Origin of the sequence: Tsukamurella conjunctivitidis (genome assembly GCF_007858475.1) — a bacterium.
Classification (GTDB): domain Bacteria; phylum Actinomycetota; class Actinomycetes; order Mycobacteriales; family Mycobacteriaceae; genus Tsukamurella; species Tsukamurella conjunctivitidis.
On record NZ_VIGX01000003.1, the window covers coordinates 171,940 to 286,408 of the forward strand.

General features: G+C 71.1%; 108 protein-coding genes, 2 tRNA genes, 1 other RNA gene, 1 pseudogene and 1 riboswitch (1 of these 113 cut by a window edge). Of the genes and pseudogenes, 45 read left to right on the forward strand and 67 right to left on the reverse strand.

The window, feature by feature from the left end:
* Positions 1–128 precede the first annotated feature (128 nt).
* A complete protein-coding gene (locus FK530_RS07850; RefSeq protein WP_146486474.1) occupies positions 129–509 on the reverse strand; it encodes an Rv2175c family DNA-binding protein in 381 nt (126 codons plus the stop codon).
* Positions 510–606: 97 nt separating this feature from the next.
* On the opposite strand from FK530_RS07850, the gene pknB reads away from it, so the two are divergent.
* From pknB to FK530_RS07865, 3 genes are read left to right on the forward strand one after another with little or no spacing between them, the layout of a single operon-like run.
* Positions 607–2,790, forward strand: coding sequence for a Stk1 family PASTA domain-containing Ser/Thr kinase (gene pknB / locus FK530_RS07855; RefSeq protein ID WP_146486475.1), 2,184 nt, complete (start codon positions 607–609; stop codon positions 2,788–2,790).
* Between the two features lie 16 nt (positions 2,791–2,806).
* A complete protein-coding gene (locus FK530_RS07860) occupies positions 2,807–3,574 on the forward strand; it encodes a GTP pyrophosphokinase (RefSeq protein WP_410468461.1) in 768 nt (255 codons plus the stop codon).
* Positions 3,575–3,614: 40 nt separating this feature from the next.
* Complete coding sequence (locus FK530_RS07865; RefSeq protein WP_146486476.1) at positions 3,615–4,724, forward strand: YdcF family protein; 1,110 nt, start codon at positions 3,615–3,617, stop codon at positions 4,722–4,724.
* Position 4,725: 1 nt separating this feature from the next.
* Here FK530_RS07865 and FK530_RS07870 read toward each other — a convergent pair whose 3' ends face one another.
* Positions 4,726–6,600, reverse strand: coding sequence for an acetate--CoA ligase (locus tag FK530_RS07870; protein WP_146486477.1), 1,875 nt, complete (start codon positions 6,598–6,600; stop codon positions 4,726–4,728).
* A 148-nt stretch (positions 6,601–6,748) separates the two neighbouring features.
* Here FK530_RS07870 and FK530_RS07875 point away from each other — a divergent pair, with 148 nt between their 5' ends.
* Positions 6,749–7,735: a hypothetical protein gene (locus FK530_RS07875; RefSeq protein ID WP_146486478.1), complete on the forward strand. Its 987-nt coding sequence runs from the start codon at positions 6,749–6,751 to the stop codon at positions 7,733–7,735.
* Positions 7,736–7,751: 16 nt separating this feature from the next.
* Here FK530_RS07875 and FK530_RS07880 read toward each other — a convergent pair whose 3' ends face one another.
* The 8 genes from FK530_RS07880 to FK530_RS07915 form a co-directional block, all read right to left on the reverse strand.
* Complete coding sequence (locus FK530_RS07880; protein ID WP_146486682.1) at positions 7,752–9,149, reverse strand: class II 3-deoxy-7-phosphoheptulonate synthase; 1,398 nt, start codon at positions 9,147–9,149, stop codon at positions 7,752–7,754.
* Positions 9,150–9,246: 97 nt separating this feature from the next.
* A complete protein-coding gene (locus FK530_RS07885) occupies positions 9,247–9,723 on the reverse strand; it encodes a polyadenylate-specific 3'-exoribonuclease AS (RefSeq protein ID WP_146486479.1) in 477 nt (158 codons plus the stop codon).
* 11 nt (positions 9,724–9,734) lie between these two features.
* A complete protein-coding gene (locus FK530_RS07890) occupies positions 9,735–10,445 on the reverse strand; it encodes a lysophospholipid acyltransferase family protein (protein ID WP_146486480.1) in 711 nt (236 codons plus the stop codon).
* Between the two features lie 76 nt (positions 10,446–10,521).
* Positions 10,522–11,472 (reverse strand): ROK family protein, encoded by a 951-nt coding sequence (locus FK530_RS07895; protein ID WP_146486481.1) that lies wholly within the window; start codon positions 11,470–11,472, stop codon positions 10,522–10,524.
* Positions 11,473–11,940: a hypothetical protein gene (locus FK530_RS07900; RefSeq protein ID WP_146486482.1), complete on the reverse strand. Its 468-nt coding sequence runs from the start codon at positions 11,938–11,940 to the stop codon at positions 11,473–11,475. It abuts the gene before it with no gap.
* Positions 11,933–13,159 (reverse strand): ArsA family ATPase, encoded by a 1,227-nt coding sequence (locus FK530_RS07905; RefSeq protein ID WP_146486483.1) that lies wholly within the window; start codon positions 13,157–13,159, stop codon positions 11,933–11,935. The genes FK530_RS07900 and FK530_RS07905 overlap by 8 nt, the downstream gene beginning before the upstream one ends.
* Complete coding sequence (locus tag FK530_RS07910) at positions 13,159–13,623, reverse strand: SRPBCC family protein (RefSeq protein ID WP_146486484.1); 465 nt, start codon at positions 13,621–13,623, stop codon at positions 13,159–13,161. The genes FK530_RS07905 and FK530_RS07910 overlap by 1 nt, the downstream gene beginning before the upstream one ends.
* Positions 13,616–14,017: a hypothetical protein gene (locus FK530_RS07915; RefSeq protein WP_146486485.1), complete on the reverse strand. Its 402-nt coding sequence runs from the start codon at positions 14,015–14,017 to the stop codon at positions 13,616–13,618. Before FK530_RS07915 ends, FK530_RS07910 begins: the two co-directional genes overlap by 8 nt.
* Positions 14,018–14,140: 123 nt before the next feature.
* On the opposite strand from FK530_RS07915, the gene FK530_RS07920 reads away from it, so the two are divergent.
* The gene (locus FK530_RS07920; RefSeq protein WP_146486486.1) at positions 14,141–15,943 is read left to right on the forward strand and encodes an AMP-dependent synthetase/ligase; all 1,803 of its coding nucleotides are present in this window, start codon (positions 14,141–14,143) and stop codon (positions 15,941–15,943) included.
* Positions 15,944–16,094: 151 nt separating this feature from the next.
* Here the strand turns inward: FK530_RS07920 and FK530_RS07925 are convergent, their stop codons facing one another.
* The 4 genes from FK530_RS07925 to FK530_RS07940 all read right to left on the reverse strand — a co-directional run bounded on the left by FK530_RS07925 (position 16,095) and on the right by FK530_RS07940 (position 19,541).
* Entirely contained in the window at positions 16,095–17,225 is a 1,131-nt protein-coding gene (locus tag FK530_RS07925) for a glycosyltransferase family 4 protein (protein ID WP_146486487.1), read from the reverse strand.
* 15 nt (positions 17,226–17,240) lie between these two features.
* Positions 17,241–18,284 carry an NlpC/P60 family protein gene (locus tag FK530_RS07930; protein ID WP_146486488.1) on the reverse strand — a complete coding sequence of 348 codons (1,044 nt, stop codon included), beginning with the start codon at positions 18,282–18,284 and terminating at the stop codon, positions 17,241–17,243.
* A gap of 60 nt (positions 18,285–18,344) precedes the next feature.
* On the reverse strand, positions 18,345–19,010 hold the full coding sequence (locus FK530_RS07935; RefSeq protein ID WP_146486489.1) for a C40 family peptidase: 666 nt from the start codon (positions 19,008–19,010) through the stop codon (positions 18,345–18,347).
* A 14-nt stretch (positions 19,011–19,024) separates the two neighbouring features.
* Positions 19,025–19,174: riboswitch (cyclic di-AMP (ydaO/yuaA leader) on the reverse strand.
* A 121-nt stretch (positions 19,175–19,295) separates the two neighbouring features.
* Positions 19,296–19,541: a hypothetical protein gene (locus FK530_RS07940; protein ID WP_146486490.1), complete on the reverse strand. Its 246-nt coding sequence runs from the start codon at positions 19,539–19,541 to the stop codon at positions 19,296–19,298.
* 120 nt (positions 19,542–19,661) lie between these two features.
* On the opposite strand from FK530_RS07940, the gene FK530_RS07945 reads away from it, so the two are divergent.
* Together FK530_RS07945 and FK530_RS07950 are read left to right on the forward strand one after the other, a co-directional pair.
* Entirely contained in the window at positions 19,662–21,491 is a 1,830-nt protein-coding gene (locus FK530_RS07945; protein ID WP_146486491.1) for a DEDD exonuclease domain-containing protein, read from the forward strand.
* 33 nt (positions 21,492–21,524) lie between these two features.
* Complete coding sequence (locus FK530_RS07950) at positions 21,525–21,800, forward strand: Lrp/AsnC family transcriptional regulator (protein WP_146486492.1); 276 nt, start codon at positions 21,525–21,527, stop codon at positions 21,798–21,800.
* A gap of 4 nt (positions 21,801–21,804) precedes the next feature.
* Here FK530_RS07950 and FK530_RS07955 read toward each other — a convergent pair whose 3' ends face one another.
* The 5 genes from FK530_RS07955 to FK530_RS07975 all read right to left on the reverse strand — a co-directional run bounded on the left by FK530_RS07955 (position 21,805) and on the right by FK530_RS07975 (position 25,675).
* Entirely contained in the window at positions 21,805–22,719 is a 915-nt protein-coding gene (locus FK530_RS07955; protein WP_146486493.1) for a hypothetical protein, read from the reverse strand.
* A gap of 22 nt (positions 22,720–22,741) precedes the next feature.
* Positions 22,742–23,593: an HpcH/HpaI aldolase/citrate lyase family protein gene (locus FK530_RS07960; protein WP_146486494.1), complete on the reverse strand. Its 852-nt coding sequence runs from the start codon at positions 23,591–23,593 to the stop codon at positions 22,742–22,744.
* Positions 23,594–23,667: 74 nt separating this feature from the next.
* Entirely contained in the window at positions 23,668–24,135 is a 468-nt protein-coding gene (locus FK530_RS07965; protein ID WP_231706539.1) for an aminoacyl-tRNA deacylase, read from the reverse strand.
* Positions 24,132–25,178 carry an anthranilate phosphoribosyltransferase gene (gene trpD / locus FK530_RS07970; RefSeq protein WP_146486496.1) on the reverse strand — a complete coding sequence of 349 codons (1,047 nt, stop codon included), beginning with the start codon at positions 25,176–25,178 and terminating at the stop codon, positions 24,132–24,134. Before trpD ends, FK530_RS07965 begins: the two co-directional genes overlap by 4 nt.
* 23 nt (positions 25,179–25,201) lie before the next feature.
* Positions 25,202–25,675, reverse strand: coding sequence for a hypothetical protein (locus FK530_RS07975; protein WP_231706540.1), 474 nt, complete (start codon positions 25,673–25,675; stop codon positions 25,202–25,204).
* A gap of 149 nt (positions 25,676–25,824) precedes the next feature.
* On the opposite strand from FK530_RS07975, the gene ctaE reads away from it, so the two are divergent.
* The 4 genes from ctaE to qcrB are packed head-to-tail and all read left to right on the forward strand — an operon-like array spanning position 25,825 to position 30,201.
* Positions 25,825–26,439, forward strand: coding sequence for an aa3-type cytochrome oxidase subunit III (ctaE, locus tag FK530_RS07980; protein WP_146486497.1), 615 nt, complete (start codon positions 25,825–25,827; stop codon positions 26,437–26,439).
* A 38-nt stretch (positions 26,440–26,477) separates the two neighbouring features.
* Positions 26,478–27,398: a cytochrome bc1 complex diheme cytochrome c subunit gene (qcrC, locus tag FK530_RS07985; RefSeq protein WP_146486498.1), complete on the forward strand. Its 921-nt coding sequence runs from the start codon at positions 26,478–26,480 to the stop codon at positions 27,396–27,398.
* A complete protein-coding gene (gene qcrA / locus FK530_RS07990) occupies positions 27,395–28,576 on the forward strand; it encodes a cytochrome bc1 complex Rieske iron-sulfur subunit (RefSeq protein ID WP_231706541.1) in 1,182 nt (393 codons plus the stop codon). Before qcrC ends, qcrA begins: the two co-directional genes overlap by 4 nt.
* The gene (qcrB, locus tag FK530_RS07995) at positions 28,576–30,201 is read left to right on the forward strand and encodes a cytochrome bc1 complex cytochrome b subunit (protein ID WP_146486499.1); all 1,626 of its coding nucleotides are present in this window, start codon (positions 28,576–28,578) and stop codon (positions 30,199–30,201) included. The genes qcrA and qcrB overlap by 1 nt, the downstream gene beginning before the upstream one ends.
* A 237-nt stretch (positions 30,202–30,438) precedes the next feature.
* Here qcrB and FK530_RS08000 read toward each other — a convergent pair whose 3' ends face one another.
* The 3 genes from FK530_RS08000 to ctaC all read right to left on the reverse strand — a co-directional run bounded on the left by FK530_RS08000 (position 30,439) and on the right by ctaC (position 32,819).
* Positions 30,439–31,161 (reverse strand): hypothetical protein, encoded by a 723-nt coding sequence (locus tag FK530_RS08000; RefSeq protein ID WP_146486500.1) that lies wholly within the window; start codon positions 31,159–31,161, stop codon positions 30,439–30,441.
* Positions 31,162–31,277: 116 nt separating this feature from the next.
* Positions 31,278–31,709 (reverse strand): cytochrome c oxidase subunit 4, encoded by a 432-nt coding sequence (locus FK530_RS08005; protein ID WP_068521058.1) that lies wholly within the window; start codon positions 31,707–31,709, stop codon positions 31,278–31,280.
* 3 nt (positions 31,710–31,712) lie between these two features.
* On the reverse strand, positions 31,713–32,819 hold the full coding sequence (ctaC, locus tag FK530_RS08010; RefSeq protein WP_231706542.1) for an aa3-type cytochrome oxidase subunit II: 1,107 nt from the start codon (positions 32,817–32,819) through the stop codon (positions 31,713–31,715).
* Between the two features lie 231 nt (positions 32,820–33,050).
* On the opposite strand from ctaC, the gene asnB reads away from it, so the two are divergent.
* Entirely contained in the window at positions 33,051–35,015 is a 1,965-nt protein-coding gene (gene asnB, locus FK530_RS08015; RefSeq protein ID WP_146486501.1) for an asparagine synthase (glutamine-hydrolyzing), read from the forward strand.
* Here the strand turns inward: asnB and FK530_RS08020 are convergent.
* From FK530_RS08020 to FK530_RS08035, 4 genes are all read right to left on the reverse strand, one after another.
* The gene (locus tag FK530_RS08020) at positions 35,012–35,680 is read right to left on the reverse strand and encodes an oxygenase MpaB family protein (protein WP_146486502.1); all 669 of its coding nucleotides are present in this window, start codon (positions 35,678–35,680) and stop codon (positions 35,012–35,014) included. The two genes, asnB and FK530_RS08020, sit on opposite strands and share 4 nt — an antisense overlap.
* Before the next feature lie 43 nt (positions 35,681–35,723).
* Positions 35,724–36,380, reverse strand: coding sequence for a PAQR family membrane homeostasis protein TrhA (gene trhA, locus FK530_RS08025; RefSeq protein ID WP_146486503.1), 657 nt, complete (start codon positions 36,378–36,380; stop codon positions 35,724–35,726).
* 47 nt (positions 36,381–36,427) lie between these two features.
* Positions 36,428–37,414, reverse strand: a complete 987-nt coding sequence (locus tag FK530_RS08030) for a carbohydrate kinase family protein (RefSeq protein ID WP_146486504.1) — start codon at positions 37,412–37,414, stop codon at positions 36,428–36,430.
* Positions 37,415–37,504: 90 nt separating this feature from the next.
* Positions 37,505–37,852, reverse strand: a complete 348-nt coding sequence (locus tag FK530_RS08035) for a HesB/IscA family protein (protein ID WP_146486505.1) — start codon at positions 37,850–37,852, stop codon at positions 37,505–37,507.
* A gap of 121 nt (positions 37,853–37,973) precedes the next feature.
* Between FK530_RS08035 and FK530_RS08040 the strand changes: the two genes are divergently transcribed.
* The 5 genes from FK530_RS08040 (at position 37,974) to FK530_RS08060 (ending at position 42,868) form a co-directional block, all read left to right on the forward strand.
* The gene (locus FK530_RS08040; RefSeq protein WP_146486506.1) at positions 37,974–38,660 is read left to right on the forward strand and encodes a DUF3043 domain-containing protein; all 687 of its coding nucleotides are present in this window, start codon (positions 37,974–37,976) and stop codon (positions 38,658–38,660) included.
* A gap of 3 nt (positions 38,661–38,663) precedes the next feature.
* Positions 38,664–40,334: a nicotinate-nucleotide--dimethylbenzimidazole phosphoribosyltransferase gene (cobT, locus tag FK530_RS08045; protein WP_146486507.1), complete on the forward strand. Its 1,671-nt coding sequence runs from the start codon at positions 38,664–38,666 to the stop codon at positions 40,332–40,334.
* Positions 40,331–41,086, forward strand: a complete 756-nt coding sequence (locus FK530_RS08050) for an adenosylcobinamide-GDP ribazoletransferase (protein ID WP_231706543.1) — start codon at positions 40,331–40,333, stop codon at positions 41,084–41,086. The genes cobT and FK530_RS08050 overlap by 4 nt, the downstream gene beginning before the upstream one ends.
* Before the next feature lie 72 nt (positions 41,087–41,158).
* Positions 41,159–41,593, forward strand: coding sequence for a DUF7832 domain-containing protein (locus FK530_RS08055; RefSeq protein WP_146486508.1), 435 nt, complete (start codon positions 41,159–41,161; stop codon positions 41,591–41,593).
* A gap of 60 nt (positions 41,594–41,653) precedes the next feature.
* Positions 41,654–42,868, forward strand: coding sequence for an oxygenase MpaB family protein (locus tag FK530_RS08060; protein WP_231706544.1), 1,215 nt, complete (start codon positions 41,654–41,656; stop codon positions 42,866–42,868).
* 150 nt (positions 42,869–43,018) lie between these two features.
* Here the strand turns inward: FK530_RS08060 and FK530_RS08065 are convergent, their stop codons facing one another.
* The 5 genes from FK530_RS08065 to FK530_RS26960 form a co-directional block, all read right to left on the reverse strand.
* Complete coding sequence (locus FK530_RS08065; RefSeq protein ID WP_146486509.1) at positions 43,019–44,122, reverse strand: branched-chain amino acid aminotransferase; 1,104 nt, start codon at positions 44,120–44,122, stop codon at positions 43,019–43,021.
* A gap of 87 nt (positions 44,123–44,209) precedes the next feature.
* The gene (gene gcvT, locus FK530_RS08070; protein WP_146486510.1) at positions 44,210–45,319 is read right to left on the reverse strand and encodes a glycine cleavage system aminomethyltransferase GcvT; all 1,110 of its coding nucleotides are present in this window, start codon (positions 45,317–45,319) and stop codon (positions 44,210–44,212) included.
* 10 nt (positions 45,320–45,329) lie between these two features.
* Positions 45,330–46,592 (reverse strand): uracil-xanthine permease family protein, encoded by a 1,263-nt coding sequence (locus FK530_RS08075; protein ID WP_146486511.1) that lies wholly within the window; start codon positions 46,590–46,592, stop codon positions 45,330–45,332.
* Positions 46,593–46,612: 20 nt separating this feature from the next.
* Positions 46,613–47,950, reverse strand: a complete 1,338-nt coding sequence (locus FK530_RS08080; RefSeq protein WP_146486512.1) for a D-arabinono-1,4-lactone oxidase — start codon at positions 47,948–47,950, stop codon at positions 46,613–46,615.
* Entirely contained in the window at positions 47,947–50,400 is a 2,454-nt protein-coding gene (locus FK530_RS26960) for an AraC family transcriptional regulator ligand-binding domain-containing protein (RefSeq protein WP_158645049.1), read from the reverse strand. Before FK530_RS26960 ends, FK530_RS08080 begins: the two co-directional genes overlap by 4 nt.
* Positions 50,401–50,444: 44 nt before the next feature.
* On the opposite strand from FK530_RS26960, the gene FK530_RS08090 reads away from it, so the two are divergent.
* The 4 genes from FK530_RS08090 (at position 50,445) to lipB (ending at position 55,526) form a co-directional block, all read left to right on the forward strand.
* Positions 50,445–51,977, forward strand: coding sequence for a leucyl aminopeptidase (locus tag FK530_RS08090; protein WP_146486514.1), 1,533 nt, complete (start codon positions 50,445–50,447; stop codon positions 51,975–51,977).
* Positions 51,978–52,132: 155 nt separating this feature from the next.
* Complete coding sequence (sucB, locus tag FK530_RS08095) at positions 52,133–53,893, forward strand: 2-oxoglutarate dehydrogenase, E2 component, dihydrolipoamide succinyltransferase (RefSeq protein ID WP_146486515.1); 1,761 nt, start codon at positions 52,133–52,135, stop codon at positions 53,891–53,893.
* Between the two features lie 12 nt (positions 53,894–53,905).
* Positions 53,906–54,814 (forward strand): TIGR01777 family oxidoreductase, encoded by a 909-nt coding sequence (locus FK530_RS08100; RefSeq protein ID WP_146486516.1) that lies wholly within the window; start codon positions 53,906–53,908, stop codon positions 54,812–54,814.
* A gap of 10 nt (positions 54,815–54,824) precedes the next feature.
* On the forward strand, positions 54,825–55,526 hold the full coding sequence (gene lipB, locus FK530_RS08105) for a lipoyl(octanoyl) transferase LipB (protein WP_146486517.1): 702 nt from the start codon (positions 54,825–54,827) through the stop codon (positions 55,524–55,526).
* 3 nt (positions 55,527–55,529) lie between these two features.
* Here the strand turns inward: lipB and FK530_RS08110 are convergent, their stop codons facing one another.
* The gene (locus FK530_RS08110; RefSeq protein ID WP_231706545.1) at positions 55,530–55,916 is read right to left on the reverse strand and encodes a winged helix-turn-helix transcriptional regulator; all 387 of its coding nucleotides are present in this window, start codon (positions 55,914–55,916) and stop codon (positions 55,530–55,532) included.
* Between the two features lie 185 nt (positions 55,917–56,101).
* On the opposite strand from FK530_RS08110, the gene FK530_RS08115 reads away from it, so the two are divergent.
* Positions 56,102–59,152: an MMPL family transporter gene (locus tag FK530_RS08115; RefSeq protein ID WP_146486518.1), complete on the forward strand. Its 3,051-nt coding sequence runs from the start codon at positions 56,102–56,104 to the stop codon at positions 59,150–59,152.
* Positions 59,153–59,156: 4 nt separating this feature from the next.
* Here the strand turns inward: FK530_RS08115 and FK530_RS08120 are convergent, their stop codons facing one another.
* The gene (locus tag FK530_RS08120) at positions 59,157–60,353 is read right to left on the reverse strand and encodes an MFS transporter (protein WP_146486519.1); all 1,197 of its coding nucleotides are present in this window, start codon (positions 60,351–60,353) and stop codon (positions 59,157–59,159) included.
* 97 nt (positions 60,354–60,450) lie between these two features.
* Here FK530_RS08120 and lipA point away from each other — a divergent pair, with 97 nt between their 5' ends.
* Both lipA and FK530_RS08130 read left to right on the forward strand, forming a co-directional pair.
* A complete protein-coding gene (gene lipA, locus FK530_RS08125; RefSeq protein ID WP_146486520.1) occupies positions 60,451–61,479 on the forward strand; it encodes a lipoyl synthase in 1,029 nt (342 codons plus the stop codon).
* A gap of 18 nt (positions 61,480–61,497) precedes the next feature.
* Positions 61,498–62,262 (forward strand): DUF4191 domain-containing protein, encoded by a 765-nt coding sequence (locus FK530_RS08130; RefSeq protein ID WP_146486521.1) that lies wholly within the window; start codon positions 61,498–61,500, stop codon positions 62,260–62,262.
* 84 nt (positions 62,263–62,346) lie between these two features.
* Here the strand turns inward: FK530_RS08130 and FK530_RS08135 are convergent, their stop codons facing one another.
* Positions 62,347–62,829 carry an RDD family protein gene (locus FK530_RS08135; protein WP_146486522.1) on the reverse strand — a complete coding sequence of 161 codons (483 nt, stop codon included), beginning with the start codon at positions 62,827–62,829 and terminating at the stop codon, positions 62,347–62,349.
* 187 nt (positions 62,830–63,016) lie between these two features.
* Between FK530_RS08135 and glnA (FK530_RS08140) the strand changes: the two genes are divergently transcribed.
* The gene (gene glnA, locus FK530_RS08140) at positions 63,017–64,450 is read left to right on the forward strand and encodes a type I glutamate--ammonia ligase (protein WP_068530127.1); all 1,434 of its coding nucleotides are present in this window, start codon (positions 63,017–63,019) and stop codon (positions 64,448–64,450) included.
* Between the two features lie 78 nt (positions 64,451–64,528).
* On the opposite strand, the gene FK530_RS08145 is transcribed toward glnA (FK530_RS08140), so the two are convergent.
* Positions 64,529–65,047 (reverse strand): P-loop nucleotide/nucleoside kinase family protein, encoded by a 519-nt coding sequence (locus FK530_RS08145; protein ID WP_146486523.1) that lies wholly within the window; start codon positions 65,045–65,047, stop codon positions 64,529–64,531.
* Positions 65,048–65,146: 99 nt separating this feature from the next.
* On the opposite strand from FK530_RS08145, the gene FK530_RS08150 reads away from it, so the two are divergent.
* From FK530_RS08150 to FK530_RS08160, 3 genes are all read left to right on the forward strand, one after another.
* Positions 65,147–65,695 carry an FKBP-type peptidyl-prolyl cis-trans isomerase gene (locus FK530_RS08150; RefSeq protein ID WP_146486524.1) on the forward strand — a complete coding sequence of 183 codons (549 nt, stop codon included), beginning with the start codon at positions 65,147–65,149 and terminating at the stop codon, positions 65,693–65,695.
* A 3-nt stretch (positions 65,696–65,698) separates the two neighbouring features.
* Positions 65,699–66,355 (forward strand): class I SAM-dependent methyltransferase, encoded by a 657-nt coding sequence (locus FK530_RS08155; protein WP_146486525.1) that lies wholly within the window; start codon positions 65,699–65,701, stop codon positions 66,353–66,355.
* Positions 66,356–66,428: 73 nt separating this feature from the next.
* The gene (locus FK530_RS08160; protein WP_146486526.1) at positions 66,429–66,905 is read left to right on the forward strand and encodes a nitroreductase family deazaflavin-dependent oxidoreductase; all 477 of its coding nucleotides are present in this window, start codon (positions 66,429–66,431) and stop codon (positions 66,903–66,905) included.
* Positions 66,906–66,909: 4 nt separating this feature from the next.
* Here the strand turns inward: FK530_RS08160 and FK530_RS08165 are convergent, their stop codons facing one another.
* The 3 genes from FK530_RS08165 to glnA (FK530_RS08175) are packed head-to-tail and all read right to left on the reverse strand — an operon-like array spanning position 66,910 to position 72,256.
* Complete coding sequence (locus tag FK530_RS08165) at positions 66,910–67,848, reverse strand: endonuclease/exonuclease/phosphatase family protein (RefSeq protein WP_146486527.1); 939 nt, start codon at positions 67,846–67,848, stop codon at positions 66,910–66,912.
* 24 nt (positions 67,849–67,872) lie between these two features.
* Positions 67,873–70,902, reverse strand: a complete 3,030-nt coding sequence (locus FK530_RS08170; RefSeq protein WP_146486528.1) for a bifunctional [glutamine synthetase] adenylyltransferase/[glutamine synthetase]-adenylyl-L-tyrosine phosphorylase — start codon at positions 70,900–70,902, stop codon at positions 67,873–67,875.
* A gap of 13 nt (positions 70,903–70,915) precedes the next feature.
* Entirely contained in the window at positions 70,916–72,256 is a 1,341-nt protein-coding gene (glnA, locus tag FK530_RS08175) for a type I glutamate--ammonia ligase (protein WP_146486529.1), read from the reverse strand.
* A gap of 76 nt (positions 72,257–72,332) precedes the next feature.
* On the opposite strand from glnA (FK530_RS08175), the gene FK530_RS08180 reads away from it, so the two are divergent.
* Positions 72,333–72,908: an FKBP-type peptidyl-prolyl cis-trans isomerase gene (locus tag FK530_RS08180; protein WP_158645050.1), complete on the forward strand. Its 576-nt coding sequence runs from the start codon at positions 72,333–72,335 to the stop codon at positions 72,906–72,908.
* On the opposite strand, the gene FK530_RS08185 is transcribed toward FK530_RS08180, so the two are convergent.
* Positions 72,909–74,516, reverse strand: a complete 1,608-nt coding sequence (locus FK530_RS08185) for an alpha/beta hydrolase (protein ID WP_166443264.1) — start codon at positions 74,514–74,516, stop codon at positions 72,909–72,911.
* A gap of 54 nt (positions 74,517–74,570) precedes the next feature.
* Between FK530_RS08185 and FK530_RS08190 the strand changes: the two genes are divergently transcribed.
* The 4 genes from FK530_RS08190 (at position 74,571) to FK530_RS08205 (ending at position 79,732) form a co-directional block, all read left to right on the forward strand.
* Positions 74,571–76,304, forward strand: coding sequence for an NAD+ synthase (locus tag FK530_RS08190; RefSeq protein ID WP_146486531.1), 1,734 nt, complete (start codon positions 74,571–74,573; stop codon positions 76,302–76,304).
* 78 nt (positions 76,305–76,382) lie between these two features.
* Entirely contained in the window at positions 76,383–77,240 is an 858-nt protein-coding gene (gene panB / locus FK530_RS08195; RefSeq protein WP_146486532.1) for a 3-methyl-2-oxobutanoate hydroxymethyltransferase, read from the forward strand.
* Positions 77,240–78,232, forward strand: coding sequence for a prolyl aminopeptidase (gene pip, locus FK530_RS08200; RefSeq protein ID WP_146486533.1), 993 nt, complete (start codon positions 77,240–77,242; stop codon positions 78,230–78,232). The genes panB and pip overlap by 1 nt, the downstream gene beginning before the upstream one ends.
* A 3-nt stretch (positions 78,233–78,235) precedes the next feature.
* Entirely contained in the window at positions 78,236–79,732 is a 1,497-nt protein-coding gene (locus FK530_RS08205) for a CYTH and CHAD domain-containing protein (protein ID WP_146486534.1), read from the forward strand.
* A gap of 17 nt (positions 79,733–79,749) precedes the next feature.
* On the opposite strand, the gene FK530_RS08210 is transcribed toward FK530_RS08205, so the two are convergent.
* From FK530_RS08210 to FK530_RS08260, 11 genes and pseudogenes are all read right to left on the reverse strand, one after another.
* Positions 79,750–80,481: a cutinase family protein gene (locus FK530_RS08210; protein WP_146486535.1), complete on the reverse strand. Its 732-nt coding sequence runs from the start codon at positions 80,479–80,481 to the stop codon at positions 79,750–79,752.
* Positions 80,482–80,485: 4 nt separating this feature from the next.
* Complete coding sequence (locus FK530_RS08215; RefSeq protein WP_146486690.1) at positions 80,486–81,892, reverse strand: RNB domain-containing ribonuclease; 1,407 nt, start codon at positions 81,890–81,892, stop codon at positions 80,486–80,488.
* Positions 81,893–81,909: 17 nt separating this feature from the next.
* Positions 81,910–82,692 carry an acyl-[acyl-carrier-protein] thioesterase gene (locus tag FK530_RS08220; protein ID WP_231706546.1) on the reverse strand — a complete coding sequence of 261 codons (783 nt, stop codon included), beginning with the start codon at positions 82,690–82,692 and terminating at the stop codon, positions 81,910–81,912.
* 10 nt (positions 82,693–82,702) lie between these two features.
* Complete coding sequence (locus FK530_RS08225) at positions 82,703–83,542, reverse strand: ABC transporter permease (protein ID WP_146486536.1); 840 nt, start codon at positions 83,540–83,542, stop codon at positions 82,703–82,705.
* Positions 83,539–84,525: an ATP-binding cassette domain-containing protein gene (locus FK530_RS08230; RefSeq protein ID WP_146486537.1), complete on the reverse strand. Its 987-nt coding sequence runs from the start codon at positions 84,523–84,525 to the stop codon at positions 83,539–83,541. The genes FK530_RS08225 and FK530_RS08230 overlap by 4 nt, the downstream gene beginning before the upstream one ends.
* 33 nt (positions 84,526–84,558) lie before the next feature.
* Complete coding sequence (locus tag FK530_RS08235) at positions 84,559–85,032, reverse strand: DUF6194 family protein (RefSeq protein ID WP_146486538.1); 474 nt, start codon at positions 85,030–85,032, stop codon at positions 84,559–84,561.
* A gap of 9 nt (positions 85,033–85,041) precedes the next feature.
* Entirely contained in the window at positions 85,042–85,779 is a 738-nt protein-coding gene (locus FK530_RS08240; RefSeq protein ID WP_146486539.1) for a DUF2127 domain-containing protein, read from the reverse strand.
* Positions 85,780–85,838: 59 nt separating this feature from the next.
* Positions 85,839–86,251: RNase P RNA component class A (rnpB, locus tag FK530_RS08245), an RNA gene on the reverse strand.
* Positions 86,252–86,277: 26 nt separating this feature from the next.
* Positions 86,278–86,946, reverse strand: a pseudogene (locus tag FK530_RS08250) (histidine phosphatase family protein); the annotation flags it as partial.
* Positions 86,922–87,680, reverse strand: coding sequence for a zinc ribbon domain-containing protein (locus FK530_RS08255; RefSeq protein ID WP_146486541.1), 759 nt, complete (start codon positions 87,678–87,680; stop codon positions 86,922–86,924). The pseudogene FK530_RS08250 and the gene FK530_RS08255, both read right to left, overlap by 25 nt.
* A gap of 10 nt (positions 87,681–87,690) precedes the next feature.
* Entirely contained in the window at positions 87,691–88,806 is a 1,116-nt protein-coding gene (locus FK530_RS08260; RefSeq protein WP_146486542.1) for a Nif3-like dinuclear metal center hexameric protein, read from the reverse strand.
* A 95-nt stretch (positions 88,807–88,901) separates the two neighbouring features.
* Between FK530_RS08260 and FK530_RS08265 the strand changes: the two genes are divergently transcribed.
* Both FK530_RS08265 and FK530_RS08270 read left to right on the forward strand, forming a co-directional pair.
* Entirely contained in the window at positions 88,902–89,372 is a 471-nt protein-coding gene (locus FK530_RS08265) for a low molecular weight protein-tyrosine-phosphatase (RefSeq protein ID WP_146486543.1), read from the forward strand.
* Positions 89,365–90,234 (forward strand): SURF1 family cytochrome oxidase biogenesis protein, encoded by an 870-nt coding sequence (locus tag FK530_RS08270; RefSeq protein ID WP_146486544.1) that lies wholly within the window; start codon positions 89,365–89,367, stop codon positions 90,232–90,234. Before FK530_RS08265 ends, FK530_RS08270 begins: the two co-directional genes overlap by 8 nt.
* Here FK530_RS08270 and FK530_RS08275 read toward each other — a convergent pair.
* A complete protein-coding gene (locus FK530_RS08275; protein ID WP_146486545.1) occupies positions 90,173–91,105 on the reverse strand; it encodes a cobalamin biosynthesis protein in 933 nt (310 codons plus the stop codon). The genes FK530_RS08270 and FK530_RS08275 overlap by 62 nt on opposite strands.
* The gene (locus FK530_RS08280; protein WP_231706548.1) at positions 91,105–91,539 is read right to left on the reverse strand and encodes a MarR family winged helix-turn-helix transcriptional regulator; all 435 of its coding nucleotides are present in this window, start codon (positions 91,537–91,539) and stop codon (positions 91,105–91,107) included. The genes FK530_RS08275 and FK530_RS08280 overlap by 1 nt, the downstream gene beginning before the upstream one ends.
* 127 nt (positions 91,540–91,666) lie before the next feature.
* On the opposite strand from FK530_RS08280, the gene FK530_RS08285 reads away from it, so the two are divergent.
* Complete coding sequence (locus tag FK530_RS08285) at positions 91,667–93,760, forward strand: MMPL family transporter (protein ID WP_146486546.1); 2,094 nt, start codon at positions 91,667–91,669, stop codon at positions 93,758–93,760.
* A 7-nt stretch (positions 93,761–93,767) separates the two neighbouring features.
* On the opposite strand, the gene FK530_RS08290 is transcribed toward FK530_RS08285, so the two are convergent.
* The 4 genes from FK530_RS08290 to FK530_RS25795 form a co-directional block, all read right to left on the reverse strand.
* Positions 93,768–94,094 (reverse strand): hypothetical protein, encoded by a 327-nt coding sequence (locus FK530_RS08290; protein WP_146486547.1) that lies wholly within the window; start codon positions 94,092–94,094, stop codon positions 93,768–93,770.
* A 125-nt stretch (positions 94,095–94,219) separates the two neighbouring features.
* Positions 94,220–94,837, reverse strand: a complete 618-nt coding sequence (locus FK530_RS08295; RefSeq protein WP_146486548.1) for a VOC family protein — start codon at positions 94,835–94,837, stop codon at positions 94,220–94,222.
* A gap of 66 nt (positions 94,838–94,903) precedes the next feature.
* A complete protein-coding gene (gene infA, locus FK530_RS08300; protein WP_146486549.1) occupies positions 94,904–95,128 on the reverse strand; it encodes a translation initiation factor IF-1 in 225 nt (74 codons plus the stop codon).
* Positions 95,125–95,583, reverse strand: a complete 459-nt coding sequence (locus FK530_RS25795; protein ID WP_158645051.1) for a hypothetical protein — start codon at positions 95,581–95,583, stop codon at positions 95,125–95,127. Before FK530_RS25795 ends, infA begins: the two co-directional genes overlap by 4 nt.
* Before the next feature lie 222 nt (positions 95,584–95,805).
* On the opposite strand from FK530_RS25795, the gene FK530_RS08310 reads away from it, so the two are divergent.
* Complete coding sequence (locus FK530_RS08310) at positions 95,806–97,215, forward strand: dihydrolipoyl dehydrogenase family protein (protein WP_146486550.1); 1,410 nt, start codon at positions 95,806–95,808, stop codon at positions 97,213–97,215.
* A 15-nt stretch (positions 97,216–97,230) separates the two neighbouring features.
* On the opposite strand, the gene FK530_RS08315 is transcribed toward FK530_RS08310, so the two are convergent.
* The 3 genes from FK530_RS08315 to FK530_RS08325 all read right to left on the reverse strand — a co-directional run bounded on the left by FK530_RS08315 (position 97,231) and on the right by FK530_RS08325 (position 98,181).
* Positions 97,231–97,307 (reverse strand) — tRNA-Val (locus tag FK530_RS08315).
* Positions 97,298–97,798, reverse strand: a complete 501-nt coding sequence (locus FK530_RS08320; protein WP_146486551.1) for a peroxiredoxin — start codon at positions 97,796–97,798, stop codon at positions 97,298–97,300. Before FK530_RS08320 ends, FK530_RS08315 begins: the two co-directional genes overlap by 10 nt.
* On the reverse strand, positions 97,795–98,181 hold the full coding sequence (locus FK530_RS08325; protein ID WP_146486693.1) for a DUF3052 domain-containing protein: 387 nt from the start codon (positions 98,179–98,181) through the stop codon (positions 97,795–97,797). The genes FK530_RS08320 and FK530_RS08325 overlap by 4 nt, the downstream gene beginning before the upstream one ends.
* 278 nt (positions 98,182–98,459) lie before the next feature.
* Between FK530_RS08325 and aceE the strand changes: the two genes are divergently transcribed.
* The 5 genes from aceE (at position 98,460) to FK530_RS08350 (ending at position 105,343) form a co-directional block, all read left to right on the forward strand.
* Entirely contained in the window at positions 98,460–101,270 is a 2,811-nt protein-coding gene (gene aceE, locus FK530_RS08330) for a pyruvate dehydrogenase (acetyl-transferring), homodimeric type (RefSeq protein WP_146486552.1), read from the forward strand.
* 6 nt (positions 101,271–101,276) lie between these two features.
* Positions 101,277–102,566: a PucR family transcriptional regulator gene (locus FK530_RS08335; RefSeq protein ID WP_146486553.1), complete on the forward strand. Its 1,290-nt coding sequence runs from the start codon at positions 101,277–101,279 to the stop codon at positions 102,564–102,566.
* Positions 102,567–102,703: 137 nt separating this feature from the next.
* Positions 102,704–103,606: an ACP S-malonyltransferase gene (locus FK530_RS08340; protein ID WP_146486554.1), complete on the forward strand. Its 903-nt coding sequence runs from the start codon at positions 102,704–102,706 to the stop codon at positions 103,604–103,606.
* A 119-nt stretch (positions 103,607–103,725) separates the two neighbouring features.
* Positions 103,726–104,031: a meromycolate extension acyl carrier protein AcpM gene (acpM, locus tag FK530_RS08345; protein ID WP_146486555.1), complete on the forward strand. Its 306-nt coding sequence runs from the start codon at positions 103,726–103,728 to the stop codon at positions 104,029–104,031.
* 4 nt (positions 104,032–104,035) lie between these two features.
* Positions 104,036–105,343 (forward strand): KasA/KasB family beta-ketoacyl-ACP synthase, encoded by a 1,308-nt coding sequence (locus FK530_RS08350; RefSeq protein WP_146486556.1) that lies wholly within the window; start codon positions 104,036–104,038, stop codon positions 105,341–105,343.
* 65 nt (positions 105,344–105,408) lie between these two features.
* Here FK530_RS08350 and FK530_RS08355 read toward each other — a convergent pair whose 3' ends face one another.
* From FK530_RS08355 to FK530_RS08365, 3 genes are all read right to left on the reverse strand, one after another.
* Entirely contained in the window at positions 105,409–105,828 is a 420-nt protein-coding gene (locus tag FK530_RS08355; protein WP_146486557.1) for a pyridoxamine 5'-phosphate oxidase family protein, read from the reverse strand.
* A gap of 134 nt (positions 105,829–105,962) precedes the next feature.
* Complete coding sequence (locus tag FK530_RS08360) at positions 105,963–106,478, reverse strand: DUF3145 domain-containing protein (RefSeq protein ID WP_068521214.1); 516 nt, start codon at positions 106,476–106,478, stop codon at positions 105,963–105,965.
* 135 nt (positions 106,479–106,613) lie between these two features.
* On the reverse strand, positions 106,614–107,435 hold the full coding sequence (locus FK530_RS08365; RefSeq protein ID WP_146486558.1) for a serine hydrolase domain-containing protein: 822 nt from the start codon (positions 107,433–107,435) through the stop codon (positions 106,614–106,616).
* Positions 107,436–107,642: 207 nt separating this feature from the next.
* Between FK530_RS08365 and FK530_RS08370 the strand changes: the two genes are divergently transcribed.
* A complete protein-coding gene (locus FK530_RS08370; RefSeq protein WP_146486559.1) occupies positions 107,643–109,682 on the forward strand; it encodes a hypothetical protein in 2,040 nt (679 codons plus the stop codon).
* Positions 109,683–109,732: 50 nt separating this feature from the next.
* On the opposite strand, the gene FK530_RS08375 is transcribed toward FK530_RS08370, so the two are convergent.
* Entirely contained in the window at positions 109,733–110,278 is a 546-nt protein-coding gene (locus FK530_RS08375) for a pyridoxamine 5'-phosphate oxidase family protein (RefSeq protein WP_146486560.1), read from the reverse strand.
* Between the two features lie 658 nt (positions 110,279–110,936).
* On the opposite strand from FK530_RS08375, the gene FK530_RS08385 reads away from it, so the two are divergent.
* Positions 110,937–111,263, forward strand: a complete 327-nt coding sequence (locus tag FK530_RS08385; RefSeq protein WP_146486561.1) for a hypothetical protein — start codon at positions 110,937–110,939, stop codon at positions 111,261–111,263.
* A gap of 122 nt (positions 111,264–111,385) precedes the next feature.
* On the opposite strand, the gene FK530_RS08390 is transcribed toward FK530_RS08385, so the two are convergent.
* From FK530_RS08390 to FK530_RS08405, 4 genes are all read right to left on the reverse strand, one after another.
* Positions 111,386–111,458: transfer RNA gene (locus FK530_RS08390), tRNA-Asn, on the reverse strand.
* A 101-nt stretch (positions 111,459–111,559) separates the two neighbouring features.
* Positions 111,560–113,131 carry a hypothetical protein gene (locus tag FK530_RS25800; protein WP_158645052.1) on the reverse strand — a complete coding sequence of 524 codons (1,572 nt, stop codon included), beginning with the start codon at positions 113,129–113,131 and terminating at the stop codon, positions 111,560–111,562.
* Positions 113,132–113,277: 146 nt separating this feature from the next.
* A complete protein-coding gene (locus FK530_RS08400) occupies positions 113,278–114,105 on the reverse strand; it encodes an adenylate/guanylate cyclase domain-containing protein (protein WP_146486562.1) in 828 nt (275 codons plus the stop codon).
* A gap of 30 nt (positions 114,106–114,135) precedes the next feature.
* A complete protein-coding gene (locus tag FK530_RS08405; protein WP_146486563.1) occupies positions 114,136–114,321 on the reverse strand; it encodes a hypothetical protein in 186 nt (61 codons plus the stop codon).
* 113 nt (positions 114,322–114,434) lie between these two features.
* Between FK530_RS08405 and FK530_RS08410 the strand changes: the two genes are divergently transcribed.
* Positions 114,435–114,469, forward strand: the beginning of a protein-coding gene (locus FK530_RS08410; RefSeq protein WP_146486564.1) for a GNAT family N-acetyltransferase. 106 nt of this gene lie beyond the right edge of the window; 35 of the gene's 141 nt are visible here — the first part of the coding sequence; it begins with the start codon at positions 114,435–114,437; its stop codon lies off the right edge, out of view.

Here is a 114,469-nt window from a genome sequence, read left to right on the forward strand (position 1 = left end):
ATGCATCCTGAACTGCACATATCGGGGTATGCAACATCCGCATGCCCTGCACGGAAGAGCACACTCGGCCTCCGGTCCTCGGGAACGCGGAGATCCGCCGCGCCCGCGTCGGCCGGCTCCGGGCGTCGCTAGAACGCCATCGACTGCGCGCGCCGGATCATCTCGCGCGCGGAATCCGTGTGCAACAGCTCGGCCGGGCACTCGCCCAGGTCCTCCTGCGGTTCGAACAGCCAGCGCAGGATCTCGTCGTCGTGGAAGCCCCCGTCGCGGAGCACGACGAGCAGCCCGGCGAAGTGCTTGGCGATGGAGAAACGCCCGTCGACCTCGCCGAAGAACAGCCGTGGGATGTGGAAGTCGCCGCCACGCCGGACGGCGATCAGCTGGCGATCGCGCAACAATTGGAGCACCTTCGACTGCGACACGCCGAGGCCCTTCGCGACGGTCGAGACGCTGTAGGTGGCGGTGCCCTCGGGCAGCAGATCGTCACTGAGATACGGCACGGAGCTCACCGTCACACTGTACCCAGCGCGCGGATTCGGCCCTTCCACCCCCGTGGTCGCTAGGCTGAACTGTCGACACCGCACACATCGAGAGGACCCGGAGAAGGTGAACACCCCGCGCGACCCGCTGATCGGTGCCCGCATCGAGGGCCGCTACCGCATCGATGCGGTGATCGCGCGCGGCGGCATGTCCACCGTCTACATGGGCCTCGACCTGCGGCTCGATCGGCCCATCGCGATCAAGGTGATGGACCCCAAGTACGCGGCCGACGCCCAGTTCGTCTCCCGCTTCGAGTTCGAGGCGCGCGCCGTCGCCAAGCTGAAGGACCCGGGCCTCGTCGCCGTGTACGACCAGGGCGTCGACGGCGACCTGGCCTTCCTGGTGATGGAGCTCGTCACCGGCGGCACGCTGCGCGAGCTGCTCGGCGAGCGCGGCCCGATGCCGCCGCACGCGGTGGCCGCCGTCATGGGCCCCGTGCTCACGGCGCTCGGCACGGCGCACCGCGCCGGCCTGGTGCACCGCGACGTGAAGCCGGAGAACGTCCTGATCTCCGACGGCGGCGAGGTCAAGGTCGCCGACTTCGGGCTCGTCCGCGCCATCGCGGCCGCGTCCGTGACCAGTTCGTCGGTGATCCTCGGCACCGCCGCGTACCTCTCGCCCGAGCAGGTCGAGTCGGGCAACGCCGACGCGCGCTCGGACGTCTACTCCAGCGGCATCCTCGTCTACGAGCTGCTCACCGGCCAGGTGCCCTTCACCGGCGACACCGCGATCTCGCTGGCATACCAGCGTCTGCACAACGACGTGCCGCGGCCCGGCGCCGCGATCGCCGGCGTGCCCCCCGAGTTCGACGAGTTCGTCGCTCGCGCCACCGACCGCGATCCCGCGCGGCGCTACACCGATGGTTTCGCGATGGCCGAGGCGCTCAGCACGATCGCCGAGGATCTGGACCTGCCACCGTTCACGGTGCCGGCGCCCCAGTCGAGCGCCGAGCAGCGCGCCGCCGCCGCCATGTACGCGCAGCGCGGCGAGCCGCTGATCCCCGCGGCGGCGGAGCCCACCGGCGCGCTGATGCCGGGCCAGCCCGTCCCGGGTATGCCCCCGGTGGCGCCGCCGCGCACCGTCGCGCACCCCGCGGTGCCGCCGACGCCGGCCCAGCACCCCACCCGCGCCGAGACGATGCACGAGCCGCTGCCCCCCGAGACCGCGGCGCAGCCGTGGACGCCCCCGCGGAAGAACCGCGCGAAGTCGTGGATCATCGTCGCGCTCATCGCCGTGGTTTCGCTGCTGCTCGCTTTCGGCGGATGGTGGCTGGCATCCGGCCAGTACACGACGGTGCCCAACGTGACGGGCATGGACCGCGCCGCAGCGGAGAAGACCATCACCGACGCGGGCCTGGACGTCGAGCTGGCCGGGACGTACAGCAACGACATCACCGAGGACACGATCACGGGCCTCGACCCGTCCGCGGGCAGCCGGATCAGCAGGTTCGGCACCGTCACCATCCAGTACTCGCGCGGTCGGCCGACGGTTCCGCAGTTCCGTCCCGGCGACAGTCCCGAGAACGTCGAGAGGCAGCTGCGCGACAGCGGCCTCGTGCCGAAACGCGGCCCGGCGCAGTTCAGCCGCGACATCCCGCAGGGCGGCGTCATCGGTCTGTCCCCCACGCCGGGGACGCGCGTCGCCGTCGGCGCGACGGTGACGGTGGTCGCCTCCGCCGGCAATGAGCCCGTCGACATCCCCGACGTGCGCGGCAAGTCCCCCGACGAGGCCACGGCCCTGCTGCGTTCGGCGGGCCTGACGGTGAAGGAGACCAAGCAGCAGTTCGACTCCGGAACCGAGGCCGGGAAGGTCTTCGGCACCGACCCCTCGGGACAGGTGAACAAGGGCGGCAGCGTGACGCTTCTGGTCTCCAACGCCCTGACGGTGCCCGACGTGACCGGCAAGACCGCCGCCGAGGCGCAGCAGCTGCTCCAGCGCGCCGGCCTCGTCGCCGAGCTCACCGGCGAGACGGGGTCCGGATCCGTGGTCACCTCGACGAGCCCGTCGGCGGGCGGCCGCGTCGACCCGGCGAACAAGCGGGTCACCGTCACCATGGCGTCCCGGGTCACCGTGCCGTCGGTGACCGGCATGAACGTCGGCCAGGCCCGTTCCGTCCTGCGCGACGCCGGCCTGCAGGTCAAGGTCAACGGCATCTTCGCCTCGGACAAATCGCAAGTGATCTGGCAGGACCCGGGCGGCGGCTCGCGCGTGCAGGCGGGCTCGACGGTGACCGTCACGGCCCTGCCGTGATCCCCCGGGACCCCTCGTGAGTGACCCCGCACCGCTCGAGCCGGGATTCGTGCCCGACGCCGCGACGCTGGCTCGGGCGCGCCGGATGCGCGACGAGCTGACCCGCTTCCTCATGGAGTACCAGTTCGCGGTGAAAGAGGTGCTCACCAAGGTGACGATCCTCCGCGAGGAGTTCCTGCAACTGCACCGCTACAACCCGATCGAGCACGTCACCTCCCGGATCAAGAAGCCGGAGAGCATCGTCAAGAAGGTCGCGCGCCGGGGCATCGCCCCCGAGCTGCCCCTGATCCGCGAGGCGATCACCGACATCGCCGGCATCCGGATCACCTGCAGCTTCATCGCCGACACCTATCGGATCCTGGACACGATCACCGCGCAGCACGACGTCCGGGTGATCGTGGTCAAGGACTACATCGCGGAGCCCAAGCCCAACGGCTACAAGAGCCTGCACGCGATCATCGAGATCCCCGTCTTCCTCTCCACGGGACCCGTACACGTCCCGGTGGAACTGCAGATCCGCACCATCGCGATGGACTTCTGGGCCAGCTTGGAGCACAAGATCTTCTACAAGTACGACGGTGCCGTCCCCTCGCATCTCCTGGACGAGCTGTCGGCCGCCGCCGCGGTCGCCGAGCAGCTGGACCGGCGGATGGAGCAACTGCACACGCAGGTCCACGGGGTGCGGGACACGGAGGCCGCCCACGACCGCACCGCGGCGGAGACCGAACTCGCGGGCGACGAGCTGCTCGGCCGCCTGCTCAAGCTCGCCCAGCGCGCGGACTGATCCCCGGCGGCACCCCTGCCCGCGCGCTAGCGTGGGCGCCATGAACCGGACCTCCGTCCTCACCCGCGCGATCGCTCTCGCCGCGATCGGCACGATCACGCTCGCCGGCTGCACGTCGAACTCCTCCGACGGTGCGCCGACGTCCACCGCGGCGTCCTCGTCCGCCACGGCCCGCGGGGTCGCGGGGCAGGTGGCCGCGCTGCTCGCGGAGGCGAAGGAGGCGTTCGACTCGCCCACGCGCACCTCCACCGCGGGCAACACCGACAAGACCGTCGACAACATGGCGGTCGTCGAACAGAAGCTGCTCGAGGCCTCCGCGCTCGCCCCGTACCGCGCCGACCTGCTCTTCAGCGCGGCGTCAGCGCGGATCGCGCAGAAGAACGCCCCCGGCGCGGTGGAGCTGTACCGCAAGGTCCTCACCTTCGCGCCCGACGACGACGATGCGCACACCTACCTCGCGGTCTGGAACCGCTTCCTCGGCGACGCCGCCGGCTCCGCCGCGGAGGTCGAGCAGTTGCGCCGGATCGCACCCGACCGGGTCGCCGAGGTGGAGGCGTTGTTCGCCGCCGTCGATCAGGCGGTCGGGTCCGCGATCACTGACTCCTCTCCGCAGATCGCGCCGCCGAACACGGGCATCGTCGTACTCGGTTATGCGCTGAAGAAGGACGGCACGATGGACGCGCCGCTCCTGCAGCGCCTGGAGAAGACCCTCGAGGTCGCCCGTGCCCTGCCCGATGCGCCGATCGTCGTGACCGGCGGCGTCGAACAGGCCGGCAACACCGAGGGCGCGCTGATGAAGAACTGGCTCGTCGAGCGCGGCGTCGACGCGGCGCGGATCACGGACGAGAACTTCGCCCGCACCACCGTCGAGAACGCGCTGTACAGCTCCTACGTGCTGGCCACGAAGCGGGTCGACCACGCGGTCCTGATCAGTTCCGCGAGCCACGTGCGCCGCGGCTCCGTCGACCTGAAGCTGGCCGCGCGGGAGAACCTGCCCGCGACCTTCACCGTGAGTTCCGTGGCGGCCGTGGACAAGCCGCTCGCCGACCTCGCCGTCCCGTCGACCGACGAGCTGCGCAGCATCTACCGCGACGCGCTCAGCACGATCGGTCTGTGGAGCTACCGCAGCGCGCCGCTGCTGCAGCGCTGACTCAGCCCCGCAGCACGCCGCGCAGGTCGTCGAGGACCGCCGGGTTCTCGATGGTCGACGGGACCGCCTCGTCGCGCCCCTCGGCGATGGCGCGCATGCTGCGCCGCAGGATCTTGCCGGAGCGGGTCTTCGGCAGGGCGGCGACGATCGCGACCTCCTTGAGCGCGGCGACGGCGCCGATCGTCTCGCGCACCCGCTGCACGATCTCGGCGCGCACCGCGTCGTGGTCCCAGTCGCCGCCGGCCTTGAGCGCCACCAGGGCCCGCGGCAGCTGCCCCTTGAGCTGATCGGCGACTCCGATCACGGCGCACTCCGCGACGGCCGGGTGGCCGGCGATCGCGGCCTCCAGCGCGCCGGTCGAGAGCCGGTGGCCCGCGACGTTGATCACGTCGTCGGTGCGCCCCATGACGAACAGGTAGCCGTGCTCGTCGAGGTAGCCGCCGTCGCCGGTGAGGTAGTTCCCGGGGAAGGTCGACAGGTACGAGTCCACGTACCGGTGGTCCGCGCCCCACAGCGTCGGCAGCGTGCCGGGCGGCAGCGGCAGCGAGATCACCACCGCGCCTTCCACGCCCGCGGGCACGTCGCGCCCGGCGTCGTCGACGATGCGCACTCCGTATCCGGGAACCGGGACGGTGGCGCTGCCCGGTGCGACCGGCATCGGCTCCACGCCGCGCAGGTTCGCCGCGATGGGCCACCCGGTCTCCGTCTGCCACCAATGGTCGATCACCGGTACGCCGAGCTTCGCGGACGCCCACTCGTAGGTGTCGGGGTCGAGGCGCTCCCCCGCCAGGAACAGCGTCCGCAAGCTGGAGATGTCCGACATCGCAACGAACTCCGCGTCCGGGTCCTCCTTGCGGATCGCGCGGAGCGCCGTCGGGGCGGTGAACAGGTTCTGCACGCCGTGTCGCTCGATCACACGCCAGAAGGCGCCCGCGTCGGGAGTGCCGACGGGCTTGCCCTCGTAGACGACGGTGGTGGCGCCGATCAACAGCGGTGCGTAGACGATGTAGCTGTGACCCACGACCCAGCCCACGTCGGAGGCCGTCCACCACACCTCCCCCGGGTGCGCGTCGTAGATCGCGCGCATCGAGTAGCTCAGGGCCACGGCGTGGCCGCCGTTGTCACGCACCACGCCCTTCGGCTTCCCCGTGGTGCCCGAGGTGTAGAGGATGTACAGCGGGTCGGTGGCCGCGACCGCGACCGGATCCGCGGGCCGCGCCGCTGCCTCGGCAGTGGCCCAATCATGGTCGAGCGGGCCGAGTTCCGCCGTCAGCTGCGGGCGCTGCCACACCACCACGGCGTCCGGCTTCGCCATCGCGCCGTCGATCGCCGCGTGCACGATCGGCAGGTACGGCAGCACCTTGCTGCCCTCGAGCCCGCACGACGCGGTGACGATGACCTTCGGCCGGGCGTCGTCCAGGCGCGCCGCGAGCTCCGGCGCGGCGAAGCCGCCGAAGACCACCGAGTGCACCGCACCGATCCGCGCGCACGCCAGCATCGCGACCACTGCCTCGGTGATCATCGGCAGGTAGATCACCACGCGGTCGCCCTTGGTCACGCCGAGGTCCGCGAGCACGCCGGCGAACCGCGCGACGCGCTCCAGCAGTTGCGCGTAGGTGAGCGTGTGCACTTCGCCCGTGATCGCCGAGTCGTGGATCACCGCCGGCTGATCACCCCGGCCCGCCGCAACGTGCCGGTCGACCGCGTTGACGCAGGTGTTGAGCTGTGCGCCGGGGAACCACCGGTACAGCGGGGCGCCCGCATCGTCGAGCACCGTCGACGGCGGCACGATCCAGTCGATCGCAGCGGCCTGTTCGGACCAGAACCCCTCCGGGTCGGTCATGCTGCGGCGGTACTCGTCGGCGTAGGCACCCATGCTGGCATCGTCTCAGGCCCTGTGCGCCGGGGCGGGGCTTCGCCGTGATTGTGCTGTGCGTCATCGCCGAGGACGGACGCCCGTCACACTCCCTTGTTAGCCTCCACGTCACCCGCACCCGCGGGCCGACGGAGCGGACGGACGCGCGATGGCACAGACGAAGCCGAACCCGGGAGAACGCCCACGGTGCGCGCTCGACACCATGCCCGCCGAGGACCGGCGCGCCATCGAGAGATCGCACTCGGTGCGCTCGCTGCTCACCATCCGGTTCAACGGCGGCGCCGTGGGCATGCTTCTACCGGTGGCGCTCATCGTCGTCGACTTCGCGACGTCCGGGGAGTACTGCGTCCGCGTGCGGGATTCGCTCAGCGCCTACTACCACTCGGGCGCGCGGGACATCTTCGTCATCGGCCTCGGCATCGTGGGTTTCCTGTTGTTCTCGTACAAACGTGATCGGCGGTCGGCCGCGAACACGATGAGTTCGATCGCCGGTATCGCGGCGATCGGTGTCGCTGCCTTCCCCACCCGGCTGCCGGGTCCGATCCCGGCCGGCGAGTGCGGAGTCGGCGCGGCGCCACCGGCCCTCACCGCGCTCCAGGACGCGCTCGGCGAGGACCGGACGGCTCTCGTCCACGTGATCTCGGCGCTCGTAGTCTTCGCGATGTTCGTGCTGATGTGCGTCACGACGGCGCTGCACGACCGGCGGAACCCGTTCCTGCGCCCCGCGGTCGCGGGCTCCGGCAGCTCCGCCTGGCGCCGCCTGCTCGCCCGCGTCTCCAACGGCGCCGACTGGCGGTTCCACCTGGGATGCGCGGTCACGATCGTCCTCGTCGGCGGGCTGTGCCTCCTCGCGTCCGCCACGGACACCGTCCTCCCGCTGCACCTCGGCCCGCTGTGGGTGGCCGAAGTGGCCGGGATCCTCGCCTTCTCGGCCTCGTGGTTCGTCAAGGGCCTCGACGACATGTTCTTCCGCCGCGAGCCGTGGTCACGGCGCGAGGTCTCCGACATCCGGATGGCGATCGCGAAGGGCGAGACCCTCCGCATCGCACCGTGCGCGATGCCGGAGCCCGCGGACGCCGCCGAGGATGCGAGGGCCGCCGATCCCGGCGTCACGGAGATCCGCTACACCGTGTGACCGGCGCCGCTCCTCCTCAGCCGCGCAGCATCTCCGCGACGAGGAAGGCCAGCTCGAGGCTCTGCTGCGTGTTCAGCCGCGGGTCGCACGCGGTCTCGTAGCGGCCCGCGAGGTCGGCGTCGGAGATGTCCTGCGCGCCGCCGAGGCACTCGGTCACGTTCTCACCGGTGAGCTCGACGTGCACGCCGCCCGGGTGCGAGCCGATCGCGCGATGCACCTCGAAGAAGCCCTGCACCTCGTCGACGATGCGATCGAAGTGGCGGGTCTTGTAGCCCGTCGAGGACTCATGGGTGTTGCCGTGCATCGGATCGCACTGCCAGATCACCTTGTGGCCCGTCGCCTCGACGGCCTCGACGATCGGCGGCAGGGCGGTCCGCACGTTGCCGTTGCCCATGCGCGAGATCAGGGTGAGCCGGCCCGGCTTGTTGTGCGGGTCGAGCCGCTCGACGTACTCCACCGCCTGTGCGGGCGTGGTCGTCGGGCCGATCTTGACGCCGATCGGATTGTTGATCAGCTCCATGAAGGCGATGTGGGCACCGTCGAGCTGGCGCGTGCGCTCCCCGATCCACAGGAAGTGCGCCGACAGGTTGTAGAGCACCTGCTGCGCCTCGGGATCGTCGGGGTTGTCGGCCAGGCGCAGCAGGCCGCGCTCGTAGTCGAGGACCAGCGCCTCGTGGCTCGAGTAGATGGTGGCCGACTTGAGGTTCCGATCCTCCACGCCGCACGCCGCCATGAATCGCAGGCCACCGTCGATCTCGGCGGCGAGGGCCTCGTAGCGGGCCCCGGCAGGCGAGTTCGCGACGAACTCGCGGTTCCACTCGTGCACCTTGTGCAGGTCGGCCATGCCGGAGCCGGTCACGGCGCGCACCAGGTTCATGGCGGCGCTCGCGTTCGCGTAGGCGCGGATCAGGCGCGACGGGTCGTGCTTGCGGACGGCCTCCTCGGGCGGGAAGCCGTTGACCATGTCGCCCCGGTAGCTCGTCAGGCCCAGGGCGTCGGTGTCCGAGGAGCGCGGCTTGGCGTACTGCCCCGCGATCCGGGCGACCTTGACCACGGGCATCGACGCGCCGTAGGTGAGCGCGACGGCCATCTGCAGCAGGGTGCGGATGTTCGCCGCGATGTGCGGCTCGGTGTTGTCGACGAAGGTCTCGGCGCAGTCGCCGCCCTGCAACAGGAAGGCGCGTCCCAGCGCGACCTCGGCCAACTGCTCCTGCAGCGACTGGATCTCGGGGGCGACCGTGATCGGGGGCACCGACTCCAGCACGGTGCGCATCGCGTCCGCCTGCTCCCGAGGCCAACTCGGCTGCTGCAGCGCGGGCCTCGCCAGCGCGTCGTCGAGGCGCTCACGCAGGTCACCCGGCAGCGCCGGGAGCTTGGGGAGAGTATCGATGGGGACGTCGACGGTCCAGTTCACTGCCACGTGAGAAAGATTACGCCGACGGGACGCGGCGGAATCACGAGGGCGGACACCACCTCATCCCGAGGGCGGACGCCGCCGAATCGCCAGGGCGCTAGGCGCCCGTGATCGCCCGGTACTTGGCGAGGTTGTGGCGCGCGTCCGCAAGGGCGTCGTGCGCGTCGGCGGGCGCCGCCGGCAGGTACGGCCGGCCGCGCTCGTCCCACAGTTGCTTGAGTTCGCGGGTGAACCGCGGCATCGAGCGCGGCAGCGCCGTCATCGGCCCCCACAACTGGCACAGCGCGACGTGGTCGTAGGCAGCTACCCACGCCCACAGCTCGATGTCGCCGGGACCGGCCGTCAGGAAGTCGAGCACCCCGTCCCGGATCGCGGCCCGCGACTGCCACGCCCTGCTCGCGGGCGGCGGCAGCTTGGGCAGCACGTTGGCGCGCACCCACGGCCCGGCCCGCTCCGGATCGAACTCGGTGGAGACGGCGTAGAACTCACGCCCGTCCTCGCCGACGATGCCGATCGAGACCAGGTCGATGACCCTTCCGTCCTCGATGAATTCCAGGTCGTAGAAGTACTTCACGGGGGTCGACGCTACGCGGCGCCGGCCTCGCGCTCCTCGCCCGGCACGACCACACCGTCCTTGACGTCCTGCGCGTAGACGTCCACGTAGGCCTGACCCGACAGCTTCATCAGCTCGTACATGACCTCATCGGTGATGGCGCGTTCGATGAACCGGTTGCCCGACATGCCCTCGAACCGGGAGAAGTCCAGCGGCTTCCCGATCCGGATCTGCACCCGGGTGGGGTGCGGCAGCGTGGAGCCGGGCGGGTTGAACTTCTCGGTATCGACCATCGCGACGGGGATGATCGGGGCGCCCGTCTCCAGCGCCATGCGGGCCATGCCCGTCTTGCCCTTGTAGAGGCGGCCGTCGGGGCTGCGAGTGCCCTCGGGGTAGAGGCCCAGGAGCTGACCGTCCTTCAAAGCGCCCACGCCCGCGTTGAGCGCGTCCTGCGCCGCGTTGGCGCTGCCGCGGACGATGGGGATGCAGCCGACGGAGGAGAAGAACCACTTCTTGAAGGCGCCCTTGGCACCCTTTCCGGTGAAGTACTCGCTCTTCGCCAGGAACTTGATCGGTCGGGGCACCATGAGCGGCAGGAAGAACGAGTCCATCACCGCGAGGTGGTTACTCGCGAGGATCGCCGGGCCGTCCTCGGGCAGGTTCTCGACGCCGACCACGCGCGGGCGCCCCAGCAGTCGAAGTACGGGTCCGATCAGGACCCATTTGAAGACCATCCACCACATGTGACCAGCTCCCGATCCGCGCCCCTGACGTGCTCCACCCCACTCTACCGCCGTGTGCACGCCCGGTGCCGGGCGATCAGGCGCGCACCGCGTCCCGTGCGAGGGCCGCGGCGCCGAGCATGCCCGCGCGCTCCCCGAGCTCGGTGGCGCGGATGCGGGCCTTGCGCCGGTACTTCCCGCCGGTGAGCTGCTGCGCGTACTGGTCGCGGGCGTCGTCGAGGAAGAGCCGTGACGAGGCGCCCACGCCGCCGGACAGGACGATGAGGTCGGGGTCGAAGACGTCACTGACCATGGCCAGGCCCACGCCGAGCCAGCGCGCGAGCTCTCCCACGGCCTCCTGTGCCACGGGATCGCCGGCCTCGGCGGCGGCCGCGACCTTGCGGCCGGTCAGCGAACCCGGATCGTCGGCGAGTTCCCGGGCGAGCAGCACGCCGCGTGAGCCCTTGGGTCCCATCAGGTCGATCGCGGTCTCCACGAGTGCGGTACCGCTGCAGTAGCGCTCCCAGCAGCCGCGCTTGCCGCAGTCGCACGGCCGACCGTCGGGCACCACCTGCAGGTGGCCGAGCTCCGGGGCGACCCCGTAGGCGCCGCGGTAGAGCTCCCCGTCGACCAGCAGGCCCGCACCGATGCCGGTGCCGAGTGCGACCACGCACGTCACCTTCGACTGCCGGGCCGGGCCGTGGACGAACTCGGCCCAGGCGGCGGAGTTCGCGTCGTGCTCCATGATCACGGGCAGGCCGATGCGCTGCGACATCTCGGCGGGCACGGCGGTATCGCGCCAGGGCAGGTGCGGCGCGAAGGCGACGCGCTGCCGGGCGGGGTCGAGGAAGCCCGCCACGGCGAGCCCGACGGCCTTCACGTCGTGGTCGACGCACAGTTCCTGCACCACCCGGTCGAGGCAGCGTTCGAGCGCGGCGGCACTGCGGGGCGTCTCGGCCCGGGCCGTGTCGACGACCGTGCCGTCGTCCGTCACGACGCCCGCGCGGACCGAGGTGCCGCCGATGTCGATACCGATGGTCAGCGTCATTTAAGGAAGGTCCTCCCCGGGGCCCGAGAGTCGGATGTCGATGCGTTCGTAGCCGCCGGTCTGCGACGGGGCCGCGTCGTGCGGGGCGGGCTCGGAGGCACCGGGCTCCGCGGGGTCCTCGGAGGCCGCGGGCTCCGGCGCCGCGCGGCCCACCGTGCTGAGGTAGTCGGCGGCGACGGCCGCCGCGGCGATCCGCGCGCTGCCCAGTAGTTCCTCGGCGAGCCGCAGCAGGTCGGCGAGGACCTCGTCCGCGAAGTGCCCGAAGGACTTCGACGCCTCGGCGGCGAAGGGCTCGATGTGCCGGGCGACGGCACCGCCGAGCGCGCAGAGCCGGCAGGCGCCGGGGTCGCCCTCGGGGTGCGCCGAATGCTCGGCGAGGGCGGCGGCGATCCACGGACGGGCGGTCTCGAACAGGCGCGCCGCCGAGGTGAGGAACTCCTCGGAGGGATCGGGGGTGGGATCAGCCACGGGGCCACACCTCCGGATCGGGGACGAAGGTCACGCGCAACTCCCCTTCCTCGTACGTGGCGCCCGCAACGATGCAGCGGCGCAACACCGACGGTAGCCGGATCCGGCGCCGAACACCCTGGGCTTCGATGACGACGTCCTCGTCGACCCGGCCGAGCCCGATCGTGGTGGGGTCGACCAGCGGCAGCGCGACCGACCACTCGTACCGCGCGTCGAGGCCCGCGCCGCCGTTCGGGCGGATGTCCGGCACGGGCACGGTCGCGGGTCCCGCGTCGAGGATCGCCGCGGCGTCCCAGGCGAGCGCCGCCGCGGCGGCGGGCGTCAGGACGGGATCCGCCGCCTCGGCCGCCTCGATGACGGGGCGGTCGAGCAGCGCCGCCACCTCGGCGAGCGCCTCCCGGGTGTCGTCCTGCGCGGCGACCCGCGCGCCGACGAGCCGCACCGCCGGGTGGGGCAGGTCCAGCGCGAACCTGCCGTCGACCTCGATCAGCCGGTTGAGCACGAGCGCCACCGGGCGCAGGCCCAGGACCTCGAGCGCGGCCAGCTCGTCCCGCGCGCGGGCCGCCCGTCCCCCGTCGCCCGTGACGACGTGCACCAGTTCGAGCGCCGAGCGGTCGGCGACGAAGGCGGCGAGCCGGTCGGCGAGGCCGGCCACGGGCTCGGCCAGCAACAGTGCGGCGAGCGAGCCTCCGGCCGGTCCGGCGGCCGCGCCCGACAGCCGGATGTGCCGCGGCCACACCCGCTCGAGGTACGCCGCCAGCGAAGCGGGGGCGGTGAGCAGGGAGACGAGGCCGTCGAACGCCGGGCCGTCGACGACGACGGTGCGGTACGCGCCCGACTCCGTGTGCCCGCTGATCGCGCGGAGAACGAGGACGTGCTCCGCATCCGCGAGCCCGGTCAGCTCGGGCGGCTCGAGCGCGAAGGGATCGAAGCCGGAACCGCCGGCGTCGCCGTCCCCGGCGAGGCCCCGGCCGGCACGGACGGTGGCGGACAGTCCCTCCCACCACTGCGCGAGCAGTTCGACGGGGTTGAGGTGCACGTGGTCGAACGGCCCCGTACCGTCCGCCAGGAGCGGATCGACGGCCCGGCCGACCGTGACGAGCAGGGTGCGCCCCCGGCCGGCGGCCCGGGCCGCCAGCGCTGTCGCCAGAGTCGTCCGTCCCGCTCCCCCGGCTCCGGACACCAGCAGCAGGCGGGTCGCGGTGCCCTCCCCGGACATCAGGATTCGGCCGCCGACTCGCCCTCGACGTGGCGCTTGAGCTCCTTGAGTGCGGTGTCGGTGATCGCCTTCTCCGCCTTGCGGCGGAGCATCCCGAGCATGGGGATCTGCAGGGTCACCTCGAGCGTGTACGTGACGGTCGTGCCGGCACCGTCGGCGGTCGGTGTCAGGTCGTACCGGCCGTGCTGCGTGCTCTGCAGCGTGCTCGCCGCGAGGTCCCACTCGACCGAGCGGCCACCGGGAGCCCAGCGGTACTCGAGTTCGTAGGTGTCCCGGAGGAATCCCTCCTCCAGCACGAAGCGCACGCGCCGGGGCAGTCCGTCCGGCGTCGACTCGAGGACGGTGACCTCGCGCGCCGCGGAGACCCACTCGGGATAACGGTCGAACGCGGAGATCGCGGCCATGATGCGCTCCGGCGCCGCCGCGATGACGATGGATTCGCGGGTGCGGTCCGCGTCAGACACGCTCCACCTCCCCGGCGGCGGGCGCGGCCGGGCCGCCCAACACCCTGCCGTCCTCCGCCGTGAACTTCACGTCGAACATGACGTCGTGCCCGCGGACCCGGCGCTCACGGACGTCGGCCACGACCTGCTCGGGCGTCATGGGCGTGGTCGGCTCGGCGTGCAGGAAGTAGTGCAGCAGACTGCCGTCGAGATGAGGCTCGATCCAGAACTCCGAGGTCCCGGTGACCGGACCGTCGACCTTCCACCGGATTCCGAGGTCGCCCCGGTCCTCGGTGACGGTCAGTCGCAGGTCGGGGAACCAGCCGCGCCACCGCTGCGCGCCCGCCATCGCGGCGGCCACGGCACTCGGGTGGGCGGCGACGAAGGCGACGTCGGCCACTTGGATGGTGCTCACCTCCTAAGCTTCACACATCCGGCCGCGAGGCGGACGATCACCGGGTCGGTTCGGGCCCGGAACGCGCCTCGAGCAGCGGTGTAAGGTTCACCACAACACCACCGTTTGCGACCCGGAGGATTCGTGCGCGAGATCAGCGTTCCCGCCAACTACACCATCGACCCCTCGGCCTCCACGGTCGACGTCGTCTTCGATGTGGCCCGCACGGACCCGGACAGTGTCCGGATCAAGCGACTGGTCGCGGGTACCTGGGAACCGGTGACCTCGAAGCAGTACGAACAGGAGATCCTGGGCGTCGCGAAGGGCCTGGTGGCCCAGGGGGTCAAGCCGGGCGACCGAGTCGCGCTGGTCTCGTCGACCCGGTACGAGTGGCCGCTCATCGACTTCGCGATCTGGGCCGTCGGCGCCGTCACCGTGCCCGTCTACGAGACCAGCTCCTCGGGGCAGATCGACTGGATCCTCGAGGATTCCGATGCCGTCCTGATGATCATCGAGGGGCCCAAGCAGGCCGCGGAGATCGCCGAACTGAAGGACCTGCACAAGGTGCAGCGCGTCCTGCAGATCGAGCCGAAGGACGGGGAGAAGGGCGCCGTCGAGACGCTCACCGCCGAGGGCGCCGGGGTGACCGACGAGCAGGTGCACGCCGGCCGCGCGGAGGTGAAGGCCGACGACCTCGCCACGCTGATCTACACCTCGGGCACCACAGGCCGGCCCAAGGGCTGCGAGCTCATGCACTCGAACCTCATGAGCGAGGCCGAGGCCATCCTCGCCTCGCCCTTCGGCGACGCGATCCGCGGCGGCTCGAACGTCATGTTCCTTCCGCTGGCGCACGTTCTGGCCCGCGCCGTGAACATCGCCTGCTTCAAGGGCGGCGCCGTGGTCGGCCACTTCAACGACACCAAGAACCTGGTGCCGCAGTTCTCGATCTTCCAGCCGACGCTGATCCTCTCGGTGCCGCGCGTCTTCGAGAAGGTCTTCGTCTCCGCGCAGCAGAGCGCCGTCGACGGCGGCAAGGGCAAGATCTTCGACGCCGCCGTGCAGACGGCCATCGAGTACAGCCAGGCACAGGACTCGGGCGGCGCCGGACTCATCCTCAAGGCCAAGCACGCATTGTTCGACAAGCTGGTCTACGGCAAGCTCAAGGCCGCGCTCGGCGGGAACTGCAAGGTGGCGATCTCGGGCGGCGCCCCCCTGGGCGCGCGCCTCGGTCACTTCTTCCGCGGCGTCGGCATCACCGTGATGGAGGGCTACGGCCTCACCGAGACCACCGCTGCCATCACCGTGAACGTGGCGGGAGCGCAGAAGATCGGCACCGTCGGACGGCCGCTGGCCGGGCAGGCCGCGAAGATCGCCGAGGACGGTGAGATCCTGCTCAAGGGCTCCGTGGTCTTCCGCGGCTACTGGCGCAACGAGGAGGCCACCAAGGCCTCGCTCGAAGACGGCTGGTTCCACACCGGCGATCTGGGGTCGATCGACGACGACGGCTTCCTGTCGATCACCGGCCGCAAGAAGGAGCTCATCGTCACGGCGGGCGGCAAGAACGTCTCCCCCGCCGGCCTCGAGGACGCGCTGCGCAGCAACCCGCTGATCTCGCAGGCCATGGTCGTGGGCGACGCACAGCCCTTCATCGCCGCGCTCGTCACCATCGATCCCGAGGCGTTCCCGCAGTGGAAGGCCGCGAACGGCAAGCCCGAGGCGGCCACCGTCTCCGAGTTGCGCAACGACCCCGACCTGCTGGCCGAGATCGACAAGGCCGTGGCCGCGGCGAACGAGACGGTCTCCAAGGCCGAGGCCATCAAGAAGGTGCGCATCCTCCCCGAGGACTTCTCCGAGGAGACCGGCGAGATGACACCGACCATGAAGGTCAAGCGCAACGTCGTGACGCAGAAGTACGCGGACGACATCGCCGAGATCTACGCCAAGTAGCCCCCCCAACGTCGAACCGCCGCACCGGACTCCGGTGCGGCGGTTTTCGTTTCTCCAGCCCGACGGTGCGCCCGCTGCCCACCTTCGGTGCGTGTCGGCGGCGACACGCAGACGCGCCGTCGCCGGATTCCACCGAGGATCGCGCCGCGGCTCAGTACGGGTTGAGGAGGGTCTGGAGGCGGTGGCCGAGGCGACGCCAGTCGAAGTGCTCGGCGACGAGTTCGCGCCCGCGGGCGCCCATCTTCGCGGCGCGGTCGGGGTCCGCCAGCACACCGGCCACGGCGTCCGCGATGGCCTCGACGTCGCGCCCGGGCACGACGTGCCCCGACTCGCCCTCCCAGACGGTCTCGGGCGCGCCGCCGGAATCGCCCGCCACGACGGGTTTCCCGGTCGCGGAGGCCTCGAGGAAGACGATGCCGAGCCCCTCCACGTCGAGGCCCGCGCCGCGGGTGCGGCAGGGCATCGCGAAGACGTCGCCCAGGTTGTGGTGCGCGGCGAGCTCGTCGAACGGGACCGTTCCGGTGAAGATCACCTGCTCCTCGACGCCGACCTGCCGCACCAGCTTGTGCAGCGTCTCGGCGTAGGGCCCGCCGCCCACGATCACCAGCTTCGCTCCCGGAACCCGGGACCGGATCCGCGGCAGGGCGCGGATCAGCATGTCCTGCCCCTTGCGCGGCACCAGCCGCGAGAGGCACAGGATCACGGGCTCGTCGGCGCCGAGCCCGTACCGCGCCCGCAGTTCGGCGCGGGCGACCTCGTCGGGCTTGAAGACCTCGGTGTCGACGCCGGGCGGGAGGTGCTCCAGCGCCGCGCGCGGACCGAAGGCCGCGGCGAACCTCCCGCGGGTGTACTTGCTGACGTAGGTGGTGACGTCCGTGGTGTCGCCGATGCGGCGCAGGCAGGCACGCGAGGGCGGGAGCATCGACCAGCCGACCTCGTGGCCGTGGGTGGAGGCGACGGTGCGCAGTGCGCCGGCGTCCTTGAGCGGGGCGCCGAGCAGCGCCAGCGGCGCGGCGGCACCGAACCAGACGGTCTCGATGTCGCGGGCGCGCACCAGATCCCGGGCGCGGGAGAAGGCATCGGGTGTGGGCAGCAGCAGCGTGGTCGGATGACGGACCACCTCGAAGGGCTGCGCGGCGTCGTACTCCTCGCTACCGCGCCACCGGGAGGCGTACACGACGAGTTCGTCGGCGGGCAGCTGCCGAACGAACGCCTGGAGGTAGGTCTGGATGCCGCCGGGGCGGGGCGGGAAGTCGTTGGTGACCAGCAGCGTGCGCGGCATGGTGCCCAAGCCTAGCTAGTAGCGCACCGCCGAGTTGTACGGGCCCGCCGCGTCGATCGGCACGACCTGCACGGGCACGCCGAAGGTGGAGGCGTGCACGACCTTCCCGTCACCGACGTACATGCCGACGTGCGTGGCGGCCGAGTAGTAGACGATGATGTCGCCCGGCTGCAGCTCGCTGCGGGAGACCTGGCGCCCGCCGTTGAGCTGTGCCTGCGAGGTGCGCGGCAGCGACTTGCCGGACTGCTGGTACGCCCACACCATGAGCCCCGAGCAGTCGAACTGGCCGGGCCCGGTGCCGCCCCACGCGTACGGGCTGCCGACGCGGGTGAGCGCGGCCCGCACCGCGGCGAGCTCGGCGGTGCTCCCCGGCGGCACCTTGCTCGGGTCGAAGGGCGTGGGCGGGCCGATCAGGGTCTGCCGCTGCGCGCCGGTGAGCCGGTCGTAGATCGCCTTGATCCGGGCGATCTCCTGCGCCAGCCGCGACTTCTTCTGCTTGAGATCGGCGGCCTTGCGCTCGGCCTCGGCGCGGGTGTTCTCGGCCGACTTCGAGGCCTCGGCGGCCCGGTTGGCCGCGGACTCGGCGGCGGACTTCGACTTCTTGTAGGCGTCGACGGTGCTGACGACGTCGCGGTTGATGAAGTCGAGCGTCGACATCTGATCGAGCATCTGCTGCGGCGAATCGCTGACGAGCAGCGCATAGGTGCGGTTGGTGCGCGCGCCCTTGTAATTGGCGACGACGACCGCGTCGATCTGCGGCTGCAGTGCCGCCTGTCGGGCTTGCACGGCGGCGACCTCACGCTTCGCGGCCACCAGCGTGGCATCGGCGGCGCGCTTGGCGGCGGTCGCCTTCTCGGCGTCCTCCTGCGCGGCCTTCGCGGCCTCGTTGGTGCCGGAGGCCTGCTCCGACAGAGCCTCGTACTGCTTCAGGGCGGCATCGGCGGTATCGGGATCCGCGGTCGCGCTGCCGACCACGGTCAGCCCGGCCACCAGGGCGAGTGCCGCCGACGCGGCGGAACCGCGCAGCACCAGGGAACGGGAGGGGGAGGTCGATGACACGGCCGAGCAGGTCCTTCCAAGCTGGAGCACGATTGCGAACGCAATCACTGCCAGGTTACGTCAGTAACGACGAGCGGAGTAGACCGACATCTCGTTGAGCGGGCTCACCTTGACCGGCGTGCCGTAGTTCACCGAGTGCACGACCTTGCCGTTGCCGATGTACAGGGCGGCGTGGCTGCCGCCGTTGTAGATCACGATATCGCCGGCCTGCAGGTCGGAGATCGGAACCGACCGGCCACCGCCGAGCTGGCCGTAGCTGTCACGCGGGACGGTGATCCCGGCCTGCTTCATGGACCAGTAGACGAGGCCCGAGCAGTCGAACGAGTTGGGGCCGGCGGAGCCGTACGAGTAGGGCAGACCCGTGCGCGACAGCGCGGCCTGCACGACCTTGGCCTTCGCACCGCCCGGCTGCGCACCGGCGACGGTGGTGACGCCCGGCTTCGGGGCGACGGAGATGCCGCTGACGACGTTGGGGCGGGCGGCGGTGGTGCGCGAGGTGACACCTGCCGCGGGCTTCGCCTGGCCGGCGGCCGGAGCGGGCTGCGCCTTCGGCGCGGGGGCGGGCTTCGCCTTCGGCGCGACGGGCGCCGGCGCGGCGGGGGCGGGCGCTGCGAAAGCGGCCGTGGGGGCCGCGAGCGTACCGATGGTCACGGCGCCCGCTGCAAGGGCACCGCGCGCGACGGTGGCACCCCGGCTGGGCTGCGGCTGAAGTCGGTGTTTCGCCACGAAGCGATTCTCCTAAGTTTCTTCCCGACCGCCGACCGAGTTAGCTGACGGGTTCGGGCGAGGAAGATGCCCTACCCCGGAGGCGTGAGCCTCCGGCGATTCACCCCGGATAACGCGTGTGGGTCCCCGGCGAGGCCTCGCGGCCTCTTAGGCGGTGACCTCGGGAGACGGGGCGGCTTTCGCCCCGGGCACCTCCGCAAGGTCTCAGAAAGATTACGAAACGGAAACGCGCCTGTCTAGCCGGACGCGCCGGGGCGCCACCCCGAGGTTCCCCCGAGACACCCCTTATCCGGCTTGTTTCGCCTGGTCAGGGACAACCCTGAGACGCGGCAACATTCCCTCGTTCGCGAACGCCGCGATCGCGTCACTCAGGCCCGGCTCGACCGTGACCGCAGGGCTTCCGGCGCCGTCCGCGGCGCCCGGCACGGCCGGCGCCGCCACCACGACCGGGCCGAGGAGGAAGCCCACGGAGCAGTCGCCGCAGGCGCGGGGCTTGGCGGGGCAGGTGGAGCAGTCGACGTGCAGTGTCATGGCGTTGTCCCTTCGGGGCCGGGGTCGTGATGTCGGCGACGCTAATCGCGGCCACCGACAACTTTCGAGTGCGCGTTCGGGCGGCGGAAACCTGTCGGTGGGGTGTTCTACGGTCGCCGCATGCAGCTCAGCCTGGACGATTGCGAGACGGGCACCGTCGACCCGCCCCTGAGGGAGGTGACGTTCGTCGTGGTCGACCTGGAGACCACGGGCGGCTCGCCGCGCGGTGGGGACGCGATCACCGAGATCGGTGCGGTCAAGGTGCGCGGCGGCGAGGTCCTGGGCGAGTTCGCCACGCTGGTCGACCCCGGCTGCGGCATCTCCCCGCACATCACCCACCTCACCGGTATCACGACCGCGATGGTCACGGGCGCGCCGCGGATCGAGTCCGTCCTCCCCTCGTTCCTCGAGTTCGCGCACGGCGCCGTCCTGGTGGCGCACAACGCCAGATTCGACCTCGGGTTCCTCAAGGCCGCAGCGGCGGCCACCGGTACGCCGTGGCCGAAGCCGGCGTCGTTGTGCACGGTCCAGCTGGCCCGGCGCGTGCTCACCCGGGACGAGGCGCCGTCGGTCAAGCTCAGCGAGCTCGCCCGACTGTTCCGCACCGAGACCACCCCCAACCACCGCGCTCTCGACGACGCGCGGGCCACCGTCGAGGTGCTGCACGGGCTGATCGGCCGGGTGGGCAACCTCGGCATCGGCACACTCGGCGAGTTGCGCGGCCACCTGCCGTCGGTCACCCCGCAGCAGCGGGCGAAGCGTCACCTCGCGGATCCATTGCCGGATCGCCCCGGCGTCTACCTGTTCCGCGGCCCCGGGAACGAGGTGCTGTACGTCGGCACATCGGGCGACCTGCGCCGGCGCGTGCGCAGCTACTTCACGTCGGGCGAGACGCGGGGCCGGATCAAGGAGATGGTCGCCCTCGCGGAGCGCGTCGACCACGTGGAGTGCGCGCACGCACTCGAGGCCGCCGCGCGGGAGCTGCGCCTCATCGCCGCGCACACTCCCCCGTACAACCGCCGGTCGAAGTACCCCAAGCGCGGCTGGTGGATCTGCCTCACGGCCGAGGCCTTCCCCCGGCTCGCCGTGAAGCGCTCCGCGCCGGCGGGAGCCGCGTGCATCGGGCCGGTGCGCTCGCGGTCCGACGCGGCGGACCTCGCGGAACTGCTCGCCGAGACGTGCGGCCTCCGCACGTGCACCACCCGTCTGCGGGCCGGGGCGCTCCACACGTGCGCTCTGGGGCCCGACGGTGCGCGCCCCCTCGGCGGATGCTGTGCCTCCGTCGCGGAGCCCGAGCCCGCGGCGCTGTACCGGTTACGGGCCGACCGGGCGGCGGCGGCGCTCTCCGGGCGCTCGTCCGAGGTCTTCGCCGCACTGGAGGAGCGCCTGGCGGCGCTCGCCGAGCGGGAGTTCTTCGAGTCGGCGGCCCGGCTGCGCGACCGCGCCGCCCGCCTCGTGGACGCGGTGGCCCGATCGCACGCACTCGTCGCCTTCGCCGACGTGCCGGAGCTGTCCATCGCCCACCCGGACGGCGCGGGCGGGTGGGAGCTGTCGATCGTGCGGCACGGACGGCTCGCAGCGGCCGGCGTCGCGCCGCGGGGCGTGCCGCCGATGCCGGTCTTCGACCGCCTGCGCTCGGCCGCGGAATCCGTCTACGAGGCGGGCGGCGACCCGCTGGCGGCCCCCGACGTCCCCGACACCCTCTTCCCCGCCGACACCCTGCACGGCGCCAGCCCGGAGGAGGCGTCCCTCCTGCGCCGATGGGCACTGCGCCCCGGCACGCGCATCGTGGACGTCCAGGGCGTCTGGGGCGAACCGCTGGCCGGCGCCGGGCGCTGGCTCGAGTGGGCCGGACGCGCCGCAGAGGCGGGTCGCGACGCCCGCTCGGCGGCGGCGCATCCCCGCGGGCCCGCCAGGCAATACAGTGAGGGGGCCACGCACGCCGCGTGAGCGCCAGCGTCAGCTCGACCGGAAGGCCCCGCAGTGATCACCGCGATCGTCCTCATCAATGCCGACGTGCACCGCATCCCCGAGACCGCGCAGGCCGTCGCGAACATCGAAGGCGTGACCGAGGTGTACTCCTGCGCCGGCGATATCGACCTCATCGCGAAGGTGCGCGTCCGCGAGCACGATCAGATCGCCGAAGTGGTGACCGAGAAGATCAACCGCCTCGACGGTGTGGCGAGCACGTCCACTCACATCGCCTTCCGCGAGTACGCCTCGGCGGACATCGACGCCGGCTTCGACATCGGGAACTGATCGCCTACTCGCCGTTGATGATCTCGAGGAGCTCCGGCGGCGGAGTGACGTTCAGTGCGTCGTCGGCGATGCTGCTGATCTGCGCCACCGCGCCGTCGCGCCAGTAGTAGACGTTCGGCGAGACGGGCCCCACCCCGTCGGAGTAGCCGTTGGCGGTGAACACAGGGAGCAGCATGAGGCCTCCCAGTGCGCTCGCAGCGTCCGAGCACGCGGCGAACGCCAGCTGGTTGCGGAAGGGCACGCCGAACAGCACGCCACCGCTGAGGTCGATGCCCGGCACCCAGCGCGGGAGCACGTCGGGCAGGAGCAGCGCACCGCTGGCCGTGTACACGGAATCACTGAGGGCGCACTGGATCCGGTGCCCGTCGTGCTCCACGGTCTCGACGCGGAGCTCGGCGTTGTCGGTGAGTTCGCGGAACAGGTTGCGCCGCGCCCGGTCGTACCAGGGCCCGAGCGGTGCCAGGTCGCGCGCGGAGCCGTCGCCGAGGATGCTCACGCGGTCCGGATGGTCGACGGTGAGCAGCTCCGCCACTCCCGGCTGCCACTCGAGCGCGTAGTCGAAGGTCATCCGTTCGTCCGTAGCCGTGACGTCCCACAGTCGCGCGATGATCCGCTCGCGCATCTCCGCCTCGTCGGGCTCCTCGTCGAACGGGCGGAGCATCGCGGCGAAGTGCTCGCGGACGATCCCGTCCCAGGCCGAAGCCCCGCCGGCACGGGCCTTGCGCATCAGGTTGTCGAGCCCGAACGTCCGGCCGTCCGCCGTCCGCACGTGATCGCCGCGGACCTCCGCCTCGAAGCCGTTCTCCGCCAGCACCGTCCGGGCGAGCGACCGCAACCGGTCCGCGTCGCGGATCGTCAGCAGATCCAGGTACGGATCCCGCTGGTCCTCGACCGACTTCTTCCTGCCGAACCACCCCATGCCTGAAGAGTAGGCGCGAAAGTCAGTAGCCGCTGTGGCTGACCTCCGCGGCCTCGACCTCGATGCCGAAGTCGACGGCCTGCTGCACGATCTTCTGGGCGCGGGCGAGGCGCGGCAGGTCGGAGCCGTCGGTGATCTTGCCGCCCGACTTCTCGAAGGCGTCGATGAAGCCGTGCGCCCACGCGACCTCCGACTCGCTCGGGCTGAGGCCGGCGTTGATGACGCCGGCGTGCTCCGGCGTGAGGCACAACTTGCCGGACATGCCCATCTCCTTCGCCAGGGCGGTGCCGGTGGGCAGGTGCGCGATGTTCAGCGTCGGGCCGTCGATGGGCGCGGGCAGCCGGGCCGCGCGCGACGCGATGACCAGCTGCGATCGCGCGTAGGCCAGGGCGATCGGGTCCTCGCCGACGGCCGTGTCGCGCTTGAAGTCGCCCGTGCCGAAGGCGATCCGGAAGGTCGACGGCGCGGACGCGATCCGCTCGACGTTCTGCATGCCGCGGGCCGTCTCGACGAGCGCGAGGATCCGCGTGCCGTCGGGTAGGCGGTCCGCCGTGTCGTCGAGGTGACTCGATCCCTCGGACTTGGCGAGCATCACGCCCTCGAGCCCGGCGCACTGCTTGAGCGCGGCGCAGTCGGCGCTCCAGTACTCGCTCGCCGCGTCGTTGATGCGCACCCAGGCGCGGTGGCCCGTCGACAGCCATTCGACGGTGTCCGCCCGCGCCTGTTCCTTGTCCTTCGCGGCGACGGCGTCCTCGAGGTCGATGATGACGGCGTCGGCCTCGCTGGCCTGCGCGACGGCGAACGACTCGGGATGGGAGGCCGGGACGAGGAGCCAGGAACGGGCGATCTGGGGGGAGACGATGCGCTTACTCACGCCGCCCAGGTTAGGCGCGTGGAACGTGGGATTCCACGGAATGGAATCTTTTGCGCTTTCTGTTCATTGCGTGCTCAGTCGGAGATGTCGGCGACGGTCGCGCCGTACGCAGCGATGAGCGCATCCGCGTCGACGATCGCGCTGTGCCCGTGCGCGCCCGCGCCGAGCGCCACCGTCGCGCCGGGGATCCGCTCGTCGACGTACACCGGCCACTCCCCCTGCGCCCCGACGGGTGTGATCGTGCCGCGCTCGTATCCCGTGGCCGCGAGCGCCTCGTCGGCGGGCGGCATCGCGAGCCGGTTCACGCCGACGACCGCCCGGAGCTTCGGCCAGGCGATCGACCGGTCGCCGGGGACCAGCGCGAACAGATAGTCGCCCTCGCCCCGTCGCACGACCAGTGACTTCACCAGTTGCGACGGAGGGAGGTCCATCAGCGCGGCGGCCTCCTCGAGGCTCCGCGCCGCCGGGCGCGTCCGGACGGTCACCGTCAGGCCGCGCGCGGCCGCGTCGGCGCGCATCCGCTCGAGCCCCGCATCGCTCACGAGCCCGCGATCTCCTGCGAGAGCGCGATCCATCGATCGAGCAGCGCCGCCGCGGCACCGGAGTCCACGGCCTCGGCGACTCTCGGCAGGTGCGCCGCGAGCGCGTCCTGCACCGACTCCCCCGCGGTCAGGCCCTCGTAGGCGGCGACCGCGCCGGCGGAGTTCAGCAGCACCGCGTCGCGGACCGGGCCGGCCTCGCCGCCGAGGAAGGCGCGGGCGATCGCGGCGTTGACCGTCGCATCGCCGCCCCGCAGGTCCTCGAGCGCGACCCGCGCCAGGCCCAGCTCGCGCGGGTCGACCGACTCGACGCCCACCCCGTCCCCCTGCACCCGCCAGACGGTGGAGGTGGACGTGGTGGTGAGCTCGTCGAGCCCGTCGTCGCCGCGGACGACGATGACGTGGTCGCGGCCGCCGCGATCGGCGAAGGCCTGCGCCACGACGGGCGCGAGGTCGGCGAAAGCGCAACCGATGAGACCGGCGGAGGGCCGGCCCGGGTTGGTGAGTGGTCCCAGCACGTTGAAGACCGTCGGGATGCCGATCTCCTTACGGGTGGCGCCGGCGAAGCGCAGGCCCGAGTGGAAGACGGAGGCGAGGCAGAAGCCGATGCCCAGCTCGGTGGTGGTGCGCGCGACCCCATCGGCGTTCAGGCCGATCGCCACGCCCAGCGCCTCGAGGCAGTCCGCGCCGCCGGACTTCGACGACGCCGCCCGGTTGCCGTGTTTGAGCACGGGGACGCCCGCAGCGGCGACGACGATCGAGCTCATCGTGGAGATGTTCACCGAGTGCGAGCGGTCCCCGCCGGTGCCGACGATGTCGACCGCCCGTGCATCGAAGGGCACGCGGGTGGTCAGCGAGAGCATCACGTCGGCCAGGGCGCGCACCTCGACCGGCGAGGGGCCCTTCATCTTCATGGCCACGCCGAACGCCGAGATCTGCGACGGGGTCGCCGCGTCACCCATGATCTCGGACATCGCCCACCGCGCCTGCTCCGCGCTGAGGTCGCGCTGGGAGGTGAGCTCGGTGAGTACCGTCGGCCAATCCATGGCCCACAGCGTAATGGGGCGGCTCAAGCGGGTATTTGGAGCACCTGCCACAGGACGGCGCGACCACCGTGCCGCGCGGTCACGCCCGCCATCCGCGAGCGCTCCTGCGAGACGTGCAGCGCGTCCACCTTCTGCACCCGCGCCACCGCGACGGTCTCCAGTCCGGCGGGGTCCGTCGGTGCCGGCGCGCCGCCCGCTCCGGCACCGTCGGCCTCCACCCGCTCGTACCGGTCCTGCGCGACGAGGCGCAGCACCTCGTCGACCTCAGCGGGAGGGATCTCGAGCACGTGTCGCAGCACGCTCTGGGCCTCGGGATCGAAGCCCACGGCGGCGTCGAGGACGGACGAGGAGGCGGCCGCGTCGTCGCCCGACGCGGCGACGGGAACCAAACCCGGGTGCCCGGGCGTTAACTCTTCGACGGTGCGCGTGGAGAGGTGGCTCAGCAACCGGCCCAGACGGGTCCGCTGCTCGGGTCTGCCGTTGAGGTCGTAGGGCAAGGTATGCCTTATCTGCCGATGCCGATCGTGCCGTTGACGTGGTGGTTCGAGTGTACGAGCGGAGGGCGCCGAGCCTGTCCGCGACATTCGACGCGCCCAATCTGCGACCCGGGTAGGCATTCGATACTACGACCGGTCATACTTGCGAGGTGACTAGCGCCGCACCGACCTCAGCTACAGCCATCACCCAGCGCGTGCACTCACTCAACCGGCCCAACATGGTCAGCGTCGGGACCATCGTCTGGCTGTCGAGCGAGCTCATGTTCTTCGCCGGGCTCTTCGCCATGTACTTCGTGGCGCGAGCCGGTGCTGGGGAGAACGGATGGCCCCCCGCCGACACGAACATCAGCCTGGCCGCGGCACTGCCGCCGACCATTGTGCTGATCGCCTCGTCGGTCACCTGCCAGCTGGGCGTCTTCGCCGCGGAGAAGGGCGATGTCTTCAAGTTCCGCATCTGGTACTTCATCTCGCTGCTGATGGGTGCCGCGTTCATCGCGGGCCAGCTCCACGAGTACAAGACCCTGATCGGCGAGGGCCTCACGCTCAGCTCCTCGGTCTACGGCTCCGTGTTCTACATGGCCACGGGCTTCCACGGCCTGCACGTGATGGGCGGCCTCGTGGCCTTCATCTTCATCCTGGCCCGCAGCCGCGCCTCGAAGTTCACGCCCGCCCAGGCGACCTCGGCGATCGTCGTCAGCTACTACTGGCACTTCGTCGACGTGGTGTGGATCGGCCTCTTCGCCGTCATTTACATCATTCGCTAAAGACGTTTATCTCAGTCGCCATCACAGAGGGATAGCAGATGAGTTCAGCCAACTTTGAGCCCGCCGGCGAGGGAGGCGAGCCCGACGGTGCCGGGCGCGCGTCCATCGCCTCGGCACAGAAGGCCCGGAAGCAGCGCAAGCTCCGCCGCAAGCTCGCGAGCGCGACGCTGCTGGTCGGTGGCCTGCTCGCCGCGGGCGGTGTCGCCACGATCGCCAGCCCCACCCCGCAGGTCGCCATCGCGGACGACTTCGACGCCGCTCAGGTCCAGACCGGCAAGCGCCTGTACGAGACCTCGTGCATCAGCTGCCACGGTGCCAGCCTCGAGGGTGTGAAGGACCGCGGTCCGAGCCTGGTCGGCGTCGGCGATGCGGCCGTGTACTTCCAGGTGCACTCGGGCCGCATGCCCGCGACGGTCAACTCCGCGCAGATCGTGCGCAAGCCCGCGAAGTTCGACGCCAAGCAGATCGACGCCATGGGTGCGTACATCCAGTCGATCGGCGGCGGACCGTCGATCGTGTGGGAGTACAACGCCGACGGCTCGATCAAGCGCGACGAGAACGGCAACCGCGTCATCGCGCAGGAGTCGCTGCGCGGCAAGAACCTGGGCGCCGGCGCCGAGCTCTTCCGCCTCAACTGCGCGTCGTGCCACAACTTCACCGGCCGGGGCGGCGCCCTGTCCGGCGGTAAGTTCGCGCCGCCGCTGGATCCCGCCAACGAGCAGGAGATCTATGCCGCGATGCTGACCGGACCGCAGAACATGCCCAAGTTCTCGGACCGTGCACTGTCGCCCGAAGAGAAGAAGAACATCATCGGCTTCATCAAGAACGTCGGCGAGACACAGTCCCCCGGTGGTAGCGGCATCGGCGGCTTCGGCCCCGCATCCGAGGGCATGGTGATGTGGTTCACCGGGATGATCGCCGTCGTCGGCGCCGCGATGTGGGTTGGGAGTAGGAATTGAGCGCCAAGCCGTTGAACAACGTCCCGTCGGACGACGAGTTGGACAACCTCTCGCAGGAGGAGTTGGTCAAGCTCGGTACCAACCTCGACGGAGTCGAAATCGTCTACCGCGAGCCGCGGTGGCCCGTCGAGGGGACGCGCGCTGAGAAGCGCGCCGAGCGCACCGTCGCGATGTGGTTCGTCCTCGCCGGTATTTTCGGCGCCGCGCTGCTCGGTGTCTTCCTGTTCTGGCCGTGGAAGTACCAGGGCATCGACGACGACCACTACTGGTGGTACACGCTCTACACCCCGATGCTCGGCATCACCTTCGGTCTCTCGCTGCTCTCCGTCTTCGCGGGCGTCGTGCAGTACACGAAGAAGTTCATCCCCGAGGAGATCTCGGTCCAGCAGCGCCACGACCAGGGCGGCTCGTCCAAGCTGGACAAGATGACCACTGCGGCGCAGTTCAAGGACGCGCTGGAGTCGTCGACCCTCCCCCGCCGCAAGATGATCCTGGCCTCGGCCGGGTTCGGCGTGGGCGTGCTCGGCCTGGGTGCCGCAGCGGGCTTCCTCGGCGGCTTCATCAAGAACCCGTGGGCCAAGCGCGAGGCCTCGCCGCTCTGGCACACCGGCTGGTCGCCGTACTGGAACTCGCTGGAGAACGACTTCTCGAGCGACCTCAACCACGAGCCGGTCTTCCTGCGCAGCGACGTGGGCGACCCCTACAAGGTCAAGCTCGTGCGCGCCGAGGATCTCGACGCCGGCGGCATGATGACCGTCTTCCCGTGGCGCCTCTCGGATGGCTTCGGCGAGACCGAGGAATCGCGGCTCAAGCTCCTCCACGGTCTCAAGGGCATCCGCAACCCCGTCATGCTGATCCGCCTCCGTCCCGAGGACTCCGTCCGCGCCATCAAGCGGAAGGGCCAGGAGAGCTTCAACTACGGCGACTACTGGGCCTACACCAAGGTCTGCAGCCACTTCGGCTGCCCCACGTCGCTGTACGAGCAGCAGACCAACCGCATCCTCTGCCCCTGCCACCAGTCGCAGTTCAACGCGCTCGAGTACGGCAAGCCGGTCTTCGGTCCCGCCGCCCGCGCGCTCGCGCAGCTGCCGCTGTCGGTCAACGAGCAGGGCTACATGGTCGCCAACGGCGACTTCATCGAACAGGTCGGACCGGCCTTCTGGGAGGCGACGCACTGATGACGACACTCGGAGAGCGCGTCGGACAGCAGGCCAACGAGGTGGATTCGCGCTATCACCTCGCGGGCGGTATCCGTCGCCAGATCAACAAGGTCTTCCCCACGCACTGGTCGTTCATGCTGGGTGAGGTCGCGCTGTACAGCTTCGTGATCCTGCTGCTGTCGGGCGTGTACCTCACGCTGTTCTTCGACCCGTCGCTGGCGGAGGTCCACTACGAGGGCGCGTACGAGCCGCTGCACGGCGTCGCGATGTCGCGCGCCTACGCCACGACGCTGGACATCTCGTTCGAGGTGCGCGGCGGCCTGTTCGTCCGTCAGATCCACCACTGGGCCGCGCTGATGTTCGCCGCGTCGATCATCATCCACATGGCCCGGATCTTCTTCACCGGCGCGTTCCGGCGCCCGCGTGAGGCCAACTGGGTCATCGGCTGCGCACTGCTCCTGCTCGCGATGTTCGAGGGCTTCTTCGGCTACTCGATCCCCGACGACCTGCTCTCGGGCACCGGCGTCCGCGCGGCCATGTCCGGCATCGTCGTCGGCCTGCCGGTGATCGGCACGTGGATGCACTGGCTCATCTTCGGTGGCGACTTCCCGGGCACCCTGCTGATCCCCCGGCTCTACGTGGCCCACATCCTGCTGTTCCCGGGCATCATCCTGGCGCTCATCGCGGGCCACCTGGCGCTCGTCTGGTACCAGAAGCACACGCAGTTCCCCGGTCCCGGCCGCACCGAGGACAACGTGGTGGGTGTCCGCATCCTCCCCGTCTTCGCGGTCAAGGCGGGCTCGTACTTCGCGGCCACCTTCGGCATCACTGCCCTGATGGCCGGCATCTTCACGATCAACCCGGTGTGGAACATCGGCCCGTACGATCCGGCGAAGGTCTCGGCGGGCTCGCAGCCCGACATCTACATGATGTGGACGGACGGCCTGGCCCGTCTGTGGCCCGCGTGGGAGCTCTACTTCTGGGGCCACACGGTTCCGGGCGCGGCATTCGTCGCGATGATCGTGGGCCTCATCATCACCTTGATGATCGCCTACCCCTGGATCGAGAAGAAGCTCACCGGTGACGATGCGCACCACAACCTGCTGCAGCGTCCCCGCGACGTGCCGGTGCGCACCGCGATCGGCGCCATGGCGCTCACGTTCTACATCCTGCTGACGCTGGCGTGCGTGAACGACATCATCGCGCTGAAGTTCCACATCTCGCTCAACGCGACCACGTGGATCTTCCGCATCGGCCTGATCGTCCTGCCCCCGACCGCCTACTGGCTGGCCTACCGGTTCTGCATCGGCCTGCAGCGCGCTGACCGCGCGGTGCTGGAGCACGGCATCGAGACCGGCGTCATCGTCCGTCGCCCGAACGGTGAGTTCATCGAGCTCCACCAGCCGCTCGGCCCGGTCGACGACCATGGTCACGCCGTTCCGCTCGAGTACGAGGGTGCGCCGGTCCCGACCAAGGCGAACCAGCTGGGTGCGGCCGGCCAGCCCGGAACGGGCTCGTTCCTGCGGGCCGACTCGCCCGAGGAGCAGCGCGACAACGCCGCTCGCGATCACGCCAACGAGATGAAGGCGCTCGAGGCCCTCAAGAAGGTTCAGGACAACGGCGGCAAGATCGACGTCGACTAGAACCTGACGAAGCCACTGCGGCCCCTCCCCCACCCCGGGGAGGGGCCGCAGTCGTCTGCGCGGGGCTACGGTCCGCCGACGGCGCGTGGGCGGGTGCGCTGATTCCTGCGCACACCCGCCTGCCGAACGGGCGGATGCGCGGCGGCTTCGAGCGCACGCGGCACGTGTGCGGGAACGGAGTCAGGATGACGGGCACCCGCCGAGCCGACACCGGCACCCGCGGGCGCAGCGGGCGACTCAGGCCAGGCGCAGGCGCAACAGGTAGCTGTTCTGGCCCACGGGCGCTCCGGGCTCGCCGAGGCAGACCTCGTGCCAGGCACCGTCGACCGCGGTCAGTCCGCGCTCGCGCAGCTGCACGGCGAAGGCCTTCGCGGTCGGCGTGAGCGCGGCGGACCACCGCCCGTCGACGCGCGTCTGCAGGTACGACGATGCCGGCAGGTCCAGGCAGCGCACACGGGCGAGGCTCACGCCCTTGCTGACCTCCAGCTGTTCGAGCACGTCGCCCACCTCCGCCTCGTCGATCCAGGTGGGGCGGCGCAGCAGCAGGGTCCAGCGGGCGGCGGCGGTGTCCTGCGGTGCCACGTCGCCGCGGAGACGCTCGAGCGGGGGCATCCGGAAGTCGCTGCGAGCCGCGTCGTCGGCGCCAGCGATGCCGCGGCGGTACAGGGCCTTGTTGCGCACCTTGACGCCGTAGGCGGCCGCGTAGAGGGCCTCCGCAGCCGCGCGGAAATCGTCGGAGGTGCGGGGGCTGCCGACGGTGTCGACGGCCAGATAGGCGCGCTCAGGGACGTCGACGATCCCCAGGTGTCCGACGGTGCCGTACTCACCGCCGCCGTAACCCTCCGGCTCGGCCTCGGCGAAGTCGAACTTGACCTTCGGCGGGGCGACGGTCCCTCCCCTGCCGCGCACCTCGTCGGCGGTGAGTTTGCGTACGGACAGCCCGGCTCTGGCCTGCGTCATGGGTGCATGCAACCAGGCCGAGACGACCCGCAGGAGACGCCGCGGTGAACACCGACGAACGAGCGACGCCCGCCCCGGTGAACTGAGCCGGGGCGGGCGTCGTCGACAGAACGGTACTAGTGCTTCTCGGGTCCCTTGTGGTACTCGAAGACCAGACCCCACGCGGCGCCCACGACGAGCAGGCCACCGAAGAACCACAGCCAGTAGAGCTGCAGCGCGACGGAGATGCCGACGACGGCGACCGAGGCCGAGAGCAGGATGGGCCACCACGAGTGCGGGCTGAAGAAGCCCAGCTCGCCGGCACCGTCGGACACCTCGGCGTCCTCGTAGTCCTCGGGGCGGGTGTCGACGCGGTTGGACACGAACCGGAAGTACGTGCCGATGATCAGCGTCAGTCCGCCGGTGAGGAACATCCCGGTCACACCGACCCACTCCACGGCGCCGTAGCCGTAGCCCGGGCCCCAGATCGCGGTCGCAACGGTGTACAGGATGCCCGCGAGGAAGAAGAACGCGGTGAGGAACTCGAAGAGTTTCGCTTCGACCTTCATGGGTCAGTTCGCTCCTTCTGCGCTGACGGGCGCGGTGCTGTTGCCCGACGGGGTGCGGCCGGTGCGGCGGGTGTCGAACGGGAAGGTGCTCGTGGACACGCCCACCTCACCGATCGACTCCAGCGCGGCGGCGTTGTCCTTGCCGCCCTGGCGCGCCTCGATGTACTTCTTGAAGTTCTCCGGCGTCACCGCGCGGATCTCGAAGTTCATCATGGAGTGGTAGTCGCCGCACATCTCGGCGCAGCGGCCCACGAAGGCGCCGGGCCGGTCGATGCTGGACACCTGGAACTTGTTCTGCGTGTGGTTCTGCACCGGGTTCGGCATCACGTCGCGCTTGAACGCGAACTGCGGGACGTAGAACGAGTGCACGACGTCGGCGGAGGCCAGGTCGAACTGGATGCGCGTGTCGGTCGGCAGCACCAGGACGGGGATCTCGGCGGACGAGCCCTGCACCTCGACGGTGCTGAACTTCAGGTAGTCGCGGATCTCCTGGAAGCGGCCGTGGTTCGGACCGCGCTCGGGCTGCGCCTCGACGTGCCCGTGCTCCTTCATCTTCGCAGCCTCTTCGTTGAGCTTCGCGATGTCGGGCTGCTTGCCGTACGGGTTCTCCCGCTCGAGCTTGATCTTGTTGCCGTCGACGGTGACCTCGCGGTACGCGAAGCGCCAGTTCCACTGGAAGGCGGTCACGTCGACCGTCACGCCCGGGTTGTCCTCGATCTTCTCGACCTTGGTCTGGACGACCACGGTGAAGTAGAAGAGCACGGCGATGATGAGGAACGGGATCGCGGTGTAGAGCAGCTCCAGCGGAACGTTGTACGCGGTCTGCCGGGGGAAATCGGGCGAGTCCGCCTTGCGCCGGTGGAACGTGATGGTCCAGAACGTGAGGGCCCAGACGAGCACACCCATGATGAGGGCGGCAACGACGGACCAGCTCCACAGCTCAGTCATGTCACGGGCCTCGGGGGTCACACCCTCGGGCCAACCGAAACGCATCACCTCGTCGGCCGAGCAGCCCGCCAGAGCGAACATGCCAGCGACGAGCCCGGCGGCCAGAACCAGGCGCTTACGCCAGGACGCGGCCCCACCGTGGGCGTTACTTCCGGGTGCCAATGTCGCGCCTTCCTGCTGAAACACGGTCAGTGCTACGGGGCCCGATCCGGACCGTCTCCCAGTCCGGGAACTCACGGCCGGGGCTGCACGTTCCCCTTGTACTACGCAGCGTAGACCAACGGGACGGGGTACACGTTGCGGGGTCGGCAAATGGCGCGTCGTTTCGCGTGCCCGGCGCACGGGCCTGCACCGTTCCGGCGGAAGAGGCCCGTTCCGGCATACTGGTCAACCGTGTGTGGCCTCCTGGGATTCCTGTCCGCCGATCAGCGCGCGGGCGACGTCGTCGACGCGGTGACCGCCGCCGGCCGGTGCATGCGGCACCGTGGTCCGGACGAGTTCGGCGGTTCGTGGCACGACGACGACCTGGCGCTCAGCTTCAACCGGCTCGCCTTCATCGACATCGAGCACGCGCACCAGCCGCTGCGCTGGGGCCCGCCGGACAACCCGGACCGGTACGCGCTGACCTTCAACGGCGAGATCTACAACTACCTCGAACTGCGGCAGCGACTGGCCGACGAGTTCGGCGCCGAGTTCCGCACCGAGGGCGACGGCGAGCCGATCGTCGCCGGCTTCCACTACTGGGGCATCGACGGGGTGCTCGCCGAGCTGCGGGGCATGTTCGCCTTCGCGCTCTGGGACACCGAGAAGCGGGAGCTGACGCTCGCCCGCGACCAGTTCGGCATCAAGCCGCTCTACGTGGCGACCGGGTCGAAGGGCACCGTCTTCTCCAGCGAGAAGAAGTCCGTGCTCGCCCTGGCCGACGAGGCCGGGCTGGAGCCGGGGCTCGACGCGCGCGCCGTGCAGCACTACACGGTCCTGCAGTACGTGCCCGAGCCCGAATCCCTGCACCGGGGCATCCGCCGCCTGGAGTCGGGCTGCTACGCGACCCTCTCCCCCGGCGGCGAGGTCGTCGGGAAGCGCTACTTCGAGCCGCGCTTCCCCGTGAAGCCCGTCACCGGCGGGCTCGAGTCCGCCGAGGCGAAGGCCGTCTACCGCGATATCGCCGATGCGCTGCGCGACTCGGTGAAGATGCACATGCGCGCCGACGTCACCGTCGGCTCCTTCCTCTCCGGCGGCATCGACTCGACGGCCGTCGCCGCCCTGGCCATCCAGCACAACCCCGACCTCATCACCATCACGACGGGTTTCCAGCGCGAGGGCTACAGCGAGGTCGACGTGGCCGCGGAGTCCGCCGAGGCGATCGGCGCGCGGCACGTGGTGAAGACCGTCTCGCCCGAGGAGTTCCGCGACGCGATCCCCGCCATCGTCTGGTACCTCGACGACCCGGTGGCCGATCCGTCGCTCGTCCCCCTCTACTACCTCGCGCGCGAGGCCCGCAAGCACGTCAAGGTCGTGCTGTCGGGCGAGGGCGCCGACGAACTCTTCGGCGGCTACACCATCTACAAGGAGCCGCTCTCGCTCGCGCCCTTCGACAAGCTGCCCGCCTGGGCACGTCGTACCGCGGGGCGGATCGGCGACAGGATGCCCGAGGGCCGGCGCGGCAAGTCGCTGCTCCAGCGCGGCTCACTGCCGCTCGAGGAGCGGTACTACGGCAACGCGCGCTCGTTCAACGACGCCCAGCTCGACTACGTGCTCCGCGATTTCCGCCCGGAGTGGACGCACACCGACGTGACCGCGCCGATCTATGCGAAGACCCGCGGCTGGGGCCCCGTCGAGCGGATGCAGCACCTGGACCAGTTCACGTGGCTCCGCGGCGACATCCTGGTCAAGGCCGACAAGATGACCATGGCCAACTCGCTCGAGCTGCGCGTGCCGTTCCTGGACAAGGAGGTCTTCCGCGTCGCCGAGACCCTGCCCGCCGATCTGAAGCTGGCCGGCGGCACGTCGAAGTACGCACTGCGCCGCGCGCTGGAGGAGATCATCCCGCCGCACGTGCTGCACCGGAAGAAGCTGGGCTTCCCCGTGCCGCTGCGGCACTGGCTGGCCGGCCCGGAGCTCTACGACTGGGCGCGCGCCGTCATCGAGGAGTCGCAGACCGACGAGTGGATCGACCGTCGCGCGGTGCTCGCGATGCTCGACGAGCACAAGGCGAAGGCCCCCGAGGGCTGGCCGGGCGGCACCGATCATTCCCGACGGATCTGGACCGTCCTGGTGTTCATGGTGTGGCACGGCATCTTCGTCGAGGACCGCATCCATCCCGCCATCGAGGAGCCCGTCTACCCGGTGCGTCTCTAGGACCGCGCGCGCTGCGCCGCGGCGAAGGCGTCGAAGGCGAGCCGGTCGACGGTGCTCATCCGCACGTCGAGGAGTTCCCCTGCTCGTTCGTGCTGGATGCCGCGGGCGGCGAAGCCCGGGATGGTGCCGAATGCCCATCGCGGCGGGGACAGCGCGGCACGACCGAGCTCCGCGCCCTCGGGCGTGAGGCGCAGGCCCGCGCACGCGTCGGCGAAGTACTCGGTGAAGTCTCGCCACGTCGCGGGCACGGGACGGGTCGAGATGCCGTACACGCGATACCAGTCGCAGCACTCCGCGTAGAGCTGCTCCTGCTCATCAGCGGTGAGCGGGCCGGCGTAGGTCTCGATGCCCGCGACGAGCGCGTCCACGTAGGTGGCGTGCTGGAAGTGGAACAGCTCGGGATCCAGGGCGTGGTACCGCTCCCCCGCCGCATCGACGCCCTTCACGTGCTCGTGCGCGTACCGGATGATCCACTCGGACTTCTCGACCCGGTACGCCATCCGGACGAGCGGCCGCACGGACCGTTGCTTATGGGCCCACAGGCTCGACGCGACGTGATCCGTGAATGCGGCGGCGATCGCCGGGTGCAACACCTGGAGCGCGACGGCGCGCGGCAGCGCGAGCCGGAACCGGCGACTGTCGAGGTGCCGCAGCAGGATGCTCATCGTCGCACCATGTTAACGAATATTCTCGGCCGCGAGGGATGTGTCAGCGCAGCAGGATGATCCACATGGCGGCGTAGTGGCACAGGGCGGCGATCACGGTGGCCGCGTGGAAGAACTCGTGGTGACCGAAGACGCCCGGCCACGGGTCGGGCCAGCGGGCGGCGTAGAGCACGGCGCCCCCGCTGTAGAGCACGCCGCCGATCACGAGGAGGATCGCCGCGGCCCAGCCTGCGCCGCGCACCAGGTCCCCCGCGACGGCGACGACGACCCAGCCGAGCGCGATGTAGAGCGGTACGCCCACCCAGCGCGGGGCGTGCGGCCACAGCAGCTTCAGCGCGACGCCCGCGAGGGCCCCGACCCACACCACGGTCAGGACCCATCGCGCGACCGACGGGGGCAGCGCAAGCACGGCGATCGGCGTGTAGCTACCGGCGATGAAGACGAAGATCATGCAGTGATCGGCGCGCTTCATCCAGATCCGCTGCGCGTCGGTCCACTTCCCGCGGTGATACGCGGCGCTCACGCCGAAGACTCCGAACACCGTGATCGCGTACACGAGCAGCGCGAGCCCGGCGGCCGCGGAGTGACGGAACCCCGCTACGACCAGCGGAATCCCCACGAGCGCGGCACCGAGCGCGCCGAACTGGTGGATCACTCCCCGCAGCCGCGGCTTCAGTTCGGGGACTCCGGCGATCGTCACGCAACCTACGATACCGTAGGTTACTCGCCGGTAATCGGAAGTGTGACCTACAGCGCAGCGAGGATCTCGGCCGAGACCTCCGCACCGTAGGCCTCGGCGAGCCGCTCACGAGCGTCCTCGACGTCGTAGTCCCACGCCTGCGGCCCGACGGTCTCGAGCACCTTGACCGCGACGTAGGAGCCGAGCTGGCCGGAGCGCTCGTAGGACAGGCCCGCGTCGAGGCCCACCAGGAATCCGGCACGGAAGGCGTCGCCCACGCCGGTCGGGTCGACGCGTCCGCGATCCGGGACGACGTCGACGTGGATCCGCTCGACCGTTCCGCCGTCGCCGTTGACCACGATCTCCGCGCCCTTCTCCGCGAGCGTGGTCACGCGGACCTCGACCATCTCGGTGAGTCGCTCCGCGCTCACGCCGGTCTTCTGCTGGAGCAGGTTCCACTCGTACTCGTTCGTGAAGAGGAACTTGGCGCCCTCGACCAGCTCGCGGGCCTCCTCGCCGTTGAGCCGCGCCAACTGCTGGGACGGGTCCGCGGCGAACGGGATGCCGGCCTCGCGGCACTGCGCGCTGTGCAGCGTCATCGCGGCGGGATCGTTCGCGCCGATCACCACGAGGTCGAGATCGCCGACGGTGCCGACGACGTCGGCGATGGCGATCTCCCGCGATTCGGCCATCGCGCCCGAGTAGAACGACGCGATCTGAGCCATCTCCGCGTCCGTGGTGCACTGGAAGCGCGCGGTGTGCGCGGTCTGCGAGACCCGCACCGCACGGGTGTCCACCCCGGCGTCCTCGAGCCACGCGCGGTAGCCCTCGTCGAAATCGGCGCCGACCGCGCCGATGAGGACGGGCCGCCGACCGAGCCGGCCCATGCCGAAGCTGATGTTCGCGCCGACCCCGCCGCGCTGCAGAACGAGCTCCTCCACCAGGAAGCTCAGCGAGACGTGTGCAAGGTGTTCGGCGAGCAGTTGCTCGGAGAACTTGCCCTCGAAACGCATCAGATGATCGGTGGCGATGGAACCGGAAACGGCGATCGACACGACGAAACCCTCCCGTGGTCGGCGACGGACGAATCCTGTCAGCCTAACCGCGAGAGGGTTTCGGGCGCCTCACGGGCGTCTACTCGTGCGTCAGTTGAACGAGTCGCCGCAGGCGCACGAGCCCGTGGCGTTGGGGTTATCGATGGTGAAACCCTGCTTCTCGATCGTGTCGACGAAGTCGATCTTCGCGCCGATCAGGAACGGGACGCTCATCCGGTCGACGGACAGGTTCACGCCGCCGAACTCGGACACCACGTCACCGTCGAGCGACCGGTCGTCGAAGTAGAGCTGGTACCGGAGACCGGCGCATCCGCCCGGCTGCACCTCGATGCGCAGCGCAAGGTCGTCACGACCCTCCTGGTCCAGCAGCGCCTTCGCCTTCGAGGCAGCGGCCTCGGTCAGCACCACACCGGTGGTTTCGCTCTCAGCAGTAGTCATAGGTTCTCCTCACAGACGCACGTCGGTGTCTGGTTCAACGGTACTCCCCCGCCCCGCATTCCCGGGAGTCACCGTCACCCGCGTCGTGGCGCACCCGGCGGGATCGAATACGCTGGACGGCGTGAAACTCCCCTGGCAGAAGGCCGACGACTCGACCTCCGAGGCGGCGGAGTCCGCGGCAGCCGACGGCGCCGACGAGACCGCCGCCGACACCCTCGCCAAGCCCGCGCAGACACCGGGCAAGGGCCGCCCCACGCCCAGCCGCCGCGAGGCGCAGGGCCGCAAGCGCGGCCCCGTCGCGCCCGCGCCGATGACGCGGGCCGAGGCCCGGGCGCGGAAGAAGGAGATGCGCAACTCCATGAGCAAGGAGGAGCGCAAGGCCGCCGCCGCGGAACGCCGCATGCAGGCGAACGAGCGCCGCGAGCTCATGATGGAGGGTGACGAGCGCTACCTGCCCGTCCGCGACAAGGGTCCCGTCAAGGCGTACGTGCGCGACCTGGTCGACGCCAAGCGCCACATCTCCACGATGTTCATCCCGTTCGCGGTCGCCGTGATGGTGTTCATGTTCGTCACCGTCAACCGGCCGGAGCTCGCCGGCATCCCGATGCTCATCCTGCTGGTGATGGTCGCCGTGATGGCGATCGAGGGCATCCTCACCGGCCGCCGCGTCAACAACCGCGTCCGCGAGCGCTGGCCCGACACCACCGAGACCGGCTTCCGCCTCGGCTGGTACGCCTTCATGCGTTCGACGCAGCTGCGGCGCATGCGCATCCCGCGGCCGCAGGTCAAGCCCGGCGACGCGGTCTAGCCCGTGGCGCTCACCCTCGTTCTCGGCGGTGTCCGCTCCGGCAAGTCCGCCCGCGCCGAGCAGCTGATCGCCGGGGCCGGCGCCCTCGTCCGGTACGTCGCCACCGCTCCGCGGACCGACGGTGACCCCGACCTCGCCGCGCGCATCGCGGCGCACCGGGACCGACGCCCGTCGTCGTGGTCGACCGTCGAGACGCAGGACCTGCGCGCGGTGCTGTCGGAGGGCGCCGCCCCGACGTTGATCGACGATCTGGGCGGGTGGCTCGCCGCCCGGCTCGACGCGACCGGGTGGGAGACGCCCGAGAACGTCGGCGCCGATCTCGACGGCCTCGTCGCCGCCGCGGCCGCGTACGCGGGCGAGCTCGTGATCGTGAGCCCCGAGGTGGGGCTGTCCGTGGTGCCGGCGACCCGTGCGGGGCGCGTCTTCCAGGACCTGTTGGGGTCGCTCAACGCGCGGCTCGCGGCGATCGCCGATCGGGCCGAGCTCGTGGTCGCGGGCATCCCCGTGGTGCTCGACGGTGCGCCCCTGCCGGGCACCACCGCCCCCGGAGCGGCCCCCGCGAGCCTGGTCAAGGACGTCCCGGAGGTTCCCCCGGCGCCGCCGATCGTGCTCCCGCCGTTCGAACCGGGCGCCGACCCGCTCGCCTTCCCCCAACTCTCCCCGCCGGATCCGTTCGTGGGCCGCGAGGCCCGCGACCGCCAGCTGGAGCTGACCAAGCCCGCGGGCTCGCTGGGCCGGCTGGAACAACTCGGCGAGTGGATCGCGGCGTGTCAGGGCGCGTGCCCGCCGCGCCAGTTCGAGCGCGCGCGCATCGTGGTCTTCGCGGGCGACCACGGCGTGGCGTCGGGCGGCGTCTCGGCGTACCCGCCGGAGGTCACGGCGCAGATGGTCGCGAACTTCGCGGCGGACGGCGCCGCGATCAACGTGCTGGCCGCGCAGGCCGGGGCAACGGTGCGCATCGAGGACATCGCCGTCGCCGGCGACACCCGCGAAGAGCTGAGCCGCAACAAGATCCGCCGTTCGTCGGGCGACATCGCCACCACGGACGCGATGACCGATGAGGAGACGATCGCCGCGATCGCCGCCGGCCGACGCATCGCCGACGAGGAAGTCGACTCCGGCGCGGACCTGCTCATCGCCGGCGACATGGGGATCGGCAACACGACGCCGGCGGCCGTTCTCGTCGGCGCCCTCACGGAGACCGAGCCGGTGCTGGTGGTGGGCCGCGGCACCGGGATCGACGACAACACCTGGATGCGCAAGGCCGCCGCCGTCCGGGACGGCATGTACCGCGCGCGTCCGCATACCGGCAACCCGAAGGCGTTGCTGCGCACCGTCGCCGGGGCGGACCTGGCGGCGATGGCCGGATTCCTCGCACAGGCCGCGGTGCGACGCACGCCGGTGATCCTCGACGGGGTCGTGGTGACGGCGGCGGCACTGGTGGCGAACGACCTGGCCCCCGGCGCAGTGAGCTGGTGGGTCGCCGGACACCGGAGCCCCGAGCCCGCGCACACCCTCGCGCTGCAGCGCCTGGACCTCGAACCCCTGCTGGACCTGGGTATGCGCCTCGGCGAGGGCAGCGGCGCCGCGCTCGCGCTCCCCCTGGTCCGCTCGGCCGTCGCGGTGCTCGGCGAGATGGCCACGTTCGAATCCGCCGGGGTGTCGCAGGTGTGAAGCACCTGCTCGCGACCGTCGCCTGGATGACGGTGCTGCCCGTGCCCGGCTCACTGCAGCCGAGCCCGGTCAGCCGGGCCGACGGTGCCCGCATCATCGCAGGGGTTCCGGTCGCGGGTGCGCTCGTCGGCGCACTGGTGGCCGCCGTCGCCTGCTCGGCGCACATCGCAGGACTACCGGCGGTGCTCGTCGGCGCGCTCGCCGTCGGCGCCGCCGCGCTGCTCACGCGCGGCATGCACCTGGACGGCTTCGCGGACTGCATGGACGGCCTCGGCAGTTACGGCCCGCCGGAGCGCGCACGGGAGATCATGCGCCAGGGTACCGTCGGCCCGTTCGGCGCCGCGGCGCTGGCCCTGCTGCTCATCGCCGAGTCCGCGGCCGTGGGCGGTCTCGCGGACCGCGGTGCATGGCTCGCGATCGGGGTCGCGGTGGGCGCCTCGCGCGTGGTGGCGGTCCTCGGGTGCCGACGGGGCTGGGCACCGGCGAACCCCGACGGTTTCGGCGCGCTGACGGCAGGAACCCAGGGGCTGCTCGCGCAGGCGTTCTGGGCCGTCGCCGTCCTCGCCGTGGCGATTCCGGCTGTGCCGGGGCGGCCCTGGCAGGGGCCCGTCGCGATCGCCGCCGCGCTGCTCCTCTCCACCCTCGTGATGCGGCACTCCGTCCGCCGGTTCGGCGGAATGAGCGGCGATGTCCTGGGATTCGGCATCGAGATCGCGACGGTCGTCGCGCTGATCGGGGTCTGCGTCGCCTGACGCACCGCCCGCCGCCCGTCGCGCCTACCGCGGCGCAAGCGCACGACAAGACCGCGCCCGCAGACTCGCCGCATGACGTACGACGACGCCGAATGGCACTCCGACACCCTCGCCGAGCTGGCGCTGCCGGACGCGGCCGGAAGCACGCACATCGGCATGTACTACGCGTGGGCCCGCGCCCGGGGACTGGCGAGCGGGACCCACCTGGAGTACGGCGTCGAGGGCGAGGTGTTCGACGGGACGCTGCACCTGCTCGATGAGCGTTCCATGACCCCCGGGGCCTACGCGGACGTCCACCTCGCCGGTCAGTTGGACGTGAGCGCCTTCACCCCGGAGGGGCAGGCGTTCACCGAAGAGGCGTACGGGGCCTACCTGGACGCCTACGGCCGGCTCCCCGCGGTGATTTCGGCGGAGAACATGTACGCCGCGCCCGACACCTGGTTGTTCTACAACGCCGTCGAGCCGGTGCTCGACGAGTTGTACGCGCGGTGGCGGGCCGGGCGGTAGTCGTCGACGTTCCAGCCCAGGGGCTCGACAACAGGCGTTGTCGGGAGTAGACACAGAGGTGTGACCACACTCGACACCCCGAGGCCCATTCCGGCGCGGCACCCCCGGCGCCCGCGCCGCGTGCCGCCGGGCATCCGGATGGTGAGCATGGCCCTGCGCCTCCCGGAGCCCACCGAGGCCGAGTTCCGCCGGTTCGGCGAGTTGCTCACCGTCGGGGACGCCCCGATGGACCAGCTCGTCGACTGGATCTACGAGGACCGCGACGTCCGCAAGCCGATGTTCGACAGGGCCCTGAACGAGGGCATCGCATCGGTACCCGAGGCACCGTCGGAACTCCGGGAGTTCTTCGAGGACATGGAGACCGCCCCGGACTGGGTCGACTGGGACCGGATCCTCCTGGGCGGGCAGCTCATGCGCAGCGGCGGCGCCGACGGCTTCTCGATCGCTCGGGACGTGGCGCTGATGGGCGGATACCTGTTCTCCGGCTTCAACCAGACGCTGCTGCGCACCGGGGCGCTCGAGAAGGGATCGAACAAGCGGTTCGCGGAGACCTCGCAGTGGGCGCTCGACGTGATCGTGCCGGACGGCCTCCGTCCGGGCGGCGCGGGCTACCGCTCGACGCTGCACGTCCGGTTCATCCACTCGATGGTGCGCCGGCACGTGATGGCACTCCCTGACTGGGACCACGCGACGTACGGCCTGCCCATCAACCAGACGGACATGGCGGCGACGCTGGTCGGCGCGCTGATCGCGCCCGTCGCCACGGGCACCGGGATCGGCATGGTCGCGAGTCCCCGCGAGTACGAGGCGGCCGCGCACCTGACGCGATACGTGGGCCGCCTCATGGGCGTGCACGACGACTTCCTGCCGCACAGCTTCCGCGACAGCCTCCGGATCCTGTTCCAGACCTCGCGCGCCCTCTCGACGCCCGACGAGACCAGCCGGGCGCTGGCGCAGCCCATGGCCGACGACCCGATGATCTGGAACTACCGCCACCTGCGCGGGCTGCGTCGCCGGATCGCCCGCTCGCAGCACCTGTCGATCGCGACGGCCTACCTGGGCACGGCCGCGATGAAGGAGCTGGGCGTCCCGTCGACCCTCCCCTGGTATCCGGCGCTGCGCATCCCGTACCACCTGGCCGAATCGCTGTTCATCCAACTGACCGGCGGCCGCGAACGCGCCGCCCGACGCGGCGACGCCAGCCAGGCGAAGTTCATGCGCATGCTGAACGAGGAGGCCGCCGTCGGCCACTCCGCCCAGCACGTCACCACCTAGCCCAGATCTTTCACGGCGTTCTCGGACGTCCACCGCCGTTCCCGTCGCGGAACGCTTCGAAAGATGGTGTGGCCGCATGCCGCACCGCCGTGTCGAACGCGAGCGGCCCGCACCGGATCCGGTGCGGGCCGCTCGCGTGAGGTCTGGGACTCAGCCCAGCTTCTCCATCCAACCGCGGGTGTCCGGCACGGTGCCGCGCTGGATACCTGTGAGGGTCTCGCGCAGGGCCATGGTGATCTCGCCGGGCCGGCCGTCGCCGATGGTGAAGTCCTCCGACGCACCCTTGACCCGCCCGACGGGCGTGATCACGGCGGCGGTGCCGCACGCGAAGACCTCGGTGATGGCGCCGGACGCGACGCCCTCCTTGAGCTCGGTGACGGTGAACCTGCGGGCCTCGGTCTCGAAACCGGCGTCGCGCGCGAGCTGCAGAAGCGAATCGCGGGTCACGCCGGGCAGCAGCGAGCCGGTCAGCTCGGGCGTCACGATCCGGGCCGAGGAACCGGAGCCGAGCACGAAGAACAGGTTCATACCGCCCATCTCCTCGATCGCCTCGTGCTCGAGGGCGTCGAGCCACACGACCTGGTCGCAGCCCTGCTGCGCGGCCTGGGCCTGGGCGACGAGAGAGGCGGCGTAGTTACCGCCGCACTTGGCGAAGCCGGTGCCGCCGGGAGCGGCGCGGACGTACTCGCGGGAGAGCCACACGGAGACGGGCTTCACGCCGCCCGGGAAGTAGGCGCCGGCGGGCGAGGCGATCACCAGGAACCGGTAGCTGTTCGACGGCTTGACCCCGAGGGTCTCCTCGTCGGCGAAGATGAAGGGCCGGAAGTACAGCGCCTCCTCGCCACCGGCGGCGGGGACCCACTCGCCGTCCACGGCCACGAGCTCCTTGAGCGAGGAGACGAAGACGTCCTCGGGCAGCGGCGGGATCGCGAGGCGCTCGGCGGAGCGCTGGAAGCGCGCGGCGTTGGCCTCGGGCCGGAACGTGGCGACGGAGCCGTCGGGCTGGCGGTAGGCCTTGAGTCCCTCGAAGATCTCTTGCGCGTAGTGCAGCACCGACGCCGACGGCTCCATCGGGATGGGCCCGTACGGCAGCACCTCCGGGGCGTGCCAGCCGTTCGCCTCGTTCCAGCGGAGCGAGACCATGTGGTCGGTGAAGTACCTGCCGAATCCCGGGTTCGCCAGGATCTCGGAGCGCTCAGCCGCAGAGCGGGGGTGGTCGTTGCGGGTGAGGGCGAAGGCCGTGCCAGTTGTCATGAGAGAAGATTCTACGACCCGCGCCCACCCGCGCGGGCCGTACCAATCAGTAGGAACCCCGAGTATTTTTCCCGGGCACCCGCAGAGCTACTTCGTGTTCGCCTCGACGAACGGCGGCAGCACGACCTCGCACTCGATGGCACGGCCGCGCACGTCGACGCTGACGACGGTGCCCTTCTCCACGCCTGCCGCGGAATCGATGAGCGCCAGGGCGATTCCCGTCTTCAGGGTGGGGCTGAAGGTGCCCGACGTGGTGGTGCCGATCGGCGCACCGTCGGCGGAGAGGACCGTCAGGTCGGCGCGCAGCACGCCCTTGCCGGTCGCGCGCAGGCCCCAGAGCCGCCGGGCGGGACCGGCCTCCTTCTCGGCCAGCAGCGCCTCGCGGCCGACGAACTCCGGCTTCTTCCAGCCGACGGCCCAGCCCGCGCGCGCCTGCACGGGAGTGATGTCGACGGTGAGCTCGTGCCCGTGCAGGGGGTAGCCCATCTCGGTGCGCAGGGTGTCGCGGGCACCGAGGCCGGCGGGCTGGCCGCCGCGGGCGGTGATCTCGGGCAGCAGGGAGCGGAAGACGGTCTCGGCGTCGCCCCACGCGGGGATGAGCTCGTAGCCGTGCTCGCCGGTGTAGCCGGTGCGGCACACGCGCACAGGAACGCCGGCCGGCCCGGAAAGCACAGCGTCCTCGTAGGCCATGTACTCCATGTCGGTGGGTAGCCCGACGGCCTGCAGCACCTCGGCCGACTTCGGCCCCTGCACCGCGAGCACGGCGTAGTCGCGGTGCTGGTCCGTGACGGTGATCCCCTCGGGGGCACGGGCGACGAGGTGCGCGACGACGGCGGCGGTGTTCGCGGCGTTGGGCACGAGGAAGAGCTCGTCGTCGGAGACGTAGTAGACGATGAGATCGTCGATGACCCCGCCGGATTCGTTGGTGCACAGGGTGTACTGCGCCTTGCCGGGGTGGATCTTGCCCAGGTCGGCCGAGAGCACGCGGTTGACGAAGTCCTTGGCGCCCGGCCCGGCGACGGTGGCCTTGCCGAGGTGGCTGACGTCGAAGATGCCCACGGCCTCGCGCACCGCCGTGTGCTCGCCGACGGTGCCCGCGTACTTGACGGGCATCGACCAGCCCCCGAACGGCGCGAACGCCGCCCCCAGCTCGGTGTGCACGGCGTTCAGGGGTCCCTCGATCAACGTCTCGCTCATGCCCGGCACTCTAGTCCAGGGCCGCACTCCCGGATCGGCCCAGCAGCCGCATCCCCTGATAGATCACGATGGCGGCCACCGAGCCGAGCGCGATGCCCGTGAACGTCACGTCCCCGACCGACCAGGTGAAGTCGGCGATGCCGATGATGAGCGGCACGGCGGCGGTGAGCTGGTTGATGGGCTGGGAGAAGTCGACGCGGGCCTGTACCCAGATCCGCACGCCGAGGATGCCGACGAGGCCGTACAGAGCCGTCGTGATGCCGCCCAGCACGCCCGGCGGGATCGAGGCGATCACGGCGCCCACCTTGGGCGACATGCCGAGCAGGATCGCGGCGACGCCGGCCACCCAGTAGGCGGCCGTCGAGTAGACGCGAGTCGCGGCCATCACACCGATGTTCTCGGCGTACGTGGTCGTCGCCGAGCCGCCGCCCGCGCCGGCGAGCACCGTCGCCAGTCCGTCCGAGGCCAGTGCCCGGCCCATCACCGGGTCGTAGTCCTCCCCCGTCATCTGCGCGACGGACCGCACGTGCCCGACGTTCTCGGCGACGAGCACGAGCACGACGGGCAGGAACATCGGCAGCACGGCCCAGGAGAACGACGGCGCGTGGAACTCCGGCAGGCCCACCCACGACGCGGCGGCGATCCGCGACGTGTCGACCTCCCCGCGGAAGGAGGCGACGGCGTAGCCGATCAGCACGGAGTTGAAGATCGCGAGCCGTCCCAGCATGCCCTTGAACAGCGCGAGCGAGGCGATGAGGCAGACCAGCGTGATGGTCGCGGTGACGGCGGCCTTCTCGTAGTTCGCCTTCGCCGCGGGTGCGAGGTTGAGGCCGATCAGCGCGACGATCGCGCCCGTCACGACGGGCGGCATCAGCTTCTCGATCCACGCGGTGCCCACGAAGTGCACCACGCCGCCGATCAGGATCAGCAGCACGCCCACGGCGACGATGCCGCCCAGTGCGCTCCCCATCCCCTGCGAGGCGGTCGCCGCGGTGATCGGCGAGATCACGGCAAAGCTCGACCCCAGGTAGCTGGGCAGCCGGTTGCCGGTGATGAGCAGGAACAGCAGGGTGCCCACGCCGGAGAAGAGCAGCGTGGTGGCCGGCGGGAAGCCGGTGAGCACCGGCACCAGGAACGTGGAGCCGAACATCGCCACCACGTGCTGCACGCCGATGCCGAGCGTCTTAGGCCAGCTCAGCCGCTCACCCGGCCCCACCACGTCCCGTCCGTCGGCGCCGCCCTCGGAGACCGGGGTCCACCCGAATGTCGTCATGGCGGGCAATCATGCACGAGTCAGCGGCCGAGCACTGCGTCCAGGTGGTCGTTGGCGAAGACGCGGTCCGGGTCGAGTTCGTCGCGCACGGCCAGGAAATCGTCGAACCGGGGGTAGGCGCCCCGGAAGAATTCGGCGGTACGGGTGTGCATCTTGCCCCAGTGCGGCCGGCCGCCGTGCTCGATCATGATCCGCTCGACCTCGGCGAAGTAGTCGCTGGGCTTGTCGCGCACGTAACGGTGTGCGGCGATGTACCCGGACTGCCGCCCCGTCGCCGTCGAGAGCATCAGGTCGTCGGCGGCGGCGACCCGCACCTCGATCGGGAACGTGAGGTTCCAGTCGTGCTTCTCGGTCGCGGCTTTGAGCTCGGCGAAGGCGGCCATGGTGTTCTCCAGCGGCACGGCCCACTCGGTCTCGCGGAAGCGCACGGAGCGGTCGGTGGTGAGCACGTTGGTCGAGTAGTCGATCTCGGTGTGCTTCGAGAGCATCGACGTGGCGAGCGAGACCAGTCGCGGTGTGAGCGACGGGATCGCGCGCCCCGCCTCGCACACGGCGAGCAGCGCGCCGGTGCCGACCACCTTATCGTCGACGAACCGTTGCACCGCGCTGATCGGCTTGCGCTTGTGATCGCCCGGGCGCCGGGTCTGCGTCTTGGTGAGCGTGCCATCGGTCCCGGGGAACCAGAAGAACTCGAAATGGTCCACGCCGCGCACGCGGTCGACGAAGCCGTCCAGCGTCTCCGCCAGCGACAGCGGCGCCTCGGTGGCCTCGAGGACGAAGCGGTCGACGCACTGCAGCGTCACCTCGACCAGGATCCCGAGCGCGCCGAGTCCCAGGGCCACGGCCTGCAGCCGCGGGTCGTTCTCGCCGACGGTGACGACCTCGCCGGTCCCGGAGACGAGGGTCGCGCCGACCACCTGGGTGGCGATGCCGCCGAAGCCGAGGCCCGTGCCGTGCGTGCCCGTCGAGATGGCCCCGGCGATGGTCTGCCGGTCGATGTCGCCGAGGTTCGCCATCGCGAGGCCGTAGGGCTCGAGCAGCACGGGGACCTCGTACAGGTGCGTCCCGGCGCGCAGCGTCACGCGCTTCGCATCGACGTCGACGGTGACGAGCCCGCCCTGGTGGTCGGGTGCGAGCGCGACGTCGCGCGGCGCGGCGATCGGGGTGAAGGAGTGCCCGGCGCCGACGGCCTTGACGGTGCCGCCCCGCTCGCGGGCGCGCTCGACGGTGCGCACCACGTCCTCGATGCTCCCCGGCCGCGAGACGTAGGAGGGGAAGGCCGACGCGGTGCGCCCCCAGTTCCGCCACTCGCCCACCGTGCCGGTCAGCTGGTCCAACCCCGGGATCCACTTGTTCACAGGAAGCACTTCCCCTCGCCGCGATAGGTCGGGACCGTGGCGTGCACGGCACCGTCGGAAACGATCACCAGGTCATCGGCGTGCTCGGCCGGCTCGCCGGCCTTGGTGTGCCGGAACCACACCCGGTCGCCCAGGGAGATCCGTCCGGCACGCTCGCCCGTCACCGGGGTCTGCACCTCGCCGGCGCCCTCGCGCCCGGTCAGCTTCAGGCCCTCCGGCCAGACCGGCAGCGGCAGGCGATCGGATCCCGCGGCGCCGGAGGCGATCCAGCCGCCCCCGTGGCAGGTCACGGTCTGCTCGTCGGGACGGCGCACCACCGCGAGGCCGAAGCCCATCGCGGGCGCCGGGCGGAAGTGCGAGTAGCCGTCGAACAGGTGCGGTCCGTACAGGCCGCTGCCCGCCGCGATGTCGGTGACGTTCGGGTCCTCGGCGTTGCGCTCGAGGGAGCCGGTGCCGCCGCCGTTGACGAACTCCAGGTCGGCGATGCGCCGCAGGTCCGTGAGGATCTCGCGGCGGCGGGCCACCAATTCGTCCCACGACGCGCGCTGCATGGTGCGCAGCAGCGCGCCCGCGCCGGGCCGGCGGATGCTGAGGTCGCCGACCCCGGCGATCTGGGCGTCGTAGGTCATGACCCCGACGAGCCGGAATCCCTTGCGGCCCGCGACCGTCGCGGCGAGCACCGATGCCTCCGCCCGGGTCCGGACCGGCGAGCGCCGCGCGCCGATCGCCCCGACCGCGGGTGCGTGATACGAGGCGTCGACGTCGATGCAGACGCGCAACTCCGGGCGCCGGCTCGGCGGCACGGCGGCGTCGATGATGTCGAGCTGTTCGGCGTCGTCGATCATCAGCGTCACGCGCATCGACGCGGCGGGGTCGGCCGCGAGCGCGGCGATGGCGCCGAGGTCCGCGCTCGGGTACGCCACCACCACGTCGGTGCACCCGGGGCGGGCGGCGCCGGTGTGGTCGACGCCGTCGGCGGCGAGCCAGTGCGCCTCCGCCACGTCGTAGGCGAGGACGCCCGCGTACCCCGGCACGCGCAGTAGGGCGTCCAGCACCGGCCGCGAGCGGATCGACTTCGAGGCCACGCGGATCGGCTTGCCGGCGGCACGTCGCAGCATGTCGGCGACGTTGTACCGCAGCGCGGTGAGGTCGGCGGCGAGGATCGGCGCGTCGAGGCCGTGCGTCGCGGCGTCGATGGTCGCCCAGTACGCGGCCGGATCGATCTCCCAGTCGCGGTCGGGCGACGACGGTGCCGCCGCCAGGTCGAGCCGGCCCGCTCCGGTCGTGGTCTCGCCCGTGCCGTTCCCCGTCATGGGCACCGATCGTACGTGCGGCGGGGTGGGTTCAGCGCGGTGTGACCGCAGATCCCCCTCCGCGGCCGGGATCGCCCCGCCCCGCGGTCCGGGATCCGCCCGCACGTCGCCGGGTGTACGGCCCGTCCACTGCAGGAAGGCGCGCCGGAAGTCACGGGCATCCGCGAAGCCGACCGCCTCCGCGACGGCGCGCAGCGGCAGGTCGGTGGCCCGGAGCAGGTGCTCGGCGCGCTCGCGCCGCACCCGCGCGTGGATGGAGCGGAAGGACTCGCCGGCCTCCGCGAGGTGGCGACGCAGGGTCCGCTCGCCGGTGTTCAACTGGCGCGCGACACCGGCCATCGTGACCGGGCGATGCAGGTCGGCCCGCACCAGTTGCTCGACGGCCCACACGTGATCGAGGTCGCCGGCCCCCGCCGCCCCGCCGATCTCCCGGCACGCGGCGAGCGCGGCGGCGTGCACCGCGGGCTCACGCCGCGGCAGGGGTGTGCGCATGAGATCGCGCGGCACCGTCATCGCACCCGCGGGGGCGTCGAAGCGCACCGGACACCCGAATCGCGCGGCGTACTCGTCGGCGTAGGGCGGCGCGGGGTACGGCACCGCGACGGTCGAGGGTGCCCAGTGCTCGTCGCCGAGCGCCGACCGGAGCAGGGTCGTCACGCTCAGCAGCGTCTCCTCGCAGAGGAAGGGCAGGATCTCCACGTCGTCCGTCCGCGGGACGACGGTGAGCCGCACCGCGTCGCCGTCGGCGTCGACCGCGAAATCCACCAGGCTGCCCGCGGCCCGGTGGTGCTGCAGCCCTACGGCGACGGCGCCCTCCACATCGTCCGCCGTCTGCACCGCAACCCCGAGCATGCCGAAGGACTGCAGCAGCGGCCGCGCCCCCGCCTCCAGCCCGAGGGGCCGCTCGGGCGACGCCCGGACCGCCGCGCGGAGGAAGCTCACGACCTGGGGGAAGGCGAGCTGGAGATCGGTGGAGCGCACGTCCCGGTGGATGCCGGACCGTTCGGCCCACTCCGCCACGGGCAGGCCCTCCCGCGCGAGACTCTCCATCAGATGCGAAACGACCGGGGCGGGCATCGCGGCCGCGTACCCCGCGGCCCCGGGCGGCGGCGCGCCCTGCTGTCCCAGGCGTAACATCCGTACAGGCAAACACATCCGCCGCCCCGACGAGAGGAAACCCCTTGAGCACGCCGTTCACCGGACCCGCCTTCACGCTGACCGACGACCTCGGGGCCGCGACCGACGCGCTGATCGTGGGCGTCTTCTCCTCCGCGGCGGAGGACGGGCCGGCCATCACCCTCGACGGCGGCGTCCCCGACGCGGCGCGCGGCCCGATCGCCGAGGCCCTCGCGCTCCTCGGCGCCGAGGGCAAGGCGGGCGAGGCCGTCCGCATCAGCACCCCCTCCGGGACCGGACTGGGTGCGGCGACGGTGCTCGGCGTGGGCCTCGGCGCCGAGGAGAAGGTGTCCGCCGAGACGGTCCGGCGGGCCGCCGGCGTCGCGGCGCGGTCGCTCGAGGGTGTCGGCACGGCCGCCACCACGCTGTCGTCGATCGACCTGGCGGCGACCGTCGAGGGCGCCTTCCTCGGCGCGTACCGGTACGCGGAGTTCCGCACCACGTCCGCCCCGAAGAAGGAGACGCTCGGCTCCGTGGCGCTGCTGTCCTCGCCCGCGTCGGAGGCCCTCGCGGACGAGGCGCGCGGCACCGTCGAGCAGGCCCGCCTCACCGCCGCGGCGGTCGCGCTCGCCCGCGATTTCGTCAACACCCCGCCGAACGTCCTCTCCCCCGGCGAGTTCGCCGATCGCGCGCAGCGCCTGGGCACCGCCGCGGGCCTGGAGGTCGAGGTCTTCGACGAGGGGTACCTGGAGGCGAACGGCTACGGCGGCATCGTCGGGGTCGGCAAGGGCAGCTCGCGCCCGCCGCGCCTCGTGCGCCTGCGCCACCTCTCCGGGGTCGACGGCGCCAAGCACGTCGCCCTGGTCGGCAAGGGCATCACCTTCGACACCGGCGGCATCTCCATCAAGCCGGCCGCGGGCATGGAGCAGATGACCTCGGACATGGGCGGGGCCGCGGCGGTCATCGCGACCGTGATCCTGGCAGCACAATTGGGCCTGCCCGTCGACGTGACCGCGACCGTGCCGATGGCGGAGAACATGCCCTCGCACACCGCGCAGCGGCCGGGCGACGTGCTGACCCAGTACCCCGGCGCGGACAAGGGCGGCATCACCGTCGAGGTGATCAACACCGACGCCGAGGGCCGGCTCATCCTCGCCGACGCCATCGTCCGCGCCTGCGAGGACGAGCCCGACTACCTGATCGACACCGCGACGCTCACCGGCGCGCAGATGGTCGCGCTCGGCACGCGCACGCCGGGTGTGATGGGCACGGACACCTTCCGCGACCGCGTCGCCGAGCTGTCGCAGTCGATCGGCGAGAACGGTTGGGCGATGCCCTTCCCGGAGGAGCTGCGCGCCGACATCAACTCGCGCGTCGCGGATCTCGCCAACGTGAGCCCGCACCGCTGGGGCGGCATGCTCACCGCGGGCGTGTATCTCAAGGAGTTCGTCGCCGACGGGGTGCAGTGGGCGCACATCGACGTCGCGGGTCCGGCGTTCAACAGTGGCGGCCCCTTCGGGTACATCACCAAGGGTGGTACGGGCGTCCCGGTTCGCACGATGCTCGCGGTGCTCCGCGACATCGCGCAGCGCGGCTGACGTCCCGCACCCTGGGAGTTACCGGCGAGTAAGCCCCCAACCGCCGCGCGGACCCGACCCCTGAGGGTAGGGTCAGGTGTCGGTGGAGGCCACCAGCCGAAGCCCGCGTTCAGCTCGTATCACAGCAGATAACCGAACCTGAGGAGTCAGAGGAAATGGCCTTCTCCGTCCAGATGCCGGCACTCGGCGAGAGCGTCACCGAAGGCACCGTCACCCGGTGGCTCAAGCAGGAGGGCGACACCGTCACCGTCGATGAGCCCTTGCTCGAGGTCTCCACCGACAAGGTCGACACCGAGATCCCCGCTCCGGCATCGGGCGTGCTGCTGAAGATCCTGGCCCAGGAGGACGACGTGGTCGAGGTCGGCGGCGACCTCGCCACCATCGGCGAGGCGGGCGAGTCCGCCCCCGCCGCATCGACTCCCGCCCCTGCCGCCGAGGCCGCCCCCGAGCCGGAGCCGGCTCCCGCGGACGCCGCCCCGGCCGAGCCCGCCGCCCCGGCCGAGCCCGCCGCCCCGGCCGAGCCCGCCGCTCCGGCCGCGCCGTCGGCCCCCGCCTCGGGCACCGAGGTGAAGATGCCCGAGCTGGGCGAGTCCGTCACCGAGGGCACCGTCACCCGCTGGCTCAAGAGCGTCGGCGACGAGATCGCCGTCGACGAGCCGCTCCTCGAGGTCTCGACCGACAAGGTCGACACCGAGATCCCGTCGCCGGTCGCCGGGACCCTGCTGGAGATCAAGGCCGACGAGGACGACGTGATCGCGGTCGGCGGCGTGCTCGCCATCGTCGGCTCCGGTGCCCCCGCGGCCGCCGCCCCCGCCGCGCCGGCACCCGCTCCCGAGCCCGCCGCCGCTCCCGAGCCCACTCCGGCACCCGCAGCCCCGGCTCCCGAGCCGACCCCGGCTCCGGCCGCCGCCGCTCCGGCAGCGCCTGCTCCGGCCCCCGCCGCACCGGCCGCGTCGTCGTCGGACTCGACCCCGTACGTGACCCCGCTCGTGCGCAAGCTCGCTGCGGAGAACAACGTCGACCTCAACTCGGTCAAGGGCACCGGCGTCGGCGGCCGCATCCGCAAGCAGGACGTGCTCGCCGCGGCCGAGGCCGCCAAGGCCCCCGCTGCTCCGGCCGCTGCCGCCGCGCCCGCGGCCGCCGCACCGGCGGCACCGTCGGCCCCGAAGGGCGCCCGCCCCGAGCTGGCCGCGCTGCGCGGCACCTCGCAGAAGACGAACCGCATCCGCCAGATCACGGCGAAGGTCACCCGGGAGTCGCTGCAGGGTTCGGCGCAGCTCACCCAGGTCTTCGAGGTCGACTTCAGCAAGATCGTGGCGCTGCGTGCGCAGGCGAAGGCGTCCTTCAAGGCCAACGAGGGCGTCAACCTCACCTACCTGCCCTTCATCGCGAAGGCGGTCATCGAGGCGCTCAAGGTGCACCCGAACGTCAACGCCTCGATCAGCGACGACTTCAAGGAGATCACCTACCACGGCGGCGTGAACCTGGGCATCGCGGTCGACACCCCGCAGGGCCTGCTCTCGCCGGTGATCAAGAACGCCGACGACCTGTCGCTGGCCGGCCTGGCCCGCGCCATCGTCGACCTGGCGGAGCGCACCCGCAACAGCGGCCTCAAGCCCGACGAGCTGTCCGGCGGCACGTTCACCATCACCAACATCGGTAGCGAGGGCGCGCTCTTCGACACCCCGATCCTGGTCCCGCCGCAGGCGGCGATGCTGGGTACGGGCGCGATCGTCAAGCGCCCCGTCGTGGTCAAGGACGCCGCGGGCACCGAGTCCATCGGCATCCACCCGATGGCCTTCCTGCCGCTGACCTACGATCACCGTCTCATCGACGGTGCCGACGCGGGCCGCTTCCTCACGACGGTCAAGCACCGCCTCGAGGAGGGTGCGTTCGAGGCCGACCTCGGCCTGTAACCCGCTTCGGACATGGAACGACGGGTCGCCCTGGCCGGATCGTCCGGGCTCATCGGCAGCGCACTGTCACGAGCCCTGACCCGGCGGGGCGACACCGTCGTTCCGCTCGTTCGGGGGGATTCCGGTGCGGGCCTCCGCTGGGACCCCGCCCGTGGCGAGACGCCCGACCTCGCCGGCTTCGATGCGGTCATCGTCCTCAACGGCTCCCCGATCGCGGGACGCCGCTGGACCGGCGCGGTGAAGCAGGAACTGCGCGACTCCCGGATCGAGCCCGTCGCCGCACTGGCCGACGCCGCCGCACGCGGCGCGGTCCCCGTCCTCCTCGCGGCGAGCGCGATCGGCGTGTACGGCGACGCCGGTGAGACCGAGTGCATCGACGGGCCGGGCGGCACGCCGCCGGGTTCCGGATTCCTCGCGAGCCTCTGCGCGGAATGGGAGGCCGCCGCCTCCCCCGCAGCGGCCGCCGGTACCACTGTCGCCCACCTGCGCTTCGGCCACGTCCTCTCCGCCGCGGGCGGCCTGCTTCCGGTCCTGCGCCGCGTGTACCGGCTGGGCCTGGGTGGCCGCTTCGGTAGCGGTCACCAGTGGATGTCGTGGATCTCCCGTGACGACGCCACGCGCGCGGTACTGCACGTGCTCGACGGGGCCTTCGACGGCACGATCGCCGGGCCGGTCAACATCGTCGCGCCCACGCCGGTGCGGCAGCAGGCCTTCAGTGAGGCCCTGGGCCGCGAGGTCAGCCGCCCCGCGCGGTGGGTGGTGCCGCGGTTCGCGCTGCGCGCGGCCATCGGGGAGATCGCCGACGCGGGGCTGCTCACCTCGCAGCGCGTCGTCCCCCAGGTGCTCCGCGAGAGCGGATTCCGGTTCGCGCACACCACACTTCCCGCCGCACTCGCCGCGGCCATGGCCGACGAGGCGTAGCGTCGACGCCATGCCCGCACGCTCCGCCCGCGCCGATTCCGCCCCGATCGTGGTCGAGGACCTCGGCACCATCGGTTACCAGGAGGCCTTCGACCTCCAGCACGACCTCGCGAACCAGCGCGCCGACGGCGCGATCGGCGACCGCCTGCTCCTGCTCGAGCACCCGCCCACGTTCACCGCGGGCAAGCGCACGGAGCCGCAGGACCTGCCGACGGACGGCAGCACCGTCATCGACGTCGATCGCGGCGGCAAGATCACCTGGCACGGCCCCGGACAGCTCGTCGGCTACCCGATCATCAAACTCGGCTCGGCGATGGACGTGGTCGACTACGTGCGCCGGATCGAGCAGGCCCTCATCGAGGTCTGTCAGGGTCTCGGGCTCTCCGTCGGCCGCGTCGAGGGCCGCTCGGGCGTCTGGTTCCCCGCCGACGGTGCGCGGCCCGAGCGCAAGGTCGCCGCCATCGGCATCCGGGTCGCCCGCGGGGTGACCCTCCACGGCTTCGCCCTCAACTGCGACAACACCCTCGGCGGCTTCGACGCGATCATCCCGTGCGGCATCCCCGACGCGGGCGTGACCACGCTCAGCTCGGAGCTGGGCCGTGACGTCACCGTCGGCGAGGTGCGCGACGCCGTCGTCGACGCCGTGCAGCGCGCGCTCGACGGCGATCTCCCCGTCACCGACGAGACCCTGCACGCCGCCGACCACGCCTGATCGTCACGACCGGTCGTCGCCGGCCCTGTCCTCCCCCACGGAGCGGGCCCAGGTCTGCGCCCACAGCTCCAACGGCCCGAGTGCCAGCAGCAGCGCACGCCCCTGATTCGTGAGCCGGTACGCCCCGTCGGAGGCCTGCGCGACGATCTTCGCCGCCAGCAGCTCGGAGAGGCGCTGCGAGAGCGTGCTCGACGAGATCCCCTGGATGTCGTTGCGCAGGTCCGAGAAGCGCGACCTGCCGAAACGCAGCTCCCAGACGATCCGCACGGCGTAGCGGCGGCCGAACAGGTCGAGCGCGGCCATCATCGGACGCCCCGTCTCCGATCCACGGACCCGTCGTCCGGGCAGCGGTTCGGCGGCGTCGTCGCCGATCACCTCGTCGTGACCCACATCACACCTCGCCCCTGAATCTGTCGAACGTCACGGTCCGCACCCCGTTGTACCTCACACCCTGTTGGGTTAGCGTCCTCAGCAACCAAGTCTAGTTCGAAATTTGGACCACGTTCGGGCTGTATCCCGAGACATTTCTCTCATCGGGTCCGATGTTCGAAGGACTCCGTCGGGAGAGGCCAGCCATGTCCGAACAGCCCACGAAAACCTCGTTCACCACGCGCCTCGGGCGCTGGTGCGTCCGGCACGCCGCGTGGGTCCTGCTGTTCTGGGTCGCGCTCGCGGGCGTCCTCAACGTGACGATCCCCCAGCTCGAGCAGACCGTGCACAAGCATTCGGCGCCGTTCATCCCCGGCGACCTGCCCGGCGTCGACGGGCTGCGCGCCATGGCCGAGGAGTTCGGCACCCCGTCGTCCACCGCGCAGGGCAACGTCGTCGTCGCCGCCGAGGGGAGGATCGGCCCCGAGCAGGAGCAGTACTACCGCGCTCTCACCACCGCGCTCGAGGCGGACAAGGAGCACGTCGCCTACGTCATCGACACCTTCGGCAAGCCGGCGGCCCGCGAGGTGGGCCTGAGCCCGGACGGCAAGGCCATCAACCTCCTCGTCGCCGAAGTGGGCGACATCGGCTCCACCCGCGCGCAGTCGAGCACGGAGGCGATCCGGGAGACGATCCGTTCGATCCCCGCGCCCGCCGGCACCACCGTCGAGTTCACGGGCATCGCGCCCACCCTCGCGGACCTGTTCACCGCGCTCGATTCCTCCCTCCTGGTGATCACCGCGGTCTCGGTGGTGCTCATCATGGCGCTGTTGCTCGTCACCTACCGCTCCGTCGGCGCCGCGCTCGTACCCCTGCTGACCATCGGGCTCTCGCTCGCGGTCGCGCGCCCGATCGTCTCGCTCCTCGGCGAGCACGAAGTGATCCCCGTGTCCAACTTCTCCATCGCGATCATGACCGCGATGGTGCTGGGCGCCGCCACCGACTACGCGATCTTCGCCGTCGCCGGGTTCCACGAGGCCCGGCGCGCCGGGATCCCGTCCGACGAGGCCGCCGTGGCCGCCTCGACGCGCGTCGGCCGGATCATCGTGGCCTCCGCCCTGACCATCGCCGTGGCGAGCGGCGCCATGATCTTCTGCAAGGTCGGCATCTTCGTCACGGCCGGCCTGCCGACGACGATCTCGATCATCGTCACGTGCCTGATCGCCCTCACGCTGCCGCCGGCCCTGCTGCGCTACCTCGGCGCGCGCGGCTGGGTCGAACCCCGGCCCGGTACCGAGAAGCGGTGGCGACGGACGGGCGCACGGGTCATGCGGCGCGCGGTGCCGCTCTCGGCCGCGGCCCTCGTCGTCCTGCTCGCCGCCGCGGCGGCACTCCCGACCATGGTGATCGGCTTCGATGAGAACCGGATGCAGCTGCGGGCCACCGACTCCCGCAACGGCTACGAAACGGTGATGGAGCATTGGGGCGTCAACGAGGCGGTCCCCGAGTTCCTCCTGATCCGCGCCGATCACGACATGCGCAACACCCACGACCTCGCGGCCCTCGAAGCCATCGCGATCGGCGTGGGCAACCTGCCGCAGGTCGCGTACGTCCGCTCGATCACGCGGCCCGACGGCAAGCCCATCCCGGAGTCCGCGGTCGGCTACCAGACGCAGCAGGTGGCGAACGGCCTCGGCGACGCGAACCGCCAACTCAAGGAGGCGTCCCCGCAGCTCAAGGCGCTCGCCTCCGGCGTGGACCAGCTCAACGCCGGGGCCGGCGAGGCCTCGCGCCGGGTGCCGGAGCTCGTCGCGGGCACGCAGCGGGTGACCGGTCTCGCGTCCGGCGTCCTCGACGCGCTCACCTCTGCGCAGCAGGCCCTCGCCACCGCGAGCGGCGGCACCGTCGATGTGGACGGCGCGACCCGACTGCTCCGCAGCGCCGTCACCACCCTGACCGTCGCGGCGGACGCGGTCCGCACCGCGCAACAGCAGCAGTCGGCCGCGACCTCCGGAATCAGCACCGTCCTCGGCCCGCTGGTGGGACCGATCTCCCCCGCGTGCTCCGCCGACGCGAACTGCCGCGCGTCCCACGAGGCGTTCGCCCAACTGGACCGCACGACGGGCGGCTCCGCGTCGACAGCGGTCCGGGCGGCGACGGCCGCGGTACCGCTTCCGGCGGGCACGACGGACCGGGCGAGCACCGCGCTCGCCCAGGCCGACGATGCGCTGGCCCGGCTGCAGGGCCTGCTCAAGGGCCTCGGCGGGCTCAGCCCGGAACAGGTCAAGGCCCAGCTGGGCGAGCTCAATGCCGGCGTCGCCCAGCTGAGCAGCGGTCTCGCGCAGCTGAGCACGGGACTGGGGCAGGTCAAGACCGGCACCGACCAGGTGGTGGAGATGACGGGCCGCCTGCAGACGGGGCTGGGCACCGCCACGGACTACCTGAGCGGACTCAGCGCGGGCACCACCGAGGGGCCCGGCCGCGGCTTCTACCTGCCCGCGCAGGGCCTGCAGTCGGACCGCTTCATCGACGGCTCACGCGTGCTCATGTCGCCCGACGGCAAGTCGGCGCGGATGCTCGTCGTCTGGAACATCAATCCGTATTCCGACGAGGCGCTCAACACCGCGGCGTCGATCCCGGCCGCGGCCCGGGCCGCGGCGCAGGGAACGGTCCTGAAGGACGCGACGATGGACGGCTTCGGCCTGGCGTCGATCTCGGCGCAGATGCGCGAGCAGGTGCTGCGCGACTTCCTGCTGTTCGGTCTGGTCGCGGTGATCGGCGTCTTCCTCGTGCTGCTGGTACTGCTCCGATCGGTGATCGCTCCCCTGCTCATGGTCGCCACGGTGGTGCTCTCCTTCGCCGCCGCCGCGGGTGCCTCGGTGCTGCTCTGGCAGCGCGGCCTGGGTATCCCCGTCGACTGGTCGGTGCTGCCGATCGCCTTCATGGCGCTGGTCGCCGTGGGCGCGGACTACAGCATGCTGTTCGCCGACCGGATCCGCGAGGAGGCCGCGGGCGATTCGACGGTGCGCGGCGTGCTCCGCGCCTTCGGCACGACGGGCAGCGTGATCACCACCGCCGGACTGGTCTTCGCGATCACCATGTTCGCGCTCATGAGCGGCAGCGTGATCAACCTGCTCCAGATCGGATCGACGATCGGCATCGGCCTGCTCATCGACATCGTCGTGGTGCGCACCGTCTTCGTCCCCGCGGCGATCACCGCCCTCGGAGACCGCGTGTGGTGGCCGTCGAAGCCCTGACCGGTCAGCCCCCGGCGGGCCTGCGCGGGGCGGCCGCGCCGCCGAGCCGGACGGAGGCGAAGCACAGGAGCGCCGCCCCGAGGGCGAACCCGGTCGCCGTGACGGCGAACCACGGGCCGCCGACCGCGAGCGCTCCGAGCACCGAGGTACCCGCCGCGATCCCGGCGTTGGTGGAGGCGTTGTTCCAGCCGAGCACCGCGGCGCGGTTGCCGGGGTCCACGGCGGAGAGGTAGGTCTGCTGCGCGGAGAAGAAGGCACCACCGCCGGCGCACCAGACCGCGATGGCCGCGATCGCGACGGCGGGGACCGTGGCGGTCGTGGCCACGGCAACACCCGCGGCGACGACGAGCGCCGCGCCCGCCGGCACCCACGCGGGATGCGCGCCGCGGCGCGCCAGGCGATCGACGAGCACCCCGGTCCCTACCGATCCGGCCATCGACCCGATCCCGACGACCAGGCCGACCAGTCCCAACGCGGTCAGGCCGTAGCCGAAGCGCTGCGAGAGCAGGACGCCCACGTAGGTGTACGCGCCCAGCCGGCCCGCCTGCAGCAACAGCGAGGACGTGAAGGCGAGCGCGATCCGCCGATCGCGCCACGGCGTGAAGAGGCCGCCCCGGTGCGCGCCCGGGTCGGCGGGGTCCTCCGACGGCAGGCGCAGCGCCAGCACCGCGGCCACCACCAGCATCGGCACACCGATCAGGAGGTACGGCGCGCGCCATCCGAGCCCGGTGGCGAGCAGCGCACCCAGCGGGACGCCCAGCACCTGCCCGCCCGCGTACGCGGCGGCACCCAGGGAGACCGCGCGCCCGCGCTGCGCCGGCGCGGCGCGCTCCGCGAGGTACGCCCAGATCGACGGTGCGCCGAGGGCCGCGCCGAGCCCGGACAGGGCCCGCGCCGCGACGAGCAGGCCCAACGAGGGCGCGACGTAGCTGAGGATGTCGGCAACGGCGAAGACCGCCATCCCGGCCGCGATCGCGTACCGCCGCGGGAGCCGGTCCGAGAGCCTGCCGAAGAGCGGTCCGGTCACGGCGTAGCAGAGGACGTAGGCGGTCACCACGTTCCCGGCCGCGCCGGTCGACGAGCCGAAGGATCGTGCGATGTCCGGAAGGAGCGGAGCGACGAGGTTCATCTCGGCGCCCATGAGGAAGAAGACGAGGTAGAGGACGACGAACGTGCCCCACGGGGTCCTCCCCTGCGCCATGCCCGCACCTCCTGCCCGGGCCAGATTAGAGGATCGAACAATCGCGGGCGATCGGGCGTGACCCGCGACACCGTCGGGGCTCGGCGCCGGGCGTAGCATGAACGGGGTGAGTACCCCGGAGAACCCCCGCAAGCTACTCCGCCTCGAGGTCCGTAACGCACAGACCCCGATCGAGCGCAAGCCGAACTGGATCCGCACGCGCGCGAAGATGGGCCCTGAATTCACCGAACTCAAGGGCCTCGTCAAGCGTGAAGGCCTCCACACGGTGTGCGAGGAGGCGGGCTGTCCCAACATCTACGAGTGCTGGGAGGACCGCGAGGCCACCTTCCTCATCGGCGGTGAGCAGTGCACCCGGCGCTGCGACTTCTGCCAGATCGACACCGGCAAGCCGGCGGAGCTGGACCGCGACGAGCCGCGCCGCGTCGCGGAGTCGGTCCAGGCGATGGGCCTGCGCTACTCCACCATCACCGGCGTCGCCCGCGACGACCTGCCCGACGAGGGCGTGTGGCTGTACGCCGAGACGGTGCGCCAGATCCACAAGCTGAACCCGAACACCGGTGTCGAGAACCTGATCCCCGACTTCCACGCCAAGCCCGAGCTGCTGGCCGAGGTCTTCGAGTCCCGCCCCGAGGTGCTCGCCCACAACCTGGAGACGGTGCCGCGCATCTTCAAGCGCATCCGCCCCGCGTTCCGCTACGAGCGCTCGCTCGACGTGATCCGCCAGGCCCGCGACTTCGGCCTGGTCACCAAGTCGAACCTCATTCTCGGCATGGGCGAGACCCCCGAGGAGGTGACGGAGGCGATGCGCGACCTGCACGACGCGGGCTGCGACATCATCACGATCACCCAGTACCTGCGCCCCTCGCCGCGGCACCACCCGGTCGAACGGTGGGTCAAGCCCGAGGAGTTCGTCGAGCACACGCAGGCCGCCGAGGAGATGGGCTTCGCCGGCGTGATGGCCGGGCCGCTCGTCCGCTCGTCGTACCGCGCGGGCAAGCTCTACGCGAAGGCGATGGCGCACCACGGCCGCCCGATCCCGGAGAACATGGCGCACCTCACCGCCGAGGGCGATGCGGCACAGGAGGCGACGTCGGTTCTGAGCCGCATGGCCGCCGCCGCGAAGTAGAACATTAAGCTGGGAGACATGGCACAGGACAAGGCAGCGGCCGACAAGCTGAAGGCGCAGAAGGCCGAGGCGAAGCGGGCACGCAGGGCCGCTTCGAAGGAACGTCGCAAGCAGATGTGGCAGGCGTTCCAGATGCAGCGCAAGGAAGACAAGGCGCTGGTACCGATCATGGTCGCGGTGTTCGTCGGCGCGATCGTGCTGTCGATCGCCCTCGGCGTCGTCATCGGGCAGCCGTGGTGGATGTTCCTCATCCTCGGCGTACTGCTGGGCGCGCTGGGCGCGTTCATCGTCTTCACCCGCCGGCTCGAACGCAGCGTGTACACCAAGAACGAGGGCCAGGTCGGCGCGGCCGGCTGGGCGCTCGACAACATGCGCGGCTCATGGCGCGTGACGCAGGCCGTCGCGCGGACCACGCACGCCGACGCGGTGCACCGGGTGATCGGCAAGCCCGGCGTGATCCTCGTGGCCGAGGGTAACGAGGGCCGGATCAAGGGCCTGCTCGCCCAGGAGAAGAAGAAGACGGCGCGCGTCGTGGGCCAGACCCCGATCTACGAGTTCACGGTGGGCAACGAGGAGGGGCAGGTTCCGCTGCGGAAGCTGCAGCGCTCCCTGAACAAGCTCCCGTCGAACATCAACGGCAAGAAGATCGACGAGCTCGAGGGCCGCCTCTCTGCCCTGTCCACGCGCACCGGTGGCGCGCAGATGCCCCGCGGCCCGCTGCCGCAGGGCGCGAAGATGCGCAGCGTCCAGCGCACCGTCCGGCGTAAGACCGGATCGAACTGACGACGACGTGACTCGGGGCCCGCGCTGCGGGCCCCGAGTTCGTTTCTGCGCCCGAGCCTCGCAGGCACCGGGAATCGTCGGCCGCTACCGGCCCTTGACGACGATCGTTCCGGTGGCACGGTCCTGCATACCGCGACCGTCCACGTCCTGGATGAGCGGCGGCACGATGAACACGATCAGCAGGTTGCGGGCCAGGGCGCGGACGAAGCCCACCCGCATCTGCGGGTTCTCGATCCGGGCGACGCGCAGGCCGGCGAAGTACTGCCCCGGTGTGAAGCCGAAGAGGGTCACCGACAGCACGCCGACGGCGAACCAGATACCGAGCGCGAGGGTGTCGAAGGCGGTGGGCTCCCCCGCGGCGACACGGCCCGGCCCCACGATCGCGACCGCGATCAGCGCGGACGGCACCCAGTCCAGGAACAGCCCCAACACGCGGCGACCCGATCCCGCGGCCGACCCGACACCGTCGCGCGGCAGCCCCAGGGCCTGCCCGCGGTACTCCCCGTGGGAGCCCTCCGGCAGTGCCGCGGAGGCACCGGAGAGCCATGATCCCGTTTCTCGACGCATGGCCCCAGGGTACGTGGTGTCCGATTCGGCGGCCTCCCGGACGGCCCTGGATGTGTAACACCGTTGAAACATTGCGTTAGTTCTTGGGCAACACCTCGTCCATAACGTTCATTCTCGTAACCTCGGTGGTGGTGCGAACGGTACGACCGTGAACGTCACCGCCGGACGACGAAGGAGCAAGTAACAGGTGTTCACTACCAAAGAGGAACTTCTCGACTACCTGAAGAAGGAGAACGTCGAGTACGTCGACATCCGCTTCTGCGACCTGCCCGGCACGATGCAGCACTTCAGCATCCCCGCCGAGGCGTTCGACGAGAGCGTCTTCGAGGACGGCCTGGCGTTCGACGGCTCGTCGATCCGCGGCTTCCAGTCGATCGACGAGTCCGACATGATGCTGCTGCCCGACGTCACCACGGCGCGCATCGACCCCTTCCGCGCAGCGAAGACCATGAACATCTCGTTCTTCGTCCACGACCCCTTCACCCGCGAGGCGTACAGCCGCGACCCGCGCAACATCGCGCGCAAGGCGGAGGAGTACCTGCTCAGCACCGGCATCGCCGACACCTGCTTCTTCGGCGCCGAGGCCGAGTTCTACATCTTCGATTCGGTGTCCTACGACTCGAGCATCAACGGCTCCTTCTACGAGGTCGACTCGATCTCCGGCTCGTGGAACACCGGCCGCCCGATCGAAGAGGACGGCTCCCCCAACCGCGGCTACAAGGTCCGCAACAAGGGCGGCTACTTCCCGGTCGCGCCGTACGACCACTACGTGGACCTGCGCGACAAGATCTCCACGAACCTGAAGAACGCCGGCTTCACGCTCGAGCGCGGCCACCACGAGGTGGGCACCGGCGGCCAGGCCGAGATCAACTACAAGTTCGACACGCTGCTCCACGCGGCCGACGACGTCCAGTTGTTCAAGTACATCGTCAAGAACACCGCGTGGCAGGAGGGCAAGACCGTCACGTTCATGCCGAAGCCGCTGTTCGGCGACAACGGCTCGGGCATGCACGCCCACCAGTCGCTCTGGAAGGACGGCAAGCCGCTGTTCTACGACGAGGCCGGCTACGGCGGTCTGTCGGACATCGCGCGCTATTACATCGGCGGCATCCTGCACCACGCCCCGTCGCTGCTCGCCTTCACCAACCCGACGATCAACTCGTACAAGCGCCTGGTGCCGGGCTACGAGGCGCCGATCAACCTGGTGTACAGCCAGCGCAACCGCTCGGCCTGCGTGCGCATCCCGATCACGGGCAACAACCCGAAGGCCAAGCGCATCGAGTTCCGCTGCCCCGATTCCTCGGGCAACCCGTACCTGGCCTTCGCCGCCATGATGATGGCCGGCCTGGACGGCGTGAAGAACAAGATCGAGCCGCACGCCCCCGTCGACAAGGACCTCTACGAGCTGCCGCCCGAGGAGGCGAAGGGCATCCCGCAGGCCCCGACCTCGCTCCCGGCCGTGATCGACCGCCTCGAGGAGGATCACGAGTACCTCACCGCCGGTGGCGTCTTCACCGAGGACCTGATCGAGACCTGGATCCAGTACAAGCGCGACGTGGAGATCGCCCCGGTGAACCTCCGCCCGCACCCGTACGAGTTCGAGCTCTACTACGACGTGTAAGTCGTAGGGACGCAAGCTCACCGGCCCCGCACCGTCGTTCGACGGTGCGGGGCCGCTCGCGTCTCCGGGGGGGGGCTGCTAGCGGGCCAGGGCCGCCTGCACCGCGTCGGCGAGATCGGCCGGGCCGAGGTGGTCCGAGCGCAGCACGACGGTGCCGGCGGGCTGCCGGGACGCGGCCTGCGGATCGAGGCGGTCGATCGCCCAGCCCGCCGCGTCGGGTTCGAATCCCATGTCGACGGCCCGTGACCGCAGGCGGGCCCGGATCACCTCGGGATCGGTGTCGAGGAAGACGTGCAGGACCGGCTCCCCCGCCTCGTCCAGCCCGCCGAGGATCTCCTCGCGGTAGGCATCGCGGAGCAGCGACATCGGCACGATCAGTGTCTCGGCGTGGTGCCGCCGTAACGACAGCGCCGCGGCCACGACGAGTTCCCGCCAGCTCGGCAGGTCCTGGAAGTCCTCGTTGCGCGGCAGCCACTTCCACAGCATCGAGCCCACGTCCTCCGGGTCGTACACGACCGCCCCCGGTATCCGGCGATGCAACTCGTGCGCCAGCGTCGTCTTCCCCGCACCGAATCCGCCGTTGAGCCAGACGATCATCGCACCAACGTAGCGCAGCGATCCCGGACGGCCACCCGTGCTCGGCGACGCGGGCACTGCTGAGCCGAGATCCTCCGGCGAGGCGGTAGGTTCGAGGCCATGCGCGCCTCCCGCCAGACCACCGCCGTCGCCGTCGCCGTCCTCGCGGCGGGGGCGCTCACCGCCTGCAGCACCCCGGAGGCGTCCGCGGCGTGCCCGACGGGTGCGCCCAGCACCGCGAACTCCCCCGACTGGACCTACCAGGGACAGACCGGCTCGATCGTCGTCACCGGGCCCACGGACACCGCGTCGCCGCAGATCACCGTCGAGAAGCCCTTCTCCGTGGCGCAGACGCACGTCCAGGCCTTCAACCCGCCGGGCGACGGTGCCGTGGTCGGGGAGACGGCGACCGTCTCGGTCTGCTACCTCGGCGTGAACGGCCGGACCGGCGAGCGCTTCGACAGCACCTACGACCGCGGCACGCCCACCTCGTTCCCGCTGGACGGCGTGATCCCTGGCTTCAAGAAGGCCATCGCGGGCCAGAAGGTCGGTACGTCGGTGGGGGTGGCGATCGCTCCGATGGACGGCTACGTGACCGGGCAGCCGTCCGTGGGGATCCAGCCGGGCGACACGTTGATCTTCGCGATCAAGATCCTGTCGGCGAACTAGGCGATGAACATTCGCACGTGGCCCGCCCTCGGGCTGCCGATACGTGCGCTCAACTGGTTCAACGCCCGTCATCCCTTCAGCCACAACGATCACTTCCACGGGTGGATCCTGCGCAACCTGCCCTCCCGCCGGGGCAGGGCGCTCGACGTCGGCTGCGGCGAAGGGCTGCTCGCCGAGCGCCTGGCGGGACGGTTCCGCACCGTCGACGCCGCGGACGCCGACGCCGGGATGCGCGCGGCCACCGCCGCACGGCGCGTGCCGAACATCCGGGTCCTCGACGGGTTCGACGCCGCGGCGGGCCCCTACGACCTGGTGACGATGATCGCCACCCTGCACCACCTCGACCTCGAATCGACGCTCGCCCGGTGCCGCGACCTGCTCGCCCCGGGCGGTCGGCTACTGGTCGTGGGGCTGTCCAGGCCCGAGACGCTCGGGGATGCCCTGTGGGTCAGCAGGTCCGCGCTCGTCAATCCGGTCCTGGGTGCCCTCCGGCACCCCGCGCCCGCCACCGCACCGGCCCCGCCACCCGCATTCCCGGTGCGCGCCCCACAGCAGACCTTCGACGAGATCGCGACCGCGGCAGCGGCGATCCTGCCCGGTGCGGTGGTGCGCCGGCGGATCCCCTTCCGGTACACCCTCTCCTGGCAGGCCCCTGCCTGATCTCAGGGATTCACCGGAGGCGCCGGCCGCGCGCCCCGGCAAGACTGGAGGCACACCGATCCCTGGAGGCGTCATGCGCGTTCTGTCCGTCGTCGTCGGAGCCGTGGTGCTCCTCCCGCTCGCCGCGGTGGCGGTGATCCTGGCGGGCATCCGCTTCCGGATCCGCCCCGTCCTGGACCTGGTACGCCGCGTCAACCGGGACTTCACCAATCCGCGGTCCATGGGTGGGGCCGAGTCGCCCGATTCCACCCGTACGGTGGTGCGGCACGTGGGCCGCCGCAGCGGCAGGGCCTACGAGACCCCCGTCGACGCGTTCGGGACGGACCGTGGCGCGCTCATCATCGCCCTCCCCTACGGCCCCGACACCGACTGGGTCCGCAACATCCGGGCGGCGGGCACCGTCGACCTGCTGCGCCGGGGCACGACGATGACGGGGACCGACCCCCGGATCGTCGACACCGCGGACGTGCTCGACGAGATCCCCGCGGGTGCACGGCGCACGCTCCGGATGTTCGGCGTCGCGCAGTGCCTGGAACTGCGCGTGGCCTAGCTCGTCAGCCCACGCGGGCCAGTACCGCCCGGTGATCGGCGCCCCGGATATCGTGCGCCGTCACCTCCGCTGCGCCGAGTCCGCGCAGCAGGACGTGGTCGATGCCGACCACCGGCGGATAGCCCTTGTCCGTCGGATACGTGGGCAACCACCCGGCGCCCGCGAGCTGCCCCGCGTCGCGGTAGCCGTGCGAGAGCAGGCTCCGGAAGCGCACGTGGTCGTAGGTGGCGTTGTAGTCGCCCAGCGCGACGACGGGCCGCCCCTCGGGTACGCCCTGCAACAGGGTCCCGATGCGGCGCAACTCGGAGTCCCAGGTGTCGGCGTCCAGCGGTGGCGTCGGGTGCAGCGCGAAGAGTTGCACATCGCCCCGGCCGGGAACGGTCGCGACGGCGGTGAGCGCGGTCATGACGAATCCGGGCACCACCCCCGTGCTCGCGAGCGGGTGGCGGCTGTAGAGCGCGGTGCCGTTGGCCAGCGCCGCCGGCCGCACGAGCGAGTGCGGCAGGTCGGTGCCGATCGTCGACGCGGCGATCCGCTGCGCCGCCTCGTCGGTCACCTCGAGGACGGCGAGCACGTCGACGCGGTTCTCGCGGACCAGCGTCGCGAGCGCGTCGGCGTCGCCCGCTCCCACCTGGATGTTCGCGGTGAGCACCGTGAGGCCGGCATTCGCGGGGGCCGGCTCGCCCCGCCACAGCGGCGCCTGCACCCAGATCCCCGCCGCCGCCACCGCCGCCACGAGCACCAGCCGCAGCAGCGCACGGACGTACAGCAGGCACACCGCCGCGATCGCGACGAGGGCCAGCCACAGCACCGGCGAGACCGCGGCGGCGGCCACGGTCACCCGATCGGTGCCGGGCCAGAAGTGCAGTACGAGCGCGAGGAGCGCGCCCAGCAGCGCTGCGGTGCCGACGATGCTCGCCGCCGTCCGGAAGAAGAACCTCATGCGGACATCCTGCCCGCTGCGGCGCTATTCGCCCCAGAAGACCCGGTCGACCACGGCGCGCCCGCGCCGGGTCGTGCGCAGGTAGTCGTCGAGGTAGTCCAGCGAGCTGCCCCGCCAGCCGGCCACGTACGCCACGTTGGAGAGCACCGCGCCGGGCCCGGGCAGCTGATCGACGGGCTTGCCGCGCACCAGGAACAGAGCATTGCGAGCGCGGGTGGCGGTGAGCCAGGCCGACCGCAGCAGCTCGACGTCCTCCGCCGGCAGCAGATCGTTCTCCTCGATCGCGTCGAGCGATTCGAGCGTCGAGGTGTTGCGCAGCGCGGGAACTGCGCTGGCGTGCCGCAACTGCTCGAGCTGCACGGTCCACTCCACGTCGGAGAGGCCACCGCGGCCGAGCTTCGTGTGCGTCGCCGGGTCCGCGCCGCGGGGCAGTCGCTCGGAATCGACGCGGGCCTTGATGCGCCGCAGTTCGTTGACCGTCGCGGGCGAGACCCCACCCTCGGGGTAGCGCGTCTCGTCCACCAGGTGCAGGAACTCGCGCGCGATCTCCTCGTCGCCGGCCACGTGCGTGGCGCGCAGCAGTGCCTGTACCTCCCACGGTTGCGCCCACTGCTGGTAGTACGCGCGGTAGGCGGCGAGGGTCCGCACGACGGGCCCGTTGCGCCCCTCGGGACGCAGCCCGGTGTCGACCTCGAGGCCAGGATCCACCGACGGTGCCCCCAGCCTCGTACGCACGGCGTCCGCGACCAGATTGGACCAGCGCACGGCGTCGGAGTCCTCGTAGCCCTCGTTCGGCGCGCACACGAAGAGCACGTCGGCGTCGGAACCGTAACCGATCTCGTGCCCGCCGAGGCGGCCCATGCCGATGACGGCGATCCGCGCGGGCGCGCCGGGCTGGTAGGCGCTGCGGCTGGACTCGCGTTCGACCACGGACGTCGCGATCTCGGACACCAGAGCGGCGTCGAGGGCGGCGCCCCACACCGACGACAACGCCGTGCACACCTCGGGCACCGTCATCATGCCGAGGATGTCGGCGGAGGCGACGCGCGCGATCTCGCTGCGCCGCATTGCCCGTGCGACCGCGATCGCCCGGTCCCGGTGATGGGCCCGGCTGACCGCGGCGAGCATGCCGTTGTACACCTCACGCGGCGAGGGCTCGGTCAGTTTGGGGCCGGTCGCGCCGTCGGCGTAGAGACGGATCACGTCGGGCGACCGGGCGAGCAGCTCGGCCACGAAGGTCGAGGAGCCGAGAACGGTCATCAGGCGCTGCGCGACCACCGACTCGTCCCGCAGCACGCGCAGGTACCACTCGACGTCGCGCAGGTCCTCGGAGAGCTTGCGGTAGTTCAGCAGGCCGGCGTCGGGATTCGGAGTCTCGCTGAGCCATTCGAGCAGCGTCGGCAGCAGGATGGTCTGGATCCGGCCGCGCCGCGAGGAATCGGCCATCGCCTTGAGGTGCGCCAGCGCGTGCTGCGGCTGCAGGAAGCCGAGCGCGGCGAGGCGGGCGACGATCGCGTCGTCGCTCAGGCTCACCGCGTCCGCGTCGAGGTTCGCGATCGAGTCCAGCAACGGCCGGTAGAAGAGCTTGGTGTGCAGCCTGCGCACCCGCGCCGATTGCCGCTTGAGCTCGGCGCGCAGCACGCCCGCGGCGTCGCGATCCCCGTCGGGCCGGATGTGGGCGGCGCGGGCGAGCCAGCGCCACGCCTCCTCGTGGTCGGGCGGCGGCAGCAGGTGCGTGCGCTCCATGCGGCGCAGCTGCAGCCGGTGCTCCAGCGTGCGGAGGAACTCGTAGGAGGCGGTGAAGTTGGCGCCGTCGTCCCGCCCCACGTAACCACCGGCCGTGAGCGCCGCCAGCGCATCCACGGTGCTCCGCTCGCGGAGCGTCTCGTCCGTGCGGCCGTGCACCAGTTGCAGGAGCTGGACGGCGAACTCGACGTCGCGGAGCCCGCCCCGGCCCAGCTTCAGCTCGCGCTCGCGGAGATCGGGGGCGATGTTCTCCTCGACACGGCGGCGCATCTCCTGCACGTCCTGCACGAAGTCGTCGCGCTCGGCGGCCTCCCACACCATCGGGCTCAGGGCGCCGAGGTAGTCGTACCCCAGCTCCAGGTCGCCGGTCTGCGGCCGGGCCTTGAGCAGCGCCTGGAACTCCCAGGTCTTCGCCCACCGCTTGTAGTACGCCACATGCGATTCCAGCGTGCGGGTGAGGCTGCCGGCCTTGCCCTCGGGGCGGAGCGCGGCGTCCACGTCGAAGAACGCGGCGGAGCCGATCCGCATCATCTCCCCGGCGAGGCGGGCCGAGGCCCCGTCGGCGGGCTCGGCGATGAAGATCACGTCCACGTCGGAGACGTAGTTCAACTCCCGCGCGCCGCACTTGCCCATGGCGACCACGGCGAGGCGCCCCTGGGGGTCGTCGTCGGGGTACACCGTGGCGACGGCGACGGCGAGCGCGGCGGTGAGCGCCGCATCGGCGAGGTCCGCGAGGTGCGCGCCGACCACCGAGAAGGGCAGCGTGGGCTCGTTCTCGACGAGCTGGGCGAGGTCGCGCGCGGCGAGCACCATGACCAGATCCCGGTAGCCGTCCCGCAGGGAGGCGATCGCGGCTCCACCGGTGACGGCGGCCCGGTAGAGGAGGTCGTCGTCCCGGCGCCCGGGGACCTTCACCGCGCCGACGGTGGCGAGCATGGCGGCGATGAGGTCGTCGCGCGACTTCAGGGGCGCGGTGTCGCGCAGGAGCCGCCACGAGGCGGGATGGCTGACGAGGTGGTCGCCCAGCGCATCGGAGGCGCCGAGCAGCCCGAAGAGCCGGCCGCGGAACATGGTGTCGTCCCGGATCAGGCCGTCGATCTCCGCCCAATCGCCGCCCACGGATTCCCGTAGCCGCACGAGGGCGCGCAGCGTCCAGTCCGGGTCGGCGGCGCGCGAGAGCGCCCACAGCACGTCGGCGCACTCCGCGTCCGCCCACCCGAGGGACTCAAGGTCGAGCTCGGCGTTCGGATCGAGGAGCCCCAGCCGGCCCGCGCTGGGGCGGCGGACCTCGCGGTTCGTGGGCGGCACCGTACGCCCCGCCCTACAGGGAGAGGAAGCGGTCGAGCTCGAACGGGGTGACCACGGCGCGGTAGTCGTTCCACTCGGACCACTTGTTGCGCAGGAAGTACTCGAAGACGTGCTCCCCCAGGGTCTCCGCCACGAGTTCGCTCTTCTCCATGAGCACGAGCGCGTCGTCCAGGCTGGCGGGCAGATCCTTGAAGCCCATCGAACGGCGCTCACGAGCGGTCATCTGCCGCACGTCGTCCTCGGCGGCCTCGGGCAGGTCGTAGCCGCCCTTGATGCCCTCGAGTCCGGCCGCGCACAGGACCGCGAACGCCAGGTACGGGTTGCACGCGGAATCGGGCGAGCGCACCTCGACGCGGCGGCTGCTCGCCTTGTTCGGCGTGTAGAGCGGCACGCGGACCATCGCGGAGCGGTTCGCCGCGCCCCAGGTCGCCGCCGTGGGCGCCTCGTCGCCGGTCACCAGGCGCTTGTAGGAGTTCACCCATTGGTTGGTGACCGCGGAGATCTCGGGCGCGTGGTGCAGGATGCCCGCGATGAACGCCTTACCGGTGGCGGAGAGCTGCAGCTCGTCGTCGGGATCGTGGAAGGCGTTGGAGTCGCCCTCGAACAGGCTCATGTGGGTGTGCATGCCCGAGCCCGGGTGGGCCGAGAACGGCTTCGGCATGAAGGACGCCTTCACGCCCTCGGTCATGGCGACTTCCTTGACCAGGTAGCGGAAGGTCATGACGTTGTCGGCCATGGAGAGCGCGTCCGCGTACCGCAGGTCGATCTCCTGCTGCCCCGGGCCCGCCTCGTGGTGGCTGAACTCGACGGAGATCCCCATGGCCTCGAGGGCCTCGATCGCCTTGCGGCGGAAGTTCGGCGCCGACTCGTGCACCGCCTGATCGAAGTAGCCGCCGTTGTCGGCGGGGATCGGCATGCCGTGCGGCCCGGACTCCTTCTTCAGGAGGTAGAACTCGATCTCCGGGTGCACGTAGCAGGAGAAGCCGAGGTCGGCAGCGCGGTTGAGCTGACGCCGCAGCACGTGCCGGCTGTCGCCCCACGACGGCGTCCCGTCGGGCATCGCGATGTCGCAGAACATGCGGACGGAGTGCATCTCCCCGTCGCCGCTGGTCCAGGGCAGCACCTGGAAGGTCGACGGGTCGGGCTTGGCGACGGTGTCCGCCTCCGAGACCCGGGAGAAGCCCTCGATCGAACTACCGTCGAAACCGATCCCCTCCGTGAACGCGCCCTCCAGCTCCGCGGGGGCGATCGCCACGGACTTGAGGAACCCCAGCACATCGGTGAACCACAGCCGCACGAAGCGGATGTCCCGTTCCTCGATGGTGCGAAGCACGAACTCCTGCTGCCGATCCATGGGATCGACCCTAAGCGAGGAGGTGTTAACGGCGTGTTACAACCCGCCGCGGGGATACCCGAGTAGCGTGCCGGGCGTGGACGCACCGCTCGCACGCCTCACCGCCGCCGCGGCGACCGCGTGCGTCCTGACGGTCGCCGGCTGCGGCGCGGGGACCGAGCAATCGGCCGCGAGCAGCCCGACGACCGGGGCGATCGACGGCTGCCCCGCGGCCGCCCCGGCGGCGGACGCCAGGGCGATCACGCTGGACGGCGTCACGGGCCGCGCGCTGGTCGTTCCGCCGACCGCGGCCGCCGCGCCACGGATCACCGTCGAGACGCCCTACCGGGTGGACCGGTCTCGGACCGTCGTCGCCGAGGCCGGCTCCGGCGCGCCGCTCACGGAGAAGTCGGTGGTCACCGTCTGCTATCAGAGCGTGAACGGCCGGACCGGCACGGTCTTCGACGACGCCTTCTCGCGGGCGACGTCCGCCGAGATCGCCCTGCCCGATGTGGTCCCGGGCTTCCGATCGGCACTCGTCGGGCAACGATCCGGGACCACCGTTGTCACTGCGGTCACCGCTGCCGACGGCTACCCCAAGGGCGAGCCGCGCGCGGGTGTCGCCCCGGGCGACACGCTCATCTTCGCGATCCGCGTCCTGGCCGCGAACTGATCAGGCCGTGCAGCGCAGGTCCGCCGCCGGCACCGTGAGGTCGCGCAGGTAGGCGGTGACGGCGTCGTCGACGCACGCATTGCCCTCCAGCGAGATCGTGTGCTGGCTGCCCTCGAAGCTGATGAGCGAGGCGCCGAGTTGCTTCGCCAGGTCGACCCCGTTCTGATACGGCGTCGCGGGGTCGTGCGTGGTCGAGACGACGACCAGCTTCGGGGCGCCGACGGCGTTCACCTCGTGCGGTTTGAGCGTCGGTGCGGCGGCCCAGAAGGCGCACGTGCCCTTCGCTCCACGCCCGGTGCCGCGGCCGTCGTCGAGGAAGGGTGCCGCCTTCCGGATCTCGGTGTCGAGCCGGGCGAGGTCGGCGGGGTCGGTGACGGCCGGGCCGTCGACGCAGTTGATCGCGGTGTTCGCATCCATCATCGGCGAGTACCGCCCGAGCTCGTCGCGGTTGAGGTAGAGGTCGGCGATCCGCTGCAGCAGCGAGCCGTCGCCCTTCTGCAGACCGGTCAGTCCCCGGCGCAGCGGCTCCCAGAGCTGCTGCGCGTACATCGCCTGGATCGTGGCGGTGGTGGCGTCGTTGTAGCTCAGCTGCCGCCCTCCCTCGCCGCGGACCGTCCTGTCGATGAGCGGGCGCACCAGCTGCTGATACCGCGCCGTCGCTTGCGCCGGATCGGTCCCCACCGGGCACGTGGTGTACTTCGCGCAGTCCTTCGCCCAGTCGTCGAAGACCGTCTGGAACCCGGCCATCTGCTGCACGTTCGAGGTGATCTGGTCCAGGGCGGGATCCACGGCACCGTCGAGCACCATGGCCCGGACCCGATCCGGGAACGTCTCGGCGTAGATCGCGCCGATGAAGGTGCCGTAGCTGTAGCCGAGGTAGGTGAGCTTCGCGTCGCCGAGCACGGCGCGCAGGACGTCCAGGTCGCGCACCGTGTCGGCGGTGCCGACGTTGGCGAGGAAGGTCTTGCCCATCTTCTGGGCGCACAGCTCCGCCTGGGACTTGTTGAACGCCTCCTGCTTCGCGATGCCCGCGGGTGAGTTGTCGAACGCCAGGGTGGAGAGGCGGTTCTCGTCGCGCTGCTTGTCGCTGAAGCACTTCACCGGGGGCGAGCTCGCGCCCACGCCGCGCGGATCCCAGCCGACCAGGTCGAAGCTGCTCGCGATCTCGAACTTGCCGGCCTCCATCGACTTGCCCGCGACCTGCTGCACGCCGGAGCCGCCGGGTCCGCCGGGGTTCATCAGGAGGGAGCCCCGGCGCTGCCCCGTGGCCTTGACCCGCGCGACGGCGAGCTTCGTCTCGCCCGCCGCCGGGTCGTCGTAGTCGATCGGCACCGTGAGGCGTCCGCACTCGAGCTTCGTCTTGTCGTACTCGGTGATGTCGTCGGCCTTCGCCATCGCTGCGCACGAGCCCCAGGTGATCTGCTGCCCGTAGTACTTCTGCAGCGGCGCGGGAACACCCGCCACCGACGTCGGGGCGGCCGTACCGGTGCTGGGCGCGACCGATCCGCCCGCCGGTTCCGCGGTCCCCCCGATCTGGACCGAACATCCCGCGAGTACGGCCGCGGAGAGGACCGCGAGCGCGGTCAGGACGGGCTTGCCTGCCTTCATCCTTCCGATCCTGCCACGCGGCGGTCCCGGTTCCCGGGACGCTAGGGTTGAACCATGACGCCCCTTCGTGTCGCGGCGTGCCAGATCAACCCCGTCGTGGGTGACCTGGACGCGAATGTCGCTCGGATCACCGCCGCAGCCCGGGACGCCGCGCAGCGCGGCGCGCAGGTCGCCGTCTTCGGCGAGATGGCCCTCACGGGCTACCCCGTGGAGGATCTGCTGCTGCGCCGGTCCTTCGCCGTGGACTCCCGCGAGGCCGTGCACGAGCTGGCCCGCTCCCTCGATGCGGCAGGGTGCGGCGATCTGATCGTGGTGGTCGGCTTCCTCGACCGCGACCCGGACGCCCCGGAGACCAGCACCAATCCCACCGGCGGCGCCCGCAACGCCGCGGGCGTGCTGCACGGGGGCGAGCTCGTCGCGCGGTACGACAAGCACTTCCTCCCCAACTACGGGGTCTTCGACGAGAAGCGCTGGTTCACGCCGGGCGACCGGCTTGTGATCCTGGACGTCGACGGGGTCCGGCTCGGCCTGGCGATCTGCGAGGACGTGTGGTGGCCCGACGGCCCCGTGGCCGGCCTGGCCGAGTTGGGCGTCGACGCGATCCTGTGCCTCAACGCCAGTCCCTTCGAGGTGGGCAAGCCCGCGCTGCGCCGCGAGGTGGTGGCCGCCCGCGTCGCCGAGGGCGGCGCGCCGGTGATCTACGTCAACCTGGTCGGCGGGCAGGACGAGCTCGTCTTCGACGGTGACACGTTCACCGCCCGGTCCGACACGGACTGGGCCCCGGGGCCGCAGTTCGTCGAGGCCACCGTCTTCACCGACATCACGGCGTCGGGCCGCCGGCGCGCGGCGGCGGTGGACGGCTGGGCGGTCACGTCGGTGGAGCTTCCGGCCCGGCCCTCGTCCCCGGTGCAGGCCGAGGCGGCGACCGTCGCCGACCTCGACCACCTGGGACAGATCTGGGCGGCGCTGGTCACCGGCACGCGGGACTACGTGCACAAGGTGGGTGGGCGCACCGTCGGCCTCGGGATGTCCGGCGGCATCGACTCCGCCCTGGTCGCGGTGATCGCCGCCGACGCGGTGGGCCCCGACAACGTCTACGGCGTGGGCATGCCCTCGAAGTACAGCTCCGACCACTCGAAGGACGACGCTGCGGACCAGGCGCAGCGCATGGGCATCCACTTCCGGTTCGAGCCGATCGAGCACATGGTGGAGTCCTTCGTCGGCCAGTTGCACCTGACCGGTCTCGCCGAGGAGAACATCCAGGCCCGCTGCCGCGGCATGACACTGATGTCCCTGTCCAACCTGGACGGCCACCTCGTGCTCGCGACGGGCAACAAGAGCGAACTGGCCGTGGGCTATTCGACGATCTACGGCGACGCCGTGGGCGCCTACGCCCCCATCCGCGACGTGGAGAAGACGCTCGTCTGGGAGCTGGCGCGGTGGCGCAACCAACGCGCCGTCGAGCGCGGCGAGACGCCGCCCATCCCGGAGAACTCCATCACCAAGGAGCCGTCGGCCGAGCTGCGGCCCGGGCAGAAGGACAGTGATTCGCTGCCCGACTACGACGTGCTCGACGACATCCTGCGCCGCTACGTGGAGCAGGACCAGGGCGTCGCGGAGATCGCCGAGGCCGGCTACGACCCGGAGCTCATCCGGAAGGTCGCCCGCCTCGTGGACCGCGCCGAGTACAAGCGCCGCCAGTACCCGTTGGGCCCGAAGATCACGCCCAAGGCCTTCGGCCGCGACCGGAGGATGCCGATCACGAACCGCTGGCACGACCCGGCCTGACGCCGGGAGGGATCGATCCCGCCACGACTGCCCGGACCGGAGAGACCGGCTGGGACGGAAGGAAATGGAGCGACGAGGATGAGCGAAACGCCCGTCTACGGAAGCGGATCCGAACCGGGTCCTGCGGCGCAGCAGGCGCCGCGCAAGAAGGTGCGCATCCACCATCTGGCCGAGCTCAAGGAGCGCGGCGAGAAGTGGGCCATGCTCACCAGCTACGACTACATGACCGCGTCGATCTTCGACGAGGCCGGCGTCACCGCCCTGCTGATCGGCGACAGCGCAGCGAACACCGTGTACGGGTTCGACTCCACGCTGCCGATGGAGCTCGACGTGATGGCCGCGATGGTGGCCGCGGTGCGCCGCGGCACGAAGTACGCCCTGGTGGTGGCCGACATGCCCTTCGCCAGCTACGAGGAGTCCCCCGAGCAGGCCTACCGCAGCGCCGCGACCCTGATGAAGGCCGGTGCCGAGGCGGTCAAGCTCGAGGGCGGCGCGCACATGGCGCCCACCATCGAGTTCCTGCAGCGCCGCGGCATCCCGGTGATGGCGCACATCGGATTCACCCCGCAGTCGGTGAACTCGCTGGGCGGCAACCGGGTCCAGGGCCGGGGCGACGAGGCCGCCGACAAGATCCGGCTGGACGCGAAGGCCGTCGACGCGGCCGGTGCCTTCTCGGTGGTGCTGGAGATGGTTCCGTCCGATGTGGCCGCCCAGGTGACGAAGGAGATCTCGATCCCCACGATCGGGATCGGCGCCGGCAAGGAGTGCGACGGCCAGGTGCTGGTGTGGCAGGACTTCTCCGGCCTCAACCGCGGCCGGACGGCGCGCTTCGTCAAGAAGTACGCGAACATCGGCGACGAGCTGCTGCGCGGCGCCCAGGAGTACGTGGCGGAGGTCGCCTCCGGCGAGTTCCCCGGACCGGAGCACGGGTTCTGATGCGAGAGTTCTACCCCGAGATCGAGGCCTACAGCACCGAGCTGCTGGACGTCGGCGACGGACAGCTGCTGTACGTCGAGCAGAGCGGCAACCCCGAAGGCAAGCCCGTGGTCTTCATCCACGGCGGCCCCGGCGGCGGCACCTCCCCCGACTGCCGGCGGTTCTTCGACCCGGCGGCGTACCGCATCGTCGTCTTCGACCAGCGCGGTTGCGGGCAGTCGAAGCCGCACATCGCCGATCCCTCGTCGGGCGAGGGGGATTCGCTCGCCGACCGGCTGGCGGTGAACACCACCGCGCACCTGATCGCCGACATCGAGCGGATCCGCGAGCACCTCGGGATCGACCGGTGGCAGGTCTTCGGCGGCTCGTGGGGCTCCACGCTGGGTCTGGCGTACGCGCAGACGCATCCGGATCGCGTGACGGAGCTGGTGCTGCGCGGCATCTTCCTGCTGCGGCGCAGTGAGCTGGACTGGTACTACAACGCGGGCGCCTCGCACGTCTACCCGGACAACTGGGAGGGCTATCTGGCCCCGCTCGACGAGGCGGACCGGGCACCGTCGGCCGACAAGATCGCGGCGTACCACCGCCTCCTGCACTCGGACGACGAGGCGGTGGCGCTCCGCGCCGCGAAGGCCTGGTCGATGTGGGAGCGCAGCACCAGCCACCTCATCAACACGCCGGAGAGCTCGGCCGACGCGGACGACCCGCGGTTCGCGATCCCCTTCGCGCAGATCGAGAACCACTACTTCGTCAACGGCGGCTTCCTCGACGAGGGGCAGCTCCTGCGCGACATCGATCGCATCGCGGACATTCCCGGCGTGATCGTGCAGGGCCGGTACGACGTGGTGTGCCCCGCACGCAGCGCGTGGGACCTGCACCGGGCGTGGCCCACGGCGGAGCTGGTCATGGTGCCGGACGCGGGTCACTCGGCGTTCGAGCCGGGCATCCGATCGGCCCTCATCGAGGCCACCGACCGATTCGCGAAGGACTGAGCCATGGCCGAGCAGCGTGAGATCGAGACGAAGTACGAGGTCGGGCCGGAGACGGCGGCGCCCTCGCTGGTGGGCGTTCCCGGCGTCGACCACGTCTCGACCGACGAGGTCTTCCACCTGGTCGCGGTGTACTACGACACCGACGCCCTGGACCTCGCCGCCAACCGGATCACGCTGCGCCGCCGCACGGGCGGCAAGGACGACGGGTGGCACCTCAAGCTGCCCGACGGCGCCGATCGCCGTGAGGTGACGGTGCCGCTGGGCGACGACGCCGACGCGCCGGAGGGCGCGTCGGCGGAGGTGCCCGCCGAACTGGCGGAGCGCGTCCGCGCCCTCGTGCGCGGGCGCGCCCTCGCCCCCATCGCCATCGTCGAGAACGAACGGCACACCACCTACTGCCACGCGGTCGACGGGGAACTCCTCGGCGAGTTCGTCGACGATCACGTGCACTCGGTGTCCCTGCTCCCCGACGGCCCCGAGAAGAGCTGGCGCGAGTGGGAGTTCGAAGTGCCGGATACCGCGCTGGGACGCAAGACGGCGATCGCCGTCGACAAGGCGCTGCGGGCGGCCGGCGGCGCCGAACCGGACGCGGCGTCGAAGCTGGCGCGCGCGATCGACGCCGAGGCCGCTCGGCGGCCCGTCGACCTGCCCAAGAAGATCGCGCACGCCACGGGGGGACAGCTGCTCACCGCGGCACTCGCGGCATACCGCGACAAGCTGCTCCGTGAGGACCCGCGCGTGCGGGCCCGCGGCGACGACTCCGTGCACCAGATGCGCGTCGCCACCCGGCAACTGCGCAGCGTCCTCACCGAGTTCTCCGGATTCTTCGAGGGCCCGGCGCGGGCCGCGCTGAGCTCGGAGCTCAAGTTGCTGGCCTCCGTCCTCGGGGCCGTGCGCGACGCCGAGGTCCTCGCGCAGCGGTTCGAGGGCTTCGACACGGACGGTGAGCTCGGCGGCGCGGGTGCCGCCCTCGCGCACCGCCAGCGCGCCGCCGAGGCGCGAGGCTGGGGTCGCGTGGACCTGGCCCTCGACTCGGACCGGTACTTCGTGCTGCTCGACGCGATCGATGCCTTCATCGCGGATCCGCCGCTGCGCGAGCGCGCGGACCGGACTGCGGTGAAGAGCCTGGCGCCGCTGCTGGACAAGCGGATCCGGTCCTTCGCCCGGCAATCGATGGTGCTGCTCAACGACCCCGCGTGCACCGACCACGACGTGCACGCGATCCGCAAGCACGCCAAGCGGCTGCGCTACGCCTCCGCCGTCGTCGATCCCGTGGTGCGGGGCGACCTGCGCTCCGAGGTGAAGGCGTTGTCGAAGGTGCAGACGCGGCTCGGCGAGTTCCAGGACGCGACGATCGCCCGCGACGCGGTGGCCGAATTGGCCGCCGAAACGACCGATCCCACGATCGCCTTCCGTCTCGGCAGGATCGACGCCGTCGAGGAGCTCCGGGCCGCACAGGCGCGGGCGAGCCTGCCGGGGATGCTCCGCGGACTGCGCTGAACCGGAACCGCCGGGCGTCAGAGGCCGGCGATCCCCGCGAGCCGGCCGCCGATGTCGGCGCCCGAGTACGAGTCGTGCGAGTTCGGCACGGCCGTGGCGAGGTCCCCGGTCCAGTGGCACACCGGGTCGCCGGTAGTGCAGATACTCAGGGTGCGCGCACCCACGCGCGGCGCGAGAGGGGCGGGATTCGCCCCGCTGATCATCGCCGAGGCCTGCGCCATCCCCTGCGAGCGCGGCGCCGAGCCCACGTAGCGCGTGGTGTCGTTCGGGGTCCGGTCGGGATCGGCGATGAGCGCCGCAGCGGTGAACTGCTTCCGGTCGCCGAGCCTCTGCAGGGCGCGGTGCACCGCGGAGGCGCCCTGTGAGTACCCCGCGAGCACGATCCTGGTCGACGGGCAGGCCTTGATCACGATCTCGACATCGCCCTGGGTGTTCGCGGCGCCCGTGTTCATGCTGGCGAGGAAGCCGCCGAACTGGTCCACGCGCGTGGGCACGGCCGCCGCGGGGTAGTAGATCGGGCGGATCGCCACCGTCTTCCCGGCGGCCCGGGCCCGGCTCGCGAAGGCCTGGGCGGCGGAGTTGACGGTGGAGCCCAGGCCACCGGCGGAGTGGCCCTCGCCGGAGCCCGCGGCGCCGATGAAGGTGTAGTCGGCGCATCCCGGCGCCGCCGCGGCAGGCGCGGCGAGGGCCGGGGCGAGCGGTGCGACCAGGGCGAACGCGGCGGGAATGAGGACCAGGCGACGGCTCATGGTCTCACGCTAGCGCCTTCTCGTACGCGAAGGACACCTTTCGCGATGTCGCATCGGCGGTCTCGAGGCGCACCGTCACCCGGCTGCCCTCGGGCGGCCCGCCCGTGCAGGGCGCGATGACGGCGGGTTCGTCGAGAAGCACCTGGTCGGCGCGCATCGTGATGGCGGCGAACTCCTCCCCCACCCGGTCCGCCAGGATCACCGCTTCGGTGAGGTCGATGCACGCCCGGTCCACCTTGTTCGCGAGGGTGTTGGTGCGGCGCATCGTCTCCACGACGTCGTCCAGCGCGTCCCGCGCCCAGTCCGGGGTCGGCGTGCCCGCGCAGGCGGCGAGGCACACCTCGGTCGCGTACCGGTCGGCCAGGCGGCGCAGCGGCGCCGTCACGTGGGCGTAGGGCGCGCCGACGCCCGCGTGCCCGCGGTCCGCGGGCGCCTCGGGTGCGGCGGCGGTGCCGAAGGCGGCGTACCCCGAGCCGCGCAGCAGACGCGCGGCATCGGTCATGACCGCGAGCCCCTGCGGTGTGGCGACGTCGAGGCCGGCGAGGAAGTCGCCGACGGTGACGCCCTTCGGCCAGTCCTGCCCGAGCGCCGCGGCGGTGCGCCGCAGATCGGCGACCGCGTCCTCGGGCGCGGCGGGCAGGGTGCGCAGCAGGCCGACCCCCGCCCTGAGCATGATGTCGGCGGCGCACACACCGGTGAGCAGCGAGATCTGCGCGTTATGGGCGTCGAAGTCGGTGCGCGGTTCGATCCGCACGGTCCACCCGTCGGGGCCCTCGACGGCCTCCTGTGCCGGCAACCTCAGGTCGATCGCGCCGTGGGCGCGGCCCCAGGCCGCGCGCAGCGTCCCGACCGTCGGCAGCAGCGCGATGCTCGGGTGCACCCGACCCGCGTCGAAGTCGGTCTGCACGCCGGCGTAGTCGAGCTGCGCACGGGAGCGGACCACGGCGCGGCGCACGGTCGCCGAGGTCACCTCGCCGGCGGCGTCCAGATGGATCTCCCACAGCGCGGCCGCCCGGTCCTGCTCCGGCAGCAGCGAACCCGCCCCCTCGGAGAGTGACCGGGGATGCAGGGGCACCGAGCCGTCGGGCAGGTACATGGTCTGGCCCCGTCGGAGGGTCTCCGCCTCGAGCGGGCCGCCCGGCGTCACCAGCGCGCCGACGTCGGCGATCGCGTAGTGCACGAGGAAGCCGTCGCCCTCAGCGGCGATGTGCACCGCCTGATCGAGGTCCTTGGCGCCCGGCGGGTCGATGGTGACGAACTCGATGTCGCGGCGATCCTCGCGCCCCTCGGCGAAGCGGTCAGCGCTCGCCTCCGCCTCGGCCAGCACCTCCGGCGGGAAGTCCTCGACGAGCTCGAACTCGGCGCGGACGGCACCGAAGTCCACGGCGCTCGACGGGACGGCGCCGCGCATCGGGATGCCGGTCACGCCTACTCCGCCAGCGCCTCGACGCTCATGGCCGCGGCGGTGCGGTCGCCGGCGACCAGCCAGGCGTGCACCACGTCGCCCTCGCGGTGCGCGAGCAGCCGCGGCGCGTCCTCGATCTGCAGCGCCGAGTTGTGCTCGACGATGCCGCGCAGCGGCAGCCTCTCCCGCAGGTCCGGGTACGTCGACAGCACCTCCTCGAGCGCCGTCCAGTACACGGCGTTGTTGACGTGCTGGATGATGTCGAGGTCGGCGGCGCGCAGCAGGAAGGGCACCTCGACGGCGTCCGGATGCGGCTTCGGGTCCAGCCACTGCTTCCAGCGCAGGACGCCCGGCTCGGCGGCCGCGCCGAAGGTGCTGAGGAAGGTCTCGCTCAGCGCCGACGGCGTGAGGGTATCGATGTTGAAGTTGATCCAGAAGGCCTCGGTCTCGATCCGGGTGCCCTTCTGCCCGTCGATGCCGATGCGCACGTTGCACCAGCGCGAGCCCATCTTGGAGCCCCAGCGCTCGACCGTGAGGATGTCGGGCTGCTCGCCGCCCTCGAGGATCTCGATGACGGTGCGCCGCACCACCCAGTACGGGTGGACGTCCTCGTAGTCGACGTGGCGCAGATGGTCCTGCCCCGTGTCCTGCAGGTACCGGGCCACCCCGTCGAACTTCAGGCGGCGGTCGGGGCTGACGGCATCGCCACGGACGGATCGCTGCGCCGTGTAGATGGCGCCGCTGTCCAACAACTCGCGGCGGCGCTCGGGCTCGGTGATGCGCGGGGGCAGGGGGTCTCCGATCACCCGCCCGAGCCTAGTCGACGGTGCGCTTGTTGAACGCCCGCACCGCCAGCGGCGCGAACACCGCGGTGAGCGCGACCGACCAGATCACGGTGGCGAGCACCGGGTGCTGGAGCGACCAGGGCGCCCCTTCCCGCAGCGGTAGGTCGTTCCCCCACAGCTCTCGCATGGCCTGGACCATCGAGGACACCGGGTTCCACTCGGCGACCGCCCTCAGCCACGGGGCCATGCCCGCGGTGGGGACGAAGGCGTTGGAGAGGAAGGTGATCGGGAACATCGTGGCGAACATGAAGCCGTTCACAGCCTCGATGGACTGCATCATGCAGCCGACGAGAATACCGAACCAGATCATGGCGAACCCGAAGACCAGGAGGACGAGGAAGCCCAGCACCGCGTCCACCGGGTTTGTGCGGATCCGCCAGCCGATGGCGAGACCCGTCAGGCACATGACGACGATGCCGATCGACGAGTGCAGCAGGCTGGCGATACTGCGTCCGATGAGGACGGAGGCGCGACTGATCGGCAGCGACCGGAAGCGGTCGATGACGCCCTTCTCCAGATCGGTGGTGAGGCCGCCGGCCACGACGAAGCAGGTGAAGACCATCGTCTGCCCCAGGATGCCGGGCAGCAGGTACTCGCGGTAGGAGACGCCCTCGGTGGGGATCGCGGAGCCGAAGACGAACGCGAACAGCACGGTGAACATGATCGGCTGAATGGTCACGTCCGAGAGCATCTCGGGCATGCGCTTGGTGTGGATCATGCTGCGACGAACCATGATCCAGGACTGCTGCCACAGGCTGGTCTGGTGGGTCTCGATGCCGCCGATACCGGCGGCCTCGCTGGTGGCGGTCATGCGGAGGCCTCCTCGGTGTCCGTGGCGTCGGCTTCGGTGCGGCGGCCGGTGAGGGAGAGGAAGACGTCGTCCAGGCTGGGCCGGGAAAGGCCGAGGTCGTCGACCTTGATGCCGCTCTCCCCCAGTAATGCTCCCGCCCGGTTCAGGTCGTCGAGCCCGTTGGCGGGGCTGCTCACCTGGCGTGCGCCCTCGTCGACGAAGACCTCGCTGCCGAGCTGCGCGAGGATGTCCCGGGCGCGGGGAAGATCGGCGGCGTCGGACACGGTCAACACCAGGCTGGCGGCGCCGGCGCGCTCCTTGAGCTGCAGCGGGGTGCCCTGCGCGATGATCCGCCCCTTGTCGATGACGATGATCTCGTCGGCCAGCTGATCGGCCTCCTCGAGGTACTGCGTGGTGAGCAGCAGCGTGGTGCCGTTCGCCACCAGCGTGCGCAGGACGTCCCACAGCTCGGAGCGGGCGCGCGGGTCGAGGCCGGTGGTGGGCTCGTCCAGGAACAGCACCGGGGGCGCGGTGAGCAGGCTGACTGCCAGGTCGAGCCGGCGCCGCATGCCGCCCGAGTATGCCTTGACCTGTTTGTCGGCGGCCGCGGTCAGCGAGAACTGTTCGAGGAGGTCCGCGCTGCGCCGCTTGAGTGCGGCGCGCGGGATGCCGTAGAGGCCGCCGATCATCGACAGGTTCTCGCGTCCGGTGAGGATCTCGTCCACCGTGGCGGCCTGTCCGGTGAGGCCCATGTTGCGCCGCACCTCGATGGGATGCTCCCGCACGTCGTACCCCGCGATGCGCGCCGTGCCCTCGGTGGGCGGCGACAGCGTGGTCATCATGCGCACCGTGGTCGTCTTACCCGCGCCGTTCGGGCCCAGTAGGCCCAGCACGGAGCCGCGGGGGACCTGGAAACTGACCCCGTCGACCGCCGTGAAGTCACCGAACCGTTTCACCAGGCCGATGGCTTCGATCGCCCATTCACCGCTCTCACCGAGTGTCATGGGGCAACGGTAGTGCGGCCCACCGACAAGTTTCTACGTATTTCGGACGTGCCGGTGCGCGCGCTCGATCACGGCCTGCACGTCGGGGCCGGTACCCGGGTTCACGACCGAGACCCAACCCAGCCGGGCGTACAGCGGGTGCGGGATCAGCGCGCCGTCGGCGGCGTAGTCCCACTCGCCGGCGCGGGCGGCGTGCTCCGCGGGCGGGTAACCGATCAGCTCGGTGAAGGCCTCGCGGCCGACGTTGGCGTTGAGCCGGAACGCGCCGGGACGCCCCAGGTCGGACTGCTCGTCGTCGGGGTAGTCCTTGGTGATGACCGTCAGGTAGGGCATGACGCCGGGCGCGCCCCCCGGTGCGAAGTAGACGAAGGTGTCGCCCCAGGCGATCTCGGGGACGGGGGTCGTCCCGTCCGCGGCGACCGCGCCCGGCTCGATCGTCTCGACGCTCGAGTCCGGGAGGTTCTGCAGGAGGGCGATGACGGCGTCGCGGGCGCTCGATTCGGTCACCTCTGCACGCTACTCGCCGGCGCGGCGCACCGTGAGGACGCTCTCCGATTCGCGTTCGGCACGGTACGCGGCCGCGCCGCCGTTGATCCCGAACAGTCGCTTGCTCCAGAGCAGCCAGGCGACTGCGGCGATGTTGACCACCAGGGCGCCGGCGCGGAGCACCGTCACCTTCTCGGTGATCTCGTAGATTTCGAGCGGCAGGAACGCCGAGGTCGCGATGACCGCGAAGTACTCACCCCACCGCTCGCCCCGCCACAGTCCGACGGCCTCGATCAACTCCACCGCGGCGTAGGCGACCAGGGCGACCGCGATCCACGCCAGCGCGGTGCCGGAGAGGCCGAGCGCGGTGTCGATCGTGTGCACGATCCGCGAGTCGCCCACGTTGAAGCCCAACTGGCTGAGGATCGGAAGCTTCTCCTGGAAGACCTCCCGAAGGTGCGCCCGCGAGTCCCTGAACTGCCACACCACAACGCCTGCCGCGAGGAAGACCACCCCACGGACGACTCGCTCGACGGCCAGGAAGCGCATGATCAGTTCGTCCCGCAGGGCCCGGCCTCGCGGGACCGACGGTGCCTGTGCCGCCGGCCCGGAGCCGTGCGGTTCGCCCACGACGAAGTCGTCGCAGCGCAAGCAGCGCCACGCCTCCCCCTCGGGAGTGTCTGCGTGGACGCGCTCACGCAGATCGGCCTCGTCGGGGGCGTACGTGACGTGCCCGCGGACGCCGCAGGAGAGCACGGACAGATCCATCGGATCAGGCTAGCGCCGGTCCGGGCCGACGGCGCCCCGACGAATCGGGCGATTCGGGGCGGACGAGCTGACGTGTAAGCCGGATCCTGTCCCCCGCCGCATCGCTGCGCCGGGGTGGCGACCATCCATCTGGACACACCGTTGCCGGGTGCCTCGAGCGGTCCACCCGCACGCTCGGGCGAGCAGCCCTCGTACACGCGCGCAGCGCCACCGTGCGGTGGCGCCTTCGACCTTGCTCCGGGTGGGGTTTACCGAGCCGCGACGGTCACCCGCCGCGCTGGTGCGCTCTTACCGCACCGTTTCACCCTTACCCGGGCCGGAGCCCGGGCGGTCTGTTCTCTGTGGCACTGTCCCGCGGGTCACCCCGGGTTGCCGTTAGCAACCACCCTGCCCTGTGGAGTCCGGACTTTCCTCGACCCGGGCGTACTGGTCACCCAGCCGTACCCGAGGCCGCGGCCGCCCGGTCAGCTCGTCCGCGCCGTACAGAGTACCCGAGCCCTAGACGCCCGCCGTCCGGTTGACCTGGCGGACCGAGGCGCCGCCGTCGGGGTAGAAGTCGGCGATCGAGATCGACGCCAGGTCCAGGTGCAGCCGGTAGAGCAGCTGGGGCCCGACGTCGAGGGCGATGCGCAGAGCCGTCTTGATCGGCGTAACGTGCGAGACCAGGAGCACTGTGCGGCCCCCGTATTCGGCGGTGACCCGGTCCAGGAGAGCGGCGACGCGCACGTGCACCTCGTCGAAGCTCTCGCCGCCGGGCGGAGCGACGGAGGTGTCGCCCAGCCACCGCCCGTGCAACTCCGGGTCGCGAGTCCGAGCCTCCCCGAAGGACAGCCCCTCCCAGGCACCGAAATCCGTCTCGATCAGGCGGTCCTCCACCTCGACGGCGAGACCGCGATCGGCGTTCACGGCGTCGGCCGTCTGCCGAGCACGATCCAGCGGCGAAGAGAGGATCGCGTCGATCTCCGTGCCGCGCAGCAGTTCCGCGGCGGCCGCCGCCTGCTCGCGGCCCAGATCCGTGAGCGACGGGTTGCCGCGGCCCGAGTAGAGCCGCCCCACCGACGCGGGGGTCTGGCCGTGGCGCAACAGGATCAGTCGGGTGGGCTCGTGCGCGGAGGTGGTCCAGCCCCCGCGCTGGGCGCCCGTCACTCCTCGGGCTTCGGCTGGGGCAGGCCGGACTCGAAGGTGCGCACCAGGATCGCGCCGCACTCGTCGCAGTGCACGACCTCGTCGGCCGGCTTGCGCGCGACCCCGTCCAGGAAGCCGCGGTCGAGCTCGAGGCGGCAGGCGCCGCACCGTCGGGCCTGCAGGAGCCCCGCCCCGGTACCGGAGCTCTTCCGGCACCGCTCGTACTCCGCGTACAGGTCCTGCGGGAGCTTCCCAACGGTGTCCTCGCGCGTGGTCGTCGTGCGGGCCCGCGCCACGTCGATGTCCTTGACGGATTCCTCGCGGCGGCGCGCCACCGCGGCGATCTCGTCGTTCGTCGCGTTCACGGTGGCCTCGGCGCGCTGCTGATCGAGCGCGACGGCCTCGCGCTTCTCCATCAGTTCGAGCTCCTCGTCCTCCAGGACGGACTGCCGGCGCTCCAACCCCCGGAGCTCGTGCTCGATCTCGGTGAGCTGCTTCGCCGGGACCGCGCCGGAGGCGAGCAGCTCCCGGTCCTTCCGCTCGCGGAGCCGGGTCTGCTCGACCTCCTTCTCGAGCTTGCTGATGTCGCGGTCCAGGTCCTCCACCAGGATCGACACCCGCACCGACTCGTCGCGCTCGGCGGTCGCGCGCTTCTCGAGCTCGGCGATCTCGTCGTCCTCGGGGAGATGGGTGGCGCGGTGGGCCAGGCGGGAGATCTCCGCGTCGACCTCGGCGAGGTCCAGCAGGATGCGTTGAGCGGCCGGATCAGCGTTCATCTGCGCCACTCTACGCATCCGCCCCCGGAGCGGCTCGCACCGTGAACGGATCGGTCGGGACGTCGTGCACCGCGACGTCGAGGTAGGGCCACAGCAGCTCGGCGACGGTGGCGCACCACGGGAACTCGGTCCCCCAATGCCCGGCGTCGACGACCGCGGGCCCGCCGGCGCGCAGGTGCTCGTCGACGGGATGGTGCCGCAGGTCGCCGGTGACGTAGGCGTCCACGCCGAGACGTCCGACGGTGCCGAGCAACGAGTCCCCCGCCCCTCCGCAGACGGCGACGGTCCGGACGACCGCCTCCGGATTCCCGGCCGCGCGCGCCGGCGCGCCCAGCGAATCGGCGACACGGGCGGTGAACGCCGCGAGCGTCATCGGCTCCGGCAGGGTTCCGACGCGGCCCAGGCCCCATTCCCGCTCGCCGCCGACGAGTTCGACGATGTCGTGGGCGGGTTCCTCGTAGGGATGCGCGTCGCGCAGCGCGCGCGCGACGTGCGCGCGGCGGGCTGCCGCCGCGACGAGCTCGATCCGCGTCTCGTCGAGGGTGGTGAGCTCGCGGGCGCTGCCGATCGCGGGGCTGGCGTCGTCGCCGGGCCGGAACTGGCCGACACCGTCGACCCGCCACGCGCACTCGGAGTACTCGCCGACCTCGCCCGCGCCCGCCTCGAACATCGCGGCGAGCACCTCGTCGGCCTGCGCGGGCGGCACCATGACGCCCCATCGGTCCAGATGCAGCGACGCGTCCAGGAACTCGACGGGGCCGGTGACGTCCAGCCCGAGCGCCGCGGCGAGGGCGTCGTTCACGCCGCCCCGCGCGCGGTCGGCGTTGGTGTGCGCCGTGAACAGCGCGCACCCGCCGCGGATGAGCCGGTGGATCAGTGCGCCCTTCGGCGTGTTCGCCGCGACGGTGTCGACGCCCCGCAGGAGCAGCGGGTGGTGCGCGATGACGAGTTGGGCGCCGCGGGCGAGCGCGGCGTCGACCACATCGTTCGTGACGTCCACGCAGACCAGGACGTGCGTGACCTCGGAGTCCGGGTCGCCGCACACCAGCCCGACGCTGTCCCATCCTTCCGCCAGCCGGGGCGGATACGCCTGATCGAGCACGTCGATGACCTCTGCCAGCTTCATGGCTGCCAGCGTAGGCGGGGCGTCGCCGGCTGCGAGGGATTCGTCGCCGCAGCGGGCCGGCGTCGTCGTCCGCGGCGGTCGGGCAAGATGGAGGGGTGAGTACTCCGCTGCATGTCACGTTCGTGTGCACCGGCAACATCTGCCGGTCGCCGATCGCCAAGATCGTCTACGAGCGGGCGGCGGCCGAGGCCGGTCTTGCCGAGGCGGTGCGGGTCACCAGTGCCGGTACCGACGGCTGGCACGAGGGCGGTCCCGCCGACTCGCGCGCGCAGGACGTGCTCGCCGAGGCCGGCTACCCCACCGCGCACACCGCCGCGGAACTGACGGACGACCATCTCGCGGCCGACCTGGTCGTCGCGCTGCACCGCTCGCACGTCGCGCCGCTGCGCCGGCGCGGCGTGCCCGCCGACCGGATCCGGCTGCTGCGCAGCTTCGACCCCGACGCCGCGCACGAGAGCGTGCCCGACCCCTACTACGGCGATCACGACGATTTCCGCGCGACGCTCGCGGAGGTCGAAGCCGCGATGCCCGGCCTCATCGAGTGGACGCGAGAGAGCATTGCCTAGCTGGATCAAGGTGATCTTCCAGCCGCGGTGGATCGCCCTCGCCATCGCGGCCGTGGCCTTCACCGCGCTGTGCTGGTCGGTGCTCGCGCCGTGGCAGCTGGGGAAGAACAGCTCCACCAGCCACCGCAACCAGCAGATCGCCGATTCCGTCAACGCCGCCCCCGTCCCGGCGGCGCAGGTGCTCGGCGGCCGCGCCGATGTGCCGAAGGACGCCGAATGGCGCCGGGTGGTGCTCACCGGGCAGTACCTCGCCGAGAAGCAGTCGCTCGCCCGGCTGCGGAACCAGGACGGCAAGCCCGCGTACGAGGTGCTGGTGCCCTTCGCCGCGAACGACGGCGCGACCTATCTCGTCGACCGCGGCTTCGTGAAGACGCCCACCGGCGGCGTCGTGCCGGAGTTCGCGCCGCCACCGTCGGGCACGGTGACCATCCAGGCCCGCGTGCGCGCGCCCGAGAAGACCGATCCCGGCCGCGGGCCGCGGACCGAGGCCGGTTACCTGCAGGTCTTCGCGATCGACCCGTCGGCGATCGGGCCGGCCCAGGGAGTCGCCTTCGCGCCGGGTTACCTGAATCTCGACGAGGACCAGCCGGGCGGCCTCGACCCCGTCCCACTGCCCATGCTCGACGCGGGCCCCTACCTCTCGTACGGCCTGCAGTGGCTCGCCTTCGGGATCATGGCGCCGCTCGCGATCGGCTACTTCGTGTGGTCGGAGGTGCGTCGTCGGCGCGAGGAAAAGGCCGTCTTCGACGCCGGCACCACGGACGCGGACGCGCCGGATACCGAGGCGGAGACGTCGGAGGTCAGCCCGGAGGCCGCCCGCGCCGCGCGACTCGCCGACCGGTACGGACGCAAAGGACAGTAGCGGCGAGCGCGCCCAGCTCGACGGCCAGCGAGAGGCGCGCGGCACGCGCCAGATCGCGCGGCTCGGGCGCGCGGCCACGCCCCAGCGTCGGCCGCAGTTCCGCGCCGTGCGCGTACTGCGTGCGGCCGCCCAGCTGCAGCCCCAGCGCTCCCGCCGCGGTCGCCTCCGCCACCCCTGCGTTGGGACTGGGGTGCTTCGCCGCGTCCCACCGCCACGCCCGCACGGCGTCCGACGGTGCCCCGCCGACGGCCGGCGCCAGGACGACGGTGACCGCGCCCGCGAGCCGTGCCGGGAGGTAGTTGAGGACGTCGTCGAGTCGCGCCGAGGCCCACCCGAAGTCGCCGTAGCGCTCGTTGCGGTAGCCGACCATCGCGTCGAGCGTGTTCGCCGCGCGGTACGCCAGCAGGCCGGGCAACCCGGCGACGGCGCCCCAGAACAACGGCGCCACAGCGGCGTCGGAGGTGTTCTCGGCGACCGACTCGGTGGCCGCCCGCGCGAGCCCCGCGGTGTCGAGGACCGACGGGTCGCGGCCGCAGAGGCTGGGGAGCAGGTCGCGCGCGGCGGTCAGGTCCCCCCGCTCCAGGTCGGCCCCGAGGGTGGATCCGACCATCCGCAGACCCGCTCCCCCGACCACCGCCCAGGTGCCGACGGCGGTGGCGCCGGGCACCTTCCGCAGCGCGAATCCCAGCGTCGCCGCTCCGCCCACCAGGATCGCGGTGTAGGCGGCGCCGCGCAGCTTCGACGGGGCGTACATGCGCGTCTCGAGCGCCTGCGCGACGGTGCCGAAGCCTGCGACCGGGTGGTAGCGGCGCGGGTCGCCGAGAATTTCGTCGGCGAGGACGCCGAGGGCCAGTTCGGTCGATCGGCGCATCAACGGCCGCCCGTTCCCCGCTGGGTCCCGATGAGCTCGAGGAGAAGCTCACGCAGCACCGGTTCGGACTCGCCGAGCGCGGCGATGAGGGACGGGTCCGAGCGCTCCCGCTCCACGAGTTCGAGGTACACCCTCCGACCCGCTTCGGTCGCGGTCACCACTTTCCGGCGCTCATCGCCGGGGTCGGTCTCGCGGACGACGTAACCGACCCGCTCGAGCCGCTCGACGGTGCGGCTCGCCGTCTGATCCGTCACCCGCGCGACGCGGGCGATGTCCCGCTGCGATGCGGGGCCGGTCGAGACCACGTGCAGCACGACGAGTCCCGCGCTGGAGATGTCGTACTCGCGCAGCACGCCCTCCCAGGCGTGCTCGACGAGTCGGGCCGCCATCGACAGCAGGCGCCCCGTCGGCCAGTGCGCGATCCCGTCGTCCACGTCCTCCACCTCGCTCTCTTGCGTTTACTCAGCAGGCTGAGCTTTAATCAGCAGGCTGAGCTTTCCGGGCCCACCGCACGCCCCGCTGCACACGTTATGCCCCGCACTCCGAGAGAGACGAGTCACCGTGACGAAGACGCGCACCACCCGCTCCACCCCGCGATGGCGGTGGCTCGTCCCCGCGCTCCTCATCCTCGGATGGCTCGTCGTCGGCTCGGTCGGCGGCCCGTTCGCCGGCAAGCTCGGCGACGTCCAGGCGAACGACAACACCTCGTTCCTCCCCGCCTCCGCGGAGGCGACCGCGGTGGCGGAGCTCGAGGCCTCCTTCATCGACAGCAGCCGGATCCCCGCGATCGTCGCCGTCGAACGCACGTCCGGCATCACCGACGCCGACACCGCGTTCATCTCCACCGCGATCGACCGCGCCGCCGGCGTCGACGGCATCGACAGGGCCGTCGCGCCGCCGGTCCGCGCCCAGGACGGCCGCGCACTCCAGGTGGTGGTCCCCATCGACGCCGGCGGCGAGGTCGCGGACAGCGTGACCGCACTGCGCGCGGCACTGGGCACGGGCGTACCCGAGGGACTGACCGTCTACGTCACCGGGCCGGCAGGCACCGCGGCCGACCTCACCGAGGCGTTCGGCGGGATCGACGGCATGCTCCTGCTCGTCGCCGGGGCAGTCGTGATCGCCATCCTCGTCGTGGTCTACCGCAGTCCCGTGCTCCCCTTCGTCGTGATCGTCTCGGCGGTCCTCGCCCTCGCGCTCGCCAGCGCCGTGATCTACGCGCTCGCGGCGAACGGCGCGATCACCCTCAACGGGCAGAGCCAGGGCATCCTGTTCATCCTCGTCTTCGGCGCCGCCACGGACTACGCGCTGCTCCTCGTGGCGCGCTACCGCGAGGAGCTCGGAACGACCGCCGACAGGTACGCGGCGATGCGCGCGGCGTGGCGGGCGACCCTGGAGCCCGTCGCGGCGTCCGCGGGAACCGTCATCGCGGGCGTGCTGTGCCTGCTGCTCTCCGACCTCAACTCCAATCGTGGTCTCGGCCCGGTGGCCGCGATCGGCATCGCCGCCTCCTTCCTCGCGTCCATGACCTTCCTGCCCGCAGTGCTCGCGCTGCTCGGGCGGGGCGCCTTCTGGCCGCGCCGCCCCGTTCTCCACGAGGGCGCCGACGAGTCGCCCGAGCAGGCCCACCGGTTCTGGGCCGGGCTGGCCGAGCGGATCGGCAGCCATCCGCGCCGGTTCTGGGTCGCGACGACGCTGCTCCTCCTCGTGGGCGCCGCGTTCGCGCCGCAGTTCCGCGCCGACGGGGTCGCCCAGTCGGACACCTTCCTCGTGACCGTCGACTCGCAGCGTGGTCAGGAGGTGCTCTCGGAGCACTTCGACGCCGACGACGGCTCCCCCGCGGTGATCGTCGCGAGCGCCGCGGCGCTCGAGCCCGTCCGGGCCGCGGCGGCGAGCACGCCGGGCGTCGCGGGCGTCGCCGTCGTCCCGGGCACCGACGGTGCGCCGAAGACCGTCGACGGACGCGTCGCGCTCCGCGCGAGCCTGCGCGACCCGGCTGATTCGCGTGCGGCCGAGGAAACCGTGGTGCGCCTGCGCGACGCGGTCCGGGGCGTGGGCGCCGCCGACGCGCTCGTGGGTGGGCCGACCGCCGTCGACCTCGACACGCGGACCACGGCGCTCCACGACCGCAACCTGATCATCCCGGTAGTGACCCTCGTGGTGCTCCTGATCCTGTGCCTGCTCCTGCGGGCGATCCTCGCGCCGATCCTGTTGATGGCCACCGTGATCGTCTCGTTCGCCGCCACCCTGGGGGTCTCGTCGATCGTCTTCAACCACATCCTGGGATTCCCCGGCGCGGACCCGGTGGTGCCGCTGTTCGCGTTCGTCTTCCTGGTCGCACTCGGGATCGACTACAACATCTTCCTGATGACCCGCGCACGCGAGGAGGCGCTGTCGATCGGGACGCGGGCGGGCGTGCTCCGCGCCCTCACCGTCACGGGCGGTGTCATCACGTCGGCGGGCGTGGTCCTCGCGGCGACCTTCTCCGCGCTGGCGGTGATCCCGCTGATCTTCCTCGCCCAGATCGCCTTCATCGTGGCCTTCGGCGTCCTGCTCGACGCCCTGATCGTCCGCACTCTGCTCGTGCCGGCGCTGGTCCACGACGTCGGCCGCGCGGTCTGGTGGCCGAGCTCGTTGCGCCTCGGCAAGGAGTGACACCCGCTCACCCGTGCGGAACTCGGCGTCGCCACCACGGCTGGGACCGCCACGAATTCGGGTCCTCGGCAGTGACGAGCAGGAACCTGCGGTCCAGCGACTCGACGGCGATCCGCAGTCGGTGCGCTCGGCGACCTCCGTTGCGCATGATGCTCTCGAGCCGATCGCGGGCGTCGGTGAGCACGATGCCGTCGCAGCACTCGCAGCCCGTGTAATAGCCGTAGTCACCGTCGCGGACACGGCGTTCCGTCTGCTCGACGTGCTCACGCCACTCCCTGAGGAGGGCGACTGCGGGAACCTCGGGCCGTGGCTTCCGTGGCCGATGCGGGTTCATGACTGTGGGGCGAGCGCCCCGTTCATCCGAAGGTGTTTCATTCGCGGCGCCGTGACGTGGCGCGGCCGGTGCAGGGGCGGCCCGGTCGCCGCCGGGATGAGCATACCCGGCCGCACCCACGACGACTACTGCCAGACGAAGCCGTCGGGATCGGTGAGGGCGCCGAGGGCACCGTCGACGAGGATGCGGTGCGAGCCGCTGCCCTCCTGCGGCACTCCGGCGTCCTTCGCGGCGGCCTTGCGCCCGTAGAGCGCGAGCTTCACGGCGCCGGGTTCGGCGTCGAACTCGACGTACTTGCGGCCGAAGCTCTTCGCCACCGAGAGCCCACGCTCGACGTAGAAGGCCTTGGTCGCGGCGACGTCGTCGACGCCGAGCAGCAGCACCGTGTCATCGACGGTCCGCAGCGGAGCGCCGGTGTTCTTCTTCGACGACGAGGCGATCTTCCAGAGGGTGCCGTCGGGCGCACGGAAGACGCCGCCGTAGCCCCAGAAGGACATCCGTGCGGGCTTGATCTCCGTCGCCCCCGCCGCGATCGCGGGGGCGACGAAGGAGTCCACGACCGCCGGCTCGGCCACGACCAGCGAGATCACGAAGCCGCGGAAGCCGGTGGACGGCTCCGTGGAGACCGTGGTGCGCATGCCGTGGTCAGGGCCGAAGGCGGTGTCGTAGAAGGCCTGGGCTGCGGCGGGGTCGGCCACCTCCAGGGTGAGGGACCGGATCGGGGCGGAGAGCGAGGTTGTCATGCCTGCAACGCTATGAGCTGCGCTTTCGGTGCGCTTCTCGATTCCTGACCGATCCGGCCCCGCCGCTCAGCCGCGGTAGCGGAAGACGATCCGGCCGCGGGTGAGGTCGTACGGGCTGATCTCCACGAGCACCCGGTCGAGCGGCACGATCTTGATGTAGTTCTTCCGGATCTTCCCGCTGATGTGCGCGAGCACGACGTGGCCGTTGTCCAGCTCGACGCGGAACGTCGCGTTCCGGAGCCCCTCGACGACGGTGCCGGCGGCCTCGATGCCGCGTGCGGTCTTCGTCATGGCCGCACCAGCTCGACGGTGGTCTCGACCGCGCGTCCGCCGGCCTGCTCGATCACGGCCACGGCGGCACCGTCCGCCGGGTCCGCCTGCGCCGCGAGGAAGGGCTCGACGCCGGGCGCGGACCGGACCCGCCAAGCCCCGGGCGGAGTGACGGCGGGAGGCGGATCGAGCGGGATGCGGTACAGCGTCTCGCGCCGGTGCGGGGCGAAGCCGTGGCGGCGCCACGCGGCGAGCTGTTCGGCGTCGCCGTCCGCCACGAGGGTGCGCAGCGGCGGCGGCAGCTCGGCGAGGAGGGTCGAGGCCAGCAGGTCGAAAGCCGTTGCGCTCCAGGCGTCGATGCTGATGAATCCGGCGCGTCGCGACGGGCCGCCACGGCCGATGATGCGGCCGTCGGCGTCGACGGCGAGCCAGTCGCCGTCGCCCGCCCGCCGCAGGGTGAGAGGGGAATCGTTCATGGTGTTGCCTTCCAGGAATGCCTGCGTGCGGCGCTCCTGGTGGTGACACCTAGGTCGACCGTGAGAACGGAGGGAGCACCCACATGCGTGAAACGTTCACGGGTCTCACCTCCTTCGGCCGGTCACGGTTGCCTGCAGCGTATCCCCCGGCCGCGTTCGCCCGCATCCCCTTTTCCGTGGGCCGCCGGCCGGCGCACGTACGGTGGGCGAAGGAGGTGCGTCATGGACGAATTCGACGTGATCGTGATCGGCGGCGGGCCGGTGGGCGAGAACGTGGCCGACCGGGTCGTGCGCGGCGGCCTCACCGCCGCGCTCGTGGAGAGCGAGAGGTTCGGCGGCGAGTGCTCCTACTGGGCGTGCATGCCGTCGAAGGCCCTGCTCCGCCCCGGCCAGGCCCTGCACGACGCACAGCACGTGCGCGGCGCCCTCGCGGGCGGGGCGGCCCTCGATCCGGCGGAGGTCTTCGCCCGACGGGACGCCGTGGTCCGGAACTGGGACGACGCGGGCCAGGTGCAGTGGGCGAACACCGCGGGGATCACCACGATCCGGGGTCGCGGCCGGCTCGCCGGACCGCGCCGGGTCACTGTCGTCGGGCCCGACGGTGCCGAGACCGCCCTCACTGCGCGACAGGCCGTGGTGGTCGCGACGGGCACCGATGCGGCGGTGCCCGACGTTCCCGGCCTGCGCGATGCGCGGCCGTGGACCAGCCGCGAGGCGACGAGCGCGCACGCCGCCCCCGGGCGGCTCGCGGTGATCGGCGGCGGCGTGGTCGCGGCCGAGATGGCCACCGCCTACGCGGGCCTCGGATCGCGGGTGACGCTGCTCGCGCGCAGTGGGCTGCTCACGAATCTCGAACCCTTCGCCGGCGAGGCGGTGGGCGACGGACTGCGGGCCCTCGGCGTCGACGTGGTGACCGGCGAATCCCCGACGCGCGTGACGCGCCAGGGCGGCGAGGTGACGATCGAGACCTCGGGCGGGCGCACCGTCGTGGCCGACGGGGTACTGGCCGCCACGGGGCGGGCACCGCGCACCGTCGACCTGGGGCTGGAGACCGTCGGACTGGAGCCGGGTTCGTGGCTCTCCGTCGACGACACGATGCTGGTGGAGGGTTTCGATTGGCTGTACGCGGCGGGCGATGTGAACCACCGGGCGCTGCTGACGCACCAGGGCAAGTACCAGGCACGGGCCGCGGGCGCCGCGATCGCGGCGCGCGCTCGCGGCGCAAGCGTGGACGACGAACCCTGGGGCGCCCAGGTGGCGACGGCGGACCACACCGCGGTGCCACAGGTGATCTTCACGGAGCCGGAGGTCGCGGCGATCGGCGTGACGGAGGCGCAGGCGCGCGAGGCGGGCACCGACATCGCGGTGGTCGACTACGACCTCGGCTGGGTCGCCGGCGCGAGCCTGTACGCCGACGGCTACGCGGGCCGCGCGCGGATGGTCGTCGACGAGGGCCGTGGGGTGGTGATCGGCATGACGCTCGTGGGGCCGGCAGTGGCGGAACTCCTGCACGCGGCGACGATCGCGGTGGTCGGCGAGGTGCCGGTCGACCGGCTGTGGCACGCCGTACCCGCATATCCGACGATCAGCGAGGTGTGGCTGCGACTACTCGAGGCCTACCGGGACCGGTGAGGCCGAAGGGGACCGTGGTGCGCGCGGAGGGACTCGAACCCCCGACAGCCGGTGTGTAAGACCGGAACTCTAACCAACTGAGCTACACGCGCTTGCCGGTCGAAGATAGCGCAGCGAGGGCGTCTTCCCAAAGCGACTGATCGCGCGGCACCCCGGGCTCGTTCATCTCGGAGAACCGGACCACCCCCTCGCGGTCGATCACGAAGGTGCCGCGGTTGGGGTAACCGTTCTTGTCGTTGAGCACCCCGTACGCACGTGCGACGTCGCCGTGCGGCCAGAAGTCCGAGAGGACCGGGAAGAGGTAGCCCTGCGAGCCGGACCACACCTTGTGCGTGGGCGGCGGGCCGACCGAGACGGCGAGGACGGCGGCATCGTCGTTCTCGAACGACGGCAGGGAGTCGCGGATGCCGCCCAGTTCACTCTCGCAGGTGCCGGTGAAGGCCAGCGGGAAGAAGACGAGCAGCACGTTCTTGCGTCCGCGATAGGACTCCAGCGAGACCGGACGGTTGTTCTGGTCACGGAGGGTGAACGACGGGGCCTCGGCACCGACGGGAAGCGGACCGTCGACCTGGGGAGAGGTCACCTCTTGGCCACGCGGCCGGTCTTCGGCTGGACCAGGCGCGAGCCGATCCACGACCCCAGATTGGTCGACGAGGTCTGGGTGAGACCCGCGGTCGGCGCCGCCTCGGCGATCTCGCTGGGCTGCACGTGACCCGGCTGGCCGGTCTTGGGGCTGAGCACCCAGACGTAGCCGTCGTCGGACAGCGGGGTAATCACGTCCATCAGCGTGTCGACCAGGTCGCCGTCGTCGTCGCGCCACCAGAGCACGACCACGTCGATCACCTCATCGGTGTCCTCGTCGAGCATCTCCGCGCCGGTCAGTTCCTCGATGGCAAGCCGCAGGTCGTCGTCGGTGTCGTCGTCCCAACCGATCTCCTGCACGATGTTGCCGGGCTGCAGGCCCATCTTCTGGGCGAATGACCCATTCGTGGACACCGGTGGGAGCCTCCTCGCGTTCGCGCGGACGGCCCGTTGCCACCCGCATAGCACTGTTCGGTGCCAACTTACGGCACCTGCGCCCGCGCGCAAGCGGGGTACGCCGAACTCGCGCTGCGGACCTGCCGAATTCCACCACGCGGAATACGACTGTCGAGTAACTTTCGAATGCGGCAGGATGGGATCTGCGACACACCGCACACCCCTGGCATACCCAGCACCGCCTTCGCGACCCGTGAGGAGCACCAGTGACAGACTCGATCGCCACCACCCCGGCACCCGCCCCAGGACAGGGCCCCGCACCGTCGAACGACGGCCGCCCCGACCGCGTCCGCGTGATCCGCGAGGGAGTGGCGTCCTACCTGCCGGACATCGACCCGGACGAGACCGGCGAGTGGATCGAGTCCTTCGACGACCTCATCGCCACTCACGGCCCCGCGCGTGCGCGCTACCTGATGCTGCGCCTGCTTGAGCGCGCCAGCGAGCAGCGCGTCTCGATCCCGTCGCTCACCTCGACCGACTACGTGAACACGATCCCCACCGATCTCGAGCCCTGGTTCCCGGGCGACGAGGAGATCGAGCGCCGCTACCGCGCCTACATCCGCTGGAACGCGGCCATCATGGTGCACCGGGCGCAGCGCCCCGGCGTCGGCGTGGGCGGACACATCTCGACCTACGCGGGCGCCGCGTCGCTCTACGAGGTCGGCTTCAACCACTTCTTCCGCGGCAAGGAGCACCCCGGCGGCGGCGATCAGGTCTTCATCCAGGGACACGCCTCCCCCGGCATCTACGCGCGCGCCTTCCTCGAGGGCCGCATCCCCGCCGAGCGCCTGGACGGCTTCCGGCAGGAGAAGTCCCACGAGGACAAGGGCAAGGGTCTCCCCTCCTACCCGCACCCCCGGCTGCTGTCGAACTTCTGGGAGTTCCCGACGGTGTCGATGGGGCTCGGCCCGATGAACGCCATCCAGCAGGCGCGGTTCAACCACTACCTGCAAGACCGCGGCATCAAGGACACCTCCGATCAGCACGTCTGGGCCTTCCTGGGCGACGGCGAGATGGACGAGCCCGAATCGCGCGGCCAGATCCAGATCGCCGCCACCGAGGGACTCGACAACCTGACCTTCGTCGTCAACTGCAACCTGCAGCGCCTCGACGGGCCGGTGCGCGGCAACGGCAAGATCATCCAGGAGCTCGAGTCCTTCTTCCGTGGCGCCGGCTGGAACGTCATCAAGGTCATCTGGGGCCGCGAGTGGGACGAGCTGCTGCACAAGGACCGCGACGGCGCGCTCGTCAACATCATGAACAACACGCCCGACGGCGACTACCAGACCTTCAAGGCGAACGACGGCGCCTTCGTCCGCGAGCACTTCTTCGGCCGCGACCCGCGGACCAAGGAGTTGGTCCAGGACATGACCGACGAGCAGATCTGGGGCCTGCGCCGCGGCGGCCACGACTACCGCAAGCTGTACGCGGCCTACAAGTCGGCGATGGAGCACAAGGGCCAGCCGACGGTGATCCTGGCGCACACCGTCAAGGGCTTCGGCCTGGGCCACAACTTCGAGGGCCGCAACGCCACGCACCAGATGAAGAAGCTCACGCTCGACGATCTCAAGGGCTTCCGAGATCACCTGCGCATCCCGATCTCCGACGCGGAGCTCGAGAAGGACCCCTACCTCCCGCCGTACTACAACCCGGGGCCGGAGTCGAAGGAGATCCAGTACATGCTGGATCGCCGCAAGCAGCTGGGCGGCTTCGTGCCCTCGCGGCGCACGCAGGCGCAGGTGCTCAAGACTCCCGGCATCGACGCGGTGAAGGTGATGCTCAAGGGCTCGGGCAAGCAGCAGGTCGCGACGACGCAGGCCGTGGTGCGCATCTTCAAGGAACTGCTGCGCGACCCGGAGGTCGGGCCCCGGATCGTCCCGATCATCCCCGACGAGGCGCGCACCTTCGGCATGGACAGCTGGTTCCCCACGCTGAAGATCTACAACCGCCTCGGCCAGACCTACACCGCGGTCGACGCGCAGCTGATGCTCGCGTACAAGGAGAACCCGCAGGGCGTCATCCTCCACGAGGGCATCAACGAGGCCGGCTCGACCGCGTCGTTCACCGCGGTGGGCACGTCCTACGCCACGCACGACGTGCCGATGATCCCGCTGTACATCTTCTACTCGATGTTCGGCTTCCAGCGCACCGGCGACGGCCTGTGGGCCGCGGCCGACCAGATGGCCCGCGGCTTCGTGCTCGGCGCCACCGCCGGCCGCACCACGCTGACGGGCGAAGGCCTGCAGCACGCCGACGGCCACAGTCACGTGCTCGCGTCGACCAACCCCGCGGTCGTCGCCTACGACCCCGCGTTCGCGTACGAGCTCGCGCACATCGTGATCGACGGCCTGCGGCGGATGTACGGGGAGAACCCGGAGAACATCTACTACTACATCACCGTCTACAACGAGCCGATCCACCAGCCTGCGGAGCCCGAGAACCTGGACGTCGACGGTCTGCTCAAGGGCCTGTACCTGTTCAAGCCCTCCGACGGCGCGCACGAGAAGAAGGCGAACATCCTCGCCTCCGGCGTGACCATGCCCGACGCGCTCAAGGCCCAGGAGTTGCTGGCCGAGGAGTGGGGCGTCTCCGCCTCGGTGTTCTCGGTGACCAGCTGGGTCGAGCTCTCGCGCGACGGCATCGAGTCGGAGAAGGCGGCGCTGCGGAACCCGGGCGCCGAATTCCGCACCCCGCACGTCACGAAGATCCTCGGCGACACCGAGGGGCCGACGATCGCGGCGTCCGACTTCATGCGCGGCACGCAGGACCTCATCCGGCAGTGGGTGCCGGGAACGTACGTCACGCTGGGCACCGACGGCTTCGGCTTCTCGGACACCCGCCCGGCGGCCCGGCGCTACTTCAACGTCGACGCCGAGTCGATCGTCGTGGGCGTTCTCCTGGGTCTTGCGCGCGACGGCGCGCTCGATTTCTCGGTCGCCGCGGACGCCGCGCAGCGGTACCGGATCGACGACGTGCTCGCCGCCCCGAAGCAGACCTCGGACCCCGGCGTAGCCTAGGACTCCATGACCGCTGATACGGGCTCGTTCCCCCTCCCCGGGAAGCCGGGGAAGGGGAGCTTCAACCGGAAGCGTCCCGAGCCTCGCGACGTCCTGCCCGAGGCGATCCTCGCCAGGATCCGCCAGTACTCGGGCCGCGTCGCGACCGAGGCGGTGCGCTCCATGGAGGAGCAACTGCCGTACTTCGCGGATCTGGAGGCCAGCCAGCGGGCGTCGATCCAGCTGGTCGTCCAGACCGCGGTGGTCAACTTCGCGGAGTGGATCGAGAACCCGAGCAACGTCGAGTACACCGTCGCCTCGTTCCAGACGGTGCCGCAGGACCTGGCCCGCAAGGTCTCGCTCCTGCAGACCGTCGAAATGGTCCGCGTGGCGATGGAGTTCTTCGAGCGCTGGCTGCCCCTGCTGGCGCGCAACGAGGACCAGCTCATCGCGCTCACCGAGGCGGTGCTGCGGTACGGCCGGGAGATCGGCTTCGGTGCCGCCTCGATCTACGCCTCGGCCGCCGAGGCCCGGGGCGCGTGGGACTCCCGGATGGAGGCGCTGGTGGTCGACGCAGTGGTCCGCGGCGACACCGGCGCCAACCTGCTCTCGCGGGCCGCCGCGCTGAATTGGGACCCCGTGGCCTCCGCCACGGTCATCGTCGGCAACCCGCCGCCGGACCAGAACGTCTCCGTGGCCGGATCGGTCCACGACACGGCGCGGTCCCACGGCCGGTCGGCGCTGGCCGTTGTGCAAGGCACCAAATTGGTGGTCATCGTCAGTGGCGCCGTGACCTCCGGCGACCCCTTCGCGGACGCGCTCATGCTGCACTTCGCCGACGGGCCCGTTGTGATCGGGCACACCACCCCGACGCTGGAGGACGCCCACGCCTCGGCGGTCGAGGCCATCGCGGGCGTCAACGCCGTCGCGGGCTGGCCGGGCGCTCCACGCCCGGTGCACAGCTGGGAGCTACTGCCCGAGCGCGCACTGATCGGCGACACGCACGCCGGCCGCACCCTCTACGAACTCCTGGTGAAGCCGCTCGAGGAGGCGGGTTCGGCCCTATCCGACACGCTGGACGCCTACCTGGACTCGGGCGGTGCGGTCGAGTCGTGCGCCCGCGAGTTGTTCGTCCACCCCAACACCGTGCGGTACCGACTGAAGAAGATCGCCGAGATCACCGGGCGCGATCCGCAGGACCCGCGCGACGCCTTCGTGCTGCGCGTGGCGGCGACGATCGGGCGCCTCGCGGCCGCCAATCCGGACCGCTTCACCCCCGCCGCTATGACGCGAATCACAGATATCTCGCTGAGCTAATCCAGTCACATATAACACTCTGGTAACAGGCAGGACTCGCTGAGCAGCACTTTTGTGGAAACCCCACAAATTCGATGAGTCAGGTTCTCAGGCTCCAACACCTTCTTTTCAGGTTCCCGGGGTGTTTCCTGGTACACGTGATTGCACTGCTCGCACCCGGACAGGGTTCCCAGAAGCCCGGCATGCTGACCGCATGGCTCGATCAGCCTTCTGCCGTGGAGCGCCTCCGCGCATGGTCCGAGATCGCCGATCTCGACCTGGTCCGCCTCGGCACCATCGCCGAGGCCGACGAGATCACGGACACCGCCGTGACGCAGCCCCTCGTGGTGGCCGCCGCTCTGCTCGCCTTCGAGCAGATGGGCGCGCAGCCGTCGGACACGGTCGTCGCCGGCCACTCCGTCGGTGAGCTCGCCGCCGCCGCCGTCGCCGGTGTCATCACCGCCGACGAGGCCGTCCGCCTGGCCGCGATCCGCGGTCGCGCGATGGCCGCGGCGTGCGCGCTGGTCCCCACATCGATGACCGCCGTGCTCGGCGGCGACGAGGCGGACGTCCTCGCCACCCTCGAGTCCTTCGACCTGATCCCGGCCAACATGAACGCCTCCGGGCAGATCGTGGCCGCGGGCACCGTCGAGAACCTGCAGAAGCTGGCCGACAACGCCCCCGAGAAGGCGCGCCTGCGCCCGCTCGCCGTGGCCGGTGCCTTCCACACCGAGTTCATGGCTCCCGCGCAGGAAGCCGTCGCGGCCGCCGCGCAGAGCATCGTTCCGCGCGACCCGCAGCTCACGCTGCTGTCGAACCGCGACGGCAAGCCCGTCACCTCCGGCGAGACCGCCCTGGCGCAGATCGTCGCCCAGGTCACCCGCCCGGTGCGCTGGGATCTGTGCACCGCCACGATGCGTGAGGCCGAGGTCTCGATGGTCGTGGAGCTGCCCCCCGCCGGTGCCCTCGTGGGTATCGCGAAGCGCGAGCTCAAGGGTGTGCCGCAGGTCGCCGTCAAGACCCCGGCCGACCTGACCGAGCTGCTCGCCTCCGCGCAGTAGCAGAAGACCACCCGACGGGCCGCCCGGCACCGTCGGAACCCGCGGCGCACGCCGCCGCACGGATAGACTCCCGTCTCCGCGAAATCGCGGGTCGGGTCACACAAGGAAAGGGACCCACTGTGGCCACCAGCCAGGACGAAATCGTCGCCGCCATCGCCGAGATCATCGAAGAGGTCACCGGCATCGAGCCTTCCGAGGTCACCCTGAACAAGGCGTTCATCGACGACCTGGACATCGACTCGCTGTCGATGGTCGAGATCGCCGTGCAGCTCGAGGACAAGTACGGCGTCAAGGTGCCGGACGAGGACCTCGCGGGCCTGAAGACCGTGGGCGACGCCGTCGCGTACATCCAGAAGCTCGAGGCCGAGAACACCGAGCTCGCCGCCGAGCTCAAGGGCAAGTACGAGGCCGAGAAGGGCAAGTAAGCCCTTGTCATCGCTGAGGAATTTCTCGACGCTGGGGGGTGAGTTCCCCAGTGTCGTCGTCACCGCCATCGAGCTGACCACGTCGATCGGAGTCGATACCGACTCCACCTGGCAGGGACTGCTCGCCGGCAAGAGCGGCATCCGTCCGCTCCAGGGCGATTTCATCGGCGTGCAGATCCCCGATCTGCCGGTGCGGTTCGGCGGCCAGCTGCTGTCGGACCCGTCGGACGACGTGCCTGAGCGGCCAGACCGCCAGCACGCCGGGGACATCAGCAAGCAGCACGTGTCGAAGCGGCGCATGTCCTACGTCGAGCAGGTCTCCCATGTGATGACCAAGCGACTGTGGGACAACGCCGGACGTCCGGATGTCGATCCGACTCGCCTCGCGGCGGTCGTCGGCACCGGGCTCGGCGGCGGCGAGACGATGGTGCAGGCCGTGGACGCTCTCCGCGACTCCGGCGTGCGCAAGGTCTCGCCGTTCGCCGTGCAGATGTCCATGCCGAACGGCGCCTGCGCCGTCTCGGCACTGGAGATCGGCGCCCGCGCGGGCGCCATCGCACCGGTCTCGGCCTGCTCGACCGGCAACGAGGCCATCGCGCACGCCTGGCGCCAGATCGTTCTCGGCGACGCCGACATCGCGGTCTGCGGAGGCGTGGAGGGCCGGATCGACTCGCCGCCCATCGCGTCCTTCGCGATGATGCGCGCGCTGTCGACCCGCAACGACGACCCGCAGGCCGCCTCGCGCCCGTTCGACAAGGACCGCGACGGCTTCGTCTTCGGCGAGGCCCAGGCACTCATGATCATCGAGACCGAGGAGCACGCCCTGGCGCGCGGCGCGAAGCCGATCGCCCGGCTCCTCGGCGCCGGCATCACCTCCGACGGCTACCACATGGTGTCGCCGGACGTGGAGGGCGGCGGAGCGGCGCGCGCGATGAAGCGGGCGATGGAGACCGCGGGCCTGTCCCGCTCCGACATCGACTTCATCAACGCGCACGCCACGGCCACACCGATCGGTGACACCGCGGAGGCGAAGGCGATCAACGCCGTCGTCGGCACGGATGCCGCGATCTACGCACCCAAGGGCGCGCTGGGCCACTCCATCGGCGCCGTCGGCGCTCTCGAGGCCGCCCTGACGGTGCTCTCGATCCGGGACGGGATCATCCCGCCCACGCTGAACCTGGAGAACCAGGATCCCGAGATCGAGCTCGACGTGGTCCACGGTGCCGCCCGCAAGGGCGACATCACCTACGCGCTGAACAACTCCTTCGGGTTCGGCGGCCACAACGTGGCGCTGGCGTTCGGCAAGTACTGACGTTTCTCCAGAAGCCGGTCGTCGGGGACAACCCCGGCGGCCGGTTTCGCATTTCCCGGCGGTGACTACATCGTCAGGTCGGCGCCGAGCCAGTGCTCGGGTTCGAGGACCACGGTGAGGTGCTCCCCCAACTGGCCGAAGGCGAACTCGAGGTAGCCCTCGAGCTCGGCGCCGGAGAGGTACCGGGCCGCCATCGCCCGGATCTCGTCGTCGGTGGAGGGCCGCGATTCGGCGACGGCCCCCTCCACGCTCACGTACATCGTGCGCGGTTCGACGGTGTCGACCATCAGCGAGAAACGCCCCGCTGCGGACAGCGCCGTCGCCTTGCGGGAGCCGACACCGATGGTGATCCACGGCTTCCCGCCGGGCTCGTAGGCGTACCAGACGGGCACGGTGAGCGGACCGCGACCGGGTTCGGCGACGGAGAACGCCGCGACGTGGGGTTGTGCGAGGAATTCCTGCTTCTCGGATGCTGAGAGTGCCATGTCCCGATGGTGGCAGATCGGGCTGACGACTTTCAGCACACGAGCGATCCCGGTGTCCCGGTCCCGGCGGGGCGCCGTCGCCGTGGCGCCGCGCTCGCCCGCCAGGGCCGGGTCTCAGGCAGGTACTGGGGCCGTCAGCCGACGGCCTGCGACAGCCAGGTCACCTCGGCGCCCTGGCCGCCCATGCGGAAGGGCTCGAGCGCCTCGTCCCACGCGGTTCCCAAGAGCGAGTCGAGGGACGTCTGCAGGCCCTCGGGGCCCTGGTCGAGCATCATCGAGCGCAACTGCGCCTCGCCCAGCAGGGTGTCGCCGGACGCGCTCATGGTGCCGCGCCACAACCCCAGCCCCGGGGCGTAGCAGAACCGCTCACCGTCGACCCCCTCGGAGGGGTCCTCGGTGACCTCGAACCTGAGAGAGTTCCACTCCCTCAGGGTGTTCGCCATCCGCGCACCGCTCCCGACCGGGCCCACCCAGTCGACGACGGCACGCTGCATGCCGGGGACGGCCTCCTGCGCGGACCACTTGAGCGTGGCCCGGGCGTCGAGGGTCCTCGACAGTGCCCACTCCACGTGCGGGCACAGTGCAGCAGGTGCGGCGTGAATCCAGACGACTCCCGTCGTCACCTCTGCAAACTGACTCAGCTGCTGCATGGTTGCCACCTTCTTCGTTTCGACGAGGACGTCTTCCCCAAGCCACCTGTCGAAACGTGCGGGCTACCAGCTGCGCTTTATCACATCGATGTAGTTATGAAGCCATTGTGCACCATGATGCGCGTGTTGCGCCAGTTACTCGCCTTGAAGTTCCTGAGAAATCAGCCGATCGTTGAACTCGGACCACAGCGGCTTGGCCCAGGCGCCGAAGGGACGATCGGTGAGAACGACCGCGGCGAGTTGCAGGTCGGGGTCGAACCAGAGATACGTCCCCGCCTGACCGAAGTGCCCGACGGTGCGCGGTGAGTTCCGCGTGCCCGTCCAGTGCGCCCGCTTGTCGCCCTTCACCTCGAAGCCGAGACCCCAGCTGTTGTTCGTGAACTTGCCGTAGCCGGGGACGAAGCCCGCAAGCCCCGGGTAGTGGACGGTGAGCGCGCCCGCGACGGTGCCCGGATCGAGGAGTGTGGGCGCCGCGACCTCGGCGGCGAACCGCGCCAGATCCGCAGTCGTCGACCGGGCCCCGTGGCCGGCCGGACCCGTGAGCTCCGAACCGTGCATCCCCAGGGGCTCGAAGACCGCCTCGCGCAGATAATCGGCGAACGGGATATCGGTCTCCTGCTCGACCACGCCGGCCAACGCCTCGTACCCGTACGAGCTGTATATGCGTTGCGTGGCCGGAGGCGCTTGCACAGTCGCCGAATCGAAGGCGAGCCCCGAGGCATGGGCCAGCAGGTGTTCGACGGTGCTGCCCTCCGGCCCGGCCGGCCGGCGCAGCGAGATCGCCTCCTCCTCGATCGCCACGAGCACGCCGTACGCCACGAGAAGCTTCGTGACGGAGGCCAATTCGTACTGCCGGTCCACATCGCCGTAGGTATCGACGGTGCGCGTCCCGTCCGTCCGCAGCAGCGCGCCCGCCGCATTGTCGACGGGCCATTCCGACAGTTCCGCGAGGCTCATTCGCGTCCTTTCGATCGTTCCCGCCACCCTATCGCGGAGATCCCCGAGAACTTAGGTTCGGTCAATAGCAGGGAGAGGAATCTCTGATGTCGAACTCCCCAAATTTGCTGTGGCACAAAGCGTGATGTTCAAGACGCCAACGGTCTTACTCTCAGCGCGGATGCGCGATTGCGGCATCTGCATTTCGTCCGAGAGGAACCTCCCACCATGAGTGCGAAGCATCGCAAGGCCTCGACGCTGGCCGCCAAGCGCACCGGCATCGCCGCGACCGCTGTCGGCGCGACCGCAGCCATCGGCCTCATGAGCGCCCCCGCCCATGCGGCCGCGCCCGACTACAGCACAGCGATCAGCGACTATTCGCACGCGCTCGACAATTTCCTCAACGCGTCGAACAACGTCACCACCAGCCTGGGCTCGGTGTGGAACCCGATCGCGGCACCGACCGGTGGGATCCTCCCGACCTTCGGCTCGTCGTACAGCAAGGTGGACGTCACCAAGATCTCGAGTCTCCCCGCTGTGCTGCGGAACATCGCGGGCCTGAACCTGCCCACCGGGGTTCCCGGTGTCGTGCCGAACGTCGTTCTCCCCGGCGGCGCCCAACTCGACCTGTCGAAGATCCTCCCCACGTCGATGCCGGGCGGCGCGCTCCTCAACGGTGCGGCGTCCGTCCTCGACGGTGCGCTCGGGCTCCCCGTGATCGGCCCGTACATCGACAGGCTCCCCGCCCTGAGCGAGGTCATCGACGGGCTCACCGCCACGCAGAGCAAGTACACCAGCTCCTACGCCTGGAAGCTCCTACAGCTCAGCGGAACGACCAACGTCCTCAACACCTTCGTCCAGACCCCGAGCGGACTGGCACTCAAGCAGTTCACCCTCCCGACCCTCCCCGGACTGCCGGGGATCACGCTCGGCCCCGTGAACATCCTTCCCGAGGGCAGCCTGCCGTCGGGCACCGTCTGGCTGCCGCAGGCCGACGGCACGTACACGTTCCCGCTGGGCGCGAAGGCGGGCTTCTGGGGTGCGGCGCCCACTGCCGCGCTGAAGATCCCCGGCTGGCTCGGCGGTTCGGAGACCGTGGTGTCGGTGCCGATCGGTGCGGCCGGTGTGGAGCTCCCGCTCGGTCTCGCCAAGGCCGGTGTCCTGGGCGCGAACGTGTTGCTGCCCACGCAGAACGGCGTCTACTCGCCCATCGGCCTCACGATGACGAACGTCAACACGATCCTGCCGGTCGGTTTCACGAACATCAACGTCACGACGGGCAACTACGTCGGTACCAACGGGATCAACGTCAACAACGGACAGAACCTGCTGTTGTTGCAGAACCCGCTGGGCGTGCCGCTGCCGATCCTCTACGGCCTGGGCGGTTTCAACGTCGGGGTCGAGGGCGCGGGTCTGACGTCGCCGTCGCTGTTCGGCGTCAAGCTGTTCTCGGACAACCTGCTCCAGCTCGGAACGCAGACGGGCCCGAACTCCAGCGCCGGCCTGATCCCGCCGGAAATCCTGCCCACCGATCCCCTGAGCCAGATCGTCACCGGCGTCACGTCGCCGCTCGGCGTCAGCTCCCTGACGCAGCTGCTCGGGATCGATGCGTTCATCAAGCCGGTGATGACGGCGTTCGGACCGGTGTACCAGGTGGTCTCCGCGGTCACGCTGAAGCCGCTGTCGGACTTCGCGACCAGCCAGTACGGACCGTTCATCAACGGTTCCGCGTCGCAGCTGCTGGGCCTGTCGAAGACGCTGTCCGAGCAGAGCGCGAACCTGCCCGGCGCCCCGGCGCAGTCGGCCGCGGATTCGAGCGCGGCGGCGAAGCAGACCGCGGGTGCCCACCGTGCGGAGGACGGCGGCACGCCGGTCTCGACGCTCCTCGCCCGGGGCGCCGGAGTCGAGCAGACGCAGGCCACCGCCTCCGCGGACCAGACGACGACCGCAGGCACCCCGGATGCCGGCACCGGCACGGCCACGCCGCCGGTGACCTCGCCGGTCACGCCGACGCCGGCGCCCGTCGTCGAGACGCCCACGCCTGCACCGGAGCCGACGCCGACCCCCGAGACGCCGAGCGCTGAGACCCCGACCGTCGAGACTCCGGCGGCCGAGGCACCGGCCGCCGAGCCCGAGCCCGAACCGGCCGGCACCTCGACGGCCGCCGCGGAGACGGCACCGTCGACCAACGAGGCGTCGACGATGAGCACGGACCCGGCCACGACGGACGCCGGCAGCACCGACGCCGGTGTGGACAAGGCCGCGTAACCCGCGGACACGATCGCCGGCCCGGCCGCCCCTCCGGGCCGGCGATCGTTCTACCGCACGGGGATCCCGGTCGGAAAGCCGTCGATGCTGTGGGTGTTGCGCTCGCGGTGGTAGCGCTCGATGCCCTCGTCGCCCTTGTTGGCGGCCCACGAGTCCATGAGCGTGCGTTGCCCCTCGAACTCGTACAGTGGCACGCCGAAGCCGCACGAGGTCTGCACGAGGTCGACGGTGACGTCGAAGACGTTGCGGGCACCGCGCATCCGGGGGAACCGCGCGATCAGCTCGTCCCAGTCGGCATCGCCGTCGTGGACGGCCCGGGCGGTGCCGTAGAGCCGCAGGATCAGCGGCTTCCCCTCGAAGGCGCAGAACATCACCGTGATCCGCGGGTTCCGCAGCAGGTGGGCCGCGGTCTCGTTGCCGCTTCCCGTGCCGTTGAGCCATGCCACGCGGTTCGGGCCCAGGACGCGCAGGGAGTCGAGCCCCTTCGGGGACACGTTCACCCGTCCGTCCGGCGCCGCGGTGCCCACGAAGAACATCTGCTGGCCTTCGATGAACTGCTGTAACCGATCGGTGATCTGCGCGTACTGGGTCGCCATGCGCTCAGTATCGTCCTCGCTCGGCGCCGGGCGGAATCCACGTCTACGACCAGTCCTCGGGCGCCCGGCGACGACCAGCCTCGCCCGGTGCCGAACAGGGATGTGGCGCTGAGGCCGAACATCGCCAGGAAGGCATCGCTGAAGTGCGACGGAGAAGCGAAGCCCGCATCCGCCGCAGCCCGAGTGAGGTCGGCGCGCACGCGCTCGATCGATCGACGCACCCGGAGCTCCGGCGGCGGTGCCGCGCCGAAAGCTGCCGCGAGGAGCGCCGCTCCGGACGGCGAGTCCGCGTGCGCGAGCGGCCGTCGCGTCGCTGTAGCAGAACAGGATCCGTGCGCCCGGCTCGGCGACCACGCGGTGGACGGTTCGCGGCGGCACCAGGACACTGCGCGCGGCCATCTGGCGGGAACCGACGTGGACGTCGAGCGGACCGTCGACCCCGACGACGAGGCAGTGCACGGATGTCGAATGGGGAGCCAGCCCCAGCGCCGGCCCCAGGTACAGCGCCGTCGCGCGCGAGACTCACCGCACGCCCTGAGGTGCGCACGTTTCCGGAAGTGCGACGGTGGTCATTCCCCGATGCTAGGAGGACCGTTCGCCGACCACCGGAGGTTCCACCGCGACCACCCCTCGCATCGCCAGCGCACTCCTCGCCGCCGTGGGCGTAGCGCACTTGCTGCCCGCCACCGCCGCCCTGTCCCGCGACCGGGTCGAGCGCGCCTACGGCGTGACGGTGCCCGACGCCGACTCCGAGCTCCTCCTACGCCACCGTGCGACCTTCTTCGGACTGCTGGGTGCCGCTCTGCTCGCCGGCGCGGCCGAGGAACGGTACCGGTGGCCTGCGATCGTCGCGGGGACGTGTCGGTGGGCTCGTTCCTCGCCCTGGCCGGCGCAACGGAGACCCCGAGCGCGGAACTGCGCCGCCTACGAGACGTTGACGTCGTTCTGCTGGCCGCACTGGGTGCCGCTGCCGCGTGCGAGGTGACAGGCCGCTCGCGGTCGGCGACGGATCGACGTCGCACGGCGGCATGACACGGCACTGGCCGTTCTTCAAGTCTTCAAGCCGCCGAAAGCAAAAAACCGCCTCCGAAGAGGCGGTTCTGCTTGCTCCCCCAACTGGACTCGAACCAGTAACCCTTCGATTAACAGTCGAATGCTCTGCCAATTGAGCTATGGGGGAATGAACTTTGACCGAGAAGAGACTCTAGCGCATACGCACTCGGGGAGACCAATCGGCAGGTCAGAGGGCCTGCCGGAAGGTCTCCCCGAGGGCGTCGGCGATCAGTTACCGGTGGTGCAGGTACCCGCCTCGACCTGAGCCGGGGTGCAGGTGGGGGTCGTCGCCGGCTTGGTGGCCGTCGGCGCCTGGGTCTGCGTCCGGGTCGCCGCCTGCGGAGTCGCGGCCGGGGTCGTGGTGGTCGGCTGCGCCTGCGTGGGCTGCTGCGTCTGCGTCGGCTGCTGCGTCTGCGTGGGCTCCTGCGTCTGCGTCGGCTGCTGCGTCTGCGTCTGCGTCGGGCGCTCGGCCGGCTTGGTGGTGGTCGTGGTGGCCGCACCGGCACCGCCGGTCGCAGTCGCACCCGCGCCACCGGACACCGTCGCTCCGGCACCGCCGGGGACCGTGCCGCCCGCACCCGCACCGGCACCGCCGGTCACAGTGCCGTTACCCGCACCGGCGCCGCCGGTCACGGTCGCGCCCGCACCGGCACCGCCGGTCACGGTCGCACCTGCGCCGCCCTGAACGGTGACGCGGTTGCCGTTGTCCGAGCTCGGCTTCGCGACGGTCGCCTCGACCGACGTGCCGACGGCCTCGTTCAGCGACGCCGTGGTGCCGGCCTGGATGGTCGCGCCCTTGAGGGCGGCCGCGGTCGGAACGGTGACGCTCGCGTCGAGGTTGACGTTGCCGGTCACCTTGGCGCCAGGGACCGCGGTCACGGGGACCACCGTCGCCGAGGTCGGCAGCGGCGCGAGGACCGTGCCCGGGAAGACGGGCGCCGTCGTGGTGGTGGTCGTGGTGGTCGTGGTCGACGTCGTGGTCGTGGTGTAGATCGGCGCGACGACGCGGGCCTGGTCACGAACCTCGACCACGCGGCCGGGGGTGACGGCCCACACGGGGTAGTAGGGCTGGTCGTACGCCGGGTTGACGCGGCGGTACGGGTTGTTGCCCAGGTTGAGGCTGATCGACACCGAGATGATCGGCTGCGGCCGCGGCTGCGTCCAGTTCTTGGGGTAGACCCAGAACACCGGCACGTCGACCTTGAAGTCGGCGGAGAACCACGGCTTCGGGTAATCCGGGCGCTGCCACGGCCTCGGCTGACCGGGCTGCCACGGCTTCACGCCGAGCTGGCGGCCGTACAGGGTGTAGCAGGTCTGGGTCTGGACCTCGGTGCTGACGCGGCCACCGGGGGTGGTGGAGGTCTGCTTCCAGGAGCCCGACTCGCAGATCTGCTGGTAGATCTCGATCTCCTGCTGCGTGTAGGCCCACGGCTTGTAGTTGGCCGGACGGACCATCGGCGCCGGGGGCGTCGGCTGGGGCGCGGGACGCACGCCCGGGATCTGCGGGGCCGGCGGGTAGTACACGGTGGTGTTGTTCGACGTCGACGTGATCGTGCCCTGCGGCAGACCCGAGTTCGCGACGGCCTGGGCGGCGACGGTGTTGCCCACCATCGTCACCTCCTTCGGCGGCACCGCGACACCGTCGGTCTGGAAGGCGCCCGGGTTCGCGGTGAACTGATCACCGGTCACGGGCGAGAAGGCGACGGGGCTGTCGCCCTCGGTCGACTTGCCACAACCGGCGAGGAGACCCGCGGCGGCCACGACGGCGAACGACGCGGCTCCGATCTTCTTCGTATTCATCTGGTTCCCATCCTTGGAAATGGAGACGGGGCACGAAGGCCGCCGCTGGACTCTAGGAATCAAGTCACACGCTCTATAGGGACCATGCCACGGTTCGTTACAGCCCGAGACGGGTATTTCGAGAAGTTCAGGGGAATCCCGGAGGTTCAGTACAGGGGGCGCACAGAGAAGACCTGTAGCTTCTGCGGCGCCCCCTTGGCCTTGAACCTGCGCGGTCGCACCTGGTAGCGGTCCTTTTCGGCGAGCGTGAAGACGGTCTCCGAGGCCAGCACTTCTCCCCCGTTCGCCGCCTCCGCGACCCGCGCCGCGATGTTTACGTCGACCCCGATGAGGTCGCCCTTGACCCGTCGGGGGGTGCCCGTGTGCAGGCCCGCGCGCAGAGTCGGCCGGTAGCCGTCGGCCACGTCGATCGCCCCGACGGCCTCGATCACCTCGCTCGCCGCTTCGATCGCCGTGTCGCCGTCGAAGGCGACCAGGGCACCGTCGCCCATGGTCTTGACGACGACACCGCCGTGCCGGCTGACGATCTCGGCGGTGGTGCGGTTGACGGCGTGCAGCAGCCGCACGATCTCGTCGTCGGTGCGGTCGAGGGCCCATGTGGAGAACGCCACCAGGTCGGTGAACAGGATGGTGATGGGCTTCGGCGGGAGGTAGTCGCGGTCGCGGCGGCTGATCATCGCCTGCCACGTCGCGGTGGCGAGGTTGCCGAGCTCCCGGGTCACCGTCGGTTCGTCGCCGACGATGCGGTCGAGCAGGTTCGCGAGCCGTTCCGTGGATTCGGCGTCGGGCTGGAACAGGTCCTTCTTGGGGCCGCCGGGCAGGTTCTCCCGCGCGGCGCGCACCAGGCCCGTCATCGCGGTGCTGCGATTCGCCCGATGAGCGGCCTCCGCACCCCTGGCCAGCAGCTTCCGCCCCCTACCCGGGCCGGCCGCAGGGCCGTCGTCGTCGGGCAGCTGGCGTGCGTCGTCGGCCATGCGACCGAGACTAGCCCGGCTGCCCCGTCGTTACGACGGTGCCCAGCGCTCGGGGTGCGCGCCGTGGCGAGCCGCGCAGACGTAGACATCGAGTTCGGCGGCGGAGTTGAGCAGCGCCTTGATCACGCGCCACACCCCGGAGCCGGCGCGGCGCCCCGCGGGCGGGCGGATTCCCAGGTTGAACTCACCGCTGCGCACGTCGTAGTGGTCGAGCACTCCGATCCCCCATCATCCGATTCGAGTGACCTGGGCCACAGGTTAGGCCCCGTTCTCGCGCCGCGGGAGGAATTGGCGCACGACGCGCCGATCGGCGGCGGTCCGTCGTACAGATGGATGCCCGCAACACCGCGTCGTGCCGGGTCGC

Bases quoted from the DNA above. Each gene is read 5' to 3' on its own strand.
- FK530_RS07865 (WP_146486476.1), top strand. From the start codon at position 3,615: ATGAACCGGACCTCCGTCCTCACCCGCGCGATCGCTCTCGCCGCGATC.
- FK530_RS07870 (WP_146486477.1), bottom strand. From the start codon at position 6,600: ATGGGTGCCTACGCCGACGAGTACCGCCGCAGCATGACCGACCCGGAG.
- FK530_RS07875 (WP_146486478.1), top strand. From the start codon at position 6,749: ATGGCACAGACGAAGCCGAACCCGGGAGAACGCCCACGGTGCGCGCTC.
- FK530_RS07890 (WP_146486480.1), bottom strand. From the start codon at position 10,445: ATGTGGTGGATGGTCTTCAAATGGGTCCTGATCGGACCCGTACTTCGA.
- FK530_RS07895 (WP_146486481.1), bottom strand. From the start codon at position 11,472: ATGACGCTGACCATCGGTATCGACATCGGCGGCACCTCGGTCCGCGCG.
- FK530_RS07905 (WP_146486483.1), bottom strand. From the start codon at position 13,159: ATGTCCGGGGAGGGCACCGCGACCCGCCTGCTGCTGGTGTCCGGAGCC.
- FK530_RS07925 (WP_146486487.1), bottom strand. From the start codon at position 17,225: ATGCCGCGCACGCTGCTGGTCACCAACGACTTCCCGCCCCGCCCCGGC.
- FK530_RS07940 (WP_146486490.1), bottom strand. From the start codon at position 19,541: ATGACACTGCACGTCGACTGCTCCACCTGCCCCGCCAAGCCCCGCGCC.
- FK530_RS07945 (WP_146486491.1), top strand. From the start codon at position 19,662: ATGCAGCTCAGCCTGGACGATTGCGAGACGGGCACCGTCGACCCGCCC.
- FK530_RS07955 (WP_146486493.1), bottom strand. From the start codon at position 22,719: ATGGGGTGGTTCGGCAGGAAGAAGTCGGTCGAGGACCAGCGGGATCCG.
- trpD (WP_146486496.1), bottom strand. From the start codon at position 25,178: ATGGATTGGCCGACGGTACTCACCGAGCTCACCTCCCAGCGCGACCTC.
- qcrC (WP_146486498.1), top strand. From the start codon at position 26,478: ATGAGTTCAGCCAACTTTGAGCCCGCCGGCGAGGGAGGCGAGCCCGAC.
- qcrB (WP_146486499.1), top strand. From the start codon at position 28,576: ATGACGACACTCGGAGAGCGCGTCGGACAGCAGGCCAACGAGGTGGAT.
- FK530_RS08000 (WP_146486500.1), bottom strand. From the start codon at position 31,161: ATGACGCAGGCCAGAGCCGGGCTGTCCGTACGCAAACTCACCGCCGAC.
- FK530_RS08005 (WP_068521058.1), bottom strand. From the start codon at position 31,709: ATGAAGGTCGAAGCGAAACTCTTCGAGTTCCTCACCGCGTTCTTCTTC.
- FK530_RS08020 (WP_146486502.1), bottom strand. From the start codon at position 35,680: ATGAGCATCCTGCTGCGGCACCTCGACAGTCGCCGGTTCCGGCTCGCG.
- FK530_RS08035 (WP_146486505.1), bottom strand. From the start codon at position 37,852: ATGACTACTGCTGAGAGCGAAACCACCGGTGTGGTGCTGACCGAGGCC.
- FK530_RS08055 (WP_146486508.1), top strand. From the start codon at position 41,159: ATGACGTACGACGACGCCGAATGGCACTCCGACACCCTCGCCGAGCTG.
- FK530_RS08065 (WP_146486509.1), bottom strand. From the start codon at position 44,122: ATGACAACTGGCACGGCCTTCGCCCTCACCCGCAACGACCACCCCCGC.
- gcvT (WP_146486510.1), bottom strand. From the start codon at position 45,319: ATGAGCGAGACGTTGATCGAGGGACCCCTGAACGCCGTGCACACCGAG.
- FK530_RS08075 (WP_146486511.1), bottom strand. From the start codon at position 46,592: ATGACGACATTCGGGTGGACCCCGGTCTCCGAGGGCGGCGCCGACGGA.
- FK530_RS26960 (WP_158645049.1), bottom strand. From the start codon at position 50,400: ATGTTACGCCTGGGACAGCAGGGCGCGCCGCCGCCCGGGGCCGCGGGG.
- sucB (WP_146486515.1), top strand. From the start codon at position 52,133: ATGGCCTTCTCCGTCCAGATGCCGGCACTCGGCGAGAGCGTCACCGAA.
- FK530_RS08100 (WP_146486516.1), top strand. From the start codon at position 53,906: ATGGAACGACGGGTCGCCCTGGCCGGATCGTCCGGGCTCATCGGCAGC.
- lipB (WP_146486517.1), top strand. From the start codon at position 54,825: ATGCCCGCACGCTCCGCCCGCGCCGATTCCGCCCCGATCGTGGTCGAG.
- FK530_RS08115 (WP_146486518.1), top strand. From the start codon at position 56,102: ATGTCCGAACAGCCCACGAAAACCTCGTTCACCACGCGCCTCGGGCGC.
- FK530_RS08120 (WP_146486519.1), bottom strand. From the start codon at position 60,353: ATGGCGCAGGGGAGGACCCCGTGGGGCACGTTCGTCGTCCTCTACCTC.
- lipA (WP_146486520.1), top strand. From the start codon at position 60,451: ATGAACGGGGTGAGTACCCCGGAGAACCCCCGCAAGCTACTCCGCCTC.
- FK530_RS08130 (WP_146486521.1), top strand. From the start codon at position 61,498: ATGGCACAGGACAAGGCAGCGGCCGACAAGCTGAAGGCGCAGAAGGCC.
- FK530_RS08135 (WP_146486522.1), bottom strand. From the start codon at position 62,829: ATGCGTCGAGAAACGGGATCATGGCTCTCCGGTGCCTCCGCGGCACTG.
- FK530_RS08145 (WP_146486523.1), bottom strand. From the start codon at position 65,047: ATGATCGTCTGGCTCAACGGCGGATTCGGTGCGGGGAAGACGACGCTG.
- FK530_RS08150 (WP_146486524.1), top strand. From the start codon at position 65,147: ATGCGCGCCTCCCGCCAGACCACCGCCGTCGCCGTCGCCGTCCTCGCG.
- FK530_RS08155 (WP_146486525.1), top strand. From the start codon at position 65,699: ATGAACATTCGCACGTGGCCCGCCCTCGGGCTGCCGATACGTGCGCTC.
- FK530_RS08160 (WP_146486526.1), top strand. From the start codon at position 66,429: ATGCGCGTTCTGTCCGTCGTCGTCGGAGCCGTGGTGCTCCTCCCGCTC.
- FK530_RS08165 (WP_146486527.1), bottom strand. From the start codon at position 67,848: ATGAGGTTCTTCTTCCGGACGGCGGCGAGCATCGTCGGCACCGCAGCG.
- glnA (WP_146486529.1), bottom strand. From the start codon at position 72,256: ATGGATCGGCAGCAGGAGTTCGTGCTTCGCACCATCGAGGAACGGGAC.
- FK530_RS08185 (WP_166443264.1), bottom strand. From the start codon at position 74,516: ATGAAGGCAGGCAAGCCCGTCCTGACCGCGCTCGCGGTCCTCTCCGCG.
- FK530_RS08190 (WP_146486531.1), top strand. From the start codon at position 74,571: ATGACGCCCCTTCGTGTCGCGGCGTGCCAGATCAACCCCGTCGTGGGT.
- panB (WP_146486532.1), top strand. From the start codon at position 76,383: ATGAGCGAAACGCCCGTCTACGGAAGCGGATCCGAACCGGGTCCTGCG.
- pip (WP_146486533.1), top strand. From the start codon at position 77,240: ATGCGAGAGTTCTACCCCGAGATCGAGGCCTACAGCACCGAGCTGCTG.
- FK530_RS08205 (WP_146486534.1), top strand. From the start codon at position 78,236: ATGGCCGAGCAGCGTGAGATCGAGACGAAGTACGAGGTCGGGCCGGAG.
- FK530_RS08210 (WP_146486535.1), bottom strand. From the start codon at position 80,481: ATGAGCCGTCGCCTGGTCCTCATTCCCGCCGCGTTCGCCCTGGTCGCA.
- FK530_RS08215 (WP_146486690.1), bottom strand. From the start codon at position 81,892: ATGCGCGGCGCCGTCCCGTCGAGCGCCGTGGACTTCGGTGCCGTCCGC.
- FK530_RS08225 (WP_146486536.1), bottom strand. From the start codon at position 83,542: ATGACCGCCACCAGCGAGGCCGCCGGTATCGGCGGCATCGAGACCCAC.
- FK530_RS08230 (WP_146486537.1), bottom strand. From the start codon at position 84,525: ATGACACTCGGTGAGAGCGGTGAATGGGCGATCGAAGCCATCGGCCTG.
- FK530_RS08240 (WP_146486539.1), bottom strand. From the start codon at position 85,779: ATGGATCTGTCCGTGCTCTCCTGCGGCGTCCGCGGGCACGTCACGTAC.
- FK530_RS08255 (WP_146486541.1), bottom strand. From the start codon at position 87,680: ATGAACGCTGATCCGGCCGCTCAACGCATCCTGCTGGACCTCGCCGAG.
- FK530_RS08260 (WP_146486542.1), bottom strand. From the start codon at position 88,806: ATGAAGCTGGCAGAGGTCATCGACGTGCTCGATCAGGCGTATCCGCCC.
- FK530_RS08275 (WP_146486545.1), bottom strand. From the start codon at position 91,105: ATGCGCCGATCGACCGAACTGGCCCTCGGCGTCCTCGCCGACGAAATT.
- FK530_RS08290 (WP_146486547.1), bottom strand. From the start codon at position 94,094: ATGAACCCGCATCGGCCACGGAAGCCACGGCCCGAGGTTCCCGCAGTC.
- FK530_RS08295 (WP_146486548.1), bottom strand. From the start codon at position 94,837: ATGACAACCTCGCTCTCCGCCCCGATCCGGTCCCTCACCCTGGAGGTG.
- infA (WP_146486549.1), bottom strand. From the start codon at position 95,128: ATGACGAAGACCGCACGCGGCATCGAGGCCGCCGGCACCGTCGTCGAG.
- FK530_RS25795 (WP_158645051.1), bottom strand. From the start codon at position 95,583: ATGAACGATTCCCCTCTCACCCTGCGGCGGGCGGGCGACGGCGACTGG.
- FK530_RS08310 (WP_146486550.1), top strand. From the start codon at position 95,806: ATGGACGAATTCGACGTGATCGTGATCGGCGGCGGGCCGGTGGGCGAG.
- FK530_RS08325 (WP_146486693.1), bottom strand. From the start codon at position 98,181: ATGGGCCTGCAGCCCGGCAACATCGTGCAGGAGATCGGTTGGGACGAC.
- FK530_RS08335 (WP_146486553.1), top strand. From the start codon at position 101,277: ATGACCGCTGATACGGGCTCGTTCCCCCTCCCCGGGAAGCCGGGGAAG.
- FK530_RS08355 (WP_146486557.1), bottom strand. From the start codon at position 105,828: ATGGCACTCTCAGCATCCGAGAAGCAGGAATTCCTCGCACAACCCCAC.
- FK530_RS08360 (WP_068521214.1), bottom strand. From the start codon at position 106,478: ATGCAGCAGCTGAGTCAGTTTGCAGAGGTGACGACGGGAGTCGTCTGG.
- FK530_RS08365 (WP_146486558.1), bottom strand. From the start codon at position 107,435: ATGAGCCTCGCGGAACTGTCGGAATGGCCCGTCGACAATGCGGCGGGC.
- FK530_RS08370 (WP_146486559.1), top strand. From the start codon at position 107,643: ATGAGTGCGAAGCATCGCAAGGCCTCGACGCTGGCCGCCAAGCGCACC.
- FK530_RS08375 (WP_146486560.1), bottom strand. From the start codon at position 110,278: ATGGCGACCCAGTACGCGCAGATCACCGATCGGTTACAGCAGTTCATC.
- FK530_RS25800 (WP_158645052.1), bottom strand. From the start codon at position 113,131: ATGAATACGAAGAAGATCGGAGCCGCGTCGTTCGCCGTCGTGGCCGCC.
- FK530_RS08400 (WP_146486562.1), bottom strand. From the start codon at position 114,105: ATGGCCGACGACGCACGCCAGCTGCCCGACGACGACGGCCCTGCGGCC.